Source organism: Cohnella phaseoli (genome assembly GCF_003386235.1).
Lineage (GTDB): Bacteria > Bacillota > Bacilli > Paenibacillales > Paenibacillaceae > Cohnella > Cohnella phaseoli.
This window is the reverse complement of the sequence record NZ_QRDZ01000011.1, coordinates 1-115,343: the sequence shown is the minus strand read 5'-3', so window position 1 is coordinate 115,343 and position 115,343 is coordinate 1. Positions and strand designations below refer to the sequence as shown.

At 57.1% G+C, this 115,343-nt stretch carries 86 protein-coding genes (1 of these 86 running past the window's edge); 71 read left to right on the top strand and 15 right to left on the bottom strand.

Annotation, left to right across the window (positions count from 1 at the left end):
- The 18 genes from DFP98_RS15420 to DFP98_RS15340 all read left to right on the top strand — a co-directional run.
- Nucleotides 1-249 carry the 3' end of a sugar ABC transporter substrate-binding protein gene (locus tag DFP98_RS15420; protein ID WP_116061501.1) on the top strand. It extends 1,101 nt beyond the left edge of the window, so only the last 249 of its 1,350 coding nucleotides appear in the window; its start codon lies beyond the left edge, outside the window; the stop codon is at nt 247-249.
- A gap of 537 nt (nt 250-786) precedes the next feature.
- Nucleotides 787-1,803 carry a Gfo/Idh/MocA family protein gene (locus DFP98_RS15415; protein WP_181917714.1) on the top strand — a complete coding sequence of 339 codons (1,017 nt, stop codon included), beginning with the start codon at nt 787-789 and terminating at the stop codon, nt 1,801-1,803.
- A 23-nt stretch (nt 1,804-1,826) separates the two neighbouring features.
- Nucleotides 1,827-2,840 carry a zinc-dependent alcohol dehydrogenase gene (locus DFP98_RS15410; RefSeq protein WP_116061499.1) on the top strand — a complete coding sequence of 338 codons (1,014 nt, stop codon included), beginning with the start codon at nt 1,827-1,829 and terminating at the stop codon, nt 2,838-2,840.
- Between the two features lie 83 nt (nt 2,841-2,923).
- Nucleotides 2,924-5,326: a GxGYxYP domain-containing protein gene (locus DFP98_RS15405; protein WP_116061498.1), complete on the top strand. Its 2,403-nt coding sequence runs from the start codon at nt 2,924-2,926 to the stop codon at nt 5,324-5,326.
- Between the two features lie 58 nt (nt 5,327-5,384).
- Nucleotides 5,385-6,299 (top strand): carbohydrate ABC transporter permease, encoded by a 915-nt coding sequence (locus DFP98_RS15400; RefSeq protein ID WP_116061497.1) that lies wholly within the window; start codon nt 5,385-5,387, stop codon nt 6,297-6,299.
- 21 nt (nt 6,300-6,320) lie between these two features.
- The gene (locus DFP98_RS15395) at nt 6,321-7,217 is read left to right on the top strand and encodes a carbohydrate ABC transporter permease (RefSeq protein WP_116061496.1); all 897 of its coding nucleotides are present in this window, start codon (nt 6,321-6,323) and stop codon (nt 7,215-7,217) included.
- Between the two features lie 21 nt (nt 7,218-7,238).
- A complete protein-coding gene (locus DFP98_RS15390) occupies nt 7,239-10,097 on the top strand; it encodes an alpha-mannosidase (protein WP_246016553.1) in 2,859 nt (952 codons plus the stop codon).
- Nucleotides 10,098-10,440: 343 nt separating this feature from the next.
- Nucleotides 10,441-11,328 (top strand): hypothetical protein, encoded by an 888-nt coding sequence (locus DFP98_RS38655; RefSeq protein ID WP_147310200.1) that lies wholly within the window; start codon nt 10,441-10,443, stop codon nt 11,326-11,328.
- 5 nt (nt 11,329-11,333) lie between these two features.
- Nucleotides 11,334-12,797, top strand: coding sequence for an extracellular solute-binding protein (locus tag DFP98_RS15385; protein ID WP_181917713.1), 1,464 nt, complete (start codon nt 11,334-11,336; stop codon nt 12,795-12,797).
- Nucleotides 12,787-13,524, top strand: coding sequence for an ABC transporter ATP-binding protein (locus tag DFP98_RS15380; RefSeq protein WP_116061494.1), 738 nt, complete (start codon nt 12,787-12,789; stop codon nt 13,522-13,524). Before DFP98_RS15385 ends, DFP98_RS15380 begins: the two co-directional genes overlap by 11 nt.
- Complete coding sequence (locus tag DFP98_RS15375; protein ID WP_246016552.1) at nt 13,481-14,551, top strand: efflux RND transporter periplasmic adaptor subunit; 1,071 nt, start codon at nt 13,481-13,483, stop codon at nt 14,549-14,551. The genes DFP98_RS15380 and DFP98_RS15375 overlap by 44 nt, the downstream gene beginning before the upstream one ends.
- Nucleotides 14,551-17,340 (top strand): ABC transporter permease, encoded by a 2,790-nt coding sequence (locus tag DFP98_RS15370; RefSeq protein WP_116061493.1) that lies wholly within the window; start codon nt 14,551-14,553, stop codon nt 17,338-17,340. The genes DFP98_RS15375 and DFP98_RS15370 overlap by 1 nt, the downstream gene beginning before the upstream one ends.
- Before the next feature lie 27 nt (nt 17,341-17,367).
- The gene (locus DFP98_RS15365) at nt 17,368-18,294 is read left to right on the top strand and encodes an ABC transporter ATP-binding protein (protein WP_116061492.1); all 927 of its coding nucleotides are present in this window, start codon (nt 17,368-17,370) and stop codon (nt 18,292-18,294) included.
- Nucleotides 18,275-18,886 (top strand): RNA polymerase sigma factor, encoded by a 612-nt coding sequence (locus tag DFP98_RS15360; protein WP_116061491.1) that lies wholly within the window; start codon nt 18,275-18,277, stop codon nt 18,884-18,886. Before DFP98_RS15365 ends, DFP98_RS15360 begins: the two co-directional genes overlap by 20 nt.
- A complete protein-coding gene (locus DFP98_RS15355) occupies nt 18,867-19,532 on the top strand; it encodes a pentapeptide repeat-containing protein (RefSeq protein ID WP_116061490.1) in 666 nt (221 codons plus the stop codon). Before DFP98_RS15360 ends, DFP98_RS15355 begins: the two co-directional genes overlap by 20 nt.
- An 81-nt stretch (nt 19,533-19,613) precedes the next feature.
- Nucleotides 19,614-20,627, top strand: a complete 1,014-nt coding sequence (locus DFP98_RS15350; RefSeq protein ID WP_246016551.1) for an ABC transporter substrate-binding protein — start codon at nt 19,614-19,616, stop codon at nt 20,625-20,627.
- A gap of 7 nt (nt 20,628-20,634) precedes the next feature.
- On the top strand, nt 20,635-21,414 hold the full coding sequence (locus DFP98_RS15345; RefSeq protein ID WP_116061488.1) for an ABC transporter ATP-binding protein: 780 nt from the start codon (nt 20,635-20,637) through the stop codon (nt 21,412-21,414).
- On the top strand, nt 21,395-22,195 hold the full coding sequence (locus DFP98_RS15340; protein ID WP_246016550.1) for an ABC transporter permease: 801 nt from the start codon (nt 21,395-21,397) through the stop codon (nt 22,193-22,195). Before DFP98_RS15345 ends, DFP98_RS15340 begins: the two co-directional genes overlap by 20 nt.
- 31 nt (nt 22,196-22,226) lie before the next feature.
- Here DFP98_RS15340 and DFP98_RS15335 read toward each other — a convergent pair whose 3' ends face one another.
- A complete protein-coding gene (locus tag DFP98_RS15335; protein ID WP_116061486.1) occupies nt 22,227-22,445 on the bottom strand; it encodes a hypothetical protein in 219 nt (72 codons plus the stop codon).
- Between the two features lie 276 nt (nt 22,446-22,721).
- On the opposite strand from DFP98_RS15335, the gene DFP98_RS15330 reads away from it, so the two are divergent.
- The 7 genes from DFP98_RS15330 (at nt 22,722) to DFP98_RS15300 (ending at nt 30,875) form a co-directional block, all read left to right on the top strand.
- A complete protein-coding gene (locus tag DFP98_RS15330) occupies nt 22,722-24,098 on the top strand; it encodes an aldehyde dehydrogenase (protein WP_116061582.1) in 1,377 nt (458 codons plus the stop codon).
- Nucleotides 24,099-24,167: 69 nt separating this feature from the next.
- Nucleotides 24,168-25,316, top strand: coding sequence for an amino acid deaminase/aldolase (locus DFP98_RS15325; RefSeq protein WP_116061485.1), 1,149 nt, complete (start codon nt 24,168-24,170; stop codon nt 25,314-25,316).
- Nucleotides 25,313-26,617 (top strand): D-arabinono-1,4-lactone oxidase, encoded by a 1,305-nt coding sequence (locus DFP98_RS15320; RefSeq protein WP_425455536.1) that lies wholly within the window; start codon nt 25,313-25,315, stop codon nt 26,615-26,617. Before DFP98_RS15325 ends, DFP98_RS15320 begins: the two co-directional genes overlap by 4 nt.
- Nucleotides 26,618-26,700: 83 nt before the next feature.
- The gene (locus tag DFP98_RS15315) at nt 26,701-27,210 is read left to right on the top strand and encodes a DUF1904 family protein (protein WP_116061484.1); all 510 of its coding nucleotides are present in this window, start codon (nt 26,701-26,703) and stop codon (nt 27,208-27,210) included.
- Nucleotides 27,211-27,241: 31 nt separating this feature from the next.
- Complete coding sequence (locus DFP98_RS15310; protein WP_116061483.1) at nt 27,242-28,183, top strand: metallophosphoesterase family protein; 942 nt, start codon at nt 27,242-27,244, stop codon at nt 28,181-28,183.
- A gap of 207 nt (nt 28,184-28,390) precedes the next feature.
- On the top strand, nt 28,391-30,475 hold the full coding sequence (locus DFP98_RS15305) for an Ig-like domain-containing protein (RefSeq protein ID WP_116061482.1): 2,085 nt from the start codon (nt 28,391-28,393) through the stop codon (nt 30,473-30,475).
- Nucleotides 30,476-30,614: 139 nt separating this feature from the next.
- A complete protein-coding gene (locus tag DFP98_RS15300) occupies nt 30,615-30,875 on the top strand; it encodes a DUF1294 domain-containing protein (protein WP_116061481.1) in 261 nt (86 codons plus the stop codon).
- A gap of 85 nt (nt 30,876-30,960) precedes the next feature.
- On the opposite strand, the gene DFP98_RS15295 is transcribed toward DFP98_RS15300, so the two are convergent.
- From DFP98_RS15295 to DFP98_RS15270, 6 genes are all read right to left on the bottom strand, one after another.
- Nucleotides 30,961-31,812: a hypothetical protein gene (locus tag DFP98_RS15295; RefSeq protein WP_147310199.1), complete on the bottom strand. Its 852-nt coding sequence runs from the start codon at nt 31,810-31,812 to the stop codon at nt 30,961-30,963.
- 77 nt (nt 31,813-31,889) lie between these two features.
- Nucleotides 31,890-32,324, bottom strand: a complete 435-nt coding sequence (locus DFP98_RS15290; protein ID WP_116061479.1) for a bactofilin family protein — start codon at nt 32,322-32,324, stop codon at nt 31,890-31,892.
- A gap of 2 nt (nt 32,325-32,326) precedes the next feature.
- The gene (locus DFP98_RS15285; protein WP_116061478.1) at nt 32,327-33,331 is read right to left on the bottom strand and encodes a peptidoglycan DD-metalloendopeptidase family protein; all 1,005 of its coding nucleotides are present in this window, start codon (nt 33,329-33,331) and stop codon (nt 32,327-32,329) included.
- Between the two features lie 368 nt (nt 33,332-33,699).
- Nucleotides 33,700-34,878, bottom strand: a complete 1,179-nt coding sequence (nagA, locus tag DFP98_RS15280; RefSeq protein ID WP_116061477.1) for an N-acetylglucosamine-6-phosphate deacetylase — start codon at nt 34,876-34,878, stop codon at nt 33,700-33,702.
- Complete coding sequence (gene nagB / locus DFP98_RS15275) at nt 34,875-35,603, bottom strand: glucosamine-6-phosphate deaminase (protein ID WP_116061476.1); 729 nt, start codon at nt 35,601-35,603, stop codon at nt 34,875-34,877. Before nagB ends, nagA begins: the two co-directional genes overlap by 4 nt.
- Nucleotides 35,600-36,469, bottom strand: coding sequence for a MurR/RpiR family transcriptional regulator (locus tag DFP98_RS15270; RefSeq protein ID WP_116061475.1), 870 nt, complete (start codon nt 36,467-36,469; stop codon nt 35,600-35,602). The genes nagB and DFP98_RS15270 overlap by 4 nt, the downstream gene beginning before the upstream one ends.
- Before the next feature lie 303 nt (nt 36,470-36,772).
- Between DFP98_RS15270 and DFP98_RS15265 the strand changes: the two genes are divergently transcribed.
- The 33 genes from DFP98_RS15265 (at nt 36,773) to DFP98_RS15105 (ending at nt 84,707) form a co-directional block, all read left to right on the top strand.
- Nucleotides 36,773-37,474, top strand: coding sequence for an ABC transporter ATP-binding protein (locus DFP98_RS15265; RefSeq protein ID WP_116061474.1), 702 nt, complete (start codon nt 36,773-36,775; stop codon nt 37,472-37,474).
- A complete protein-coding gene (locus DFP98_RS15260; protein WP_116061473.1) occupies nt 37,449-38,480 on the top strand; it encodes an efflux RND transporter periplasmic adaptor subunit in 1,032 nt (343 codons plus the stop codon). The genes DFP98_RS15265 and DFP98_RS15260 overlap by 26 nt, the downstream gene beginning before the upstream one ends.
- A gap of 33 nt (nt 38,481-38,513) precedes the next feature.
- Entirely contained in the window at nt 38,514-41,390 is a 2,877-nt protein-coding gene (locus DFP98_RS15255; RefSeq protein WP_116061472.1) for an ABC transporter permease, read from the top strand.
- Between the two features lie 3 nt (nt 41,391-41,393).
- Nucleotides 41,394-42,290, top strand: coding sequence for an ABC transporter ATP-binding protein (locus tag DFP98_RS15250; RefSeq protein ID WP_116061471.1), 897 nt, complete (start codon nt 41,394-41,396; stop codon nt 42,288-42,290).
- A gap of 7 nt (nt 42,291-42,297) precedes the next feature.
- On the top strand, nt 42,298-43,980 hold the full coding sequence (locus DFP98_RS15245; RefSeq protein WP_116061470.1) for a response regulator: 1,683 nt from the start codon (nt 42,298-42,300) through the stop codon (nt 43,978-43,980).
- Nucleotides 43,977-45,737 (top strand): sensor histidine kinase, encoded by a 1,761-nt coding sequence (locus tag DFP98_RS15240; protein WP_116061469.1) that lies wholly within the window; start codon nt 43,977-43,979, stop codon nt 45,735-45,737. Before DFP98_RS15245 ends, DFP98_RS15240 begins: the two co-directional genes overlap by 4 nt.
- Entirely contained in the window at nt 45,737-46,777 is a 1,041-nt protein-coding gene (locus tag DFP98_RS15235; protein ID WP_116061468.1) for a substrate-binding domain-containing protein, read from the top strand. Before DFP98_RS15240 ends, DFP98_RS15235 begins: the two co-directional genes overlap by 1 nt.
- A gap of 117 nt (nt 46,778-46,894) precedes the next feature.
- Nucleotides 46,895-47,941, top strand: a complete 1,047-nt coding sequence (locus tag DFP98_RS15230; RefSeq protein ID WP_116061467.1) for a galactose ABC transporter substrate-binding protein — start codon at nt 46,895-46,897, stop codon at nt 47,939-47,941.
- Nucleotides 47,942-48,365: 424 nt separating this feature from the next.
- The gene (locus tag DFP98_RS15225; RefSeq protein ID WP_116061580.1) at nt 48,366-49,856 is read left to right on the top strand and encodes a sugar ABC transporter ATP-binding protein; all 1,491 of its coding nucleotides are present in this window, start codon (nt 48,366-48,368) and stop codon (nt 49,854-49,856) included.
- A 14-nt stretch (nt 49,857-49,870) separates the two neighbouring features.
- Nucleotides 49,871-50,884, top strand: a complete 1,014-nt coding sequence (gene mglC, locus DFP98_RS15220; RefSeq protein WP_116061466.1) for a galactose/methyl galactoside ABC transporter permease MglC — start codon at nt 49,871-49,873, stop codon at nt 50,882-50,884.
- A gap of 247 nt (nt 50,885-51,131) precedes the next feature.
- Nucleotides 51,132-53,735 (top strand): ATP-dependent helicase HrpB, encoded by a 2,604-nt coding sequence (hrpB, locus tag DFP98_RS15215; protein ID WP_246016549.1) that lies wholly within the window; start codon nt 51,132-51,134, stop codon nt 53,733-53,735.
- Nucleotides 53,736-54,346: 611 nt separating this feature from the next.
- Nucleotides 54,347-56,014 carry a LamG-like jellyroll fold domain-containing protein gene (locus DFP98_RS15210; RefSeq protein ID WP_116061464.1) on the top strand — a complete coding sequence of 556 codons (1,668 nt, stop codon included), beginning with the start codon at nt 54,347-54,349 and terminating at the stop codon, nt 56,012-56,014.
- 430 nt (nt 56,015-56,444) lie between these two features.
- On the top strand, nt 56,445-56,879 hold the full coding sequence (locus DFP98_RS15205; protein ID WP_116061463.1) for an ATP-binding protein: 435 nt from the start codon (nt 56,445-56,447) through the stop codon (nt 56,877-56,879).
- A gap of 37 nt (nt 56,880-56,916) precedes the next feature.
- Nucleotides 56,917-57,255 carry an STAS domain-containing protein gene (locus DFP98_RS15200; protein WP_116061462.1) on the top strand — a complete coding sequence of 113 codons (339 nt, stop codon included), beginning with the start codon at nt 56,917-56,919 and terminating at the stop codon, nt 57,253-57,255.
- A 30-nt stretch (nt 57,256-57,285) separates the two neighbouring features.
- Nucleotides 57,286-58,647 carry a PP2C family protein-serine/threonine phosphatase gene (locus DFP98_RS15195; RefSeq protein WP_116061461.1) on the top strand — a complete coding sequence of 454 codons (1,362 nt, stop codon included), beginning with the start codon at nt 57,286-57,288 and terminating at the stop codon, nt 58,645-58,647.
- A 187-nt stretch (nt 58,648-58,834) separates the two neighbouring features.
- The gene (locus DFP98_RS15190; RefSeq protein WP_116061460.1) at nt 58,835-61,054 is read left to right on the top strand and encodes an ATP-binding protein; all 2,220 of its coding nucleotides are present in this window, start codon (nt 58,835-58,837) and stop codon (nt 61,052-61,054) included.
- 87 nt (nt 61,055-61,141) lie between these two features.
- Complete coding sequence (locus DFP98_RS15185; RefSeq protein WP_116061459.1) at nt 61,142-61,717, top strand: Pvc16 family protein; 576 nt, start codon at nt 61,142-61,144, stop codon at nt 61,715-61,717.
- A gap of 5 nt (nt 61,718-61,722) precedes the next feature.
- The gene (locus DFP98_RS15180) at nt 61,723-62,529 is read left to right on the top strand and encodes a hypothetical protein (protein ID WP_116061458.1); all 807 of its coding nucleotides are present in this window, start codon (nt 61,723-61,725) and stop codon (nt 62,527-62,529) included.
- A 154-nt stretch (nt 62,530-62,683) separates the two neighbouring features.
- The gene (locus DFP98_RS15175) at nt 62,684-64,396 is read left to right on the top strand and encodes a phage tail sheath family protein (protein ID WP_116061457.1); all 1,713 of its coding nucleotides are present in this window, start codon (nt 62,684-62,686) and stop codon (nt 64,394-64,396) included.
- Between the two features lie 129 nt (nt 64,397-64,525).
- Nucleotides 64,526-64,960, top strand: a complete 435-nt coding sequence (locus tag DFP98_RS15170; RefSeq protein ID WP_116061456.1) for a phage tail protein — start codon at nt 64,526-64,528, stop codon at nt 64,958-64,960.
- A gap of 673 nt (nt 64,961-65,633) precedes the next feature.
- The gene (locus DFP98_RS15165) at nt 65,634-66,014 is read left to right on the top strand and encodes a phage tail assembly protein (protein WP_116061455.1); all 381 of its coding nucleotides are present in this window, start codon (nt 65,634-65,636) and stop codon (nt 66,012-66,014) included.
- Nucleotides 65,945-66,205, top strand: a complete 261-nt coding sequence (locus tag DFP98_RS40135; protein WP_342772493.1) for a DUF6760 family protein — start codon at nt 65,945-65,947, stop codon at nt 66,203-66,205. The genes DFP98_RS15165 and DFP98_RS40135 overlap by 70 nt, the downstream gene beginning before the upstream one ends.
- Before the next feature lie 9 nt (nt 66,206-66,214).
- Nucleotides 66,215-66,661: a phage tail protein gene (locus DFP98_RS15155; protein WP_116061454.1), complete on the top strand. Its 447-nt coding sequence runs from the start codon at nt 66,215-66,217 to the stop codon at nt 66,659-66,661.
- Nucleotides 66,662-66,696: 35 nt separating this feature from the next.
- The gene (locus tag DFP98_RS15150; RefSeq protein WP_116061453.1) at nt 66,697-70,920 is read left to right on the top strand and encodes a hypothetical protein; all 4,224 of its coding nucleotides are present in this window, start codon (nt 66,697-66,699) and stop codon (nt 70,918-70,920) included.
- A 558-nt stretch (nt 70,921-71,478) separates the two neighbouring features.
- Nucleotides 71,479-72,105 (top strand): CIS tube protein, encoded by a 627-nt coding sequence (locus tag DFP98_RS15145; protein WP_116061452.1) that lies wholly within the window; start codon nt 71,479-71,481, stop codon nt 72,103-72,105.
- Between the two features lie 7 nt (nt 72,106-72,112).
- Nucleotides 72,113-73,213 carry a phage late control D family protein gene (locus DFP98_RS15140; protein WP_116061451.1) on the top strand — a complete coding sequence of 367 codons (1,101 nt, stop codon included), beginning with the start codon at nt 72,113-72,115 and terminating at the stop codon, nt 73,211-73,213.
- Nucleotides 73,213-73,947 (top strand): phage baseplate assembly protein V, encoded by a 735-nt coding sequence (locus DFP98_RS15135; RefSeq protein WP_246016547.1) that lies wholly within the window; start codon nt 73,213-73,215, stop codon nt 73,945-73,947. Before DFP98_RS15140 ends, DFP98_RS15135 begins: the two co-directional genes overlap by 1 nt.
- Before the next feature lie 29 nt (nt 73,948-73,976).
- A complete protein-coding gene (locus DFP98_RS15130; protein WP_116061450.1) occupies nt 73,977-74,378 on the top strand; it encodes a GPW/gp25 family protein in 402 nt (133 codons plus the stop codon).
- A gap of 18 nt (nt 74,379-74,396) precedes the next feature.
- Nucleotides 74,397-77,495 carry a baseplate J/gp47 family protein gene (locus DFP98_RS15125; protein ID WP_116061449.1) on the top strand — a complete coding sequence of 1,033 codons (3,099 nt, stop codon included), beginning with the start codon at nt 74,397-74,399 and terminating at the stop codon, nt 77,493-77,495.
- A 280-nt stretch (nt 77,496-77,775) separates the two neighbouring features.
- Nucleotides 77,776-79,992 (top strand): putative baseplate assembly protein, encoded by a 2,217-nt coding sequence (locus DFP98_RS15120; protein ID WP_116061448.1) that lies wholly within the window; start codon nt 77,776-77,778, stop codon nt 79,990-79,992.
- A 28-nt stretch (nt 79,993-80,020) separates the two neighbouring features.
- Nucleotides 80,021-82,135 (top strand): phage tail protein, encoded by a 2,115-nt coding sequence (locus tag DFP98_RS15115; protein WP_116061447.1) that lies wholly within the window; start codon nt 80,021-80,023, stop codon nt 82,133-82,135.
- A 174-nt stretch (nt 82,136-82,309) separates the two neighbouring features.
- Nucleotides 82,310-83,968, top strand: coding sequence for a hypothetical protein (locus DFP98_RS15110; RefSeq protein WP_116061446.1), 1,659 nt, complete (start codon nt 82,310-82,312; stop codon nt 83,966-83,968).
- Nucleotides 83,969-84,035: 67 nt separating this feature from the next.
- Nucleotides 84,036-84,707 (top strand): tetratricopeptide repeat protein, encoded by a 672-nt coding sequence (locus DFP98_RS15105; protein WP_116061445.1) that lies wholly within the window; start codon nt 84,036-84,038, stop codon nt 84,705-84,707.
- Between the two features lie 94 nt (nt 84,708-84,801).
- On the opposite strand, the gene DFP98_RS15100 is transcribed toward DFP98_RS15105, so the two are convergent.
- The 3 genes from DFP98_RS15100 to DFP98_RS15090 form a co-directional block, all read right to left on the bottom strand.
- A complete protein-coding gene (locus DFP98_RS15100; RefSeq protein ID WP_116061444.1) occupies nt 84,802-85,170 on the bottom strand; it encodes a hypothetical protein in 369 nt (122 codons plus the stop codon).
- Nucleotides 85,171-85,425: 255 nt separating this feature from the next.
- Nucleotides 85,426-87,054: a response regulator gene (locus DFP98_RS15095; RefSeq protein WP_116061443.1), complete on the bottom strand. Its 1,629-nt coding sequence runs from the start codon at nt 87,052-87,054 to the stop codon at nt 85,426-85,428.
- Between the two features lie 5 nt (nt 87,055-87,059).
- On the bottom strand, nt 87,060-88,799 hold the full coding sequence (locus DFP98_RS15090; RefSeq protein ID WP_116061442.1) for a sensor histidine kinase: 1,740 nt from the start codon (nt 88,797-88,799) through the stop codon (nt 87,060-87,062).
- A 208-nt stretch (nt 88,800-89,007) separates the two neighbouring features.
- Here DFP98_RS15090 and DFP98_RS15085 point away from each other — a divergent pair, with 208 nt between their 5' ends.
- From DFP98_RS15085 to DFP98_RS15065, 5 genes are all read left to right on the top strand, one after another.
- Nucleotides 89,008-90,750: an extracellular solute-binding protein gene (locus DFP98_RS15085; protein WP_116061441.1), complete on the top strand. Its 1,743-nt coding sequence runs from the start codon at nt 89,008-89,010 to the stop codon at nt 90,748-90,750.
- A 72-nt stretch (nt 90,751-90,822) separates the two neighbouring features.
- Complete coding sequence (locus tag DFP98_RS15080) at nt 90,823-91,722, top strand: ABC transporter permease (protein WP_116061440.1); 900 nt, start codon at nt 90,823-90,825, stop codon at nt 91,720-91,722.
- A gap of 16 nt (nt 91,723-91,738) precedes the next feature.
- A complete protein-coding gene (locus DFP98_RS15075) occupies nt 91,739-92,632 on the top strand; it encodes a carbohydrate ABC transporter permease (RefSeq protein WP_116061439.1) in 894 nt (297 codons plus the stop codon).
- A gap of 32 nt (nt 92,633-92,664) precedes the next feature.
- Nucleotides 92,665-96,048 (top strand): alpha-amylase family protein, encoded by a 3,384-nt coding sequence (locus DFP98_RS15070; protein ID WP_147310198.1) that lies wholly within the window; start codon nt 92,665-92,667, stop codon nt 96,046-96,048.
- Between the two features lie 43 nt (nt 96,049-96,091).
- Nucleotides 96,092-97,537, top strand: a complete 1,446-nt coding sequence (locus tag DFP98_RS15065) for a sialate O-acetylesterase (RefSeq protein WP_116061437.1) — start codon at nt 96,092-96,094, stop codon at nt 97,535-97,537.
- A gap of 122 nt (nt 97,538-97,659) precedes the next feature.
- Here the strand turns inward: DFP98_RS15065 and DFP98_RS15060 are convergent, their stop codons facing one another.
- Nucleotides 97,660-98,436, bottom strand: a complete 777-nt coding sequence (locus DFP98_RS15060; protein WP_181917710.1) for a helix-turn-helix transcriptional regulator — start codon at nt 98,434-98,436, stop codon at nt 97,660-97,662.
- 367 nt (nt 98,437-98,803) lie between these two features.
- Here DFP98_RS15060 and DFP98_RS15055 point away from each other — a divergent pair, with 367 nt between their 5' ends.
- Nucleotides 98,804-101,044: an FAD-dependent oxidoreductase gene (locus tag DFP98_RS15055; RefSeq protein WP_116061435.1), complete on the top strand. Its 2,241-nt coding sequence runs from the start codon at nt 98,804-98,806 to the stop codon at nt 101,042-101,044.
- Between the two features lie 446 nt (nt 101,045-101,490).
- Here DFP98_RS15055 and DFP98_RS15050 read toward each other — a convergent pair whose 3' ends face one another.
- Together DFP98_RS15050 and DFP98_RS15045 are read right to left on the bottom strand one after the other, a co-directional pair.
- Nucleotides 101,491-103,575 carry an MORN repeat-containing protein gene (locus DFP98_RS15050; RefSeq protein ID WP_116061434.1) on the bottom strand — a complete coding sequence of 695 codons (2,085 nt, stop codon included), beginning with the start codon at nt 103,573-103,575 and terminating at the stop codon, nt 101,491-101,493.
- Nucleotides 103,575-103,961, bottom strand: coding sequence for a DUF4280 domain-containing protein (locus DFP98_RS15045; protein WP_116061433.1), 387 nt, complete (start codon nt 103,959-103,961; stop codon nt 103,575-103,577). Before DFP98_RS15045 ends, DFP98_RS15050 begins: the two co-directional genes overlap by 1 nt.
- Before the next feature lie 197 nt (nt 103,962-104,158).
- Between DFP98_RS15045 and DFP98_RS15040 the strand changes: the two genes are divergently transcribed.
- The 7 genes from DFP98_RS15040 to DFP98_RS15005 all read left to right on the top strand — a co-directional run bounded on the left by DFP98_RS15040 (nt 104,159) and on the right by DFP98_RS15005 (nt 113,549).
- Nucleotides 104,159-106,906 carry an adenylate/guanylate cyclase domain-containing protein gene (locus DFP98_RS15040; protein WP_116061432.1) on the top strand — a complete coding sequence of 916 codons (2,748 nt, stop codon included), beginning with the start codon at nt 104,159-104,161 and terminating at the stop codon, nt 106,904-106,906.
- Nucleotides 106,907-106,927: 21 nt separating this feature from the next.
- Entirely contained in the window at nt 106,928-107,431 is a 504-nt protein-coding gene (locus DFP98_RS15035) for a GNAT family N-acetyltransferase (RefSeq protein WP_116061431.1), read from the top strand.
- A 17-nt stretch (nt 107,432-107,448) separates the two neighbouring features.
- The gene (locus tag DFP98_RS15030) at nt 107,449-110,613 is read left to right on the top strand and encodes a cyclic nucleotide-binding domain-containing protein (RefSeq protein ID WP_116061430.1); all 3,165 of its coding nucleotides are present in this window, start codon (nt 107,449-107,451) and stop codon (nt 110,611-110,613) included.
- 590 nt (nt 110,614-111,203) lie between these two features.
- Nucleotides 111,204-111,503: a hypothetical protein gene (locus tag DFP98_RS15025; protein ID WP_220377114.1), complete on the top strand. Its 300-nt coding sequence runs from the start codon at nt 111,204-111,206 to the stop codon at nt 111,501-111,503.
- A gap of 77 nt (nt 111,504-111,580) precedes the next feature.
- Nucleotides 111,581-112,486, top strand: coding sequence for an RluA family pseudouridine synthase (locus DFP98_RS15020; protein WP_246016546.1), 906 nt, complete (start codon nt 111,581-111,583; stop codon nt 112,484-112,486).
- Between the two features lie 322 nt (nt 112,487-112,808).
- Nucleotides 112,809-113,120 (top strand): hypothetical protein, encoded by a 312-nt coding sequence (locus DFP98_RS15010; protein WP_116061427.1) that lies wholly within the window; start codon nt 112,809-112,811, stop codon nt 113,118-113,120.
- Between the two features lie 180 nt (nt 113,121-113,300).
- Nucleotides 113,301-113,549, top strand: coding sequence for a CPCC family cysteine-rich protein (locus DFP98_RS15005; protein WP_116061426.1), 249 nt, complete (start codon nt 113,301-113,303; stop codon nt 113,547-113,549).
- Between the two features lie 211 nt (nt 113,550-113,760).
- Here the strand turns inward: DFP98_RS15005 and DFP98_RS15000 are convergent, their stop codons facing one another.
- Nucleotides 113,761-114,795: an IS4 family transposase gene (locus tag DFP98_RS15000; protein WP_281275136.1), complete on the bottom strand. Its 1,035-nt coding sequence runs from the start codon at nt 114,793-114,795 to the stop codon at nt 113,761-113,763.
- Nucleotides 114,795-115,031, bottom strand: coding sequence for a hypothetical protein (locus DFP98_RS14995; protein ID WP_220377113.1), 237 nt, complete (start codon nt 115,029-115,031; stop codon nt 114,795-114,797). The genes DFP98_RS15000 and DFP98_RS14995 overlap by 1 nt, the downstream gene beginning before the upstream one ends.
- Nucleotides 115,032-115,343: the final 312 nt, after the last annotated feature.

Here is a 115,343-nt window from a genome sequence, read left to right as displayed (position 1 = left end):
TCCGGCAGAATGCCGTCGAATAAATTGGCGGGCTCCAACGCCGAGTTGATCAAAGCCATTCCGCAGTTGGCCGTCTACGCCGAGATCGTGGAGAACGAGGAGGCCGGTCCGCTTCCCGTCTATGCCAAGAACGGTCCGAAGGTGTGGGAGGCTTGGCATAAAGCGCAAGAATCGGTGCTCGTTGGCGACAAGCCGATCGAAGCGTCGTTGGCCGAAGCGCAGAAGACGGCCGAGGATCTGTTGAAATAACGACGGAAAAGGGGCTGTCTCCTAAGTAAAGTCACAAAAGATTAACGATAAAAAAAGTGCATATACCTCCTGGAGACATAGTCACGGACCCACAACGTTTCTAATTTATTGCAAATTGAACTTTTACGGCGGATCAATTTGCACACAAGAGTTTACGCAGGGAAGTTAGTCGGAAAACCGTACAAAGCTGCTCGGATCAGGCTTAAACGGCGGACGTTTGTTCGAAAAATCGTACAAAGCTGCTCTGCTCAGGCTCAAACGACGAACGTTTGTAGGAAAAACCGTATAAATCAACCAAGATCATGGATTGTATGCCACTAAAGCGTCTTCAACGATTATACGGTTAACTTCTAAGAATTATCTGGAAGTGTTGTAGGTCCATCCTGGCCTGGAGACTGCCTCATACGCTCCTGAAATCCCATTATAACGAGTTTACCCATTTAATTTCAGGAGCGTATAGTCTATCGATCATCTTTTCGTGTAGCTCTTATCACATATGAGACAGCCCTTACTAAAACTATCGGGAGGAGCATGATCATGAAAGTAAATCTCATCGGCGCCGGGAACATCGCCGACTATCACGCCCGGTCTATCAAATCTTTGGGCTACGAGCTGGGCGTCGTTGCGGACGGCAACGAGCAAGCGGCCAGACGCTTCGCTGAAAAGTACGATTGCCGCTGGACGGCGGATACGACCCTGTTGCTGTCGGAGCAAGCCGATCTGGTGACCGTGGCCGTTCCGAACGCCTATCACTTCGAAGTAGCCAAGGCGGCCGTTAACGCAGGCCACGCCGTGCTTTGCGAAAAGCCGATGACCCGTTCGGCGGAAAACTCTCGGGAATTGGCGGAACTGGTTCGGAAGTCCGGGAACCCGTTCTTCGTCGGCTACATGAAGCGGGTACATCCGACGGCGCGCAAGTTCAAGGAGTATGCCCGGCGGATCGGGACGATGCGAAGCGGGTTGGTGCGCGTTTTCCATCCGATGCCCGAAGCCAGTTGGACGATCATCGCCGACCAGCTTGCGAAATCGCCGAAATCGACGATGGACGGCGTATTCGTCAATTCCGGCAGTCATATGCTGGATCTGCTGCTTCATTTCGCGGGACCGGTCAGGAGGGTGCTGGCGGCGCGGATGCAATACCGGGACGGCTGTTATCCGAACGTGGACGCCATGACCCACGCGTTGATCGAGATGGAGAACGGCGCTACCGTGACTGTAGAATGCGGGTGGCTACCGCTGTCCGGAGTCGGTCGAAGAGAGAACGGCTGGGACGAACTTCTCGAGCTTCGCGGCGACGCCGGGTTGGCTACACTGCATACGACCTGGTGGGAGCGCCCGCAATTCGAATCGCCGGTTGCCGAAATCTGGGACGAAGCGCTTCGGACGAGAGAGAGCTTCAACGCGGGAATGATCGATAACTTCGAAGAGGAATACCGCTTGATCCGCGCGGCGCTGTCCGGAGAGGACGTCCCGCTCGCCACGGCGGAAGAAGCTTGCGCCGTGGATACGCTTATAGACGACATTTTCGCGGCCGCGCGTCGAAGCGAGATCTGACGGGAAGGAAGGGGAAACGAACCATGAAGACGAGAAGCGCCTATCTGAGATCGCCTTGGCAATGCGAGCTGCGGGAGGTCGACTTGCCCGACGACGTTCCGGACGGTTATGCGCTGATCCGGGTCGAGGCTTGCGGGATCTGCGGTACGGATCTGAGCAACGCGGAAAGTCAGCTGGAGGATTGGCAACCGTTCGGGCACGAGATCGCCGGCGTAATCGAAAAGCTGGGCACGCATGCGGGCGGCTTGAAGATCGGGGACAAGGTCGTGCTGGAATCGGCGAGCTATTGCGGGAAATGCGAGCTGTGTCGCAGCGGCAGAGTGGACTTGTGCAACAAAGCGCCGCATTTCTGGAATGCCGGTCCCTCCTTGGGCTTCAGCGATTATTTGCTCGCTCCGGTTTGCGGAATCGTCCCCTACGAGGGGATGACGCCCGAGACGGCATGTCTGGCCGAGCCGGCCGGAGTCGCGTACGACATGGTCAAAACGGCGGAGATCGAACACGGCAACCGGGTGTGCGTCATCGGTCCGGGACCGATCGGCCTGATGGCGATCCCGATCGCGCTGCGAAGCGGCGCGGACCAAGTCGTCTGCATCGGGCGCCCGGGCAACCGGGCGAGATTGGAGGCGGCCGCGAAGCTAGGCGCGGAGACGCTGGCCGCCGACCGTCCGTGGACGGAGTACGAGGAACTGCGAGGACGCTTCGACCGCGTGCTTCTGACGGCGCCGGTACAGACGATTCCGGAAGCGATCCCGCTGCTAGCTTACGGAGGCATTCTCTCTTATATCGGAATCGGGACGGGATCGGGCATGATCCGGTTCGACGCCAACGATTTTCATTACCGCAAGCTGCAGCTGCGGGCGAGCTTCGCCAGCCCGGCGCTTTATTATCCGATTGTGCTCAAGATGCTCAAGAGCGGCGCGATTCCCGCGGATACGATCATCTCCCATCGTCTGCCGCTGAACGAGATCGGCAGGGCGATGAAGCTTTGCCAGGAAGACAAGGGAGAGACGGTCAAAGTCGTCGTTACGCCTTAACGATTCGATTACAAGGGCGTGTATGCATACTCCGAGGACAGTAGATTTGCATACACGCCCTAGGACGAGAGGGGAAATCCAAGTTGATCACGGGAAAAGTAAAAGCTTTCTTGTACTTGGCATTGGCCGGCATCCTGACGGTTTTGTCGGCAGTATTGCCCGCACCGACCGCGAGCGCGGCCGGAGGCGCGTTTCCAAAAATGGCTTCGGCCGGCTCCGTGTACGTGTACGACCTGCGCAACGATTCGGCGGAGGCGAAGCTTGCGGCCATCGCGCTTCAGGGGCTGGTCAATCAGACCTCCGCGCAAGTCTATGTATTAATAAGAGATACGGATCTCGATCAAAAATGGCTGGACGAAAGCGGCAAGAGCTATTCCGCGGTCACTCTCTTATCGGGCGCTAATCCCGGCTTGCGAACGATGTACAGGGATTATTGGCATACGTTAAGCAAGCTGATCGTCTGGGACGGCGATAAGGATTGGACGTTTAATCTGGCTCTGATGAAGGGGGCCCTGGAGAACGGGCTGTCGGTGACGGACGGATTGAAAACGGCTCTGCTGTCGGAATTCGGAAGCCTGACGGTCGAAGATATCCGCTTGAACTGGACCGACAAGCTCGACGCTTACGACTGGGCGCTTCTGCATCTTATGCCTTCCTTGAACAAGCAGATCGTGTTTTCGGCGGGTCTTCGGACAACGGCCGGCCCACTGGACAATTGGACCGGGCGTCCTTGGACGATTTTCGATTATGCGGTGGCAAGCAAGTCGTTCGTCTTCTATCTGGACCCCCGCGTTCCCGGAGAGAAAGCGAAGATCGTCGAGATCATCCAAGCGGGCGGATACGCGGCGGGAACGTCGGTGCTGGGCTATTCCCCGGACGCGGACGACCTGAACGCGACGACCAATCCTCATGGGGTCGGGTACGTCGTATCCGATTATTTTTCCAACGGCAGCTTCTGGTCCAGCTTCCCCAACCAAACGTACGAACAGCCGGAAGGCGAGGCCGTAGAAGCTCAACCCGGCAAAGTGTACGTCTCGATCACGGCGAGCGACGGAGATAACTGGCAGTACACCCAACAGTTAATCAACCACTTCAATAATTCGTCGGTCGGGCAGGTGCCTGTCGGCATTACGATCGCTCCGACCTTGCAGGAAGCCGGATCGCCGCTATTGGACTATCTCTATTCCCAGGCGGGCGACAATATCGAATTGGTGGCAGGTCCGTCCGGTTACCAGTTTATTTATACGGAAGACTACTCCGCGACGGGTTACGGAACTTGGCTGTCCAAAAACAAGCAATGGTTATCCGACGCGGGCATCCGCACGGTCAACCTGTGGCGCAGCCCCGAGAACAGCCCAAGCCATAAGCAGATGGCGGACAGCTTCGTCGGCTCCGGCATCGCCGGCATCCTGAGGGGTGACGACGCCTCGCGCGTTCACGCCTATCATGGCATCTATACGGTCCCCCAGGGAGATATGATTTTTAATTACGGAGAGATCTACAACGTGCTCAGCAACGTTTCGATCGACGCCAACCAGCCCGTGTTCCGCAATATTTATCCGATTCTCGCCTATTACGGCGTAGATGCGAACGGAGATCCGGCGTTCTTCGACAACGTGAAGGCGGAAGTGGACCGGCTGAACGCGGAATTTCCCGGCAAGTTCGTATTTCTCAAGCCGCAGGACCAAATCGCGACCCTTCGCCAATTGAATACCGACATCCGGGGGATCAGCTTCGACGCGGACGACTCCAACAAGGAACGGACCTACTTTTACGAGGATAACTTCTCTTCGATGGACAACGGTCACCGATTCGCGGACGGTACCGCCAATTGGATTTATAAGTTCGACTTGGCCGACGACGTGAACCATGCCTCGCTTACGATGGACATCGGCGGCGATTACGTCGTGGAAATTTCCAAGGACGGAACGAATTGGGGCAGCGCAGCGCACGCGAACGGCGGGCTCGGCCGAACGATCGATTCGAGCCTTCTGGACGGCTGGCTGTTTAACAATCCGACGAAGACGGTGTACGTCAAGTTCTCGGACGGCAGCCCGCAGGACGGCAATGGACCGAGTCTGTACCGGCTGACGCTATCGACGGAAATCTCCCAGGCGGATCTGCTGACGCCGAGCTTCGAGGATAACCAGTTTCTCGTTCAAAACACGGGCTCGATCGACGGGAATCACCGTTACGCGGACGGAAATCGGACGTTCGTCTACAAATTCGATCTGGCCGATTCTATCGCCAGCGCGACGTTGACGATGGACATCGCGGGGGATTACGTCGTGGAAATCTCCAAGGACGGAACGAACTGGGGCAGCGCGGCGCACGCGAACGGCGGGCTCGGCCGAACGATCGATTCGAGTCTTCTGGACGGCTGGCTGGTTAACAATCCGACGAAGACGGTGTACGTCAAGTTCTCGGACGGCAGCCCGCAGAACGGCAATGGACCGAGTCTCTACCATCTTATTCTGTCTTCGTAACTTAGAGCGACAGAACCCGTGAGGGACATTTTTTGAAAGCCATCGGAGGGCAAGCACAATGAATCAGCCCCGCTTAGGGTCAACCTCTCGGTTTCGCTTGTCGTTGCGGCGCAACCGGGACGGCGTTATCGGCTATTCGATCCTGTTTCCGGTCCTTCTCGGCTTCGCGATCTTTTCCGTCTTTCCGGCCCTGTTCGTCGTTTATTTGTCTTTCGCGGAATGGAACGGGCTGGAAGGTGGGCCGATCTGGGTAGGACTCAAAAACTACGTTACTTTTTTTAACCAGGGGGATTACTTGGCCTCGCTGGCCAGGGCGGGAGTTTACGGCCTCATCTGCCTGTTTTTTACGACTGTGCTCGGCTTTCTGATCGCGGTCCTTCTCAACCAGAAGGTGGTCGGAAGCTCGGCGATCCGTACAATCTGGTATTTGCCGGCGCTCGTTCCGTTCGCCGTCATCTCGCAGATGGCGGTCGCAGTGCTGAATCCCGTTGACGGTCTGCTGAAACAGATGATGGTAAGGTTCGGCATGGAGCCGATCGTCTTCCAGACGAGCGCGCTCTGGATGAGCTTCTGGATCATTCTTCTGACCGTCTGGAAGGGTGTTGGGGGAACGGTCGTCATCTATTTGGCGGGACTTCAAGGAATCGATACGACTTTGTACGAAGCCGCTCGCGTAGACGGGGCAAGTAAAGCGAAAACGCTGTGGCACGTCACGATCCCTTCCTTGCGCCCGATCACGATGTTCGTGCTCGTGACGGGCATCATCGGCAGCTTTCAGATTTTCGAGCCGGTGCAGCTCATCTCGCGCGGCGGGCCGAACGGCGAGACGAACATTATTTTATACCGCATCTATCAGGACGCGTTCCAAGGGTTCAGCTTCGGCATGGCCAGCGCGTCTTCGGTGATGGTGCTGCTTGCGACCTTGGTTTTCACGATCATGCAATATCGGAATTCCAAGCGCGGCATCGTTTAAGTGGGAAAGGAGGCGGTATCCATGGCGCGACAACGGTCGTGGCCGGAAAGACTCGCGATCTATGGAGTGCTCGTCGCGGGAAGTTTGATCATGTTTTATCCGTTTTTGTTTCAACTGCTTGCTTCCGTCGGGACGCAGCAGGACTATTATGCGACGCTGGTCGTCCCGCTTCCGACGGAATGGCATTTTGAACGGTATGCCCAAGCGTTGGGAGATCCGCAGATTTTCAGGATGTTCTTCAACACGTTGCTGCGCGGCGTCTGGTTCGTGACGATGACCGCCTTGATTGCGCTGGTCGTCGGATACGTCTTTTCCAAGCTCCGGTTTAAGGGGAGAAACGCCGTATTCCTCCTGCTGCTGACGTTGATGATGATTCCATCGACGGTGACGTTGATCCCGACATATCTGCTGTTCGCACGATGGCCGCTCGCGGGAGGCAACGGGTGGAACGGACTGGGCGGGCACGGCATGATCGACAGCTGGGGAGCGCTTCTGGTGGGCGGACTGTTCGGCTACATTACGCTATATTGTCTTTTCTTGATGAAACAGATGCTGGACTCGCTCCCATACGAATACGAAGAAGCGGCAAGAGTAGACGGAGCGGGTACATTCCGAAGAATTTTCCTGATCTACCTGCCGATGGTGGTCCCGATTCTGGTCGCGGGCACGATCATTGCCTTCGTCGCGATCTGGAGCGATTACCTGTGGCCGCTCGTGGCCATTCACAGCTTGGACAAACAAACGATCGCCACGGGCGTCGCCTTGCTGCTGTCCCGGCAATTCGCCACCGGCCAGGCTCCGGATTATCCGGCGATCTTCGCGCTTTCGACCGTGGCGATGATTCCGCCCGTTCTGGTGTATCTGTGGCTGCAAAAATACTTCGTGCAAGGCTTCGCCATGGTAGGCGTAAAAGGGTAAACAGCGATTGGAGGATTATGCGTGAAATCGATCGATTCAAGACTCAGGAAACTTCTCGGACATGCGCCAAAGCATTATTTTGACGACAAAATCGCTTCCCATCGCGGGTACTGGGGAGAACGGCTAATCTCCCAACTGGTATTCGCCCACGAGCTTTCGAAAGTGCAAGGAGGCCGACACGCCGCCTTGATCGAACGGGCGCTGACCTTTGCGGAGGAAAGGATCGAGGACGAAGGCTTCATTGCCCGGCAAGCGGCCTTGCAGGCTGAGGGATTGCTCGGCGCGCTGGCTCATGAAGCGAAAAGCTACGAGATTCTGTGCGTGGCGCATGCCCATATCGATATGAACTGGATGTGGTCCTGGGACGAGACGGTGTCGATCGTGATCGATACGTTCAGAACGATGCTGAACTTGATGAACGAGTACCCCGACTTTACTTTTTCGCAATCGCAGGCGTCCATCTACCGGATCGTCGAGAAGCATGCTCCCGATATGCTCGCGGAAATTAAAGAAAGGGTTCGGGAAGGGCGATGGGAGGTGACGGCTTCCCATTGGGTGGAAGCGGACAAAAACATGCCCAGCGGCGAGAGCTTGTCCCGCCATCTGCTATATACAAAACGTTATCTGGCCCGGCTGTTCGATCTAGACCCTGACGGCTTAAATCTCGATTTCGAGCCGGACACCTTCGGCCACAGCGTTCACGTACCGGAAATTCTGGCGAACGGAGGCGTCGGCTATTACTATCATTGCCGCGGCAACGACGAGCAAGTGTTATACCGCTGGGTGGCGCCGTCGGGCAAGTCGGTCATCGCCTACCGCGAGCCGACCTGGTACAACGATTACGCGCAGGCGGCGCTTGGTTCGTACGTCCCGGAAATAAGCCGGCGCACCGGCCTGAAAACGTATTTGAACGTGTACGGGGTCGGTGATCACGGAGGCGGTCCGACCCGGCGGGATTTGGAACGCTTGAAGGACATGAACGACTGGCCGATCTATCCGCGCATCCGCTTTGGCACCTATGCCGAGTATTTTAAGCAGGTCGAATCGATTGCCGACAAGCTGCCGGTCGTCACCGGGGAGCAAAACTTCGTCTTCACCGGCTGCTACACGTCCCAGAGCCGAATCAAGACGGCCAACCGCGCCGGGGAAGCCGCGCTCAACGAAGCGGAGACGTTCGCCTCCGCTGCGTCGGTTGCGACCGGAATCGATTACCCGTCAGCCTCGTTTGAGGAGGCGTGGAGAGACGTGCTGTTCAACCAGTTTCACGACATCCTCCCGGGCTCCGGCGTTCTGGAAACCCGCGAGCATGCGCTCGGGCTGTTCCAGAACGCGATGGCGATCGCGGGCACGAACCGCAAGCTGGCGCTTGAAGCGATCGCCGCCTCGATCGATACGTCGGGATTAGGGGTAGAAGACGATAAGCGGACGATATCGGAAGGAGCCGGAGTCGGCTTCGGAGCCTCCGAATTCATGCCGACGCAAGTCGAGCGCGGCCGCGGCAGCACGCGGATCGTCCATTTCTTCAACTCTTCCGCGCACGATCGCGAAGAGACGGCGGAGATTGTGCTATGGGACTGGAACGAGCCGGGTCGTTCGCCGGTCGTCAGGGACAGCGGAGGGAACGAAACGCCGCATCAAGTCGTCGATCAAGGCTTCAACAAATATTGGGGACATCGCTATATGCGGCTGCTCGTCCAAGCCAAAGCGCCTGCTTGCGGCTATAGCACCTATACCGTAAGCGAAGGAGACGAGGCCTGGACCCCGTTTCTGCCGACGGATCCGCGGGTCGACCGCGTTGAGGCGTTCGAGCTGGAGAACGAGCGGCTCCGGGTAACTTTCCACCCCGTGAACGCGACGATCGTCTCGATGATCGACAAAACGACGGGAGAGCAGCTGGTTGACCCGTCCCGCCCCGCGGGCCTGTTCCGACTGATTCAGGAAGATCCCGGCAAAGGGATGAGCTCCTGGTGGGTCGGCCGTTATATGAATGTCTCAAGTGTGCACGAGAACGTCAAATTGAAATGGGGCGGGAAAGGGCCGGTACGGCAGACATTGCAATACGAGCTCGAATTCGGCCGCTCCAAGCTGAAGGTCGCCGTTTCGCTTGACCGAGGCAGCTCTCGCCTCGATTTCCGGGCGGAGTGCGATTGGCACGAGATCGGCACGGCGGACAGCAGCATCCCCCAGCTCAATTTCCATTGGCCGCTGGGCTACGAATGCGATTCCTACCAGTACGATGTGCCGTTCGGAACGACGGAGCGCAAGCCGCTCGACATGGACGTTCCGGCTAACAGCTGGGCGATCGGCTTGCGCCGGGATTCGGGCAAACCAGGCAAGCCGGGCAAGCCGTCCCTGATGCTCGTCACGAACAACAAATACGGCTTTCGCGGGACCGATCGGTCGTTGTCGCTTTCGTTGATTCGCAGCTCGTACGACCCGGACCCGTATCCGGAGCTCGGCAACCATCATCGGATGAGCTTCGCGATCGACCTCGTCGATCCGACTTCCTCAGTTCGCGAACGAATCGAGAAGGCATACCGGTTTAATCATCCGTTTAGCGCGTTTTCGGGAACGCCGCACCCGGGGGCCTTGGCGCTCGACTCCGGCTTCCTCAAGCTGACGGAAGGCACGGTAGCCGTGTCCGCGGTGAAAATGCCGGAGGACCGCGAAGGGAAGCGCTGGATCGTGCGCGCGTACGAAACGGACGGACGGCGGACGACCGCTTCGTTGCTCTTGTTCGCTAAGCCTATCGCCGCGTATTTCGTGGATACGAACGAGCGCCGAATCTCGCCCGCGGAGTCCGTATGCTTAGACGACCGTTCCGTGTCGTTCGACGTGGAGGCTTATTCGGCCGCGACGATCTGCGTTGAATTTCAGTAATAAATAGAGAACAGCGACGTCTTCCTATTTGAAGGGGCTGTCTCATAAGCAGAGTTGCTTGAGAAGATCGATTACAAAGAAAGGGTTATCTATCTCCTAGAGACCCGATCATGGCCGTCCTGACTCCCCCACCACCCGAGTGCCGATGTTTTTCTCCATCGACTCGGGTGGATCATTAAGACCGTTACGTATCTGCCTGGCATCGGCTCGAGCAGATCGAATAAGACCCTCCCAGATACCAATTACCCCGGCATCGGCTCAGACGGATCGAATAAGACCCTCCCGGATACCTATCACCTCGGCTTCGGCTCAAGCAGATCGAATAAGTCCCTCCCGGATACCTATGACCCCGGCATCGGCTCAAGCAGATCGAATTAAGTCCCACCCAGATACCTATTACCCCGGCATCGGCTCAAGCAGATCGAATAAGTCCCTCCCGGATACCTATGACCCCGGCATCGGCTCAGATGGATCGAATAAGTCCCTCCCAGATACCTATGACCCCGGCATCGGCTCGAGCAGATCGAATAAGACCCTCCCAGATACCTATGACCCCGGCATCGGCTCAAGCAGATCGAATAAGTCCCTCCCAGATACCTATTACCCCGACATCGGCTCAGACGGATCGAATAAGTCCCTTCCAGATACCTATTACCCCGACATCGGCTCGAGCAGATCGAATAAGACCCTCCCAGATACCTATCACCTCGGCATCGGCTCAGATGGATCGAATAAGACCCTCCCAGATACCTATTACCCCGGCATCGGCTCGAGCAGATCGAATAAGTCCCTCCCAGATACCTATCACCTCGGCATCGGCTCAAGCAGATCGAATAAGACCCTCCCAGATACCTATGACCCCGGCATCGGCTCGAGCAGATCGAAAAAGTCCCTCCCAGATACCTATGACCTCGGCATCGGCTCAAGCAGATCGAATAAGACCCTCCCAGATACCTATGACCCCGACATCGGCTCAGATGGATCGAATAAGTCCTTCCCAGATACCTATTCGTCCAACATTAGCTCGGGTGGGTCGTTTAAAACTGTCTCGATCCCCATCCCGGCCATATTGAAACTTCCATCCAGCGGCTCTAACCGATTTTTAAGAAAACGAAAGCATACTGGCTTAGGGCGTGTATGCAAACCCGCTCAGAGGTATCTTTCAACAAAGTCTACTATCCTCGGAGTATGCATACACGCCCTAGGAAGCAGATCAATCGACGAAGGGTGAGAGAAATGAAGAGACGTTGGAACGGAAGGACCGGAATTGCAATCGGGGCGCTAACGCTGATGGTGACATTATCGGCGTGTACGTCGTCGGGCGGCAAAGGATCGGTCGGCAAGCTGGGCAGGGAGGATAAAGGTACGCTGAAGGTGGCGTATTTCAACGAAGAGGCGTTTTTCATGCAATACGGCAACGCTTTTCAGGCGATGTTCCCGAATATCGAGCTCGAGGTCGTCTCGACGGAGTCCGTATTTGACGCGGAAGATCCGGTTGCGGAGATGGAGAAGATTCTTGCGGAGCAGCAACCCGATGCGATGTATTTGACGGAGGAGCAGTACGCGTCGCTGGCGGGAAAAGGGGCGCTATACGATCTCGACGCCGTCGTGAAGCAGGACGAATTCGATTTGGACGGCTTTCTTCCCTCCGTCGTCGAACTGCTGAAAGCGCGCGGAGGCGGCAAGCTGTACGGGTTGAGCCCGAGCTTCGCCAGCCAGGCGCTCTACTACAACAAAACGCTGTTCGATCAGAACGGAATCCCGTATCCGACGGATGGAATGAGCTGGGATGAAGTAATACAGTTGGCCGCGCGTTTCCCCGCCAAGAAGGAAGGAGACGACGCGTTGGCGGGCTTGGCGCCTTCGATGTCGGTCGCGGACTCGTTCGGCTTGATCCGCTCGATCGGCGAGGCCAAAGGTCTCCTCTATGCGGATTCCGAAACCGGGACGGTATCGATCGCTTCTCCGGAGTGGAAGGAGATTTTCCAATCGGTGATAGACGGGTATAAATCCGGGAGCATTGTTATGCCTTCCGACGGCCCCGGCAAGGGCGGGATGGTCGCGATGAGAAGCACCGGCGGCAGCAAGACGACGGTCAGCTTCGGCGGAGATTCGGTCAGCTTTATGTCCGGAAAAGCGGCGATGACGATCGACGGACCGATGATGATGAGCATGTTGGACGCGGTGTCTTCAGGGGCTATTCGAATGGGACAGTCGGCGACGAGCAAGGATTCCGGCGGTATGAAGCCTTTAAATATGCCGCAGGAGATCGACTGGGACGTTGTAACGATTCCGGTTGATCCTTCCCAGCCGGATATCGCCGGGGGCATGGGGCTGGACAGCGTATTCTCCATAAACGCGTCTTCGGAGAACACTGCCGCGGCGTGGGAGTTCCTGAAATACGTAAACGGAGAGCAGCTAGCTAAAACAGGGTCGAAATCGTCTCCCGCGCTCTCGGCCAGAACGGCGTACAAGAAAGAAGGAAACGGGAAAAACGTGGATGCCTTCTATGCGCTGAAAGCCGACACCCGTTCTATGCTTCAAACGCTGCCGAACGGTTTCGCGGAGTCGTTCTCGAAGCTTGCGACGGAGCAAATCAAGAAGGTCGTCGACGGAACCGCTTCGCTTGACGACGCGCTGCAGACGCTGCAGACCCAAGGCCAGGATCAACTGACGAAAGCGAAAGCCGATGCGGAGTGAGGAGAACGGAGTCGCGTGCGCGGCGGAAATCTCGAAGCCGGAGCCGATCGCGGCACCTTGCCTTGAAGCGCGGGATGTTCGCAAATCATTCCTTGCCGGCGGTCGGCAAGTAGAGGTGCTGAGAGGCATCGAGATGTCGGTAGGGTCCGGACGGTTAACGATGCTGCGGGGCCGATCCGGCTCAGGAAAAACGACCTTGTTGAACCTGCTCGGCGGTCTCGACCGGCCGACCGAAGGCGAAGTCGTATTCCGGGATCGCTCCTTGTCCCGCTGGAGCGATAAGCAGCTGACCGTCGTCCGCCGTAAGGAGATCGGTTTTATTTTTCAATCGTTCGCGCTATTGCCGTTATTGACGGTAAAGGAGAACGTGGAGCTGAGCATGCGAATGGCGAAGCTTCCGCGATTGGAATGGCGAGGAAGGGCGGAGGAATGCCTGGAGCTTGTCGGGCTCGCGAAGCGGTCGAGCCATCGTCCGTCCGAGCTGTCCGGAGGCGAGCAGCAGCGGGCGGCGATCGCCAAGGCGATCGCGCATAAGCCGCGCGTCTTGCTGGCGGACGAGCCGACCGCGGAGCTCGATTCGGTGATGGCCGCTCGCATCATTGCCTTGTTTCGAGACATCGCGGATCGGGAAGGCATGGCGATCTGCATGACGACGCATGATTCTACACTATGGGGGGCGGCGGATGTTGTCTATCAAATGGTCGACGGCCGGATCGTTCCGGACTAAAGCCGGGCGTAAGGCTGGGCGTACGGCCGTCAAAGCGCTTGCCTGGACGGCAATGATCGCGATGTTGGCCGGTTGTTCCTTGCTGCCCCAGGAGGAGGAGCCGGAGAAGCTGCCCGAGATCCGCACGCCGAAAATCTCGCAAAAGCCGGAATATCCCGTCAAGCGGGGGGCACTGGAGCAGACCGCAAGCGGAAGCGGCAAGCTGATGTCCGACCGGGAAGAGAATCTGGTATTCACGGTCGACAACCGCCGGATCATTGACGTTCGGGTAAAAGCGGGAGATCGGGTAAAGAAAGGCCAGGTGTTGGCCGAGCTGGACTCGGGAGATCTGGAGAGCCAGATCGTTCGCAAAGAGATCGACATCGAGAAGGCGGAGCTGGACATGAAAGCCGCGCTTCGGGAATCGACGACCGATCAGGATATCTCTCTGCGCAAGAGGCAGCTCGAGTACGAGTTGATGAAGCACGAGTTGGCCAAGTTGAGGGAGCAAAAGGCCGAATCGCGGCTGCTCGCCCCTTACGACGGCACGATCGTCAGCTTCACGGCGGAGAAAGGGGACTTCGCCAAAGCGTACGAGAAAATCGGGCGAATCGCCGACTTAAGCTCTCTCGTCGTAGCCGTGCGATTTAATAGCGGCGATCTTAAAAATATCGCTCCGGGCATGAAGGCAAAGGTGTCGCTGAACGCAGCCGGAGATTTGCAGGGAACGGTGAGAAGGTTGCCGGTAAGCACGGATCCCAAGGACGAAGATACGTTGGATGCGTACGCGTTGATCGATGTCGGCAAGCTCCCGGCGACAGCGCTGCACGGCAATCCGCTGACCGCCGCCGTGACCGTCGAGAGAAGGGAGAATGCGTTGTATATTCCCCCGGCGGCGCTGCGAAAACAGAATAGTCGCAATTACGTGCTCGTAACTAATCCTGACGGGAGCAAAGGCGAGGTGGACGTGGAGATCGGCATGCAGACCTCGACGGCCGTCGAAATCATTAAAGGGCTGGAGGAAGGCCAGAAGGTCGTGGGAAAATAATGCGGATTCTCGTCTACCTGTTTCTGAAAATGTGGCAGAACCGCTGGTTTACGATCAGCACTCTGCTTGGGCTCACTGTAGCTGCGGCGTTCGCGATGAGCATTCCGATGTACGCCGACGGCACATTGAAGCGGGTGGTCGCCAATTCGCTCGCGGAGAAGACGAAAGGCTTGCCGGCCGGCTCTCTGTATATGAAGTTTCAATCCGGCGCCGCCAAGGAGACCGATCTGGAAGGTCTCGCCGAAGCGGATCGTTGGATTCGGGAGGAGCTGCCCGGGCGCATCGGATTTCCGACGGAGGCGTTCTCGAGCCGAACCGCCCTGCCTCCTTCCACCGTGCGGAAGGTTCAGACGGCCTCGGGCGAAGGCTCCGCGCAGCTTGCCCGAATGGAGCTGGCGGAGCAGAGCGGAGTCGAGGAGAAGATCGAGCTTAAGGAAGGTCGCATGCCGCGGGACGGCATGAAGGACGGAGTCGTTGAAGCGCTCGTCCTTCACGAGACGTTAAGCCGCTACGGCTGGAAGGTCGGCGATACGCTGGCCTACGATGCCAAAGACGCCGACGGGAAGACGAGACGGCTTAGCGTCCGGCTTGTCGGGGCGTATCAATTGAAGGACGAGACGGACCTGAGCTGGGCCATCGACGGCAAAGAAAAGCTGGCCGATACGCTGCTCGTAACCCGAGGGACGATGAAGGGAGCGCTGCTTGAAGACCAGCGGCTCGCCCTCGATTCGGCCGGCTGGTTCTACGCCTTCGATCTCAGCGAGATTCGCATCGGCGATCTGTCCTCGTTAATCGGGCAATTAAGCCGATTGGAGATCGAGCTGCATCGGATGCTGGAGAATACGAAAGTGAATCTGTCTTTTCTCGACATGCTTCATGAGTTCAACCGCCAGAGCGTCTTGCTGCAGGCGATGCTGTTCGCGCTGGCCGCTCCGGTGCTGGCGATGGTGCTCTATTACGTCACGCTGAACGCGAAGCAGGCGTTGGACAGGCAGAAGGGAGACATTTCGGTGCTCCAAAGCCGGGGAGCCAGTCCGCGTCAGATCGTCGCGCTCTATGCGATCGAAGCGGCGATTCTCGGTTGTGTCGCGCTCCTTGCCGGTCTCGCCCTCGCCTGGTTCATGGCCAAGACGATCGGTTCCTCCAGCGGATTTCTCTCGTTCGTGGGCCGCAAGTCGATTCCGGTCGGCTGGAACGACGCCGCATGGTTGTTCGGCGGCACGGCGAATTTGCTCGCGGTCGTCGCCACGGCGATGCCGATTCGCGCGCACGCCGGCACTTCCGTCGTCGAGCACGCTCGAAGCCGGGCGAACTCTAACCGACCGCCTCTCTGGCAGCGATGGTATGCGGACCTTGCGCTTCTGGCGGCGTGCGCGGCCGGGTGGTACTTGCTGAACGCCGGCCGTGTCCCTCTTGCCGGCGGCGCGGACAACGAAGCGGGCATTCAGCCGATTCTGTTCGTTCTGCCGGCGTTGTTCCTGTTTGCGGCGGGGCTGCTGTGCCTCAGGCTGTTCCCGCTAATGCTGCGCGCGTGGAGCGCCGTGATGAACAATCGCGTGCCGGTTACGATGTACCTGACGCTAACGCAGCTGTCGCGATCTGCTGCGACCTTTTACCCGTTGATGATTCTGATGATCTTGACGATCGGTCTCGGCGTATATAACGCTTCGGCGGCACGGACGATGGACGTTAATGCGAACGATCGGGCGTTATACCAATACGGAAGCGATGTCGTGTTGAAGACGGCGTGGGAAGGCGTTCAAGACGAGAACGACGCGAACAAACTCTATTACAACGAGCCCTCGTTTCAGGCTTATCGAGATCTGCAGGGCGTGGAGGCGGCCGCTCGGGTTCTGTCGGCGACCGGCAAAGCCTCTGTCGGCGGCAAAGCGGCCGGCAACGTTCGGCTCTTCGGCATCGACAACACGGATTTTGCCGGCGCGGCTTGGTTCCGGGAGGATCTGTTTCCGCTTCATCCTTACCTCTATCTCGATGCGCTTGGTCAGACGGAGCAAGCGGCGCTCGTCTCGGCGGCTTTTGCCGAGCGATACGGTTTGCAGCCTGGCGATCCGATTCGCGTCGGCATCGGTTACGGCAACGAACCGCTAGACCTGGTCGTTGTCGCGATCGTCCCGTTTTGGCCGAGTCTGTATCCCGACGAATCCCCCTTCCTGGTGGCCAATCTCGATTATATTTATCAGCAGACCGAGAAAATGCCTTACGACGTCTGGTTGAACATGGAGGACGGGGCGAAGCTTGCTCCTGCGCTCGAGATGCTGGCCGAGCGGGGAATCTCGGTCGTGCAAGCCGACGACGTGCGCGGGGAACTGATCGATCGGCGCAACCATCCCGCGCAGGGCGGCGTATTCGGCATTCTGAGCCTTGGTTTTCTCATCTCGTTGTTGATCTCGCTGCTAGGCTATCTGATCTTTTGGTTTTTCGCTTTGTCCCGCCGAGCGGTACAGCTTGGCATTTTGCGGGCGATGGGACTGTCGCGCGTGCAGGTGACCGGCATGCTGCTGCTCGAGCAGCTGTTCACGACCGGCTTGTCCGTTGCCGCCGGGCTTGGGCTAGGCACGCTCGCGAGCCGGCTGTTTCTGCCCTTCCTCCAAAGCGGAGACCAGGCAGCCCGGCAGGTGCCGCCGTTTCGGATCGTTTTCGATTCGGACGATACGATGAAGCTGTACGCGGCGACCGGAATCATGCTTGCCGCAGGCGCCTGCTTGCTCGTCCTGCAGCTGCGGAGATTGCGAATTACGCAAGCCGTCAAGCTGGGCGAGGAGAGATAATGACGGCGCGAACAAGGAGGCGAAGCGATGATTCATTGCGAAGGGTTGGTCAAAATCTACAAAACCGACGACGTCGAAGTCGTGGCGCTGCAAGGACTGAATCTGACCGTCGAAGACGGAGAGATGATGGCGATTATCGGCAATAGCGGGAGCGGCAAGTCCACCTTGCTGAATATATTGGGAGGCTTGGACCGTCCTTCGGCCGGACAGGCGATCGTAGGGCAGTGGAATCTGCTGAAAATGACGCCAGAGCAGTTGATTGAATATAAGCGCGGGACCGTCGGATTTATTTGGCAAAATAACGGAAGAAACCTGGTTCCCTATCTATCCGCTTTACGCAACGTCGAATTGCCGATGCTGATTCGGGGTAAGGCCGATCGCGCCTATGCCAAGCAATTGCTGGCTGCAGTCGGGCTTGAGCATCGGATGGGCAGCCGTCTTGCGCAGCTGAGCGGAGGGGAACAGCAGCGGGTCGCGATCGCGATTGCGTTGGCCAACCGGCCGTCGCTCGTGCTGGCCGACGAGCCGACGGGCTCGGTAGACAGCGCCACCGGCGAAAGGGTGCTCGATATTTTCTGCAGCCTTAATCGGGAATTCGGAGTCACAATCGTGATCGTCACCCACGATCTGTCCGTCGCGGATAAGGTCGATCGCGTCGTCGCCATTCGGGACGGCATGACGAGCACGGAGTGGGTGAAGCGGGATGGGGAGACCGGAGAGAACGAGGTCCCGGGAGCGCCCCACGCGTTCGGGGATCGTCACGAGGAATTCGTCGTGCTCGATCGGGCCGGACGGCTGCAGATTCCGAAGAGCTATCTAGACGCAATGGGCGTTGAAGAGAAAGCGGTGCTGGAATTCGACGGAAGGAGGGTGATCCTCGGTCCGCCGGGTTCGGCAGCCGGTGTCGACGGGCAGATCGCAGGAGGACGAAAGGATGGAACGGAAACAAGCTGAAGTAGCCGAATTGTATGTGCAGCACGCTCAGTATTTGAACAAATTCATGCTTCGACTGACCCGCAATCGGGAGGAAGCCGCCGATCTGGTGCAGGAGGTGTTCGTGCGGCTGTGTCTGCAGGATCGGCTGCCTGAGCACGCGAAGGAATGGATGGCCTTAACGGGTTACCGGCTGTTCGTGGACCAGTGGCGACGCCGCAAGCGCACCGCTGGACTGCGATTTGAGCCTATTCCGTTCGCGCAGTTCGTCGCCCCCGAGCAAGCGGCGCTCGACCGGGAATTCGAGAGCGCAATACAGGGATTGCTTCTGAGGTTCAAGCTCCGAAAACGAACGGCCTTGTACATGAGATTGTACAAACAGGCCGGAAGCGGAGAAATCTCCAGGCTGCTTGATTATCCGGAAAATACCGTCAAGTCGGATATCCATCGAGGCAAAAGGCAATTGTCCGAATGGCTGCTCGAAGATAACGACGTATGGCGAACGAATGTTCGAAAAAAGTGCTTCTCAACCGATCGGATTTCGTCCATAATAGGACGAGAGTGTTCTACTATTCGATCGGAGGCTGGAAGGAATGGCAACGAAAAAAGATAAAAACGCGCCGGAGGCGCCGCGGCTGCTCGAACCGTTCGCATTGGCGGACTTGACGGTGAGCGACTATGAGATGGAGGACAAAATGCCGTTCGAGACGTGTCGGTTCGTTCCCGGTACGGTTTCGAATCAGTCGGCGGACAAGGTGCTGTTCGACTGCGTCGTATTCGATCGGGTGACGTTCGACAACGTGACTCTGGAGCGCGCCGAGTTCGTCGACGTCGTGTTCGATCATTGCGATCTGTCCAACGTTGTTTTCCGCGATGCGGTGCTGCACCGGGTGGAGTTTAATCATTGCAAAATGCTCGGCCTGGACCTGTCGACGGCGACGCTGCGCAACGTCAAATTTGAGGAATGCTTCGGCCAATATGCGATGTTCCGTTTTGCGGATATGAAATATGTCGCCTTTCGCGACGGCAATTTCGACAAGTCCGATTTCTACGAGGCGCAGTTGAATCAGACGGAATTTTCGCGATGCGAGCTTGATCAGGCTCAGCTCGTCGGCGCGAAGCTGAAGGGGATCGACTTGAGCAGCTGCGAGTTTCGGACGCTCAGTTCGACGTTGGAGGATTTGCAGGGCTGCATCATGAGAACGGACCAGCTATCCGGCGTGGCCCATCTGCTCGGCATTGTGTTGAAGGACGACTGACTCGGCGGATGAACGCCTGCCCTCGGCTTTGAATAGGATAATACCTATTCAAAGCTTTTTTTCATGAGGGAGAGAATAAGGATGAGGAACAAGGGCAGATGGGCAATGCTGCTGGCGGCTGCGCTTGTCGCGCTGGCCGTCTCGGCCTGCGGAAAGGACGGAGGCAAGTCGGGAGAGCTGAAGACGGTCAAATTTTCCGAGGTCATCCGTTCGATCTTTTATGCGCCGCACTATGTGGCTATGTCTCAGGGCTTTTTCAAGGATGAAGGGCTTAACGTCGATATGAATACGGCGCAGGGCTCGGACAAGGGCGCGGCCGCCTTGCTTGCGGGAACGGCGGACATTTCGCTGGTCGGACCGGAGACAACGATCTACATTTTCAACCAGAAGGGGGAGAAGACGCTTAAAGTTTTCCATCAGCTGACGGCCAAGGACGGCTCGTTCCTGCTGTCGCGCGAGAAGCTGGACGACTTCAAGTGGGGCGACCTGAGCGGCAAAACGGTCATCGGCTGGCGGCCCGGAAGCGCGCCGCAGATGGTGCTGAATTCTACGCTGCTTCAAGAGGGAGTGTCCGGAGTTAACGTGATCACCAACATCGCTTCCCCGGCAATGGCGGGCGCATTCACGAGCGGACAGGGCGATTTCATTCAGTTGTTCGAGCCGGTGGCTTCCATGCTCGTTCAGGAAGGGAAAGCTCATTACGTAGGTTCGCTCGGCGAAGCGTTCGGAGCGTTCCCGGAGACATCGTACGTCGCCACGTCGGATTACATCAAGAGCAATCCGGAAGTCATTCAAAGTTTTGTTCGCGCAGTCGCCAAGGGCGCAGAGTGGCTGAATACCGCTTCGGACGACGAGATTGCGGAGGCGCTGGCTCCGTTCTTCGAAGGAACCTCGAAGGAGCTTATTTTGCAATCGGTGCATCGCTATAAAAATCAGGGAACCTGGCCGACGAACCCGGAGCTGTCGCAGGATCAATTCGATACGCTGCAAAACGTGCTGGTCGCTAACGGCGTGCTGAAGGACGCGGAGCGGATCGCGAACATGGGCGATGTCGTCGACATGAGCTTCGTGTACAAACTCGGGAAAACGGAATGATGAGGCCATGGCGCACATCGAGCTGAACGAAGTTGGACTAAGCTATTTTACGCCGAAGCAGGAAACCGAGGCGCTGCGCGACGTGAATCTGTCGATCGGCCGGGGGGAGTTTATCAGCATTGTCGGGCCGAGCGGCTGCGGCAAGAGCACGCTGCTCTCCCTTGTCTCCGGCATGCTTGCGCCGACCAAGGGGAGAGTCCGCATCGACGGAGAGGACGTGTCCGGCCCTTCGCGCAAAGTCGGCTACATGCTGCAGCACGACCATCTGTTCGAATGGCGGAACGTGCTGAACAATTTGCTTGTCGGCGCGGAGATCCGGCGGATGGATCGCGGGCGAGCGAGGCGCAAGGCGCTGGAGCTGCTGGAGCGATACGGGCTTGGGGGATTTGCTTCGCATGGACCGGGCCAGCTGTCCGGGGGAATGCGTCAGCGGGTCGCGCTGATCCGTACGCTTGTGGCGGAACCGGACATTTTACTGCTTGACGAGCCGTTCTCCGCTTTGGATTATCAGACTCGGCTCAAGCTGTCCGACGAGGTGCATCGCATCATCAAGGAGCAGGGGAAAACGGCCGTGCTCGTTACGCACGATCTGTCCGAGGCGATCAGCATGGCCGACCGGATAATGGTCATGTCGCAGCGGCCAAGCACGATTTCGGCGGTTCACGAGATTCGCTTCGAGGAGGGCGAGGGACTGTCGCCGTGGCAGAAAAGGCAAGCGAGCGGCTACAACGACATGTTCAATGCGATCTGGAAGGAGCTGGATGGCCATGTCGTCTCCGCTTTATGAACGTTACCTGCGCCTTCAGAAGCGTCGGCAGCGAATGGTGCTGTTGTCGCGTCTGGCCGTGCTCGCCGCTTTCCTGGGCTTATGGGAGTTTGCCGCCCGTTCGGGCTGGATCGATCCGATGCTGACGAGCCGCCCTTCGCAGCTAGCGTCCGCGTTCCGGGAGCTGGCCTTCGAGGGCAGCCTGCTAAAGCACACTTGGATTACCGGCTGGGAAACGCTAGTCGGCATCGTCGTGTCGATGCTGCTCGGTACGGGCATCGCCGTCGGGTTCTGGTGGTCGACCTTTGCCTCCAAGGTGCTGGAGCCGTACGTCGTCGTGCTTAACGCGCTGCCCAAGGTGGCGCTCGGTCCGATTTTCTACATTTGGCTTGGCGATCGCTACTCGATCTATGGCATGGCGGTGGCGATCTCGATCATCGTGACGATCATAATGGTGGAGAGCGGCTTTCGCGAGATTAGCAAAACGAAGCTGAAGCTGATGGAATCGTTCGGGGCGACGCGCGGCCAGATGCTGCGAATGGTGCTGCTTCCGGCCAGCATTCCTTATTTTATCGCCACGCTGAAGGTCAATGTCGGGCTTACTTTGGTCGGCGTCGTGATGGGCGAGTTTCTCTCCTCGAAGGCGGGGCTGGGCTACCTGATCATCTATGGCGGACAGGTGTTCCAAATGACGCTCGTCATGGTCAGTATCGCCATGTTGGCGCTGCTCTCCGCTCTATTGTACGGCGTGGTGAATTTGCTGGAGCTGCTGGCCCGTCGTCGCTATCATCATGAGGGGTAATCTTTCTTTTCCGCAGAACGATGAACGAAATTCATGAGGCTACCTCCCGGAGCAACGATATCGCGACAAAAAAATCAGCGCCCTCGCGGCTGCCCTTACGGCGGCATTGCGTGCGGCGCTGTTCTGCTTTTTTGTTCATGACAACTTGCGTTTGCGGCTTTCTGTGCCAGTGCAGGCGATTCAGCTCGGGATCGATGAGTCCGGCTTGCATGGCCTCTTTTTTACGCTTTTTTGTGTGGGATTTGCTCATAGGTTTATTCCTCCGTTTCATAATATGATCATAACTTATCTAAAACGCGTATGGCAACAGGGGAGATGCTGTCGGGCGAGGCGAATAAGCACGCAACACGATACTATTGATAGGAAGCGGCAGCGCCAAGAGGGAATAAGGCGCGCCATGCAGCTGGAGTTGTCAGAAAACTCTTTACAGCAGGGTCCTTTTACCTAGATAATCAGATTGAAACCGGAGCGGCCAAGAGTCGACGAAGGAGAGAATGCGTTGAATGCTCAAAATACGATTCAAGCCATCGAACCTAGTGAAATAGACGCCGTCGTAGAGCGGCAAAAGCAATATTTCCTGACGGGAGAGACGAGGTCGATCCCGTTCCGCCGGGAGCAGCTGATCAAGCTGCGGGAAGCGGTGCTGCGCTTCGAGCCGAAGCTGCTTGACGCGCTGAAGCGGGACTTGAACAAATCGGAAGCGGAAGCATATACAACGGAGATCGGCATCGTACTTTCGGAAATCAGAATCGCGCTGCGGCATGTTCGCCGCTGGTCGAAGCCGGACAGGGTCCGTACGCCGATGACTCACTTCGGAGCAAGCAGCCGAATTGTTCCGGAGCCTTACGGAACGACGCTTATTATAGGTCCTTGGAATTATCCGGTGAACCTGATGCTCGTTCCGGTCGTCTCGGCGATCGCCGCCGGCAATACGATCGTCATGAAGCCGTCGGAGATGGCGCCGGCCACCTCACGTACGCTGGCGGCGCTTGTGCGCGAAACGTTCCGTCCCGAATACGTGGCGTTACTTGAAGGAGAAGCGTCCGTCAGCACGGAGCTGTTGAAGCGCCCTTTCGATCATATCTTTTTTACCGGCAGCCCGCAGGTCGGACGCATCGTGATGGAAGCGGCCGCTAAGCAGCTTGTCCCGGTCACGCTGGAGCTCGGCGGCAAAAGCCCGTGCATCGTCCACAAGGATGCTCGTCTCGCCCTTGCCGCAAAGCGGGTCGTCTACGGCAAGCTGACGAATGCCGGACAGACATGCGTCGCGCCCGACTATTTGCTCGTGCACAAAGAGGCGAAGGCAGAGCTGCTTAAGGAAATCGCCAACGCTGTCGAAGCCTTTTACGGGCAGGAACCGCTTCGCGATCCTGATTACGGACGGATCGTCAACGAACGGCACTATCGCAGATTGCTAGGGTACTTGGAGGAAGGCCGCATCGCTTACGGAGGTCAGACCGACGACGAAGCGCTGCAAATCGCTCCGACGCTGCTAGAGGGCGTATCCACGAACTCGCGCGTCATGCGAGAGGAGATTTTCGGCCCGATTTTGCCCGTGCTCGAATACGAGACGACCGAGGAGCTGCTGGCGATCGTAAGGGCAAATCCCAAGCCGCTTGCGCTGTATGTTTTTTCGGAAAACGCCCGATTCCAGCAGGACATCATCCGCGAGGTACCGTTCGGAGGGGGCTGCATTAACGATACGCTTATGCATCTGGGCACGCCGTATTTGCCGTTCGGCGGCGTAGGGACGAGCGGACTCGGCAGCTATCACGGAGAGCACGGCTTCCGGACGTTCTCTCATTACAAAAGCGTGTTGAAGCAGACAAGCCGCTTCGATTTTCCGTTTCGGTATCCGAAAGCCAAAAACGGCTTAAACATCATACGCAAGCTGCTTCGATAATACGACGAGAGGAAGATCCTTCTGACGCCCGATTATGCCGTATATAAGCAAGCGTTTGCGAATATCCCGATGCCGTTCGCTTATTTGGACCGGGATTTGCTGGATCTGAATATCCGTCGGATCGCAGCCGCGGCCGGAAGCAAAACCATCCGCATCGCCAGCAAGTCGATTCGTTCCGTGGAGACGCTTCGCTACATTCTCAATGCGGACGACCGGTTCGAGGGCGTGATGTGCTACTCTGCGGAGGAGGCTTGTTTTCTGGCGGAAAAAGGGTTCGATAATCTGCTGCTCGGCTATCCGACATGGCAGGCATCGGGCATTGAGAGGCTGGTCGAGTGGATTGGAGAAGGGCGCCGCATCGTTTTCATGACGGATTGTCTCGAGCATGTCGAACGAATCGAAGGAATTGCCCGGGCGACAGGAGTGCGCGTTCCGCTATGCCTCGATATCGACATGTCGTCCGACTATCCGGGTCTGCGCTTTGGCGTGTGGCGTTCTCCCCTGAGCGGATGGGATAGCGTGCGTCCGGTTGCGGAGCGGATTGTCCGATCCGAATCGGTATGGCTCGAAGGCGTGATGGGATACGAAGCGCAGATCGCCGGAGTCGGCGATAACGTTCCGGGAGCCGCGTTAAAGAACGGCTTGATTCGATTGCTGAAAAAACGCTCGATCCGCGAGGTGGCAGCGCGCAGGAAAGCCGTCGTGGAAAACCTTCGTTCGATGGGCGCGGCCCCCGGTCTCGTGAACGCGGGAGGCACAGGCAGCCTAGCCAGCTCCAGGGAGGAAGAGGTCGTCACGGAGCTGACAGCCGGCTCGGGATTTTATTCTCCGGGACTGTTCGACGATTACCGCGGATTCCGTTACGCTCCGGCCGCCGGGTTTGCGGTTGAGGTCGTCAGAAGGCCGCGAGCGGACATCGTTACCTGCATGGGGGGAGGATATGTCGCTTCCGGCGCGGCGGAGAGATCGAAGCTGCCGCGGCCCTTTTTGCCGGAAGGCCTTGAACTGATGCCGCTTGAAGGCGCGGGGGAGGTGCAGACGCCGCTCCGCCGCAAGGGGGATTCGGAATTGGCGCTTGCGCTGGGCGATCCCGTGTTTTTCCGTCATGCTAAGGCAGGCGAGCTGTGCGAACGATTCGACTCCTTGTATGTCATCTCGAACGGCGCTGTCGTCGATCGTTACGCGACCTATAGGGGGATGGGGGAAAACTTCTTATGATGAAGAGCGGTCGCAAGTGGCGAAATTGGTCGGGGCTCGTGAGCGCGACTCCGCGCACGGTTCTGTATCCCTTGCACATCGAAGAGGTTGCGGAAGCGGTCGGACTATGCCGTAGAGAAGGGAGAACGCTGCGCGTCGTCGGCTCCGGGCATTCGTTTACGGCAGTCGCCGCGTCGGACGACGTCTTCGTCTCCCTGGATCGAATGCAGGGCATTCTGCAAGTGGATAAGGAAGCCTGTACGGCGACGGTATGGGCCGGAACGAAGCTGAGGATGCTCGGAGAGCTGCTTTATTCGGAGGGCATGGCACAGGAGAACCTTGGCGATATCGACGTGCAATCGATCGCCGGGGCGATCAGCACCGGCACGCACGGAACCGGACTGACGTTCGGGAACATTTCGACGCAGGTGATCGGCTTAACCGTTGTGACCGGAACCGGCGAAGTGCTGGACGTAACCGAAACCTCTCATCCCGAGCTGTTTAGAGCTTTACAGATTTCACTGGGCGCATTGGGGATAATCGTTCAAGTAACGCTGAGGCTGCGGCCTTCTTATAAGTTAAAATACGAGAGCGCTCGCGTCCCGCTGTCCGACTGTCTTCAGCGTTTGGACGAATTGGCGCGCAATCATCGCAACTTCGAATTTTACTGGTTTCCGTACGCGGAGCCATGCCAGTTGAAAATGATGAACGAGACGGAGGAACCCGTCGTTCCGGATAAGCTAGCGGGCTATTTGAGCGATCTTGTGTTGGAGAACGGGGTGTTCGGCGCTTTGTCCGGACTATGCCGCTGGGTTCCTCCGCTGAGCGCCCCGGTGAGCCGACTGTGCGCCGCAGTCGTTCCGACGGCCAGCAAGGTGGGGCTAAGCCACCGGGTATACGCGACGAAGCGGCTTGTCCGTTTTAACGAAATGGAGTACAATTTGCCGGCCGAGGCGATGGAATCGGTCATTCGAGAGATGCGCGAGCAGATGGAGCGAGGCAATTATCGCGTTCATTTTCCGATAGAATGCCGCTTTGCCAAGGGCGATCCAATCTGGCTGAGTCCCGCCTACGACAGGGATTCCGCCTATATTGCCATTCATATGTACCGAGGTATGCCTCATGAGCGTTATTTTGCGGATATGGAGCGGATTTTTCTACGGCACGGAGGGCGTCCGCATTGGGGCAAGCTGCATTCCTTGAAAGCGGCGGAGCTGCGCAAGGCCTACCCGATGTGGGATAAGTTTCAGGAATGCCGCAGACAATTAGATCCCGACGGGATATTCCTGACACCTTATTTGCGAGACTTGTTCGAGGTTTAAGCTAGGGTTTAGGCTATAATAGGAACTAAAGACCCGTCGAAGAGCGGGACCGATGAATTGGAAAAAAAGGAGTGTACGTATAGATGCCTCATCTATTGTTCAGGGGCGTAAATCCGGAGCAGGTTCGCGCGATCAGCGAAACTCTTGTCGCGGAGCTGGCAGCCGTGTGCCGGTGCCCGGAGGATTATATTTTGTTGGAGTGTGTGCATACGACCGCTCTATTCGAAGGGAAAGTTGTTCCCTCTTACCCCTTCGTCGAGGTAGCCTGGTTCGACCGGGGCACAGCCGTAAGGGATCTCGCCGCGGCCTGCATCGATCGCCATATCCGTTCGCTGGGCGTGCCGGAGCTGGAAATTGCCTTCCGCAATTATGAGAAGGAAAGCTATTACGCCAACGGAAAGTCGCTAAGGGAACCGGCTGCGGAATCGGTAGAACGGCAAACGGAATCGGCAGAACGGGAAACGGAATCGCTGCTGGAGGAAAATAAGCGGCTCAAGGACGAGCTGCACAAGGCGCGAAAAGCGCTCGCTTCGAAGTCGGCCGGCATGGGATCAAGTATGTCTAGCAAGCTTTACGATGCGCTAAGAGAGTAGACGGCCATAGAGAGAGGATTGGGTTGGAAGCATGGGAAGCAGCTTGGAATTTCGTTCCGACGGCACGTTCACGATTGTGCAGTTCACCGATCTGCACTGGACGAACGGCGGCAGGAAGGATGCGCTTACCCGCGCTTTGATGGAGCGCGTACTGGAGGAGGAACGTCCCGATTTGATCGTGCTGACCGGCGACATTATCGACAGCTTGCGCTGCGCCGACCCGGTTAGCTCTTTCCGCGATGCGCTGTCCGTCTCCGCCGGCAGCGGAATTCCGTGGGCGACAGTCTTCGGCAATCACGATAGCGAAGGGGCCGTCTCGCGGCAGAAACTGATGAGTGTGCAGTTGGAGCTAAGCGGCGCGATTGCCGAACCGGGACCGGACAATGTCTCCGGGGTCGGCAACTTTGTCGCGCGGATCGGCAATGCTGCGGGACAAACGGGTGCTGCGCTCTATTTTCTCGACAGCGGCGCTTACTCGGAGCTTCCGTCCGTGGGCGGCTACGATTGGATTCGCGCGGATCAGATCGCTTGGTATCGCGAGCAGGCGAGCGCGCTGCGGCGGGCCAACGGCGGGACTCCGGTTCCGGCGCTGCTGTTCCAGCATATTCCGCTCCCGGAGTATCGCGAAGTATGGAATACCAGCGTCTGCAACGGTCATCGTCACGAGAAGGTGCACGCTCCTCGGGTCAACTCGGGGCTGTTCTCCGCGCTGGTGGAGACCGGAGGCGTGACGGGCGTATTTTGCGGGCACGATCATACTAACGATTATTTCGGCGAACTGAGAGGCATCAAGCTGGTTTACGGCAGAGCGACCGGCTACAACACCTATGGCCGTTGGTTCCACCGGAGGGGGGCGCGGGTGATCCGGCTCCGCGACGGAGAGGCGGGCTTCTCGACATGGCTTCGGCTGGCGAACGGCCACAGGGTCGATCACCCTCATCGCCACTGGCCGAGCTGGTTTTCGCGGGCATAGGCTGAAAGGCTCCACAGTTTTTTATCTCCGCATCAACTCCTCCGCGACTTAAAAATTCGTAGACAAGCCTGTTACCAATTGTATCCTTTATCCTAAGAATTTTCTCATAAAAGAAACAAAACGTATCTTTCCTGCGTCAAACCCTATACCGCAATATCCCGTTCAGTCTAATAAGGCGATCGGGCAGCGAATAGGAGGAGTAGCGGGATGAGAAAAATCGTAGCGGGAATGCTCGCGTTGCTGCTGATGTTAAGCGTTCCTTGGACCGCATGGGGAGCCTCGGGCTTAACGACGGATCAGAAGTTCGAGGAGCTTAGGCAGAAAGGCATATTTACAGGATTCTCCGACGGTAGCTCGCGTCTGTACGATCCGATGTCTCGGGAGCAGCTTGCCGCAGTGCTGTATCGACTGTTAAAGCTGCCGTCCGGAAGCTCGACGCCGAGCTATGACGATGTGCGGACAACTCGCTGGTCATTCCATGAGATCGAGGCGGTCGCCAGAGCGGGGCTAATGAACGGCACGAAGACAAGAACGTTCTCGCCGGCGAGCAACGTGACGGTGGAGCAGCTTGCCGCTATTCTGACAAGAAGCTACGGCTTGAGCGGCTCCGGTTCTACTCCGGTAGCTGGAAGAGTATCCCCGTGGGCAAGGGGGGCGGTCAGCATGGCGCTTGACCGCAAGCTTATTCCGCAGCTGAGCGACTATACGTTGGAGGCGACGCGAGGTTTGTTGGTGGAGGCGGCCTACGCGATTTACGAGCAGTCGAACGTCAAGCCGCTGTATGTACGTTCCGTTGAGCAATTGACGAACCAATCCATCGGCATTCAACTGTTCCAGAGAGCGGATCCGAACGACAAATCGATCGACAAAAGCCGTTTTCTCGTCAAGGACGTATACGGGAACACGCGCAACGTGCTGCAGGCGACGGTCTCCCAGGACGGGATGTCGATCGTGCTGTGGACGGATCGGCAGCTTGGAGGCGTGGTGCACACAGTTACGATCGACGGCGCGACATGGAGCTATACGTCCGCGCTGGAAGACACGACGAAGCCGCAGCTTGTGTCGCAGCCGGTCAAAGTGGCCCACCGGACATACGAGTTGACGTTCTCCGAGCCGGTAGAGACCAGTTCGGCGACGAACTCCGCCAATTATCGGTTGAACGGCGGTCTGCGGATTACGGGCGTTAAGCTGTCCGACGACAAACGCAAAGTTACGTTCACAACCTCGGAGCAGACGGACGGACGCAACTATCAGTTGACGGTGCAGAATGTTAAGGACCCGGCCGGCAATGTCATGGATACGCGCAGCGATCTGTATTTGACAGGCAGCAACGACAATGTGAAGCCGAAAGTGACCGAGGTGAAGGTCGATGTGACGACGGCGCTGATCACGGTAAAGTTCAGCGAGAAGATCGACCCTCAGCACGCAGTGCTGACAAATCACTATTCGATCGACAAAGGGCTGGCCGTGCTCCAAGCGACGCTTGAGAGCGACGGCAAAACCGTCACGCTGAGAACCGGACCGCAGCGCGACGCCACCTACTATACGCTGACGGTTGGCGGCATTCCCGACCTGGCCGGAAACGTGATGGATACGTCGACGAACTGGCGCTTCGGAGCCGTAGCCAATCCGGTCGAGCAGGCCGCCTTGCAGAGCGCGGTCGCCATCGACAAAAATACGGTGGAGCTGACGTTTACGCGGGCGCTGTCCGATGCGGATGTCGGCGGCGTTAAGCTTGTCGCCATGACGGACAACGGGAACGAGGTGTCCATGGCGGATTGGAGCGCATTCGTTCAGCGCAAGCCGGGAAGCGACAGAGCGGTGACGATTCAGTATCGCACGAAATCTTCGACCAATCCCGACCTGTTCCGCTCCGGGCATGTCTACACGGTCCGCGCTGCCGGCATAGCCGCGCTGAATACGACGGGCGGGGCCGACACGGCGGTATTTGCCGGCACGGTCGTCGACAATGCGGTTCCGTTTGTTACTCATGCGATTGTGCTTGATCGCTCCACGGTTAAGGTATTGTTCAGCGAGCCGGTTCGCAATGTGAAGACGTCCGCGTTCCAGCTTCGCGAGAAGGATGGACGCGGAAAAGATATCGACTATATCGAGCAGGGCGATCCGGGCAAGATCGTGACGGAAGCGGTGCTGAAGCTGGACGACGAGCTGAAGTCTAACCGCCAGTACGAATTGACGTTCCGTTCGAATACGATTACGGACGCGGCGGGCTGGAACGGGTGGAAGACCAAAGACGGAGACAATGCCTACGTTGTGCGATTTAACACGTAAATCAGAACCGCGTAGCCCATGATCGTATATCCAAATCCGAGCCGTCGCGTTACAATGGTCGAGAGGCTGTCCACGGCGCCGCGCTTGAGCGCGGCGCCGGACGGATCGGCAGGAAGAATCGGCATGGGAGGATTCGGGGATGTACGCGGTTGTCGGATATTTGATCGTCGTTAATCTGATTGCCTTTTATTTGATGGGCAGCGACAAGCAGAAGGCGAGAAGGCGCGAGCGGAGAATACCGGAGAGAACGCTGTTTCTCTCGGCGGTTATAGGAGGCTCGGCAGGTGCGATCGTTGGCATGAGCTTCTGGAGGCATAAGACGAAGCATGCTTCGTTCAGGTTCGGCATGCCGGCGATTTTGGTCGTCCAGCTTGCGCTCGCTTATTGGTATTGGAAGTAACGATTGTCTGACACAATGAAAAAAGGCTGATCTCCCGACCGTCGTCAAATGCGATCGAGAGATTAGCCTTTTCTTTTGTCGCTTCTTATGGCATCGACGCGAGCAGCTTCTCAAGCAGCTTGCGGGTGTCGTCCCATTTGTCTTCGGTTGCTCTTATACCGATAATCTGGCGCTCTCCGGCCATTTCGATGCCGTTAAACACGGAGCTGCCGGTAAGGTCGATGCCGTAAGCGGCTTCGGCCGTATCTTCTTCGGTTTTCGATTTTCGGAGCAGCTGCTCCGGAATTTTCAGACCGGTCTTCGCGACGAAATCGTCCAGCTTAACGAATAGTCCTTGTACGGCCAGACTCTGGAAGCTTAGCTCGTCGGTGACGTACAAATCGTCTTTTTCCGTAATCAGCATAAGCACGCTTTTTTGCTGCAGCGCCATGTCCTGCTGGCTCTGGATCTCACGCGGATTATAGACAAGAGTTGTCTTGATGCGCTGCCACTCGGGCACGAGCTTGAGCATATTTTGCTCCAGCAGCTCCATATCCGCGAAGTAGAAGTTGCCGAATACGCTTACCGCGAGGTTGGCGGGAGGCGTGTTGGCGGCTTCCCGTCTCTTGTCGACGCCTTCTTTGATCATATAGCCTCCAATGAGCACGATGAGGAGGCCGATGATGACATGAGTCTTGTAGTAGTAGAAAAAATGGCCGACTTTCGACTGCTTCTCCATTGTGCCGGATTTCTCCGATTCGATGCCGATGATGCGGTTGTAGGCTTGGTTGATTTCGCTCAGGTCGAGGGACTCTTCGTTCTCTTCGCCCGATTCGGAACGGGTTTTGCCCGACCGAGCCCGTTTCAGCAAAATAAAATACCGATTCTCTACCTGTTCGCGCGTTGCGTCCTCAGGCAGTCCCAACAATTCGTAAGCTTTTTTTAATTGCTCGTCCAATTCGGTCACTCCCGTCCGCCTTCCGTTCTGTCTGTCTATCTATGAATGATACACGAAGTGCGGAAGCTAGCGCAAACTTATCCGATTTTTTGGGCGGTCTTCGCCTCTCCGTCCGGTTTGCGCCCCGCCGCAGCGTTTCCTTCCGCCGCTTCGGCTTTCGTGCCGGCGTTCATCTCGCTTGTGCCGTGGAAAATACCGCCGGACTCGACGGACAGCTCCGGCGTCGACAAATTGCCGTGCAGCTTGCCGGTGGATTTGATCGTCAGCTTGCCCGTCGCCGCGACATTGCCGTCGACTTGTCCGGAAATAATAATGTTGCGCGCCTGAATGCGAGAGCGGGCGACTCCGCTTTCGCCGATCGTCACATCGCCCGCGCATTCGATGTCGCCGACGATCTGGCCCTCCACGCGCAGTCCGCCCTCCGATCGAATGCTGCCTTCGAATGATGTGCCTTCTCCGATCAGCGTATCGGTCGTATTCGGGTCGATTTTGCTTTTTTTCGCTTTGAACATCGTTACGGGCTCCTCCTTGACGCTTTCAGATAAGGCTCGGGATCGACGTGCTCTCCGTTTACGATCACCTCGTAATGAAGATGGGGACCGGTGCTGCGCCCTGTGGAGCCGAGCTCTCCGATAATATCGCCTTTGCGAACCTTATCGCCGACGGCGGCGATAATTTTGCTCATATGGGAGTAATGCGTCTGCAAGCCGTTCGAATGCTGAACCAGCACGTGGTTGCCGTGCGAGCTACTGCGATTCGCTTCGACGACGGTACCGTCCGCTGCCGCATAGATCGGATCTCCCGTTGTGCCGCCGATGTCGAGGCCGGCATGATAGGTCGCTCTGCGCGTAAACGGGTCCTTGCGGATGCCGAACGTCGACGTAACGCGGCGGGAGTCGGTCGGCCATATTGTCGGAGTGACGGCCAGCGCTTGAAGCTGTTTCGCTACCGATTCCTTGGTTAGCTCCAGCTTCGGCTTCATCGCCTCCAACTGGTCGTCTAACGACTGAAGATTGTCGCGCGTCCGGTCGACAAGCCTGTCCATCTCCGCTTTGTTGATCGGCAGCTCCTCTCCTCCCGTTCCGCCGTCCATAGCGATTTGTTCGCTTCCGTCGTCCGCTGCGTATGCCTGCGGAGATTTGGAGGAGGCGGAGGGATCGAGACCGACCATTTCCTTCAACTCGGATTCCAGCTCGTTGATATCCTGCAGCCGCGTAGCCATCGACTTCGTCTGCTCGGCCAGATCGGTCAGATCGGTTTGAAGCTCGTTGATATGCAAGTTTTTGTTTTCTAATATTTTCTCGTAGTCTCCGGTCGCCGCCGCCAGCTCCTGTTGGAGCTGTCCGACTCGCTCAATATTGTCCCGGTAGAGCAGGAACGCGGCAATGCAGCAGACGATCAGAACCCCGATCAACGCGCCCGCCCCCGCAATCGCCAGCGCCGATAGCTGAAATCGTTTTACCGAGCCGTTCGCATCCGGAATCACCATGAAGGTAAATTTCTTATTCCGCCAATTCATGACTTTCCTCCTGCATTTGTTCAAAATCGGTTTTCCCGATAGTCATCATGAGGAAGGTAATTCGACCTATTTGTCGGATAATCCTTTTTTTCTTGTAAAATTAGGATGAATTGTGACGACTCATGGCGAGAGCGGCCAACCGACGAATCCGCTCGCGTACGAACTTGTACGATTTATCCTATAAATCCACCAGCCCGGCCCCTCCAACGTCGTATTTTGTACGATTAATCGCATAAAATGGACGCATCGCCCAACAAAACAGCGCTATCTGTACGGTTTATCGTACAAATGCGCTCAAGTTCAAACCTATCAAAAAAAAGCGGCTCCCCGCCCGCCTCCAGGAGGCAAGGGAGAGCCGCTGCGCAATACTAAGCAAACAGCTTGCGGCCGTCGACCCATGTCGACTGCAAATTCAGCTCGTCGTCAAGCAGCAGGAAGTCCGCCTGCTTACCGACTTCAAGCGTGCCGATCGAGTCGTCCAGGCCAAGCTGACGCGCCGGATTGGCGCTGGCCATGCGGCTGGCGTCCGCCAGCTCAACGCCGACCTCCTTGACGAGGTAGCGCACGGCGCTGATCATCGTCAGCGTGCTGCCGGCGAGGCTGTCGTTCTCCTTCAGCCGGGCGACGCCGCATTTCATATGAACGGGCAGTCCGCCGAGATCGTAATCTCCGTCGGGCATGCCGGCGGCGGCCATCGCGTCGGTGACGAGAATGACGTTATGCACGCCCTTGGCGCGAGTTACGATTTTGATTCCCGCCGGGTGAACGTGGTGGCCGTCGGCGATGACTTCGGCGACGATGCGGTCGTCCGACAGCACCGCGCCGACGGTGCCCGGATTGCGGTGATGCAGCGGCGTCATTGCGTTAAACGTATGAGTAGCGTGGCGCAAGCCGTGGTCGGCCGCAGCGATAATCTGATCGTAGGTCGCGTCGGTATGACCGCAGCTCGGAACGATGTTGTTGGCCGCCAGCTTTTCGATGTATTCGAGCGAGCCTTCGAGCTCCGGCGCAAGCGTCTGCAGCTTGATGACGCCGGGGAAGCGGCTGACCCACTCCTCCAGCCATTCGGTCTGCGGAGGAAGAATGTAGGCGGGGTTCTGGGCGCCCTTCCATTTGACGCTGACGAACGGACCTTCCAGGTGCACGCCGACCAGCTTGGCGTAAGGCATCGGCTTGGACATGAAATCGGCGGCCACCTCGACCACCGCCGTCAATTCCTCCCGGGGAGCCGTCAGCGTCGTAGCGAGCATGCTCGTCGTTCCGTTCGAAGCATGAAATTTCGTAATTTCCCGAATACCGTCGGCATCGGCATCCATAAAATCGTGATTCGCGCCGCCGTGGACGTGAACGTCGACGAAGCCGGGAATCAGCCATGCGCCTTGAGCGTCAATCCGCTCAAGATCGGCGGACCCGCCGTCCAGTTCCGCAACGGCTCCGATTGCGGTAATTTTGCCGTCCTGGATCCGGACGTAGCCCTGCTCAATCGTACCGGCAGGGGCAAGCACTCGGGCGTTGACGACGAGCAGCTCCTTCAGCGCCCCGCTCATGCCAGTTTACCTGCTGCAGCGGAGTCGAGCAGCACGATCAGATTCGGATGCGTCTGCAGCAGCGAAGCCGGCACGTCGGTCGTGATCGGATCTTGCAGCGCCTTCTGGATAATGTCGGCTTTGTCCGCGCCCTTGACGACGAGCAAAATTTTCTTCGCCTTGAGGATCGTGCCTACGCCCATCGTTAGCGCCTGCTTCGGCACATCGTCGATCGAGTCGAAGAAGCGGGCGTTCGCTTCGCGCGTCTTCTCGGCCAGCTCGACGATATGCGTGCCTTTGATCAAAGCGTGCGCAGGCTCGTTGAAGCCGATGTGGCCGTTATGGCCAAGGCCGAGCAGCTGCAGGTCGATCTGTCCCGCCAGCTCGATCGCTTCGTCGTAGCGCGCGCATTCGGCTTCCAGATCGGACGCGTTGCCGTTCGGAATGTGGCGCTGCGCTTCAGGCAGGTCGATGTGCGCGAACAAATGGGTGTTCATATAGGTATAGTAGCTTTCAGGGTGATCGCTCTTCAGATTGACGTATTCGTCGAGGTTAAACGAAGTCGCATTGCGGAAGCTGACCATGCCTTTTTGAAAGTCGCTTACGATTTCCTTATAGATGCCGACCGGAGTTCCTCCGGTAGCCAGACCGAGCACCGCCCGCGGAACGGTTTGCACCTGGCTGACGATAATGTTGGCTCCCGCCAGGTTGAGCTTTTCTTCGCTGTCGAAAATCAGGATATTCATTTCGATTTTCTCTCCTCTTTGCCCATAGTGTAATGGTCAACCGTTAAATAAGATTGCTTCAGCCGGGGGACGTACACCTCGAAGTGCTCGCTGACCAGGCCGGTAAACAAGACGTCGATGACATGCAGCGTCGCCATTCGCGAAGCCATGTCGCCGCGGCGCATGCCCACCTCCGCGGAGGAGGTGAACAGCTTGATGCTTGCTTGCTCCGACAGCGAGTTCGCGCCGAAGCGGGTAATGGACAGCGTCGTCGCTCCGTTAGCGGCGGCGCAGCGCAGCGAGTGGATCGTCTCGGGCGTCTCTCCCGAATACGAAATGCCGATCGCAACGTCGTGCGACGTCAGCGAAGAGGCAGACGTCAATTGCAGATGCGGATCGGAGAATGCGGCCGCCGCTTTGCCGATCTGGATCAGCTTATGGAAGAAATCCTGCGCAACGATGCCCGAAGTCGCCGAGCCGTACAGGTCGACGCGCGACGCGCGGTGCAGCGCGTCGATCGCCAGCCGCAGCTGCGTCAGATCGAGCACTTGCGTCGTATCCGTAATCGAGCGCAGATGGTTAGCCGTAATCGCGGATACGACCTCATGCAGAGGATTGCCGGCTACGATGTCCTGATAGCGGTTTGTCGCCGCCGTCTGCTGGACGAGCTCGGTAGCCAGCCGCTGCTTGAAGTCGGGAAAGCTGTGGGAATGGAACGTTTTGCAAAAGCGCGAGATCGTCGACGGACTGCTTCCCGACTGCGCGGCCAGCTCCGTTATCGTCATCTGCACCGCTTCCTTCGGATGGCGGAGCAAATATTCGGCGAGCGCGCGTTCTTTCTGATGCAGACTGTCCAATCTCTCCCCAATGGCATTCAGTATGCTCATGGCGGACAACTCCGATTAGAAAATTAGTTTCTTCAAAACGTAATAATTCAAGAAAATCATTTTCATAAACATTCTACTGTAAATAACGGTTTCCTGCAATTGCGAAATCGGCGGCGGACTTGTGTGCAATCTACTCTAAATCGTGGCTTATCTTATTGAATTTGATACTTCCGCACTTTTATTGATTATTTCAAACTATACTTGTAAGAGTAGATTGACGCGCGTACATTCTCTTATTTATAGTAAAATCAGTATTGAAAATAATGGAAAAGCAGCGGCGTTCCGCCGAGGGGGAGAGCAGCGATGGCGAGCGGTGAGGCGGCCGGCAAGGAAATCATTCGCGCCGAAGGGATCAAGCGCGTATTCGGCAGAGGTTCCGGAGCGGTCACTGTGCTGAAGGACGTGGATATTCAATTGTTCCAAGGAAAGCTGGTTGCCTTGAAAGGGAGATCGGGTTCCGGCAAAACGACGCTGATCAATCTGTTAAGCGCGCTTGACCAACCCACCGAAGGGAAAATTACGTTTAACGGACGCGAGTTGACTTCGATGACCGGCAAGCAGAGGGACGAGGTCAGGCGCAAGGAGATGGGGCTCATCTTTCAATCGTTCGCTCTAATCCCTCTCATGTCGGCATATGAGAACGTCGAATTCGTGCTAAGGGTGTCCGGCTATCCGGCACAGGAGCGAAAACAAGCCGCGGTCGAGGCTCTGGAAAGAGTCGGATTAAAGCCGCGCATGCACCATCGTCCTTTCGAGCTGTCCGGGGGCGAGCAGCAGAGAACGGCCATTGCCCGCGCCATTGCGCACAAGCCGAAGCTGATTTTGGCGGATGAGCCTACGGCCGAGCTCGACAGTCGAACGGGGCTGCATATTATCAAAGTGTTCAGAGATCTTGTGGAGCGCAGCGGAATGACGATCGCGCTAACGACGCACGACCCGGCGATCATGGAAATCGTAGACCAAGTATACGAACTGGAGGATGGGCAAATTGTCTCGCATTCTTAGAAAAGTTGTTACTCTTGGAATCGCTTTCTCCATCGGCGGCGCGCTGGCCGGCTGTTCGCTGCTGCCTAAGGAAGAAGAAGCGCTTAAGCCGCCTCTCGTCAAGCCGAAGCAGGAAAACTATAAGACGGTCGCCGCGGACAAAGGATCGATCATCAAGTCGATCAACGGCAGCGGAGTGTTCGAATCGGAGGAGACAAGCTCCGCGCAATTTTCGGGGCAAGGGGGGCGAATCGACAAGATTCTCGTCAAATCCGGCGACAAGGTCAAGAAAGGGGATCTGCTCGCACAGCTGATCGTGGACGGCTTGGACATCCAGCTAAAGGAGCAGCAGCTTGCGTTGGAGAAGGCGAAATACGCCTTCCGGAATGCGCGCGATTCCGACGAGCAGGCATTCAAGATTGCCGGACTTCAGGTTGAGGTCGAACAATTGAAATACGACAGGCTCGATAAGCAGTTTAACTCCAAACAGCTGATCTCCGAAATCGACGGTCAGGTCGTGTTCGCCGAAACCCTTGTAGAAGGCGATTTCGTCGAGCCTTACCAGACGCTGGTTACGATTGCCGACCCTAGCAACATGCGCTTGGCCTTGCGAGCGGACAGCGGCGATTCCATCAAAGACGTACAGGTCGGATTGCCGGTGGAAGTCACCTACAAAGGTGAGAAGATAACCGGTACGGTTACGCAGACGCCTTCCTCCGCGCCGGAGACGACCAATCAGCGGCTGACCGAGAAATACGCGCGAACGCTGTACATTGATTTGCCGAGCATTCCGAAGGAGGCCAAAATCGGCTCGATCGCGGATGTGAAGATCGTTACGGAACAAAGGGACGATGTCGTGAAAATACCTCGCAGCGGCTTGCGCTCCTATCTTGGCCGCAATTTCGTGCGGGTGCTGGAGGACGATCAAAAGCTTCGCGAGGTCGACGTGGAGCCCGGCCTGGTCGGCTCGACGGAGGTCGAGATTGTTCAAGGGCTCAAGGAAGGCCAGCTCGTCGTGCTGCAATAAACGGGTTGCAAACGGTTGCAAGGAGGTAACGATTTGGCGCTCTTCATCATGATCATCCGTAAAATGATCAACAATAAATGGCTCGTCTTAAGCTTGTTTTTCGGCATCCTTATGACCGTAGCGCTCGTCGGCACGATGCCGATCTATTCGGAAGCGATATTGAGCCGCATGCTGGTCAAAGATTTGGAGACGTTCCAGAAAGAAAGAAATCTGTATCCGGGACAGCACTGGTCGCTGATCAGCTTTGGCAACGAAGACGCGGGGAAACGGACGTCGACGATCGATGCGATGGATCGGTACATCAAGCAGGAAGCCGGCCCGAGCTTCGGCGTTCCGGTCAAGGAGATCGTGCAGGAACTGCGTACCAAGTCGTTTCGAGTCTACACGGAGTACGATCCCGACAAGAAAAATGCGCCTACGGCCGCGATTCGCGCATACAGCGATCTCGACGCGCATATTAAGCTGCTGGACGGCCGGCTTCCCGCCGATAAGCCCGTGAACGGCGTCTACGAAGTGATGCTGACGGAGCAGGCGCTGATCCGGTTCGGGATCGTGCTGGATCAGGTATTGACGCTCAAGGACAACAGCATCCAGGGAACGGTCAAAATCAAACCGGTCGGCATGTTAACGAAAAAGGAGGACGACGATCCGTATTTTCGCAATGCGAGCCTGAGCGATCTGGGCGCCTCGTTCGTCGTCGACGACGGGCTGTTCGAGAACGAGTTCATTCGGGGCGGGACGATTCCGGTCGCTGCGTCGGGATGGTACGTTCTGTTGGATTACACGAAGATGGGATTGCGCAACGTCAACGATTTTCTGGCTACCGACAAGGCGATCCGGGACGAGGCGAAGAAGAAGGTTCCCGTTTTTCAGGCCGAATTTACCGCTCCGAGCATCCCCGTCATCGAGAAATATTTCGAGCGGTCCAAGCAGCTCGGCAAGCTGATGTGGTCCTTGAACGTTCCCGTGTTGATTATGCTCGGGTTCTATATGTTCATGGTGTCCAATCTCATCATCGACCGCCAGAAGAACGAGATCGCCGTTCTGCGCAGCCGCGGCGCGGCAAGATGGCAGGTCGTCGCTTCGTTCGCGATCGAGGTTCTGCTGCTCTGCGCGGCGGCATGGCTGATCGGCCCGTTCCTCGGCATGTGGCTGACGAAGGTGCTGGGCGCGTCCAACGGTTTTCTGGAGTTCGTGCAGCGCAGCAGCATGACGGTTCGCATCAACGAGCAGGCCTATCTGTACGGAGGAATAGCGGCCGGCGCTTCGTTCCTGATGATGCTCGTGCCGGTGCTGCTTGCGACCCGGGTGTCGATCGTCGGCCATAAGCAGCAGCTGGCGAGAATGCAGAAGACGCCGTTCTGGCACAAGACGTTTCTGGACGTGCTGGCGCTTGCGACCGCGTTTTACGGACTGTATTCTTTTCGCAACAGACTTAAAGCTCTGCAAAGCCTCGGACTAGGCGAGGACGATCTGAGACTCGATCCGCTGCAATTCGTCATGCCCGCCCTGTTCGTCGTCGGCGCGGGGCTGCTTATTCTAAGATTGTATCCGCTCATGCTGAAACTGATCTACTGGGCCGGACGCAAATGGTGGTCGCCGTCCCTGTACGCTTCGTTGATTCAAGTCGGTCGGTCGAGCGGACAATATCAGTTTTTGATGATTTTCCTGATCATGACGATCGCGATCGGGGTGTTCAGCGCGGGAGCCGCGCGAACGATCAACATCAATATGGAGGAGCGCACCCGCTACGCGATCGGCGCGGACGTCGTCCTGCAGTCCCAATGGCCGAACGACAAGCCGCCGCCGGCTCCGCCGGGGTTCGGGCCGCCGGATCCGGCAGAGGCCGCGAAGGCGAGTGCGCCCGTTCATTATCTGGAGCCGAGCTTCGAGCCGTTTCGGAATTTGACCGGCGTAGAGGATGCGGCCAAAGTGTTTGTAAAGAAGGACGCCTCCTTCTCGGCGGACAGCAAGCTGGGAACGATAACGCTGCTCGGCATCGACACGGACGATTTCGGACGAACGGCTTGGTTTCCCGACCACTTGCTGAATTACCCGCTTTACGACTATTTAAATTTGATCGCGGCAGACCCGCGGGGCGTGCTGATCTCCAAGACGCTGGCCGAACAGCGGTCGGTCAAGGTAGGCGACACAATCAGCATCGGCTGGGAGAATGTCGATTATCAGCCGTTTGTCGTGTTCGCCATTATCGATTATTTTCCGACCTTTAACCCCAACCCGCCGCTGGGCACCGCGACCTCCGCGGGCGGGAAGCTGAACGCGCCTCCGATGCTCGTCGTCGGCAATTTGAACCGGATTCAGTTCCAGCTTGCGCTCGAGCCCTACCAGGTCTGGCTGAAGCTGAAGCCGGGAGCGGGGTCGCAGGAGCTGTATGAAAGCTTTCAGGAACAGAAGATTCCGCTTACGTCGATCGTGAATGCGAGAGAAGAATTGGCGAAGGTGAAGAGCGATCCGTTCCTGCTGGCGCTGAACGGAATATTGACGCTCGGCTTTATGATTTCGATCGCCGTCAGCTTCGTCGGATTTTTGCTGTATTGGATTTTGTCGTTAAAAGGGCGAACGCTGCAAAACGGTATCATGCGCGCGATCGGGGTGTCGCTGCGGAAGCTGATCGGCATGCTGGCGATGGAGCAGCTGCTTACGTCCGGCGCGGCCGTGCTTATAGGCGTTCTGATCGGCAACTTGGCCAGTCGGCTGTTCGTGCCGAACTTCCAGATCGCGTTTAATCCGGGCAGCCTCGTTCCTCCGTTTAAGGTTATTTTCGAAGCGATCGATTTCGTGCGCTTGTATTCCGTCGTAGCCTTTATGCTGGCTCTGGGACTCGGCATTTTGTCTTATATGCTCTCCCGCATTCGTGTTCATCAAGCGCTGAAGCTGGGGGAGGATTAGGCGATGATTACTTGCGAGGGCTTGGTCAAAATTTACAAGGCGGCCGATCTCGAGGTATTCGCTTTGCAGGGATTGGACCTGCAGATCGAAGCCGGCGAGCTGATGGCGATTATCGGCAACAGCGGCAGCGGCAAATCGACGCTGATGAATATGCTCGGCGGATTGGATCGGCCGACGGCCGGCAAGCTGGAGATCGACGGCAAAAACATGCTGAAGATGGGCGAGCGGGATCTGGTCCGCTACAAGCGGGAGAGCGTCGGCTTCGTCTGGCAGAATAACGCGCGTAATTTGATTCCTTATTTGACGGCGCTTGAGAACGTGGAGCTGCCGATTTTGCTCAGAGGCAGGCGCAAGCGGCTTCGCGCGCTGGAGCTGCTCGAAGCGGTCGGTCTGACCCATCGCAAAAACAACAAGCTGCATCAGCTGTCCGGAGGAGAACAGCAGCGCGTGGCGATCGCCATCGCGCTGGCCAATCACCCGAAGCTGCTGCTGGCCGACGAGCCGACCGGTTCGGTCGATTCGAAGATGGCCGACCAGATTCTCGATCTGTTCCGGGAGCTGAACAGAACGATCGGCATTACCGTCGTCATCGTCACGCACGACCCGCTGCTGGCGAAGAAGGTCGACCGCGTCGTCGCGATTCGCGACGGCAAAATTTCCTCGGAAATGCTGCGACGCAAATCCTACGCCGAAGAGCTGGCCGAGCTGGAGCTGGGCATCGCCCAATCGGAGGAGGATTCGCACGTCGAATTCGCGATCCTCGACAAAGCGGGCCGCTTGCAGGTTCCGGCCGCTTATCTGGAGTCGATCGGGGTTAAGGATTCGAATAAAGTCAAACTTGAGCTGGCCGACGGAAAAATCGTGCTGACCTCTCCGGAGGCGTCTGGCGGAGAGGAATAACGGAACGATGTATAAATTGATATTGGTAGACGACGAGGCGGATGTGCGGGAGGGCGTGCTCGGCGAAATCGACTGGGAGACGAACGGCTACGCGGTGATCGGCGTGGCCGAAAACGGGCGCGAAGCGCTGGAACTGGTCGAGAAGTCGGCGCCCGATGTCGTCGTGACCGACATTCGGATGCCGTTTATGGACGGTCTTCAGCTTGCCGAACGTATCCGCTCCGCATACCCGTCGACGAAGATCATTATTCTGACCGGATACGACGAGTTCGAATATGCACGCAAAGCGATCCACCTGAATATCGAGGAATTCGTGCTAAAGCCTTTTTCCGCGGGGGATTTATTGCAGGCACTGCGCAAAGTAAAGGGAAATCTCGATGCGGAGCTGGCGGAGAAAGCCAATCTCGATTCTTTGCAGGAGCATTACCGTCGCAGCATTCCCGTTCTGACGGAACTGTTCCTCGTATCGCTCATTACCCGTCAGCTTGCTCCGCACGATATTCGCGAGAAAACGGAGCATTACGGAATGTCGCTGGAAGGCCGTCACTACGCAGTCTCCGTCATACAGCTCGACGGTCCGACTCCGGAGGGCGAATCCGGCGGCGCCGAACGCAGCCCGAGTCGGCTTCGGTTCGACTTCGAGCTTCAGAGCTTTGCCGTACGCAATATTGCCGAGGAGATCGTCTCCGCCCACGGCGGGAGAGGCTACGTGTTCCAGCACAGCAACGGCGTCGTGCTGATCGAGATCAGCCAGCAGTCCGATCCCGAAGCCGTACGCGTCGGCACAGCCGCCTTGCTCGAAGAAATTCGCCACAATGTAGAAAAGTATATTAGAAGAACGGTCACGATCGGAACCGGTGCAGTGACGTCCAGTCTGACCGATGTCAAATACGCCTATGCGGACGCTCAGGCCGCGCTGGATTATCGCATTTTGCTGGGCAACAACCGCATTATCGCCATCGAGGACGTCGAGGGCCGCACCGTCGCTCCCATTCGCTTCGACGAGCTGCAGGAGCAGGCCTTCCTGCGCTGCTTAAAGGTCGGTACCGCGGAGGAGATGGAAGCGATCGTCGACGGTCTGTTCGCGCCGCTGATCGCGGCCGAATCGTCCTGCTCCTTCCGCGACGCGCAAATTTTTCTGCTGCAGATCGTCACGGCGATGCTGAAGGTGTCGCAGGAGCCGATGCGGCGGACGTTCCAGGAATCTGCGCTCGGACCGGCCGGCGAACGCGCCGCGTCCGGCGATTGGGTGAAGGAGATTACCCAATTTGCCGGCCTGGGGGAAGCGAAAGCGTGGGTCATCGCCACTTGCGCCGCCATGATGAGCCGCATTGCCAGCGAGCGCCAAAGCACCTATCACTCGCTCGTCGAGCAGGCGATCCAATACACGAAAGCCCATTACGCGGACGACGATCTGTCCATTGCCAAAGTGTGCGCCCAGCTTCACATTAGCCCAGGCTATTTCAGCAGCGTCTTCAAACGGGAGACCAAATCGACCTATGTTAACTATCTGCTGCATTTGCGCATGGAGACGGCCAAGGAAATGCTGCTGACGAGTGAGCTCAAGACGTTCGAAATTGCCGAAGCGGTCGGCTACGCGGACCCGAATTATTTTAGCTTCAGCTTTAAGAAATACGTCGGTTTGTCCCCCAAGGACTACCGAAGCCGCGGAAGGGGGGAGCCGTTATGAGGCCCTTCCCGCCGCGGCTTTTCCGCTTCAAGAGCATCCAATTTCTGATCATGGCTTCATTCACGGCGATGACCGTGCTCGTCGTTGTGCTTGTCAGCATCGTTCTCTACAACAAATTCAATCGCACCGCAGAGAACAACGCCTTCCTGAGCAACCAGCAGGTCATCTATCAGGTAGCGTCCAACCTGGAATATTACATTCGCAGCATGACGGTCGTATTCTCCTCCGTCGAGTACGAGATCAAGGCGGCCGGCGAATTGCCGGACAAGGCGCTGACCGAGCGCATGAACACGATTTTCCGGACGCGGGAAGACCTGGTGACGATCGGTTTGTTCACGGAATCGGGCCAACGGATCACGTCTCTCCCCGCGGCGGACATGCGCGGGAATACGCATCTGACTTCCCAGAGCTGGTTTCGTTCCGCCGTCGAGAATCCGAATCATCTCAGCTTTTCCATCCCGCATGTCCAGAATCTTTTTAAGAGCAGTTATAAATGGGTCGTGTCGATGAGCAAAGGAATCAAGCTGCCTCTAGCCAATGGGGAAGAGATGAACGCAGTGCTGCTCGTCGACGTGAACTTCAAGATGATCGACGATCTGTCCCGCAGCGTGAAGCTCGGGCAGAAAGGATACGCCTACATCATTGACGATTCGGCCGGCAACATCATCTACCACCCGCAGCAGCAGCTCATTTATGCGGGGCTGAAGTACGAGAACGTGGAGCAGGCGCTCAAATATACGTACGGAAGCTATTTCGACGACTCTACCGGAGTGGACAGGCTTATCACGATTCAGACGGTCAGCAACGTCGGTTGGAAAATCGTCGGCGTGTCCTACATGGACGAGATCGTGACTACGCAGAAGGAGATCAATACGTTCCTCTTCTGGCTGCTGCTTGCCGTTCTTGCTTTCGTGCTGTTGATTACTCTCTATATGTCGGCCAAAATCTCCCAGCCGATCAAGCGCCTGGAGAAATCGATGCAACTGGTGGAGCGGGGAAACTTCGACATCCATATTCCGATTCGCCGCGACGACGAGGTCGGACGGCTGTCCCGACGCTTCAATCTGATGGTGAACCGCATTCGCGAGCTGATGAACCAAAATATTTACGAGCAGGAGGCGAAGCGCAAAAGCGAGCTTGAAGTGCTGCAATCGCAAATTCATCCGCACTTTCTGTACAACACGCTGAATTCGGTCGTTCGGATGGCCGGCACGGGCAAAAACGAGGACGTCATCACGATGATCACCTCGTTGTCGAGGTTTTTCCGGATCAGCCTGTCCAGGGGGGAGCGTTTTATCCCGGTTGCCGACGAGCTTGAGCATATTCGCCATTATTTGATTATCCAGAAAATGCGCTACAAAAATAAATTCGAGTTCGAGATCGACGCGGAGGAGGCGGCGTTGCAGTGCAGGACGCTTAAGCTTGTTTTGCAGCCGCTCGTCGAAAACGCGATTTACCACGGCATAGAACCGAGCGTGGACCAAGGCTTGATCCGTATCCGCGCAGGCATCGAGGAAGGAAAGCTGATGCTGCGGGTCGAGGACAACGGAATCGGCATTCCTCCCGCTAAGCTGAAAACGTTGCTGACCGAAACAAGCCTTGGCAACGACGAGGGCACGGGCATCGGATTGAGGAACGTACACGAACGAATACGGCTGAATTACGGCGAAGAGTACGGTTTGCATATAGAGAGCGAGCGCGAGGAGGGCACGACCGTTACCGTCAGGCTGCCGTGCCGGCAGGAGGGACCGAAATAATGAGGGGAAAAGCGGCTGCTGCCGTTGTCGTTACCGCCAAGCAGGATCGGGGAAGGGGAGGAATAATGAGGAGAATAGCGGTTGCGGTCGCGACCGCGAGCATCTTTGCGCTGCTGCTCTCCGCATGCGGCTGGGGCGAGGATATTCGCACCGTTCCGAGGGAGCAGCGGAACATCGCGCTGATCGTCAAAAACAAAGACGGAGAGTTTTGGAATACGGTGAAAATGGGCGCGGAAGCGGCGGCGAAGGAATTTAACGTCAAGCTTGTTTTCGACGGTCCGACGAATGAGATCGATACGGAGACGCAAGTCGAGCTGGTGAACAAATATTTGGTGTACGGGACGGAAGGGCTTGTCCTTGCCGCCAACGATTTCGTTCAATTGGCGGACTCGGTCGCCAAGGCGGATAAGCTGGGCGTCCCCGTCGTCACGATCGAATCCGAGGTGGATTCGCCCAAGGTGACCAGCTTCATCGGCATCGACAACTACGAAGCGGGTCGCAAGGCGGCGCAGAAGATGCAGGAGCTGACCAAGGACAAAGGCCGGTTCGTTATTTTGAACTTCTTGAAGGGCTCGCGCAATGCCGAGAGGCGGGAGCGGGGCATCCGGGACGAATGGGCGGATTCGCCGGACATGCAGGTGCTGGAGACGGTCTATTGCGATTCGTCGGCTGCAAGCTGCGGCCAAGCCACCATCGACATTCTGCGCAAGTACGGGCATATCGACGGAATTCTCGCGCTCAATTCGGCGGCTTCCATCGGAGCGGCGGAGCAGCTGCAGAAATTGGGCAAGGACGGCCTGGTCAGGCTCGTCGCCTTCGATAATACGCCCGAGGAGCTGGAATGGCTGCAGGAGGGGGTCATTCAGGCGACCGTCATTCAAAACCCGTTCAGCATGGGCTACTTGGGCGTCAAAACCGTCGTCGAGGCGATCGATCGGCAGAAGGTTGCCGCTAGAATCGACACCGGAACGAAAGTGATCGACGCAGAAAATATGTTTTGGTCGGACAATCAGAAGATGCTGTTTCCGTTCGTGCAATAGCGAAGAGACATGAGGATTTCGATAGAAATGAGGAGGATTTTGAATTCGAATTTCCGTTGGGATCGGACATAATCGAGCTGTAAGCAAACAAACAGATTCGAGGAGGTCAATAGCAGGATGAAGAAAAAAGCACTTACTGTTCTCGTTGCGGGAGCGATGCTGACGGCGGTGACCGCAGGCTGCAGCTCGAACAACGGCGACGGCTCGTCTTCGGGAGGCAAGAGCAGCGGCGGTGAAAGCACGATCGGGGTCGCCATCTACAAATTCGACGATACGTTCATGACCGGCGTTCGCAACGCGATCGAGAGCGCCGCTTCCGGCAAAGCCAAGGTTGACATCGTTGACAGCCAGAACTCCCAGCCTACTCAGAACGATAAAGTGGATCTGTTTGTTTCCAAGAAGTACAACGCGATGGCGATCAACCCCGTAGACCGTACGGCGGCGGGAGTCATTATCGAGAAGGCGCAGAAAGCGAACATCCCGGTCGTCTTCTTCAACCGCGAGCCGCTGGCGGACGACATGAAGAAATGGGATAAAGTATACTACGTCGGCGCGAAGGCCGAGCAGTCCGGTACGATGGAAGGCGAGCTGCTCGTCGACTATTGGAAGGCGCATCCGGAAATGGACAAAAACAAGGACGGCGTACTGCAATACATTATGCTGAAGGGCGAGCCGGGACATCAGGACGCGGAGCTGCGGACGAAGTTCTCGATCCAGGCGATCGAAGACGCCGGCATCAAGGTCGAGAAGCTGGCCGAGGATACGGCGATGTGGGACCGCGTCAAGGCGCAGGACAAAATGGCGACGTTCCTGTCCGCGCACGGAGACAAGATCGAGGCCGTGCTTGCGAACAACGACGATATGGCGCTGGGCGCGATCGAAGCGTTGAAGGCGGCCGGCTATTTCAAGGACGACAAATTCCTTCCGGTCGTCGGCGTAGACGCCACGGCTCCGGCGCTGCAGGCGCTGTCCGACGGAACGCTGCTCGGCACCGTGCTTAACGACGCGAAGAACCAGGGAGCCGCGACGCTTAATCTGGCCGTCGCGCTCGCCAAAGGCGAGACCCCTTCCAAGGATAATTCCGGCTACGACATTACGGACGGCAAGTACGTATGGGTGCCTTACAAGAAAATCACGAAGGACAATATGGACGACGCCAAGTAAGGGGAATAGGGCGGGGAGCGGGCAAGCCTTGCGCCGCATCCCCGCCCTTGTTCGCATAAGAGATAAATCGTGCAGACACCGATCGTGCAGACACTGATCGTGCAAACACCGCGATTCTGTCAGTTGATGCGTTCAACTTTATGCGGTTTATCGTACAAAAACGGCGCTAGAAAGGTCGAGTTAATAGATTTGTACGATGAATCGTACAAAGTGAGCTCAATTTAACAAAGCGGGATGAGTTTTGAACGAAATTCCAGCTAAAAGCTGGCGAGTGGCGAACGGCCTAATCGCAGGAACGATCAGATCCTCTTTCGAACGCGATACTGCGTCTAGAGGACGCCAAGGTGTTTTGGCTTGGTCCGGCGGCAATCAGGAGGTGCGTGCTTTGATAGCGACTGTGGCAGAGAAGATTAATTTGTTGGAGATGAACGGAATTTCGAAGGCTTTTCCGGGCGTTCAGGCGCTCGACGACGTGACGCTGCATATCCGCGCAGGCACCGTGCACGCGCTGATGGGCGAGAATGGAGCCGGTAAATCGACGCTGATGAAATGCCTGTTCGGCATATACGCGCCGGATGCCGGGGAGATTCGGATGAACGGGGAGAAGCTGCATCTGCCGGACTCGAAGGCGGCGCTGCAAAGCGGAATCTCGATGATTCATCAGGAGCTTCACCCGGTTCCGTATCGGAGCGTGATGGAAAATATTTGGCTGGGCCGCTTTCCTTTGCGAGGGTTCTGGCCGTTTTATTTCGTGGACGGCAAGCGGATGCGCCGCGATACCGAGAAGCTGTTCAAGGAGCTGGATATGGATATCGACCCCGAGACGATTACGGGCAAGCTGTCGGTGTCGAAGATTCAATCGCTCGAAATCGCCAAAGCGGTGTCCCACAACGCCAAGATCATCGTCATGGACGAACCGACGTCCTCCTTGACGGGGAACGAGGTCGAGCATCTGTTCCGCATTATCGCGGAGCTGAAGCAGCGCGGCGTCGCCATTATTTATATTTCGCACAAAATGGAAGAGATTTTGCGCATTTCCGACGAAGTGACGATTATGCGCGACGGCAAAAAAATCGGCACCTGGGACGCGAATGAGCTGACGACCGATCTGATTATTTCCCGTATGGTCGGCCGGGATTTAACCCAGCGCTATCCGGAGCGCAGCAACGTTCCGGGGGAAGTGGTACTGCAGGTCGACGGCTTTACTTCCTCGTTCCCTAAGTCGTTCCGCGACGTCAGCTTCGAGCTTCGCCGGGGCGAGATTCTGGGCGTCGGCGGGCTGGTCGGCGCGCAGCGAACGGAGCTGATCGAGGCGCTGTACGGCATTCGCTCGCTGGCGTCCGGCACGATGAAGCTGCACGGCAAGCCGATTCGCATCCGCAGGCCCGTCGATGCGATCCGTCACAAGATGGCTTTGCTGACCGAGGAACGCCGGGTAACCGGAATTTTCCCCGTATTATCCGTGCTGGAGAATACGGTAATCGCCAATCAAAAACGATATCAGACGTCTTATCTGCTGCTCGAGGAGAGCAGGAGGCGCAAGGATACGGACGACAGCATCGAGCGGCTGCGTGTGAAAACGCCTTCGGCAAAAACGCAAATCCGCTATCTATCCGGAGGCAATCAACAGAAGGTGCTGCTCGCCAGATGGCTGCTGACCGAGCCGGACATTCTTCTGCTGGACGAACCGACGCGCGGCATAGACGTCGGCGCGAAGTTCGAAATTTACACCATCATCGCGGAGCTGGCCGCCCAAGGCAAAAGCATCGTGATGATCTCTTCCGAAATGCCCGAGCTGCTCGGCATGTCCGATCGCATTATGGTGATGAGCGAGGGCCGACTGACCGGAATTCTGGACGGCAACACCGCCACGGAAGAAGAAATCATGAAGCTTGCCGCCCAACATACGGCTTGATCGGAGGATACCTCATGAACATTTCCATTCAACGGACGAAAGCATTTGTGACGGATTACGCGATTTACATCGTGCTGGCCGTGCTCATTATCGGCATTACGCTGTCCGATCCGTCCTTTTTATCGTTAAGCACGCTGACCAATATTTTGCATCAAAACTCGACTAAAGCGATTATCGCGCTCGGCGCCGCTTTCGTGCTGATCACGGGCGGGGTGGACTTGTCCGCGGGTCGCGTCGTCGGCTTGTCCGCCGTCGTCTCGGCTTCGATGGTGCAGCTGGCGGATTATCCGCGCAAATTTTTCCCGGAGCTCGACACGCTTCCTGTAATCATCCCCGTTCTGCTCGCCATTGCCGCCGGTCTTCTCGTCGGGTTGATCAACGGACTGATTGTCTCCAAGCTGCACGTTCCCCCGTTTATTACGACGTTGGGCACGATGGTCGCCGTACTCGGGATCAATTCGCTCTATTTCGATATGCCTCCGAACAGCTCGCAGCCGATCGGCGGCTTGCGGCCGGAATTTACGAAGTGGGGCTCGGGCACGATCGAGATCGGCTCGTTTAATTTGCCGTACCTCGTCATTATCGCCATTGTCGTCGCCATCGTCTGTTGGGTGATCTTCAACAAAACGCGGCTTGGCAAAAATATGTACGCCATCGGAGGCAACGTGCAAGCGGCGCACGTGTCGGGCATTAATGTCAGCCGCAACTTGCTGTGGATCTATAGCATCGCCGGGGCGCTGTACGGATTGGCCGGCGTGCTGGAAGCGGCCAAGTCGGGCGGAGCCTCGAACAACTACGGCAATATGTACGAACTGGATGCGATCGCGGCGTGCGTTGTCGGCGGGGTATCGACGACAGGCGGCGTCGGGACGGTGCCCGGTGTGATGGTCGGCGTGATGATTTTCGGCGTCATCAATTACGGACTGACCTTTATCGGCGTGAATCCGTACTGGCAGCTCATCATTAAAGGGCTGATTATCGTCGCTGCGGTCGCTTTCGATATCCGCAAATATTTGGCGAAGAAATAGGAGCTTGAAGCGAGGCGGCCGAGAGTAAAAGTTTGAAGCAAGCGAGGAGGCTGAGAGCAAGAGTTTGAAGCAATCGAGAAGCTGAGGGTAAGAGTTTGAAGCAATCGAGGAGGGAGAGGGTAAAAGTTCGAAAGCAAGTTTCCTAGCGCCGGGGAAAATGGTAAGCTGTTCGCAGGAGGGGCGGAACGTTAGCGCTATCCCCCAAATGAAATTCAGCCTCGCGATTGAGCGGAAGGGAATTACCGGCGTGATATTCAATTCGCCTTTACCTATAGACTCGGTTCTGCCGGATGTGAAACAGGCGCTGTCCATCGGCGGCAGCGCGGTTCTGATCGCCGCTCCCGGGGCGGGCAAGACAACCCGCGTGCCGCTTGCCCTGCTGGAGGATGGCTGGCTGGAAGGCCGCAAAATCGTCATGCTCGAGCCGCGCAGACTGGCTGCGCGCAGCTCGGCGGCGTTCATGGCCCGCGAGCTGGGAGAGCAGGTGGGAGAGACGGTCGGCTACCGCGTGAAGATGGATACGAAAGTCGGCGTCCGCACTCGCATCGAGGTTGTGACGGAAGGCGTGTTAACTCGTATGCTGCAGGCCGATCCCGCTCTGGAAGGGGTCGGCCTTGTTATCTTTGACGAGTTCCATGAACGGAGCCTGCAGGCGGATTTGGGGCTTGCGCTTACTTTGGAGGCTCAGGCGCTGCTGCGGGACGATCTCAAGCTGCTCGTCATGAGCGCGACGCTGGAAGCGGAGCCGGTGGCCGGTCTGCTCGGAGGAGCCTCGGTCGTGCGCAGCGAGGGACGGAGCTTCCCGGTGGAGACGGTATATCGGCCGCGGCTTGCAGGAAGCGAACTGGAGGAAGCGGTAGCCGGGCTCGCGCTGGAGGCGCTGAGGGCTCATGAGGGAGACGTGCTTGTGTTTTTGCCGGGAATCGGCGAAATTCGGGCGGCGGAAGCGAAGCTGAGAGAGAAGTTGCGAGGGTATGCCTACGATGTACGCGTCTTCGCGCTGCACGGAGGCTTATCTGCGGAGGAGCAGGACAAGGCGCTGGCTCCGCTTCCGGCAGCGGAGCGGAAAATCGTACTGGCGACATCGGTAGCGGAAACTAGCTTGACAGTGGAAGGCGTTACGGTTGTCATCGACAGCGGCCTGATGCGCGTTTCCCGGTTTTCGCCGCGAACGGGCATGGCGAGGCTTGAAACCGTTACAGTGTCTGCCGCTTCGGCGGATCAGCGCCGCGGGCGCGCGGGTCGGCTGCGGCCGGGCGTATGCTATCGGCTGTGGAGCGCGGAGCAGCATTCGGCGCTGTCTCCGCGCAGTGCGCCGGAAATTATGGAGGCCGATCTGGCTTCGCTGCTGCTGGAGCTGGCCGTATGGGGCGTCGGCGAGCCGAACGAGCTCGCCTGGCTTGATGCGCCGCCTGCGCCCGCCGTGCAGCAGGCGCGCGAGCTGCTTGTGCAGCTTGGCGCATTGGATAAGGGCGGCCGCCAACCGACAGGGCACGGTCGCCGGATGGCCGAGCTGGGCAAGCATCCCCGTGTCGCCCATATGCTGCTGCGCGCGAAGCAGCTTGGCCTTGGCGGCTTGGCTTGCGATATTGCGGTTGTGCTCGGGGAGCGGGACATTTTGCGGTATTCCGGCGGGCAGGCGCCGACTGCGGATTTGACGGCGCGAATCGACGCGCTGCGCGGCCGCGGCCCTTATGCGGCAGACGACGGCGCTCGCAGAAGGCTCAGCGAGGAAGCGCGGCGGCTGCGGCGCGAATTGGGCGTCGACGCTTCGGAGGGAACGCGGGCTGAGCGTGGCGATGAGCGGTCGGAGCAGGTTAATGTGCGGACAGAGCGTGGCGATGCGCTTGGTCGTCGTTATCCCTATGTGTCAGACGACGGCGTTCGGAGCGACGATTGCGGCCTGCTGCTGGCGTTCGCTTATCCGGACCGGATCGGACGGCAGCGGGACAGCGGCAAATATTTGCTCAGTGGCGGCCGGGGCGCGGCGTTTGGGCCGGGTCAGGCGCTGGCCCGCGAGCCGTGGATCGTTGTCGCCGACGTCGACGACGCCGGCGCGGACAGCCGGATTCGTCTGGCCGCATCCGTGTCGTTGGAGCGGCTGGCTCAGCATGCGCCAGAGATGATTGACGTGGAGGCGGAGGTGTACTGGGACGGCGAAGCCAAGTCGGTGCGCGGCCGCGAGCGCAGGAAGCTGGGCGCGATCGTGCTGGAGGAGAAGCCGCTCGGCAAGCTGCCGGAGGAGCTCCGGCTGCAAGCGCTGCTGGCGGGCGTGCGCGCGGAAGGGCTGGAGCTGCTGCCGTGGACGAAGATGGCTCGCCAATTCCAGCAGCGGGCGGAGTTCGCTCGCCGCCACGACGGGACATGGCCGGATTTGTCCGACGAAGCGCTGCTGGCGACGCTGGACGACTGGCTCCCGGATTATGCCGAAGGGATGAAGAGCCGCTCCGACCTGCAGAAGCTGAACATGAAGGAGCTGCTGGAGTCGCTGCTGCCGTGGGATCGGCGTAGGAGGCTGGATGAAGACGCGCCTACCCATTGGACCGTGCCGAGCGGCTCGCGCATCCCGATCGACTATGGCGACCCGGACGCACCTTTCGTCGCGGTGCGACTGCAGGAGCTGTTCGGCCTGCCGGAGACGCCCCGCATCGCGGGCGGCCGTGTGCCGCTGACGCTCCATCTGCTCTCGCCAGCACAGCGTCCGGTTCAGGTGACGCGCGATCTGGCCAGCTTCTGGCGCGACGGCTATTTCGAGGTGCGCAAGGACTTGAGAGGCCGTTACCCGAAGCACTATTGGCCGGACAACCCCCTTGAAGCGGAGGCGACCCGGCGCGTTCGGCCGTCTCGGTAACTTAACCTGTCTTGAGTAACTTATCGTTTCGGTAATTTGTCAGGAAAAGCGCGGTGTGATGCACGATTGTGGAAATGAAGGCGGATTTTCCGCTATAAACAACAGGTGTCTAAATGCCGGAAATCTGCAAGCGTGCTGAGTCGGGTTAGAACAGGAAACAGCGATCAAACGAGGCCGCAAGCGTGCTGAGTGAGGTTAGAAGAGGAAACGGCGATCAAAAGAGGCTGCAAGCTTGCTGGGTGAGGTTAGAAGAGGAAACGGCGATTAAAAGAGGCTGCAAGCGTGCTGAGTGAGGTTAGAAGAGGAAACGGCGATTAAAAGAGGCTGCAAGCGTGCTGAGTGGGGTTAGAAGAGGAAACGGCGATCAAAAGAGGCTGCAAGCTTGCTGAGTGAGGTTAGAAGAGGAACCGGCGATCAAAAGAGGCTGCAAGCTTGCTGAGTCGGGTTAGAACAGGAAACGGTGATCAAAAGAGGCTGCAAGCTTGCTGGGTGAGGTTAAAATAGAAAGAGAGCCTATTCTGGAAACGATACCAGAGAATTGAGAGGAAGCAGGCGAACAGTCGTATCAATCGTACTATTGAATCTGAAAAATTGGGGGAGGAACGGAAAATATGCGGATAAATGAAACGGTTGCGGATTGGATATTTTCAGAACGGTATGTTTCTCAGGGAACTTCGATCGAATTCGGCAATATGGTCATCCAAGACGCAAGCGGCAACGGGAACGATCTGATGATGGCTGTCGCCGGTTCGCCCATTACAGAATCGTTGTCGTTTATAGAGAACGGCGGATTGGCTTTTGTCAATGCGAGAAAGACGGGGTACTATCTGACAACCGTTGCCGACGCTCCGATCAACTTGGAGGAGTTTGCGGCCGGTTTTACAATTGAAGCGGAGTTTAAACTAGGTCCCGACATCAACGATTGGATGGGGATTTTGACTCGTCTTGGGAATAACTCGGTGGAGCAAGAACCGCTTTCGCTGTTAGCCATCTCCAACGTTGGGGAAATTCAATGGGCAAGCACGCCATCGAATCGTCCGGAATTGTGGACCAATTGGTCTAATGCCTTGGGCGCGATTCGAGCGTGGGCTATATCGGAAGATTACACGCACGTAGCCGTTGTAAACGATGGCCGCCAAACCCGAATGTTCGTCAATGGTGTGGAATCGATTCGTAATTCGCTTGCAGATTCCATCTGCGGAATCGCAGGTGAGGCGAATAGGGGATGGAATGTTGGCGCTAATGAGTGGGATTTTGAGCCTATCAGCTTATTTCTCGGGGAAATAAAACGAATCCGCGTGATGAATCGGGCACTCGCTCCGAGCGAGTTTTTCAAGACTGAATTTGCTTATAGGGTCGACTACGGAACCAACGACGATTTGGAGCTGTTTGCGCCGGGAACCTATACATTCGCAATAATCCCCGATCCCCAGTATGTCGTCCAATCCAAACCGGAAATTTTAGAGAAGCAATTAGAGTTTATCGCCAATCATTACGAGCCGTACAACATTGCTATATCGGTGAATGTGGGCGATTCCACACAATCCAGCGCTCCGGAAGAATGGGAGTCCGCCAATCGAGCGTTTCAAATTTTGGATAGGGCAAATGCGCCATACGTTGTAACTCGGGGGAACCACGATCTAAACGGGACAGGATATCTCGACACTTTCGGGGTACCCAGGTTTGCCGGGAAGTCTTACTTTAAGGGGGCGTCCCCTTCAGGATTAAGCTCGTATTCAATCATCCGTGCGGGCAGTTACCAGTACATGTTCCTCGCGGTGGATTCGGTTGGAGACAAGACGAGCAACGCCAACGAGCGGTACTGGGCGCAAACGGTTCTGGATACGAATCAACAGATTCCCACGGTTATCGTTTCCCACGATATTTTGACGATTAGCGACGACTGCGTAATCTCGGAAGGCGGGCAGGGCGCAAAGGTCTGGAACGAGCTAGTGAAAGATTACAGCCAAGTGTTCATGATGATAGGAGGTCATATTAGCGGCGCCGGCCTGAACGTCAAGCGGAATACGGCTGGCAAAGACGTATTGCAGGTGCTGTCAAACTACCAATCGGATATTGCCGGCGGGAACGGCTGGACTTCTTTCTTCGAGTTCGACGAGCGCAACAACGAAATTCGACTGAAAACTTTTTCTCCCTATGTAGCCAGTCTGGCGGATGAGCAGCGCTCCTACCTGGATGTGAAATTTTTGACGGGTCCGGGGGATCAGTACGAGATTGCGTTTCATTTTGCGGAGAGATTTGATTTTACGGCATCCTGAGCCGTAACCCGCAACCACGTCGCACCGTCGTTTGCTGCTCTAGCCCGAATCTAAGCAGGGTGGTGTGCTTTTCCAACAACTGGGATAGCTGTGGATCAAGCATTGGATTCAGTCGGGGTGCAAAGCTCCAATAGCTTCGTTATGTTATTTCGGGAGTCTCTTGGAAGGGGCTGTCCCTTAAGCAGAGTTGTTTGAAATAATTGATAGACAAAGAAGGACAATCCCCTTCATCTTGTTCATCGATTCCCAGCAACTTGGTTGGCTTAGGGGACAGCCCCTCATTTTAAAAAAGTGATTACAGGCTTAGAGGACAATCTTCATATCATTCCGAATTTCGTCAAAAATTGCATTAGAATGGCAGATCAATATGTTATGATAAATAAAGCGGAAACTACGATAGGTGTCGACGAATGGGAGCGGAGGTGGCGCGATGACGGACAAGGATGAGAACGGCTGCGGAGAGGCGGTCATACGGCTGGACAATCGGCTGGATGAACTGGGGCGGCTGCACGCATTTTTCGAGGAGATCGGCGAGCGCGCCAATTGGCCCGACCGTTTGAAATTCGACATGACGCTGAGCTGCGAGGAATTGCTGACGAATACGATTAATTACGGCTTCCCGCAGGGGGGACGGCATGTCATTACGCTATCTGTGCAGTCGTTCCCGGCCGAGGTTGAAGTCAGGCTGGAGGACGGGGGCGTCCCGTTTAACCCGCTGGAGTTTGGCGAGCCGGACGTTTCGCTGGATCTGGAGCAGAGGTCGGTCGGCGGACTCGGCATTTTTTTCGTGAGAAGGCTGATGAATGAAATGATCTACGAGCGCACGGAGACGGGCAACCGGATCATTCTTCGCAAGCTTCTATAGAAAGAGGAAGTTCAAAGCATTCGGGAGGAGATTATCGATGATTATCGTAACGACGCAGCGCGAAGGCGCGGCCATTATGAGCATAGAGGGGCGGCTGGACGGGCAGCACGCGCAGACGGCGGAGTCTTCGTTTCTGGCTCTGGCCGGGGAGGGCAATACGCGGTTCATTTTCGATTTCTCGGCGATGCAGTACATAAGCAGCGCAGGACTGCGCGTCGTACTGGTAGCGGCGAAAAAAGTCAGAAGCCTGCAGGGAAGGCTAATCTGCGCGAGCATGAACGACCAAGTCCGCGACGTGTTCGAAATGTCAGGCTTTCTGAGCATTCTGGAAACGGCGGATTCGACGGAAGAGGCGCTTGAACGTTTAAAAGCTTAAGCCGCGCGTCGGCGAAAAATAGGTGATCGCATGGATGGACAATGGGTGGCCGCGGGCATCGGCGCGCTTGCCGGAGCGGCGGTCGGAGCGGGAGCGGTGTACGCGCTGGTGCGAATGAGGCTGCGCCGGATGAAAGCGCTGCTGGAGATCAGCATGCAGTTGAACTCGACGCTGAAACGCGGCGAGCAGATGGAACTGATCATGAATACGGCCAAGCGGGTGCTGCCGGTCGAAGCGGCTTCCGTGCTGCTGCTCGATCCCGAGACGGACGAGCTGTTTTTTGAGCTTGCCCAAGGGGAGAAGGGGGCGCAGGTTCGGGAAATCCGACTGAAGCCCGGCGAAGGGATCGCCGGACATGTGGCGCAAAGCGGCCACAGTCTGATCGTCAACGATACGGGGAACGATCCGAGATGGTCCAATCGGGTCGCGGAGAAAACCGGTTTCGAAACTCGCAATCTGCTGACGGTGCCGATCGTTAACCGCAATAAAGTCGAGGGCGTGCTGCAGGTCATCAACAAAAAGGGCGGCAAGTTCACGGTCCGCGACCGGATGCTGCTCGAACAGGTATCCCGACCGATGGCGGTCGCGCTGGAAAATGCGCGGCTGTACGCACAGGTCGAAGAGTCGCTTGCGGAGCTGCGTTCGACGACGGCGATCAAGGAGCGTCTTGAGAGCGAGCTGCAGGTGGCGGGCACGATTCAGATGAGCTTCCTTCCGCGCACGATGCCTTCGGCCTACGAGCCGTATGACGTCTGCGCGCTGCTTAAGTCGGCGAAGGAAGTCGGAGGAGATTTCTATAACTTCTTCAAGATCGACGACGACCATCTGTTTTTCGCGCTCGGAGACGTGTCGGACAAGGGCATCCCGGCTGCGCTGTTCATGGCGGTCACGCTAACGCTGCTCAAGGGGAAAATGGGCCCGGGCCAGTCGCCCGGCGAGCTGCTGACGGCGGTTAACGACGAACTGGCGCGGGACAACCCGCTTGTGTTCGCGACCATCGTCTGCGGCGTGTACACCTGCTCCACGGGCGAGTTAGTTATGAGCGAAGGCGGGCACTGTACGCCGTATGTCGTGCGCGCCAATGGCAGCATCGAGCCGGTGAAGCTGAAAAAAAGCTTGCCGCTCGCGGCGATGGAGGATGCCGTCTATCACGACGCGAAGCTGTCGCTGGAGCCCGGCGACCGGCTGCTGCTCTATACGGACGGAATTACGGAGGCGGAGAATGCGGCGCAGGAGCAATATTCGTCCGATCGTCTGCGGGAATTTCTCGGCATGACGTCGGGTATGTCCAGCGCCGAGACGATCGATGCGCTGCTTATGCACGTCTTCATGTTTGCGGACGGGGCGCCGCAGTCCGACGACATTGCGGTGCTGACGCTGATGAGGCGCTAGGGAGTGTATGCAACCCGCTCAGGGGCATCTTTCACCGCCTTTTCGCCCCCTGCTTCGTCACTTTTGCTTGACGTACCCCGGTACGCCTTCACAAAAGTTCCTTGCATGGAACGAAAATTCGGCAAAATCTGCTATCCTCGGAGTATGCATACACGCCCTAAGCGGTTGAAGGGGGAGCAATAAGGAAGTGGCAAATGTTGAACCGTTTCTGAACGCGCAAGAGCATCTGCGCGCCGAGCTGGCTTGGCTGGACGCAGGGCTTCTGCTGCTGCTCGAGCTGGGCGGCGGCAATCCGTTCGCGCAGCCGTCGATCGGTCCGAGAGGGCTTGTCGTGACGGCGGAGGAGTTGATGGAATCGGAGCGGGACGACGAGGACGCTCCGCCGGAGGAATGGCGGCTGTATGTCCTCGAGCGCCGAATCCGCGAGCGGGAAATCGCTCGATCCGCCGAAGCTTCCGGAAAGGCCGGCGTCGAGCTGCCTTTGGCGCTGCTGTGCGCAAGGCTTCGCCTGACCGTCTGGGAGCGCCGTCTGATCATACTGTGCCTTGCTGCGGAGATGAGCCGGAAATACGAGAAGTGGTACGCCTATTTTAACGACGACATTACGTGCAAAGCGCCGACGCCGGATTTGGCTTATCGGCTTCTTTGCGATTCGCAAGAAGAGGCGGCCAATGCCGGCAGATGGCTCAGCGGGGCAGGAGCGCTGCGGAGTCTGCTGCTGGAACCGGACGAGTCGGGCGGGGGAGCGGCCGGAATGTCCCGGCCGAAGCTGAAGACGACGCTGCGGCTGGACGAGCGGACGATCAGCTATTTGCTGCGTACGGAGACGCTGGACGCTCGTCTCGAAGGCATCGCAGAGGCGCATGAGCCGCAGCCACCCGAGGCTCTGCCGCTGCTTGTGCCGGACGATCCGGCCATGCAGTCGCTGCGGGGCTTGGCGGACGGCGGGGATGCGGCGCAAGGATCTGTGCCGTTCATTCATCTGTCCGGTGCGCCGGGAGGGGGCAAGCGGCTGCGTTTCGTTCATTTGGCCGGGGCGAGAGGGCAGAGGCTGCTTGTCGTGCGCGTTCGCAATCTTCCCGCAGACGCGGATCGGGCGGAGGCGACGCTGGGGCGGATCGTCCGCGAAGCGGTGTTGACCGGAGCCGCCATCGTGTTCAGGGAGGAGCACGCGGCCCCAGGCTCGGAAATTCCGCATCTTGAAGCGATGGAAGCGGCGCTGAATCGCTATCTCCGCTTTGCGGACAAGCCTCTAATCGGCTGGACGTCGCATATTCGGCGTCAGCCCTCGGAGCTGCCGGTTCCGGACGGGGCGGGCTGGATTTACGGCGAAGTCGGCGTTCCGACGGCTTTCGTCCGCGAGGCGTTCTGGCGGGCGGAGGCGATGGACGTCGAAGGCAGCTATGCGCCGACGATATGGCGGGAGCTAGCGGACAAGTATCGGTTTACCCCCGGCCAGATCGGCGGGGCTTGGAGGCAGTCGTTGGCGCTGGCGTCGGGCCGGGGTGGCGGGCTGCCGGAGCGAAGCGAGATTGAGGCGGCATGCCGCGGCCAATTCCGACATCGGCTGGCACAGCTGGCCGACCGGATTATGCCGGCGAGAACGTGGGACGATCTCATTCTCGCCGACGAGCCGTATTCGCTTATCCGCGAAGCGTGCGATCGTTATTTGCACCGCGAGACGGTGTACGAGCGGTGGGGCTTCGGCCGCAAGCTGCCGTACGGCAAAGGGCTCAGTCTGCTGTTCGCCGGCCCTCCCGGCACAGGCAAAACGATGGCCGCCGAGATTATCGCCGGAGAGTTGGGGCTGGAGCTGTATCGGATCGATCTGTCGAGAATCGTCAGCAAATATATCGGCGAGACGGAGCAGCGACTTAGCGAGCTGTTCGCGGAGGCGGAAAACAGCGGCGCGATTTTGTTTTTCGACGAGGGCGACGCGTTGTTCGGCAAGCGGACGGAAGTGAAGGACGCGCACGACAAATACGCCAACCTGGAGGCTGCCTACTTGCTGCAGCGAATCGAGGCGTACGACGGCGTATCGATTCTGGCGACCAACCTGCTTCAGAACATGGACGAGGCGCTGATCCGCAGGATGAGCTTTGTCGTGAAGTTTCCTTTTCCCGACGCAGAGGAGCGGGAGCGAATATTCCGCGTGCACATTCCCCCGCAGGCCCCGGTGTCGGAAGAGGTCGATTTGGCGTTTCTGGCCGCGCGGTTGGAGGTGTCCGGGGGCTACATTAAGAATATTGCGCTGGCGGCTGCGTTCCTGGCCGCAGGCTCCGGAAAGCCGATTGCGATGGAGCATTTCGTTCGCGCGGCCAGGCAGGAACTGAGAAAAATGGGGAAAATCCTTGTGAAAGAAAGTTTTTCCCCGTATTTAGACGAAGAAAACACAATATATGGATAGTCACCCTGACATTTTATCGCTATAATAAAGTCGAAAAGTAGGATTTTTTAGAAATTTTTCAGATTTTGACGGGGAGGAGGAGCCAGTATCGGAGGGTACACCGTTGTCGCCGACGTCGGCTTAAGCCTGCTCAAGCTGCTGCGCGAACATCTGTCTCCGGACCCAGTTCCCCGGCCCGATCTGATCGGCATGGCTTCGCCCGTCGATAAGGGGGATTTGGCGCTGACGCTCTACCTGTGCAGTATACGGGAGAACGGAGAGGCCAGACGCAACGAGATGCTGCCGCAAGGAGGCGTGCTTCGTTATCCGCCGCTTGCCGTCGACCTGCAGTATATGTTGACAGCGCATTCCGCCGCCGATCTGCATACGCGGATTTTGGACGAGCACCGGATACTGGGCAAAGCGATGCAAGCGCTGTACGACAATTCGGTGCTGCGCAGCCCTTATCTGGAAGGGACGCTGCTGGAAAACGGGGAAGAGCTGCGGATCACGCACGAAAATTTGAATACGGATCAACTGACGCAGCTGTGGCAGTTCGGAGACAATCCGTACAAGCTTTCGCTCCTCTACCGCGTCGGCCCCGTACTGCTCGAATCGAACCGCGTCAAGCCGGGCTCCCGCGTTCTCGAGCGGCACATTACGCTGCGCGACAAGGGAGGCTGACGGGGGTGGACAGAGCCGAGAGAACGTTCGTCACCCGCTGCTCGCTGGCGGTAAGGCCGTTCGATATTTGGACCGGGAAGGCTCCGCTTCCTTCCTCGCTGAGCGTATCGCTGGAAGGAATCGACCGCAAGCCGCTGCGAAGCTCGGACGGCAGCTATGTTTTTCTCGATGTGCCGGGCGAGCGCTGCACGCTTGCGATCGCATCGCCCGTGTATCGGGAAGTGCGCGAGGAGATCGTGTTGCCCGCGAACGGCGCTTCTCCGCCAGTGATAACGGTAAGCTTGCAGCCCGACCGGGCCTATGTGCCTCCGGCTGCCGGCACCGGGGCGATCGTCGAGCTTCGCGATGCGGACGGTCTGCCGCTTCAAGGCGCGGAGATAACGGCCTATCTGGATGACGAAATGGCGGTCAGGGGCCGCTTGGCGGAAGAGCGGAGCGGAGGCGACGGGCAACGGTTGAAAATTGCGCCGGGGCACGGGAGGCTGGCTCCCGGAGACGCGTTCGTGCTGAAGGATCGGGACGGATCGGAGTTGGAGTGGAATCGCGTGACGGATTGGACGGAGCAGCCGACCGTTATGGCGCTGGACCGGCCGATAATGGGGACGTGGAGCCGCGGGACCCGGCTGTTGCCGGCGGTTCGCGCGACGAGCGATGCCGCAGGCTTGGCGATTTTACCGTTTCGGGGACTGCTACCGGCAGTTTGCCGCATTCATGCGGAGATCGCGATGAAGGATCAGAGGTGGCGCGCCGTCTGGCAAGCGGAAGGCGGCAAAGTCACGCGTTTGCCGGCGTTTACCGTCGGCGTTGAATGAAGGGCATGGCGTTGATTGGACGAAGTGCCGCCAGGCAGGGCGTTTCCGGTTGACGATAAGATAAACCCATATTGAGAGGAGGAACTGGTTTTCCCCTTACGCGCAGCTAGATACAGTAATTACATACATACGTAGCGGGGAGAAACCGGGGATCATGGCAGAGTATTTGTCGCCTGGGGTATACGTGGAGGAATTCGAGAGCGGCTCCAAGCCGCTCGAAGGCGTAAGCACAAGCACGGCCGGTTTCATTGGGCTCGCTCAGCGAGGAGCCGTAGAAGGGTTGCCGCTGCTCATAACGAGCCCGGCCGATTTCCAGCGCAATTTCGGTTCCTATTTGTCCGAGAGCGTATTTGGCAGCTACCGTTATTTGGCTTATGCGGTAGATCAGTTTTTCACGAACGGCGGTTCTCGCTGTTACGTCATGCGCGTCGCTCCTTCGGACGCGAAGCCTGCCCAGAACACGGGCTCCGTCTCGGAGAAGCTCGGCATCACGGCGAAAAATCCGGGAGCCTGGGGCAACCTGGTGAAAGTCGTCATTACCGACGCCAGCAAAGCGAAAACGCAAATCTACGAAGTGACGGAACGGCGCTATCGCGTCAAGAACGCCGGCGGATTTTACGCAGGCGATGTCGTTGCCTTTAATGCCGGAGGAGAGACGCAGTACAATCGCGTCGTCAGCGTGCAGGGCAATGTGATCGAGCTGGCCGAAGAGCTGTCGGGCGACGTCGTGGATGCGGCGCTGCTGCCTACGAAAGTGTTGTCGACGTGCGAATTTACGCTGCATGTCGTTTATAACGACGAAGTGGATAGCTTCGAGAAAGTCAGCTTGAATCCGGAAGCTCCGACGTTCGTCGAGAAGGTTGCGGGACGCTCCAATCTCGTGAACGTGCAGGCATTGGTCTTGTCGACGGACGCTACGCATCCGTTCGAGACGGTATCCGGCGCAGGCGCTTCGGGCAAGGTTGAGTTCGTGTTGTCCGGGGGCAGCGACGGCTCGGTCGACGGCATCTCCGCCGGCGATTTTATCGGCGAAGACCGCGGACCTGGACGCCGCACGGGCATTCAGGCGTTTATCGACAACGATGTCGTCAGCATTATGGCGATTCCGGGCGTAACCGACGCTAACGTGCAGTTGTCCCTTGTCGCGCACTGCGAGAACCTGGGCAGCCGCTTCGCCATTCTCGACATTCCGCGCGAGAAAACGAAGGTAGCGGACGTCATGACGCACCGTAACTTGTTCGATTCCAGCTATTGCGCGCTGTACAATCCGTGGCTGTCGGTATTCGATCCGCTGGACAAACGGAACATTTTCGTTCCTCCGTCCGGTACGATCGCCGGCATCTACTCCCGTTCCGATACGACTCGCGGCGTGCAGAAAGCTCCAGCGAACGAAGTGCTGCGCGGCGTAGTCGGCCTGGACGTACAGTACAACAAGGGCGAGCAGGACATCCTTAACCCGGCTGGCGTCAACCTGATCCGTTCCTTCACGGGTCAAGGCATCCGCGTATGGGGCGCTCGCACGGCTTCCTCCAATACGCTTTGGAAATACGTCAACGTTCGCCGTCTGTTCATTTTCCTCGAAGAGTCGATCAAGGGCGGCACCAACTGGGTCGTGTTCGAGCCGAACAACGAACAGCTGTGGGCCCGCGTTCAGCGTACGATCGACGCGTTCTTGACGCGGATCTGGCGCGACGGCGCATTGATGGGCAGCAGCGCCTCCGAGGCGTTCTACATCGATATCGGCCGCAGCACGATGACGCAGGACGACATCGACAATGGACGCTTGATCTGCGTCATCGGCGTCGCTCCGGTGAAACCGGCCGAATTCGTCGTCTTCCGCATCACGCAGAAAACCGGCTCCGAGTAATCGGACGGCATAGGCTCGAGCGGACTGTTTTCAGGTGTGGACGATATAGGCCTGAAAAGTCCGTTTGAGACGCGAGAACGAGAATTTGAGGAAGTTTCCAAAATGAACGGAAGGGGATAAAGGATATCCATGCCAGGAGAACGCAATGATCCATACCGCAATTTTAGGTTCCGTGTGGAGGTTGAAGGATTGGAGCAGGCCGGCTTCAGCGAAGTCGCAGGGTTCGACGCCTCCTTCGACGTCGTGCAATATCGCGAGGGAAATGAGGTCATTACGCCTCGCAAGCTCCCGGGTCTTGCCCGGTACGGCAATATTACGCTGCGTTGGGGCGCTACCGAATCGATGGAGCTGTACGAGTGGGTTCAAGAGTGCATCAACGGCACGGTAGAGCGCAAGACCGTCACGATTATCGCCATCGACGAGGAAGGCGGCGACGTGGCGACATGGCAAGTCATCGAGGCTTGGCCGGTTCGCTACACGGCTCCTTCCTTTAACGGATCGGGCGCGGAAGTGGCGATCGAGCTGCTCGAGCTTGCTCATGAGGGCATGACTCGCACCGCTTAATAGAGCGAGCTCAACAACCTCGAATAGATTTGAATGATGCGTTCGGTTTTCTACTCTATTAGGGCGGGCAACCGGAAGCGGAGCATTACGGAATAAGAGAGTCCGGCAGCGCGCGGCATCCCCCGCACCGGGGTGCTGCGCAGACGGGCAGTCCGGTCGGGAACCCCGTTGCGGCAATAACGAACGGAATAGCGTTTACCGACAAGGGAGGCCCTCTCTCTTGTTTTGCTTTTTTTTAATAGATAAGAAAGTATGAATCACCGGCAGTTGAAGGGGCGTTGAGGGGGAGCAGGTTGTGAATTAGCGCGGAAAACCCGGCTTAATTTTCGCTCAGGGGGCGAAAGCGGCGATTAAAGCGGAAAGTCCACCTTAATTTTTCCAAAAGGTGAAAATCGCAGAATTAGAGCGGATTTTCCGTTTTAAATCGCTTGAAAAGGGCGCGGCGGCGGATATAGAGCGGATTTTCCGCTTTAACAATGCATGCTACCAAGAGCGCGTTGCGGTTTTCGTAGAATAGACACGCCTCCCCCGAATCGTGTTGCGTTTTTTACAGAATAGGTAGGATACTTACCCTTACCCGAATCCCCTCCGCTATAAACGATACTGCACCGATTCTAAGAATGGCGGAAGCTGTTTGTGCTTGGCGACGATTGAAGCAAGGAGTGAGTTAACGATGGCTTTTCAGACGGAATACGAATTCGAGCTGCCGCGCGGCTATGTGGACGACAGCGGCAACTTGCACAAGCGCGGCGTCATGCGGCTTGCGACCGCTGCGGACGAAATTTTGCCGATGAAGGACCCTCGCGTACAGCAGAACCAGAGCTACCTGACGATTATTTTGCTGGCTCGCGTCATAACCCGGCTTGGGGAAGTCAAACACGTCGATACGAAAACGGTAGAGAAGCTGTTTACCGCCGATCTGGCGTATTTGCAAAATCTGTACAGACAGATCAACGATTTGGAATCGCCGAAGCTGCACACGACATGTCCGAAATGCGATCACGAGTACGAGGTGGAAGTCGATTTTTTATCCGTAACGGAGGGCCTCTCGTAGCTTATTCTCCCGAGAGAATCTACGAGGAAGTCGGCTTCATCGCCTATTATTTTCACTGGCCCCACGATGAGATCATGAATATGGAGCATCGAGAGCGGCGCAGATGGTGCGACGAAATCTCGAAAATCAACCGCAAGCTTAACGACGAGCCGGATAAACAAAACGTGTTCGACGTATTCGGAAAGAGGTGACGACGGAACGTGGCCGCAGCTGCAGCGCAACATAGGGTGAACGGGGCGTTTCGCTTCGCCGTCGAGCTTGACGGCATGCTTGTCGCCGGCTTTTCCGAGGCGCATGGCCTGGAATCGCAAATTGAATATGAGGAAATCCGAGAGGGCGGCGTTAACGGGTACGTTCATCGGCTGCCCAAAGGCGTCAGAAATTCGACGATTACGCTCAAGCGGGGACTGAGCTCCTCGCAGGAGCTGTGGAATTGGTACGCGCAGGCGTCGCAAGGAACGGTGACCCGCAAAAGCGGCTCGATCATTCTATATAAGCAGGACGGGGCGGAGCTGTGCCGTTGGAATTTTTTCGACGCGTATCCGGTCAAATGGAGCGGCCCCAGCCTGATCGCCTCCTCCAGCGAGGTGGCGATCGAGACGATCGAATTAGTACATAACGGAGTAAAAGCGATATTTAGAGCATAGAAGCTACGGGAGATGCGCAGAGAGGAGGGGCCAGGATGAGAATCGGCGCAAGTCGGCGTGCGGGAGCGACGCCTGTAGGAGCGGGCCGGCATGCGGGAGCGGAATCTGCAGGTGCAGGTCGGCGTGCGGGGGCGATGCCTGCAGGAGCTGCGATTGCAGGAGCGGGGCGGCGAAATGCGGGGAAAGCATCCGCAGGAGCGGTACCCGCCTACGCGCGGTTTGCCGGCGAGATCGCCGGCAAGTACGGTCCGATTCGCCCTGGCGTCCGAAGTGGGCAATCTCTCGTTTTTCGGGTCTCTTCGCAGGAGAAGAAGGGGACGGGGAAGGGGCGCGAGCGGGCGCCTTTTCGTCCCCCTGAACGTTCTAGCGCAGCCGGTCCGGTCACTCCTGCGCGGGAGAAGCCGGAGATTCGCTATCGCGACATCGTTCGGGATCGACCGGGCCCCGCGGGAAAAGATCGTGTAATCGAACGCGAGAAAGTGATCGAGCGCGAGCGGCTTGTCGAGCGGGAAAAGATCGTAGAGCGCGTCGTAGAGCGCAATACGGTGGTCGTTCGCGAAGCGGAGCGGGTCGTTGTGGAGCAACGGCGAATTCGCGAGGCTGCGTTGACGGCGGATGCGCAGGGGCGTTTAGATGAGCCCTCCGACTCGGCGGGGGCTGGTTCGACGGTGAGCGGCGTGCCCAAGGCGAAGACGAGCGGGAGCTCGGACACCGCGAAGGCGCGTACCGGCGAGAAACGTCAGGCAGAAGGCAAAGGGAACAAGCAGTACTCGGCTGAAGGCGGAGGGAACAAGCAGCATTCGACTGAAGGCAAAGGGAACAAGAGGAATCTGGTAGAAGGCAAAGAGAACAAGAAGCATCCGGCAGAAGCAGAAGCGAACAAGAAGCATCTGGCCGAAGCCGAAGGCAACGCCAATTCGAAGGTAGAAGATCTGGCTCGTGCGGGGGAGCTTGACATAGAAGATGAGGAAGCTAAGCGGGACGAAGGAGCGAGCCCTGAAGCCTCGCAAGCTGCAGCTCCTAAGTCGGAAGCTTCAAGAGCGGACAAATCCTCTCTCTTCAAAGGGACTACCTTTGCCGAAACGCTAACAAGGCGAACGTCATGGCCCTTGAGCGCGAAGGCCAATGCGGTTTTCCGAAGGAAGCCGGACGGAACCTCGACGGGGGCTAAAATCCCGCTTAGCGTCAAACCCCCGAAAGTCAGGAGCAGTCGCAAGAAGGTTGTCGATCAAGCGCCGGGGGAGAACGGGGCTATGCGGGCGAAGCGAAGTCAGGCCGTGTACGCACAATTGCTGTTTGTGAACCCCAAGCTGCGCGTTGACGGCAGCCGATCGGCTCCCGACGGGACTCGGCAGAGCGCGCATGCTCAGACGAACGGGGAGCAAGCAAACAGGGCTGCTCGCTTGGACGGGAATATGAGCCGCACAAGCGAGGTGAACGGTCCTGCGCCTGAGCAGCCGCATAGCGGTGCGGGAGCGCTTAGGAATGCGGAGGAGCTTCGTTCTCGCGGCACGCCTTCTGCAAATGCAAGAGGCAGCGCGGAAGCTCATGATAACGTACAGTCGGAATCGTCAGCCTCGCTTGATATGGAGCGAAAGAAAGATCGTTCCGACAACCCGGTTTTGCACCGGGAAAGCTTGTCGGATACGCCGAGTTCGATGAAGGTCGAGAAGCGCGGCGACGATTCCGGCGATATCGATCGAAGAGACGGAGCTACGGCCGAAGCTTCCCGCGATTCGGGAGGAAAACGACGCCGCTCGGACAAAGATGACCGGGAGCTTTCTCGGCGCGGGCAAGCTTCGCATACCGACGATTTTTCTCCCGGATTCGGACTGACGGTCAGAGGGAAGCCATTAAGCGTTGACGACAGTGCATCCGCGGAAGGGACGCGCGGAGACGCGAGTTTCCACAATCGCCCGGTGTATCGGCTGTCTTACGCGCTTAAGCCAGGGGTATCCAGGGCAGAGGGCGTTTCAGGCGCTTCCGGGGAGAAAACCGAGGCGTCGGAAAGTCGGCGAGAACAAGCAAACGGGCTTCCATCAGCGCAGAGTGCCGGGCCTGTCGCCCCGCAAGCAGCAACCGGCGGACGCTGGTCGCTTCGTAGACCGGACGACGCTTCTTCTATGCACCTTGTCTATCGTAACTTGATAGAGCGGGGACGGCAGATTTCGGTGAAGAGAAGCATCGGTCTTGGGACGAAAACGGCAGAGGGACAGGCCAACACTCCGGGAACGGCGGCGGCTCTCGGCTTGACCAACGAACGAATGCAGCCAACGGAGACAAGACTGGGGTTAACGGCGGGCTCGCTGAAGCTGTCGCATCGGCTGATCGGCCGATCTATTAGTTTTAATGAGACCGTCGCGACATCAAGGGAAACGAACGGTTCAACGGCCGATAGGAAGGCTTCTGGTGCCGATCGCCAAGAGCCAATCGCAAGTCGCCTTGGCACATCCGAGCGAAACTCTGGCGATAGCGGCCAAGCGTCGACAACTCATAGGAACTCGCAAAGTACGAGGGAAACGGGCCAAAGTGGCGTAACAGACCGCGAACCCGAGGGTGTCTCACAATCGTCGACTGTTCATGCAAAAGCTCGGGAACCGGAGGCTGTAAGCCGATCCGGCCTGAAGGGAGCGGCGGACGGCGAGCCAACGTCAACGATCCATGCGAAGGTGCGAGAAAAAGGCAATGCGAGTCGGACCGATTCGAGCGGGAGAGAAGGCGTCGAGTTAGCGCCAACTGTTCAAGCGAACGTCCAGGAGCCCGGCGATGTGAGTCCAACCGTTGCTAAAACTTCGGTAGAGTCGGGAGAAACGCAGATCGTTCGTGCAAAGTTGCGGGCAACGGGAAATACGAGTCCTATCGGTACGAGAAGTGCGAGAGAGACTGGGCAAAAGCGAATCATTCACGCGAAGTTACGTGCAACAGGAAATGTGAGTCAAACCGGTGCGAGGAGTGCGGGAGAATCGGGACAAACACAGACCGTTCGTGCGAAGTTACGTGCAACCGGAAATGTGAGTCCAACCAGTGCGAGGAGTGCGGGCGAGACTGGGCAAAAGCGAACCATTCATGCGAAGTTACGTGCAACGGGGAATGTGAGTCCAACTGATGCGAGGAATGCGGGAGAGTCGGGGCAAACGCAGACCGTTCGTGCGAAGTTACGTGCAACGGGGAATGTGAGTCCAACTGGTGCGAGGAGTGCGAGAGAGTCAGGGCAAACACAGACCGTTCGTGCGAAGTTGCGGGCATCGGGAGCTGTGAGTCCAACCGGTGCAAAAGGCGTGGGAGGCGGGGAACAAGGTCCGACCGTGGAGGCGAGCAAGCGGGAAGCGGGAGCATCAATTCGTTCCCGAGTCTTAAGCGACGTGCCTTCGGCTGAGGCTGGGCGAACGAGAATGGGCGCACAAGGACGATTAGTCTGGCTGGCTCGCCGGGCGCGTTTGCAGGATGGTGGGGGGCTACAACGCTTTGGCCCAATCGGATCTGCGGGAGCGATTATAAGCCGAAACCGGTTGGATTCCCCTGAAAACCGCGGCAATCACGCAGTTCCACGATCTCAAGCACAGTTAACCAACGAAGAAAATACGCCAATGTTGATAAAGCGAACGCATTCCTCGGAGTCGAGTTCTGATGAATATGCGAGCTCGGGCGAGTCTGCAGTTCGGAGGGAAGGAATCTCGGCAGTCGTTGCTCATTCTTTTTCTGGGGACGCTTCGTCACAGGAAAAGGGTGGTTTAACTGGTGGCGATCAACGCAGTCGGAGGCCCTTGACTCAGGCCATTGGTCGGCGTTCTCTGGTCAGGGTTACGCCTGTTGCCGGACGGACGGCACGACCGATATTGCCGGGAGCGACGGCAGCGCTTTCCATGCGGCAATCGCTTCGAGATACTCAGTTGCCGCCGCAAGCTTCGTCTGACCAATCCGAACGAGTGGATACTCCTCGTTTGTCGCTGGCGCATGCTTCGCTTTCGGTGAACAGGGCAGGACGCGATACGGCGGTCCCGGGCAACGCTGCAGAAGCCCCTGCTCATACGCACGAATCAAACACACCTTTGGAACTTCGTCGCAACGCGCTGGCAGCGGCAGAGGGGGCGAAACCTACCGCGAACGCTGCTTCTGAAGCGCCGGCGGTGATTAGCGAAGAGGCGCTGCAGAAGGCGATCAGCGGGCTGCCGCAGTTTCATCCGGACGAGCTTGCCGACCAGGTGTACAAATCGCTTGTTAGGAGAATGAAGCTGGAGCAGCGGCTTCACGGATTTTAGCGGGGCGAATAAGACCGCGACGCGGGCTTAAGTGCCGCCCCTGAGTCGGGTAGGCGCGAATAAGGCCGCGAGACGGACTTAAATGCCGTCCCAGTGTCGGGTAAGTGCGAATAAGACCGCGACGCGGACTTAAATGCCGTCGCCGAGTCGGGTAGGCGCGAATAAGACCGCGACGCGGACTTAAATGCCGCCGCCAAGTCGGGTAGGCACGAATAAGACCGCGACGCGGACTTAAATGCCGCCGCCGAGTCGGGTTGGCACGAATAAGACCGCGAGGCGGACTTAAATGCCGCCGCCGAGTCGGGTAGGCGCGAATAAGGCCGCGACGCGGACTTAAATGCCGCCGCCAAGTCGGGTAGGCGCGAATAAGGCCGCGACGCGGACTTAAATGCCGTCCCAGTGTCGGGTAAGTGCGAATAAGACCGCGACGCGGACTTAAATGCCGCCGCCGAGTCGGGTAGGCACGAATAAGACCGCGAGACGGACTTAAATGCCGCCCCAGGGCCTGCCCCGCCGCCCGGTCAGGCGACGAAGACGATAGATAGGAGGGCGATCAAGTTGGCGCTCAGTAAAGCGAAGATCATTATTATTAAGAGCAACGGCCAGGAGTCGGTGGACGTGCTGTTTAATCCGAACGAGTATGTGCTGCAGTCGGGCAACCAGTTCGCGTGGCAGACGATACCGGGGCTGCAGTCACCGATCGCCCAGTTCGTGAGCGGGGAGGCGACGACGCTGACGATGGATTTGTTCTTCGATACGTACGAGAAGGGCGTCGACGTCCGCACGCACACGGCCCAAATATCCGGCCTCCTGAATGTTGATCGCGACCTGCACGCGCCGCCGCACTGCCGATTTGTGTGGGGTTCGCTCGATTTTAAGGGCGTGGCGGAGAAGGTACAGCAGCGGTTTACGATGTTTCTCGACTCGGGAGTCCCGGTGCGGGCGACGCTGAACGTGACGTTCCGCGCCGTGCAATCGATGACCGAGCAATATCAGAACGTTCCCCGGCAGAGCGCCGACCGCACGAAGCAGAAAATGCTAAAGCAGGACGAGCAGCTCTGGATGCTGGCGGCCGAGGAGTACGAGGACCCGAGCCATTGGCGAGCGATCGCGGAGGCGAACGGCATCGACAATCCGCGCAAGCTGCCGTACGGACGGAAGCTGATCATACCTAGGCTGGAGTGAAAGCGCCGTGGCAAAAATCAAATTCGACACTAACACCTACGAGTTGGCCGATCTGGAACGGAAATATCGTAATTTTTTCGCTCCGGCGTTCGATATTCAGGTGGATGGGCAGAGCTTTACGCTAAAACAAATCGCCGTATCCATGTTGAAGGTGGAGACGTCGATCGCGGCCAAGTCCGACAACTTTCAGTTTCGCATCGAGAACGCCTATGATGCCGTGGCACGCCAGTTCAAGTGGGTCGGTTCGCTGATCGACGTCGGCAAGACGATTACGATCGAGATGGGCTACACCGATAAGCTGGAGACGGTGTTCGACGGCATCATTACGGGGATATCGGTAGATTATCCCGCGGAGGGACAGCCCTCCATCGTCGTACAAGGAATGGACCGCTCCTTTTTCATGATGCACAGCGCCCAGTCCAATCTGTGGCTGAACAAAAAAATCAGCGACGTCGTCAAGGAGATCGGGGGCAAGTACAGCCTGCAGCTCCAGGTGGACGATACCATGACTCCGAAGCCGACGATCGAGCAGTTTAAGACGAGCGATTTTCATTTTCTGAAAAAGCTGGCCTCCGAGATCAACTATTACTTCTTCGTCATCGAGCAGAAGCTTTACTTCAAGAAGCCGACGCCTTCCGCCAGCCCCATCGTCACGCTCATGTACGGCAAAAATCTGAGAAGCTACTCCACCTCCGTGGATATTTCCAATCAGGTTGGACAGTTCATCGTGCGGGGCTCCGATCCGAAGACGCGCGAGCCGTTCCAGGCCACCTCCCAATCGGTGAACAAATACGGAACCAACGGGAGAACGGGCAAGGACATCATGTCCGCCCTGACGCGTCAGTCCGTTGAGACTGTATACAGCGATGCGACTTCCCAGGCGGAGGCGCAGACGATGGCGAACGCGCTGGCAAATGAGAGGGCGATGAATCTCATCAGCGGCGAGGGTGAAAGTATCGGCATTCCGGAGCTGCGCGCGGGACGAAACATCAAGCTGGAAGGGCTGGGACCGAAATTTAACCAGACGCTGCTGCTTGTATCCGTGACTCACCAGATCAGCAACCGGGGCTACGTGACCCAATTCAGAACGGAAGGGAATGCATTCTGATGTCTTCCATGAACGATTTTTTTCCCGGACGGTCCGATTCGGAAGGCGGAGGAAGCGCCAACTTCGTTCACGGAGTGATGGTCGCAACAGTGACGAACAACAAGGACCCGGACGGCTTGAACCGCGTGAAGCTGAAATTCCCGCTGCGGGAAAATTCGCACGAGACCGACTGGGCCCCGCTTGCTTCGTTGATGTCGGGAAGCGGCAAAGGAACGATGTTCGTTCCGGAGGTCGGAGACGAGGTGCTGGTCGCCTTCCATCTCGGCAACTTGAATCAGCCTTTTGTCATCGGCTCGTTGTGGAACACGTCGAACAAGCCGCCCGCCAAAGACGAGAAGAACAACCTGCGGAAAATCCATTCGCGAGACGGACACGAGCTGATTTTTGACGATACGGAATCCAAAGGGAAGGTTACGCTCAAGACGAAGCAGGGGCTGAATTTGGAAATCGACGAGGGCGCGGATAAAGTGACGCTGGCGACGAAGAACGCGGCCCAGACGATCGTTCTGGAAGGCAGCTCCGCAGGGACGATTACGGTCAAAAGCGGTGCGAACAAAATCACCATCGACAACAAGGGAGACATCAAAGTCGAGTCCAACAAGGAGATCACGCTCAAGAGCACGCAGATCAACCTGGAGGCGACCGCATCGATGAAGGTGAAGGCCGGGGGCAAGCTGGACTTGCTCTCGGACGGGATTGTTACGATTAAAGGCGCGATGGTGAAAATCAACTGATTCGGAGCCATGGCGAAGGGGGACAAGCGATGAGCGCATCTTTTCTCGGGAGAGGCTGGAAGTTTCCGATCGCGGTGGACGCGACGACGGGCCGGTTTCTGCTGTCGGAAGGGGAGGACGATATCGCGGAGGCGATCCGCATCATCTTGATGACCTCCAGGGGAGAGCGCGTCATGCGCCCCGACTTCGGCTGCGGACTGCGCGATTTTGTGTTCGGCACGACCGACGAGACGACGCTGCGGCTGCTGGAAACCGACATTACGCAGGCGATTACGGTATGGGAGCCGCGCGTGAGGGACGTCGAAGTGACGGCCAAGCTTGATCCGTCCCAGCCCGGCAAGCTGTCGATCGGCATCGCATATGTTGTGCGTTCCACGAACAATCTTTTTAACCAGGTATATCCCTTCTATCTTGAAGAAGGCACGAAATAGACGGGAGCGACGAATCGGATGAAATCAGAGCTGTGGCAAAACGGGCAGGCCCGCGCTCCTGTAATCGACGGAAGGGATTTGGACGCTCTCGTCGAGCGGATGAAGGCGATGGCTCCGCATTATACGCCGGAATGGCGCTTCTCGCCGGAGGATCCCGACGCGGGTACGGCGCTGTTCTATCTGGCTGCGGAAATGCTCGGGGAGAACATCAAACGGCTGAACCGCGTTCCGCTGAATAACTTCATCGCTTTTCTGGATCTGCTGCAGGTGCAGCTTCAGCCGGCTCGGCCCGCGCGAGCGAACGTCGTGTTTACGCTGAACGAAGGGGTTCGGGAAGCGGTATACGTGCCCGGCGGGACGCTGCTGACAGCGCCAACGGAAGACGGCGGCGAGGAGCTTCCGTTCGAGACGGAAGGCGCGCTGTTGGTCAGTCCAGCCAAGCTGATGGAGCTGTATAACGTTCATCCGGGGCTGGATCGCATCGTGATGGCCGGCGACGAATACAGCGATCGGCTGGACGCGGGAGTCGCCGCCGAATTTTCTCTGTTTTCGACCTTGGGCGACAACCTTCAGGATCATGTCTTCTACGTGCGCCACGACGAGCTGCTGCGGCTCGATCATCCCGCCATGCTGACGCTCAAGTGGCACAATGCCGAGCGGAGGTATGCGGAGTCGGAGCTGGCTTCCTTGTTTGCCAGAACGGATTGGCTGGAATGGAGCTACTCGAGCGGCGAGGAGTGGATTCCGTTCGAAGCGGCTTCGGCCGTGGGCGGAGAAGTGACGCTGCGCAAAAAAACGAGAGGACCGGTCGGCGAGACCGAGATTGGAGGCGTGGCGGGACGCTGGATTCGCTGTCGCGTCAAGCCGCTTGCGGAAGGCGGCGAAGGGCCGCCGATTTTGCGCATGCTGCCGGAGATGGATAGGCTGACGCTGAGAGCGTCGCACGATCGGACGATCGATCCGGACGCAATTCCGGCCGGAGAACTGTATTTTAACGATATGGAGCTGGATAAGGCCGAATTTTATCCGTTTGGGGAGCATTCGATTCCTTATTCGGTGTTTTACGTTTCCTGCGGAGAGGCGTTCAGCAAGAGGGGGAGCAAGCTGCAGATGACGTTCGGCGGCCGGCTCGTGCCGAATGAGCTGCGCGTCGGGCCGGACCCGGAAATTCGCTGGAAGATGATCATGCGAACGGCGGATTTCGAGACGAAGCCGCCGCCGCGTCTCTATATTCGCAAAGTGCTATGGGAGTATTGGAACGGCGACAACTGGATGAGGCTGCCGGGAAGCGGCCCGTTCGAGGAGCTGTTTGCGAGCCTGCCGGAGGAGGCGTCCCGCGATTATGAGCTGGAGTTTACATGTCCGGAGGATATGGCCGCCACTCTTGTCAACGGCCGCGAGGATCTGTGGCTTCGCGCGAGGGTGGCGGCGACGGATACGCCGACCGCTCCGGTCGTCGAGTATATGAGTCCGAAACTGGAAAATGTAGCTTTCTCTTATACATACCCGTCTACGGCAGAGCTGCGTCCGGAATGGGCTTACACGCTTAACAACGCCGTGCTGACGGACGTGACGGCAACCGTTCGTCAGGGCGGCGACACGTTTAAGGCGTTCTTGCCGGTTCCTTGTCCGGCGCCCGCCGTTTATTTCGGCTTTGACGTTCCGCCCGTGAAAGGCCCGATTCGTATGCAGTTTGCGCTTGGCAGCAAGCCGGAGGCGAGCGAGACGATCCCGTGGATCGAATGGGAGGCGTACGTTCGTAAAGGCGTCGAATGGAAGTGGGAGGCGCTAAAGACGGTTGACGATACGCAGGGCTTTACGCAATCCGGCCTGCTGCAGTTCGTCGGGCCCTCGGAGATCGCCGTGGCTTCTCTGTTCGGCAAGACGAGGGCGTGGCTGAGGGCGGTTAACCGCGACGGCAAATACGGCGGAGATCGGGCCGATCTGCCAGGCGTTAAGGCGATTTACCGGAACTCCGCACGTGCGGTGCAATTGCGCACGATTGCGGGGGAATATCCCGAGCCGGGCAAGGGAGGCTATGTGCTGTCGCAAACTCCGATCGTCGATCAGGAGGTATGGGTCGACGAGACCGGGACGATCAACGAGCACGAGCTGGCGCGACTGATGGAAGCCGAGCCGGACCAATACGAGGTGTTTCGCGACAGCGAGGGCGGCATCCAGAAGCTATGGGTGCGCTGGGATGAGGTGCGATCGCTTAACGCCTCCTCTGCGGACGCCCGCCATTATACGCTGCAGCCGGCCACCGGCGAGCTGCGTTTTGGAGATGGGACTCGCGGCATGGAGCCGCCGCTGAGGGGCGGGGATAAGATTCGCGTCACCTATCGAGTAACGCAAGGCGACCGAGGCAATGTCGCGCCAGGACAAGTGTCGGGACTGATGCAGTCGATCGCATTTGTGCAAGGCGTATCCAACCCGCAGCCGGCCACCGGCGGCGGAGACGCGGAGCCGCTCGAAGGCGCGCTGCGCAGAGGCCCGCAGCAGCTCAAGCATCGCGGACGGGCCATTTCGCCCTCCGATGCCGAGTGGCTGGTCAGGGAGATCGAGCCGGGCATTTCCAAGGTGAAATGCTTGCCGAACCGCAATGTGCGGCTGGAGAGCAGCCCGGGCTCGTTTGTCGTCGTTGCGCTGCCTTCCGGCGGAGCGGCGGGCAGAGAGCATTTCGCCGAGACGCAGCGCAAGCTGGAGACGGAGCTGCGCCGACGGGCGCCGAGCCTTGTTGCGCATAGCGGCAGGCTGAACGTCATTGCTCCGGCGTTTATCGAAATTTCGGTGTTTGCCACGATCGTCGCCGATTCGCCGGACATTCTTCATCCGGTAGAGACCGCCTGCCTGGAGGCGCTGAACCGCTTCCTCGATCCGCTCTCCGGACAGTTGGACGGCAAGGGCTGGGAGATCGGCGAGCCGATTCACGCTTCGGTGTTTTACGGCTTGCTGCAAGCGGTCCAAGGCGTACAGCGCGTGGAGCAGCTTTATCTCGGCGTTGTGCGCACGGAGAACGGCAAGTCGGTGGAGATGCTGCCGGACGATATCCGTCGCGTGCCGCACGGCATCATTAGCTGCGGCAGCGGGCATCGGCTTATTATGACTGTGAAATAGAAGTCTGATCATCGAAGACGCTTTAGTGACATATAACCCTTGATTGTAGTCGCTTTGTACGATTTTTCGAATAAACGTCCGTCGTTTAGGCCTGATCCGGGTTACTTTGTATGATTTTTCGAACAAACGCCTGCCGTTTAGGTCTGATCTGAAATGCTTTGTACGATTTTCCGACTAACTTCCCTCGCGGAAGTCTCTTCATAGGGCGTAAACTCATGTGTGCAAATGGGGGCGCCGTAAAAAGTTCAATCCCCAATATTAGCCGAAAGGAGGGAATCCGATGCTACCCAGAATTCCGCTCGACGATCGCACGTTCGACAACATCGTTCAGGACGCCCGCCGCGGTATTCCGCGGCGATTGCCGGAATGGACGGACGAGAACGCGCACGATCCCGGCGTCACGTTTCTGGAGCTGTTCGCTTGGCTGAGCGAAATGCAGCAGTATTATTTGAGCCGCGTGCCGGAACGCAACGTGCGCAAATTTCTGGATCTGCTCGGCGTCGTTCCGTACGAGGCTTCGCAGGCCGAAGCGGATGTGACGTTCGGCAATGTGCGCGTGCCGGTACAGCTTCCTGCCGGAACGAAGCTTCAGGCCGAGGACCAGGTGTTCGAGACGGTCGAACCCGTCAAGCTGCTGCCGCTGGAGATTGAGCGGATCGTTACGCGTACAGAGAAGGAGACAAGCGACAGATCGGCGTCCAACGAGCGAGGCAATGTCGCCTTCTATGCGTTCGGTCGCGAAGCCGAAGCGGGCAGTCGGCTGTATATCGCGTTCGACTCCGAGCTTGAAGCGGGAGAGACGCTGTCCATTTACGTCAAGCTGGCGGACGGAGAGGAGTCGAGAGCGGAAGGCGTCGTTCCGTCCGCCCGCGTCTCCTGGAAGTCATACGGCAAAGACGAGGACAACGGCAACTCCTGGCAGCCGTTGGAGCTGATCGAGGACGGCACGTTTCACTTGATGAGCAGCGGACGAATTACTTTCAGGGTCTTATCGCCGATGCGGCCGGTGATCGTCCATCCGGCGGCGGATCGTCCGCGCTACTGGATTTGCTGCGTGCTGGAGGAAGCCGGCTACGAGCTTCCGCCGCGAATCGACCAGGTGCTGCTGAATACGGCCAGACTGCGCCAGCGCGATACGAGGAGCGAGCAGGTCGTATTCGATGGCAGCGGAGAACCGAATCAGACGATCGAAGCGGACAGCTTGCTGGCGCGCTACGGGCAGTTGCGCGTACAGGTGCGGGATGCCGACGGCTGCTGGCGGGAATGGCGCGAAGTCGCGGATTTCGATTCGGACGACGCAGACGGCGAGGTGTATGTCGTCGAACGGGCTGCCAGACGCAGAGGCGGAACGACGGTGCGGTTCGGAAACGGGGTAAGAGGGGCCGTTCCGGGCCAAGGCGTCGGCAACATCCGGCGCATTCACTCTGCGGAGGATTTTGCAGAACTTCGCTGGATCGGGAGAAGCAACGGGCTTCCGCATCAGAAGCTGCGACTGTACGATCTGCCCGTGAAGCGTCAGGACGGGCTGCGCATCCAGGTGGGCGTGCCTTGCGGCAAAGACGGACGGCTTGTATGGGAGGACTGGGAGCCGGTAGATCATTTCGACCGCTCCGGCCCGCTTGATCGACACTATACGTTCGATCCGGAGACGGGGGAGTTGGCGTTCGGCAATGACGAGCGCGGCGCGATCCCGTCGTTTGCCGAGGAACCGAACCTATGCGTAATGGTGTGCGAATTCGGCGGCGGCGAACGCGGCAACATCAAGCCGGGACTGCTGAACCGTTGGGTGCTGGAGGAGCAGGACGAGCTGCTGCTGACCGCGGACAATTTGGACTACGGCTTCGGCGGGGCGGAGGCCGAGACGCTGGAAGAATGCGTGGAGCGCGCCCGGGCGCAGTGGCAGGTTCCTTATTGCGCCGTTACCAGCGAAGATTATGCGCGGATCGTGATGGACACGCCGGGCCTGAAAGTGTCGCGAGTGCATGTCATCCCGAACTATGCGCCGGGCAGAGGTCAGGCAGCGGAAGGCGCGGTGACCGTCGTCGTCGTGCCGCAAGGTTTGGGTGATACGCCGGTGCCAAGCACGGGTTTCCTGGAGACGGTGGCAAAGCATCTGGACGACAGAAGGCTAATCACGACGGAGGTTCACGTTGTGGCGCCGGATTATGTGAAAGTGACGGTGCATGCGGTTGTCGTGGTAGAGCCGCATTTTATGGAAGAGGGACATCGGATCGTAGCCGCGCTCAATCGGTTGCTGGCGCCGCATGACAAGCCTGGCGGCGTTCAGGGCTGGCCGTTCGGCAGGACGGTTCACAAGGGCGATATTTACGGAGCGATCAGCCGGGTCAAAGGCGTGGCCTACGTTCAGGATTTGTGGCTGGACGCGGCGGGCAAAGCCGTTCGGAAAAGCGCGGGCGGCGATCTGGAGCTGCCGGAGACGGGAATCGTGTTCTCGGGAGCGCACCGGATCGAGCTGATCAGCAGCTCGCAGCTATGACAATCGCGAAGACGAAGGAGGGGAGATCATGCAGGGCGCAGCGACGTACTTCTCGCTGAATCGGCCGGAGCATTGGGCTCGCCGCGGGGTCGAACGCAATCTGGATCTGGGAGAAGAAATTGCCATCAAGCGGGGGGAGAAATACGGAGTTCTCGAGACGCTTCATCTCTCTCAGCTTGAAGGCGTCGGCGATGTGACCGCCTTCGCCGTTCATTCTCAAGGACGGCTCGTATTTCTCAACGCGGAAGGGGATCTATGGACGTACGACCGAGGCAGCCGGCATCACGAGCGACTGTTTGTGCCGGGGCACCATCTGTTTACGGCGTCTGCCAATCTGGCGATTACGGGGGATACGCTGTTTGTCGCCGATGCCGCTGGAGAACCGTCGATTTCCGCCTTCGACATGGCTAACGGGCAGCTGCGTTTTCGCAGGGCCGGACACGAGCTGGACGGCATTCCGTTCCATCCGTTGGCGCTGGCCTCGGACGAATGGGGGCTGCATGTCCTGACGACGCGTCAACCCGTGGATGACCCGAATGCGGTCGACTCCCTCGGTTTCAGGCAGCTTGCGCTGATCAGGCTGACGATGTCGGGCGTGATCGCCGACGTCTACACCAACGACAAGTTCACGGCGAAGCTGCCTGCAGAGACGGATCAGTGGCGAGGGACCCAGTTTCTCTCCGTTACGCCGCAAGGGGATGCCTTCGTGCTGGAGACGTTGACCTGCGCGCTGTATATTCTCGCCAGAACCGATGGGGAACGCCGCTTGGAACGCTTTTTAATGCCTCCGCAATATTTTGCCGGTCTCGGCGTCGATTCCCGCAATATGATCTACATCGGAGACTCCCGGGAGATTGGTGAGGACGGGGAGGACGACCGCTTTATCGTGCGCTTCAGCGGCAACGGGGAGCATCAGGATAGAATTTCCGGATTTCGGGGCAAAGCGGGAGCCATCATCGTTGACGCGCGCGACCGAATGTACGTCTGGAACGGAGAGGAAAGCACGGTAACGGTGCTTGAGCTGCAGCCGCAGACGATGGGGTGGGAAGGAAGCGCGCTTCCGGAAGGCATATGGCTGTCCAAGGCGTTCGACAGCTCGGAAGCGGAGACCGTGTGGCACAAATTCGCGCTGGACGCGGACATTCCCGACGGGACGCAAATACGAGTGTCGTATTACAGCTCCGACTCCGAGTTTCTGCTAATTCAAGGGACCGTGTGGAAGGTAGACGATTGGATCGCCGATGAGCAGCATTCATTCCGCGACAAACTTGCGGGGATGGCGCCCTATTGGTCCGCTCCGATCGTTAACCCGACGGACGCTTTGTTTTTCGGGGCGCAGGGCAGGTATCTGTGGCTGAAAATCGATTGGATCGGAAGCGACAGACAGACGCCGCAGCTGCGCCGTCTTCGCGTCTATTTTCCTCGAGAGACGCTTTTGTCGTATTTGCCCGCAGTCTACCAGGAGGAAGAGAGCAGTCGCGATTTTCTGGAAAGGTACTTGTCGCTGTTCGGTACTCTCTACGACAGCGTAGAGGAGCAGATTGACGGCATGGCCGCCTGGTTTGACAGCGAGCGGGCCCAGGGCGGGCAACTGCGCTGGCTTGCGTCCTGGCTTGGGCTGGACAGCGATGTACACTGGCGCGACGACAAGATGAGAGCGCTCATTCGCGCCGCTCCGGAGCTTTATCGCTACAGAGGGACAAGGCGAGGCATCTCCAAGCTCGTCGAGACGTTTACCGGCCGGCCGCCGATTATCGTCGAGGCGTTCCAGTACAAGGCGATGAGGGACAACGCCGAGCTGAGACGCTTGATGGACAGGCTCTACGGAGGAGACAATCCGTATACGTTTACGGTGCTGCTCGATCAGAGCCAGGCTCCTTCGGAGAAGGAGCGCGTACTGCTTCGCAGCCTTATCGAGGAGCACAAGCCGGCGTATACGGAAGTGCGGCTGGTCTGGCTGGAGCCTTGGATGTATCTCGATCTGCAGACGTATTTGGGCGTCAACACGGTACTGGCCGAGCCGTCGCTGTTCACGCTAAGACCGGAGAGAAGCATGCCGAACGATACGTTGATTGTAGATCAGGATATGGACGGCAGGATGGACGCTCATACGAGGCTCGGAATGGATTCGGAGTTGGAATGAGGCTGCACCGATGTGGCGACAAACCGCGAACGCGGAGCGTCGCTCGAATGATCGCACCGATGTGGCGACAAACCGCGGACGCGGAGCGCCACCCGAATGATCGCACCGTTTTGGCGACAAACCGTGGACGCGGGACGCCACATGTTTGATCGCATCATTTAAGGAGGGGTTCCGGTGAAAAAGGCGAGAATGTTTCCATTTGAGAGGAACAGATATTTTTACGGAAAGCTGTTGACCGTACGGGATTTCGAATCGGAGCAGATTTACTTTAACGACAAGAGGAGATTGCTCAATCGGCTGCTGTTCGGAAGCGGCGTCGTGGCCGGAATGCAAGTCGTGGCGGTGGACGACAAGACGATTACCGTGGAGATGGGCGTAGCGCTCGACTACCTCGGCCGCGAGATCGTGATCTCGGCTCCCGTAACGCTGAAGCTGTCGATGATCGACGGATTCACGAACAACGAATACAAGAAAAACGTCTATCTGTACGTCGCCTACGACGAAAAAGGCCGCGAGCCCGTTCACTCGGTCGGCAACTCTTCCGTGCGCGGCGAGGAGATGAGCGAGTATAACCGTTTTCTGGAAAGCTATCGGCTGTATGTGAAGGAAGAAGCGCCCGCGCCTCATTCGTTCGAGCATAACAGCCTGCTTGAAGATATTGTGACGATCTATCAGGACAAAGACGTTCGCGTCACTCAGAGAATGCCCAAGTTCGCCAATCCGGGCGAAGTCGTCGATGTGACCCTTGTCGTGGAAAAAACGCTGCAAGCTCCCCGCGTCTCCCTCTCCTTGGCGTACGAAGCGGACGGCTTCGACTCTCTCGGCAAGGACGGCAATATCGTCAAGTTTCTCGAACCCGGCGACAAGCAGGATACGGAATACCGTTTAAGCTATAGCGTCAAGGTGCAGGATCGTCCGGGAACGACCGGCAGACTGACGCTAAACGCCGGCTCCGTCGAGCTGCTGCTTGGAGACAATCGCGTACCGATCGACCACACGGTTCGGCACTCGGTCGACATCATCTCCCAGCCGGTAGAAGAGCGCATTATGAAAGTATGGTACGAGCGCTCTCTGGACCAAGCGGTAGAGGGCTATGCCGATCAGGATGTCTGCTTGGCGAAAATCGGACTGCTGCAGCTTGGGCCGACCTATATGATCGAGCAGGTGGAGCGGGTTCCGTTCGGCGAATATATTCCGAACGCCTCTCTGGCTAACAGGATGTCCCGCAGCGGAAAGGCTTCTTCTCTTCACCGTTTCTATGCAGAGGCGAGAGCGTACGATCTCGAATACGGCAGCAAGCCGGAGCTGGATGTTGTGTATCATCCGGAACAGAACGCCTTCGACTTTAAGCTGGGCATCCCCAAGCCTCAGACGATCCAGGACGAGATGGCTACGGGCGTCGTGGAAGTGCCGCTTGACGCGCAAGCCAAGCAGGGCATGCGTTTCTTCTTGCGCGGCAAGCGCAACTATGTGACTGAAGAAATTCGTCACGGGTTGGGCGAAGGGGACGTAACGGTCGTCGTCGGGCTGGAGGAGATTCCGGATTCGCAAGCTCCGCTCGGTTCGGGCGGTTCGAAGGTCTATTTCGGCGCGACCGACGTATTTAAAGATACGGAGTATGAAGCGGAGCTGCCGAACATCAGCTTCGGAACGCTCATCTATCCGGACAAGGGCAGTTTCCGAATCGGCATGAAGCTGGCCGGCGCCGCTTCGGGCGCATCGCTGCGCATTCGCTGGTGGGCATTCAAGAAGCTGCCGACAGGCTCGGGATATCCGGCCGCCGATCTGCACAAAGCCGCCGACGAAGCGGCTGCGGGAATCGATAATGCCTAGTCGTTCGCATCAAGTCAGCCACCATCGCGATTGAACCCGTCGGGTGAGAGGGAGATGAGGCTTGATTATGAGCAAAATTTTGCTATTCTTCGGTTTGACCTGGCTGTTCGGCAATCCGTTTATCGCGATTATCGTGCTGCTCCTCGTGATTTATGCGCTGGAGAGACGGTTTGTCGGCTTATCCCCCAGCTTGGTCAAGCCGCTGCGCAGGCGCAGCTCGATCGGCAAACTGAGAAAGCAGCAGGAAATGAGTCCTCATGATCTATCGGTTAAATCCGAGCTCGCCAGACTGCTGATCGAGAGCGGAAAACACGTCCGGGCTCGGGATATTTTACAGGGTATTGAACAGCGGATGGAGCATTCGGCGGAGTATTGGAGCGATCTGGGAACATGCGAGCTGGCGCTCGGACGGCTGGAGGAAGGCGAACGGGCGATGAAGCGGGCGCTGTCCATCAGTCCAAAGGTCAAATACGGCCAGCCTTACTTGAAGCTTGCCGAGGCGCTGGCCAAGACGGACCCGGGTCGTGCGATTCAATACTTGCAGCAGTTCAAAGAAGTGAATTCGTCCTCTTGCGAAGCCTATTACCGATTGGGGACGATCTATGCCGATCTTGGCAAATCGGCGGAAGCCGCAGAAGCGTTCGGGGAGTGTCGCCAACTGTACCGCGCCTTGCCCAAGTACATGAAACGGCACGAGCGCAAATGGGCGCTTCGCGCTTTCATGCGCAACCGCGCTTGAACCTTTACGCGTGAACAAGGGGCTTGCCAGCGCAAGCGGTGCGATACTCGCGCAGATAAGCCCCTAGATCGTTGTAGCGATCAGATATGGATAATTACTGTTCTTCCGAATCGGAAGCTTCGCTTTCGTGCGCGGCGACTTCGGCCAGCGCAGGCTCGTCCGCCTCGGCTTCCGCAACGGCTTGCTCCTCGGAAGCCTCTTCGGCAACGGCTTCTTCGGCGTCCGCCTCAGCAACGGCCTCTTCCTCCGCTACAGCGGAAATCACGGCAACGGCTTCCTCTTCGGACTCCTCAGACGCTTCCGCAACCGCTTCGTCCTGCTCCGCGCTTGCTTCCTCTTCTTGAGCCGCCTCGGCTACGGCTTCTTCGACAGCTGCCTCTTGAGCCGCTTCCTCTGCAGCCTCGGCAACCGCTTCAACTTCCGCATTCGCTTCCAGTCCTTCTACTACTTCTTCTGCATCCATCGATACTACCTCCCGTACTCCGTAATATAGGGGACAACCCCTATATCCAAAGGTATCTCTTAAGTAAAAATGTGGCAACGGTGTTATTTTGTTGGTTAATGACCGGATTGCTCGAAAGCGGGAGCAATCGAGCCGATCCGCCGAATAACGTCAGAGGTTCCTATGGAAGTCGAATGGGAAATGTGGCGGATAAGTGCGTGCCAATTGCCGTCGATAAGAGAAACATTCGGCCGATATAACGAGTTGTTACGATGTTTAATCCGAAAAAGACCTCTGATGCTTCTCACGGAATTCCTGAGGGGTCATTTTTGACGTGCGCTTGAACAGCTTGATGAAATAGCCGGACTCCAAGCCGACGCGGACCGCGATCTCATGGATTTTCAAGGGCGTTCGCGCGAGAAGCTCCATGGCCCGTTCTATTCTGCGGTTCGCGATGTATTCCGTCAGCCCCCGTCCTTCGATCTGTTTGTACAGCCGCGAGAGATAGGAGGGATTCAAATGGACGACCTCCGACAACCGGTTCAAGGACAGATCTTGATCCAATGATTCCCGGATATGCTGGTGCAGGCGTTCGATGAGAAAATGCGTGTTTTCGTCTTGCTCCGTCCTCCGTTCCATCGCCAGCCGGCTCGCAGCGGTCTCGAACCGCACTGCGGCAGCTTCCCAAGTCGGTTGAAGATCAATGCGCATCAACTCTTCCAAATCAAGCCGATTGACCGACTCCTTGTCCGGATTCAACCTCTTGGCGAAGCCCAGAACGACCGACAAGACGCCGTAATAGGCTTCTGCGTAAGACAAATAGTCGGGAGTCGCCCCTTGCAGCACCGCGCGGCACAGGTCCGCGAACCGTTCTCCGTCCCCGCTCTCCAAATATTGCTCCAGGAGGTTTAAATGCCCGCGTTGAAGCCGGAAAGCGTCCGAAGTTTTCGAACGAGGAAGAAGGGAAGCGGAGTCGTCGGTCAACAGCGCTTCCTTACCGAGCCCTAGCCCGCCCCGAAGTAGATCGGTCAAACGGGAGAAAACAACGGGGACTTCGTTCCAAGGGCAAGGAGCCGAAGCCGCGGCGAACGAAAGCGACAGCTTCAACAGACCCCTGCAGGTCGTCTGGATCGAGTCCAGCTTTTCGTGTAAAGGGTTAAGCACCCCGCTCCAAGCTTCTTCTTGTGCTTTATCGTTCTTCGGCTGCGACATCCAGACGAATTTCGTGTGATCGTAGAGGATGTGGAATATCACACTATCAGAGCAGTACTCCTGGGCAATATTGTGGGCCGCGTACATCAGAAGCATTCGGTCGGAGGCGGAGAAGGACGTCCAGCCTTCGTCGATTCTTCCGACGATCAGCAGCACGGCGGAGTCCGCTCTGAGCGTGGTTCCCAGCTCGTCCAATCCGGATTGCTCCGCCGCGATTTCTCCGTCCAACAAGCTAACAATCCGCTCTCTTTGCAGTAACGGAAGAGCCATCTCCATGCTGCGCTTGGCGTCCGACAAGTAGCGATGCTGTTCGTCGAACGACCGCAAGCCGTCGAGAGCGGACCTTAACGCTTCCAAGATCCGATCGTCGCTTTCGGTCTTCAGAATATAGTCGGCGCCGCCGTTGCGCAATGCGGTCTGGACGTATTCGAAATCGTTAAAGCCCGTCAGAAAAATGACCCTGCAGCGCGGCCAACGTTCGGCGATTCGCCTCTGCAGTTCAAGACCGTCCATGCCGGGCATATGGATATCGGCGAAGACGACGTCCATTGCGTTTTCTTGAAGCAAGACCAGCGCCTCCTGTGCCGATTCGGCTTTGAAGATTTCCAAGTCGAGATCTTCGGCTTCGGCGAACAGGTCAACCAGACCGTCCACAATGATCGGTTCGTTATCGACTACCAGTACGCGATACATAGACGTTACCCCTCCGTTTTCTCGATCGTTTCGTTGTTCATCGGCAAGCGCACGGAAACCGATAGTCCGGCTTCCGTGCCTCCGGATAATGCGATTCCGTAGTGGGGTCCAAAGCGGTAGACCAGCCGGCGATGCAGATTCACTAGCCCTGTCGTCTCTTGCGAAATGTTGAAATCGTTCAGCCTTTGTCGCAATCGATGGATGTCTTGCGGACCGATCCGCTCGCCGTTATCCTCGACGCGGATGACCGCGTCCCCGTCGATATGTTCGAATGCCACCCGCAGTTTCCCTCCGCGTTCGTGCTGCTCTAGAGCGTATTTATAAGCATTTTCGACGATCGGCTGGAGAATGAGGCGGGGCACCCGGATCGAGACCCATTCGTCCGGGAGCGGATCGAACCGGGTTTCGATATGGCCGGCGAACCGGATTGTTTGGATTTCGACGTAATTCCTCGCATGGCGAACCTCCTCCGCCAAGGTCACTTCGTTGCTCGAATTGCGCGTCATGAAATGGAAATAGTCCGATAAATACTTCGTAAAATCGATCTGCGTCTGGTCGCGGCTTTTTTTGGCCAACCGATTGAGAATAAACAGGCTGTTGTATAGGAAGTGCGGATTGATCTGCGATTGAAGCTGGCGCAATTCGGCGTTCTGGGCCCGGTACTTCTGGGCGAATGCTTCGTCGATCAACTGCTGGAGATTGCGGGTCATCGCGTTGAATTGCCCGTACAAATACTTGAATTCGTCGTGCCCCCGATATTCAAAAGACACGTTCAAATCTCCCTGTTCGATTTTGCGGAAACCCCGAATCAGCGTTTTCAGAGGTTGGCGAATGAGTCGATAGACCGTGAAGGAAACGCCAACGATCAAGAGAAGCGATAGGCCGGATAGTAGCCAGAACCCGATACGATGAAGCCTTAGGGGCCCGAGAAGGGTTTTCTCGTCTTCGTACATCATCAAGGTCGTGCCGAGAACGCCGGATTTTTCGTACGCGACGAGGTAATTCCTTCCTTGCCCTACGATAGACCGCACGCCGGCTTCGTCGCTTAGTTGCGCGGCCATGCCGAGGGAGCCGCTCTCTTGGGCGGAAATTTCCCAATCTCTCTCCTGATCCGTCCAGACGACGTTGCCGCTCGCCGAATCGGTAAACTCGAGAAAATCCTGCCTAAGCTTTTCCTTGTCGATTTCCACGTCCACGACGAAATCCGGCTGTAGATTGTTCGGCGTGATGGGGAAAGGGAGGCTGATAAAGAGCCGGTCTTCCCAATGAATGAACGGGGATTCGTAAATATTGGTTACGATGTTCAGCGCGTCGAACCGGTCCCGCGGAATCGAATCGTATCCACCGTCGGAGATCGTTCGGTCGATGGAGGTGACATGAACTTCCGCGGACAAGATGAGGTGGCTGGAGCTTTTGATAAAGATCAGCTCTTTCTGGATGTCCTGGATCCGAGTCCGCTTCTCGAAGACGCCCATGATTTCGCTGCGGTGGCTCAAATAATCCAGGTCCTCGTAGCTGGTAAACTCTTTTATTATGCGGATGATTCTCGAAAACTCGTTTTCGAGGGATTTATTGTAGAAATGTACTTTGGATTGCATCGATCTCGTGATTTCGGTTCGCACGCTCGAAGAGCCGTATTCGTTCATGGCCAGGCTTAAGCCGAATAGCGGCGTAAGAATGGTAAGGAACGTCAGAATGAGCTTCATATAGATTGGAATCGCCCATTGTTTAGTGATATTTCCCATATATTATTCACCCTGTTTGTCGTGATGGCTGTTTGCTTTTTACTCTTCGGTGCCCGGGAGGCCTTTCCCTTCAAGGGATTGCCGATAAGTAAAGATAAAACCGTAAATGTAAAAAGAGTTGTGTATCTAGCAGGAAATTTGTTTTCTATAATGAGACTTGTAAGTCGGCTAGCCGCCATACTCATCATGGAAAAGGGGAGTTCGAACCATGAAAGGCAGCATGAAAAACAAAGCGACCGCCATCGCGCTTGCCGCGTTGCTCGCGACGGTCACGGCTTGCTCTAACTCGAATCCGGAGAAAGTCTCGCAGTCCGAAGGACAAGCCGCAGAAACGGCGCAACCGTCTTCCGCAGCGTCCGAGGAGAACGTCGATCCGTTCGGCAAATACGATCCTCCGATCAAGCTATCCACGGTTAAAATCTTCAATGCTTCGGACAAGTTCGTACCTGGAGAAACGGCGGATAAGAACGTTTGGTTGGATGGATATCTTAAAGATCTGGGCATTGAGATGAAGGTCAATTGGTCGGTCGTCGGGGACGAACCCGGAGGTCCGGGGGAACAGAAACTGAACGTCAGCATCGCGTCCAATGATCTGCCGGATATTATCCCGGTCAACTCCAAGCAATTAAAGCAGCTCGTAGACAACGACATGGCGGAAGATTTAACCGAAGTGATCGAGAAATACGCTTCGCCGCAGCTCAAGAAGTTTTTGGCCGTGAACGACGGTCTGGCTTTAAAGACAAGCACGTTCGACGGCAAAGTGCTCGCTCTCCCATACGTGGCGTCCAGCTTGGATGCAGCCTCCATGATCTGGCTCCGCAAGGACTGGCTGGACAAGCTGCAATTGCCCGAGCCGAAGACGATGGAGGACATCCTGAACATCAGCGATGCGTTCGCAAATCGGGATCCGGACGGAAACGGCAAGAAGGATACGTTCGGAATCGGGCTGGCCAAAGACGTCTACGGCGGAGGCCTGTACGACCTGAACGGGTTTTTCGAAGGGTATCATGCTTACCGCAATCTCTGGCTGGAAGACGAGGAAGGCAAGCTGGTCTACGGTGGCGTTCAACCGGAGATGAAACAGGCGCTCGGCAAGCTCCAGGAAATGTTCCTGGCCGGCCAGATCGACGCGGAATTCGGCGTGAAGGACGCCACGAAGGTCAACGAATCCGTCGTCTCCGGCAAGATCGGCCTATTTTATGGTCAGCATTGGAATGCCTTCTATCCGTTGCCGGATTCTTTCAAGCAGGATCCGAGCGCCGAATGGAAGCCTTACCCAATCGTCTCCGCCGACGATAAGCCGGCGATCCCGTCCATCGGAACGGGCGTGAATCCGGAGTCCGTCAACGGCTACACGGCGTTCAAGAAGGGCTCCAAGCATCCCGAAGCGCTCATCAAGCTGGCGAACTACTACGTCGACAAAGAGTACGGATGGGATACGGGAGGCTACGACGACGATTTCCATCAGCCCGATCCGAATCCGGAAGGCTACATCCGCTGGAGGCTGGCCGCCGTGTACATGTCCGATCCCGGCCAGAATATCGGAATCTATCGCGGAGTCAAAGCCGCGCTGGAAAACAACGATCAAGACGCATTGAAAAACCTGCAGGTGAAAAGCAACTACGACATCTATAACCGGTTCATGGAAAACAAAGATCCGGCTTCCTACGGCAACGCGAAGTGGGCAGGACCGAAGGACACGGCTCTGAGCATCTTGGATTATTACGATTCCCAGAGGCTAGGTATCTCCGACCAATTCTTCGGTTCCAAGACGGATACGATGGTCCAGAAGCAATCGACGCTCGATAAATTGCAGCTGGAAATGTATTCGAAAATCATCATGGGCGCCGTTCCGGTAGACGCATTCGACCAATTCGTCGCGGATTGGAAGAAACTCGGCGGCGATACGATTACGCAGGAAGTCAACGCCTGGTACGAATCGACGAAGTAACGATATCCGGGTGGGGAGAGGGGCGTGGCCTCTTTCCTCCTAACCGGACAGGCAAGCTTGGAGGAGAAAGGAATGCTATCGCCAAAAGCCATGCGGCTTCTGCCGCTTCACGTCATGCTGATTCCGCCATTGGTCCTGCTCTTGATCTACAGCTACGGTCCGATCGCCGGGATTTACTTGGCTTTCGAGAAGTTTATGCCTTCCAAGGGGATCTTCCATTCCCCCTTCGTCGGACTGGACAATTTCAAGTATGTCTGGGAGCTGCCGGACACGAAGCAAGTGTTGCTGAATACGGTCGTCATCGCGGCTATGAAAATCGTTCTGAACCTCTCGGCTCCTATCGTTTTGGCGCTTCTGCTGAACGAGATTCGGATAAGGGCGTTCAAGAGGGCTGTTCAGACGATCGTCTATTTACCTTATTTTCTATCTTGGGTGCTGCTCGGCGGCATTCTGATTGACATTCTCTCGCCTTCCGAAGGAATCGTGAACGGATTTTTGCAAGCGCTCGGATTAAAACCGATCTTTTTCCTAGGGGACCCGGGATGGTTTCGGTTCACGGCCGTCGTCTCCGATCTGTGGAAGGAAATCGGATTCAACACGATCGTGTTTCTGGCGGCGATCACGAACGCGAATCCATCGCTCTACGAAGCCGCGGTCATCGACGGAGCGAACCGGTGGAAACAAACGATTAACGTTACGCTGCCGTCCATGCTGCCAATTATCGTGCTGGTCGCGACCTTAAGCTTGGGGAACGTCTTGAACGCGGGATTCGACCAGATTTTTAATTTATACAGTCCGCAAGTTTACTCCACGGCCGACATTCTGGATACGTTCTTGTACCGGATCGGCATCGTGGATACGCAGTACGGGGTCGCGACGGCGGTCGGCTTGTTTAAATCCGTCATTTCCTTCCTCTTTATTTCGGTTTCTTACTTTTTGGCCTACCGAATAGCCAACTATCGAATTTTCTAGAGAGCGGTGCAGAAACATGGTTGGTAGATTATCTTTTTCTAGAAAAGCGTTTAACGCGTTCAATTACGGCGTATTGGGTTTGTTTTCGATCCTATCGCTGCTTCCTTTCGTCAATATGCTTTCCTTATCGTTAAGCAACAAATCGGCGGCAGCGGCCGGGCTAGTCAAGCTGTGGCCGGTCGGATTGAACCTCGATTCGTACCGTTTCGTGTTTTTGCGCCACGAATTTTTTACGGCGTTCGGCATCTCGATCGGACGAGTCGTTCTAGGGACGGCCATTAGCTTACTGATGACGTTACTGGTCGCCTACCCGCTGTCGAAGGAGTCTAGAGCTTTTCCCGGAAGAACTCTGTATGCTTGGGCGTTTGTGTTCACGATTCTCTTTAACGGAGGGTTGATTCCGTGGTACATGACGATCAAGGCGACCGGAATACTGGATACGATCTGGGCATTGATACTGCCTGGGGCCGTGCAGGTGTTCAATTGCATCTTGCTGTTGAACTTCTTCCGGGGATTGCCGAAGGGGCTGGAGGAGGCGGCTTTCGTAGACGGTGCGAACCACGTCAAAATCCTGTTCCGGATTTTCGTCCCGTTGTCGACTCCGGCGCTTGCGACGGTAGCTCTGTTTACGATCGTCATGCATTGGAACTCCTGGTTCGACGGGATGATCCTGATGAACTCTCCAGATAAGTATCCCTTACAAAGCTATCTACAGACCGTCGTCGTCAAGCTGAATACGTCCTCATTCGCTTCCATCGATCCGGTGCAGGCGAAGCTGTTGAACCAGATTTCCGACCGCACGGTAAAAGCGGCGCAAATCTTCATGGCCACGCTTCCGATTCTTCTCGTGTATCCGTTCTTGCAGAAATATTTCATGTCCGGCATCGTGCTAGGGAGCGTGAAGGAGTAGCTTCAACATCCTATGAATGTGGGGGAATGAACTTGCGAACGAAAAGTCCGATTTACCGACTCGGGATCAAAGCGGCGGGAATCGCCGTCGCCTTGCTTCTTCTGATGCAGTGGAATGCGGATCGGCGGGTATTTGCGAATACTTCCGGAGACGCCTACGTGCAATTCGACGCGGCTAACCGGATCTGGACGCTCGGAACGGACTCGGTCGAGAAGAAGCTGCAGCTCGACGGCAGCGGCCGATTCCTGCTCGTCAGCTTTCAAAACAAGCTCACCGGCAAAGAGTACGTCCAAGGCGCGCAAAATTCGGACGAATTTCAGATCGAAGCGGGAGGCGCGACGTATAACGGATCTGCGGGAGGGTGGACGTACGATTCCCATTCGACCGAAGTGCTGTCCCAAGGCGAGCTGGAGCTGCGGATCGTCTTCCATAATTCGGTTTTGCAAATCATTCGCCATTACGTCGTTTTCCCCTCTACGGGAACGATCAAGGAGTGGTCGGAGTTCAAGAACGTATCCGGCGGAGCCCTTAACGTCTCTTCGCCTTTTATGTTTAAGCAACGCGTCATGCAGAACGATCTCATCGATGTCGACCTGCAATACTTGACGGGGGGCGGCAACTTTACCGGTTCAGGAATGTTGAAAACGGTCCCGATGACGTCGGCCTATGCGCGCACGTTCGATTCGTACGATTATCCGGAAGTGACGATGGTGGACGGGCATTACGAGTTCGGATTGGGAAGCTACGAGCAGGGAACAGCCGTCTACGACACCTTGTTCGTGCTCCGAAACCGGGCTTCTTCCGAGGGGATCTGGCTTTCCTTCGATTATAACGGCCACTGGGTGGCACAGGTCGGGAACTTCGGCACGAGGATCAACCTGAGCGGGTACGCCAGCGTAACGAACTATGAGGTCGCGAACGGCCAATCGATTGCATCCCCGAAGACGACGATGGGCGTGTTCCAAGGCGATCTGGACGATATGGGCAATACGATCGGGGATTACACGTATCGCTATCTGTGGGATTACACGCGCAACGATTTCCGGCAAGGCGGGGGAACCTGGCAATGGCGCATCAGCCCGCAGATGCCGAGCGCCTTCGAATCGATCAACTACAATCGGTACATCGGAGGGCATACCGTTCATATCGATGCCGATTGGTACAGCAACAAAGGCGATTGGGACGAGGCGATCGAGAGCGACGATTTGAAGAAAACGAGCGATTTTTTGAAAAAAAGCGGCATGCTCTTGAAGCTGTGGTCCCCGCTCTGGCAAGCGGATTACGGATCGCGGGTCGTGAACGAGCATCCGGATTGGGTTGCTGCCGGGGACGGGGTCGGATTCTACGGTCTGCATCTGAACTTGGCTAATCCCGACGTTTTTTCCTGGATCCTGAACAAAGCCAACGAGATGCAGGCTGACTTGGGGCCTTTCCAGTGGCGTTACGACGGCATGCCGTCTTGGAAGGTCGCAGGAAGCGACAACGATATGTTGAAGCAATCGGAAAACTTTTTTTACCTGTTGAAGGCGTTCAAAGACGCGAATCCGCTAGCTTGGATCAACGGTTGCTCTTCCGGAGGCGAGACGTTGCTGATGGAGGCGGTGCGCTTCTCCGATACCCAGCAGGTGACGGACGGGAACGCCCGCCATTACGCGAGTTACTATCAGTCCTTAAAGCTGCCCATCGACAAGCTCAGTTGGCCAGGATCGATGCCGGACATCGCCACCGACTTCAACACGTACGATCCGAAAGACCCGGAGATTCGGGAAAATACGCGGCGGCATTACGAATTCGGCCGGTATTTGGACGCTCAAGGCTTAAGCGGGCGCTGGGTCAAAGTGTTCCGGCCTACGGCGTCGGATGGGAAGGATTCGACTCACCTGCTGCAAAAGACGAACGGTAACCAATCGAAGGCAATGATCCAGTTCAGCTCCTATACGCCTTACTTCGGAGAGAACGTCACCATTTATCCTAAAGGGCTGATCGATACGGAAAGCTATTCGCTGGGTTGTTATCTGGGAGGCTGCGTGCCGCAGACCGCGACCGGCGATTACTGGAAAACGAACGGCGTGACGATCGCGAATCTTCAGCCGGGCGAGACGATCCTGTTCAATGTGACGGATTATCCGGGATCGGGAACGGACAATACGGCGCCGTCCGCGCCAAGCGGCGCGGTCAAGAAAACCGCCTACAATATGGATCGCTTCGGCGTGGAGCTTAGTTGGACGGCCGGAGCGGACGACCGTTGGATCTCCTACTACGAGATCGAAAGAAACGGAGTCGTTATCGACAAAGTGTCGAAGGGCACTTACGATTTCATTGTCGACGGCGACATCGGCGACACGTACCGCATCCGCACCGTAGACGGCGACGGCAATGCGTCGGGGTACGCGACCGCGGCTCTGCAGCCGGGCGGACCGTCCGCTCCCGCGCCGACGACGATTCCGCATCGCTTTCGGGCGTCGACGGATTTATCTTCGTCGCAAGGCCAGGCCAACTGGGCCTATCTGCAGCAATATGCATCGTACGGCGGCGACTACATGTATTTGACGAATATGAATTGGGATTCTTCGAACCTCAGATGGAAGGGCAACGAGGATTACGCGCTGATCGCGGGGAACTGGATGTCCCCTGGAGAGACGTATAACGCGGTGCGCAAATGGATCGCTCCTAGGGACGGCACGGTCGTCGTCTCCGGCAAAGTCGCGCTTGGACAGTCCGGTCAAGGAGGCGACGGAGTCGTCGTCCGCATCAAACGGAGCGGCGCGTATCCTTTCCTGGAAAGCGAGGTATGGGGGCCCTATACGCTCGACGGCAACGATAACGTCGGTCTGTCCCACGATATCGTGCTCAACGTCAAGAAGGGAGAGGCTCTCTATTTTAACGTGAACAAGCGGGGTAACTCCTACTACGATGTGACGAATTGGGATCCTTCCATCGTCTATGGTACGCCTTACGTCGCTTCCGCCGGTTTTTCGGATTCGCAGGGAACGAATCAATGGCGTTATCAGGAATGGAACGGAAGCTCGTATACGGATATGACCGACTATCAAGCCAATGGCGGCGTCTGGAAAGGCAGTCAGCCTTACGTGCTGATCGGAGCCGGGACGCAGCATCCCGACGCTTACGATTCCGTCCGGACATGGGTCGCTCCTACGTCGGGCACGATCGTCGTGACCGGAACCGCGAGGATGGGCGGATCCGGAGGAGACGGCGTGAACGTAACCGTGAAAAAAGGGAACGACGTCTTATGGGGCCCCAACGCGATCGACGGATCGGATACCGACTCCGGGGTGAGCCATGACTTTCAAGTTTCCGTAAACGCGGGGGATCGGCTTTATTTTATCGTTAATCGAAACGGCAACAACTATTATGACGCTACATTGTGGAACCCGGTCGTTACAATGTTGGACTAGGGGACCTTCCGGTTTCCGGTAGAGGAGAAAGGAGGGGATCCGAATGATTACGGTGCTGGAGCCTTCCGCTCATTGCGTTTATCAGCGCGATTGCGAAGGGGCAGCGGATATTCCTTTCGCGGTGAGAATCTCATCCGAATTCGGAGGAACGATCGAGGCGAGGTTGCTTGCCGAGGATGGCGAAGCGATCGGTCGAGCTATCGTAAATCGGGAAGGAACGTTGTCGACGGGGATTCGAGAAGAAACGTTGGTCACTGCGCGGTTAGAGCGGGTGTCAGTGGGGACCCGAGAAGGAATATGGATTGCAGGAGGGTTCGAGCGAGTACCGACGGGTTCCTACCGGATGGAGTTGTTTGTCCGGGACGGGGAGGTGGAGCGGGAGAGCCTATGCGTCGAGGCCGTCCACGTCGGAGATTTATGGGTTCTCGCCGGACAATCGAACATGGAAGGCTGCGGCAAGCTGGTCGGCGTTGAACAACCGGAAGACGGTATCTGCTGCTATTACATGGGCGACCGGTGGGGGATCGCCGAGGAGCCTTTGCATTGGTTTAACGAATCTCTCGATCCCGTCCACTGGAGAGTGCCGGAGGAAGAACTCGGAACGACAGTCGTCTGTGAGAGACGGAACAGGAGCATCGGCGCCGGGTTGGGGCTGGCCTTCGCGAAGGAAGTCCGCCGCCATGAAGGAGTCCCGGTCGGGCTGATCGTGTGCGCCTATGGGGGATCCTCGATGGCCGATTGGGGGCCGGTTCGGATGGATGAATCGGGATCGACCTTATACGGGGCACTGCTGAGAAGAGTGCGCAAGCTCGGCGGCCGCGTGAAAGGCTGTCTCTGGTATCAAGGAGAAGCGGAAGCCAACGAACGAGATGCGCCGCTATACGCGGAACGCCTTCGAACCTGGGTCGCTTCTTTAAGAGAAGATCTCAGAGATTCCGCTCTTCCTTTCGTTTACGCGCAGCTGTCGACCGTTCATTTTATGGATGCGAATTCCTCGTGGTGGAACGCCGTCCAGGAGGAGCAACGGCTGGCGGAAGAAGCGCTCGCTCCGGCCGCGATGGTGCCGACAGTCGACGCGACGTTGTCGGATATCATTCATGTCGGTACGGAATCGATGAAGGAGATCGGTCGCCGAATGGCTTGGCAAGCGCTTAGGATCGCTTACGGCCGGCAGGCATATGAGACGGGGCCGAGGCCGGGCGTTATGCGCTGGAACGAGGAACGTACCCTATTAAGGCTGGAGATCGAAGGGGCGCATGGGAAATTGCACGATTCGGACAGGGTGTACGGGTTCTCGGTCGAGGCGGATGACGTTCCAGTGCCGGTCAAGGCCGCCGTCTCACAGGATGGTAGGAGCATAGAGCTTCGTTTCGAGGAACCGGTTTCTGCGGTCGGGCTATTGCGGCATGGAGCCGGCTTTAATCCGACGGTTAACGTTGCAGATAGCAAAGGGATCCCATTGCCCGTTTTTGGGCCGTTGGAGATTTGAAGAATATGTCATAGCAAAAAGCAAGCCTTCCTGTTTCGAGGAAGGCTTGTTCTTTCTTGATTTACTTGGAAATGTGGCGGATAAGTGCGTTTTGACACAGGATTAAATGCCTGTCCGAAGCATCACACACGATTTTCTTTGCGAAATGCCGACGGGCTCATGTTCATATGTTTGCTAAAAACCCGGCTTAAATAGAAACCGTTCTCATAGCCGCAAGCCTGGGCGATCGCGTCGACAGTCCAATTGCGGGTCATTAACAGCTTGACGGCCTGCTGCATCCGCAGCTCGGTTATAAAAGCGATCGGCTTCTGGCCGTAACAAGCTTGGAAGCTTCGGCTTAGCTGGACAGGCGTTAACTGGTAGGCGGCTGCAACATTTTTTAGCTGGAGCGGTTCGAAGGCGTGCTTCTCGAGATGGTCTTTAATTTGCTGCATGGCCGGGTCCATTTTGGCGGATTTGCTACCGAATTCGAAGTTCTCATGCGCTTCTTTCCAAAGCATCATCCATAGATCCCGCAAAAGATGCTCGCGGTACTGCACGGCAAAAGAGGAACGGTCGAGCGCATAAGTGCGAAGGTCGGCGCTGTTATGGGCAACGCGAATTTGATTGGACAGGCGAATCCTCCCGCAAGGATGATCATGATCGGAAGCCGCTTCATAAACAAACCGCAAAAAATGAAACGTAACTGCGCTAATAGCCTCCCGTTCAAACCTATGGTTCGGTGGACAAAGAACGAGATCGCCGGCTCCGGCAATTCCTTCATATTCACCGATGCGATAACGAAAGCTGCCCGTCTCGACCAAGAACAGAACCCACTCCCCATATTCATCGTAGCGCAGCTCGAATTGCTCTTTTTCCAACCAGTAGACGTGCAGAAGAAGCTGGGGCAGATTGGGCAACAACATTCCCTCCTTAAATTTTGAGTTTAGCCGATTCTAGCGGTCTGGGGGACCGTTACGCGAGCGAATTCGAGGGATTGATCGCCTCTAGCGGTCTGGGGACCGTTAAGAGGGGACCTTGGGTTGTGATGTTGGTAGCCTGAACGAAGGGGATAGCGAGAAAATGCCGCACATCGGCGCTTGGACGAAGCTCCGGCGAACGCCTGGGGAATGCCCTGCCAGGCGATGTAAGTTAACTGGTCATTCGTGATCGTAAGTGAAATTTTAGATATAACAAATGAAATAAGGTGCATTTTATAAAGCTTATAACCATTATATCATGAAAAATAAGATACATTTAAAATCTCAAACTTGGAGGTTTAGAACGATGAGACAGGAGATCGTAAAAGTCGATATCACGGTTATTGGCGGAGGCTTGGCCGGCGTATGCGCTGCGGTAGCGGCGGCACGACTCGGCAGCAAGGTAGCGCTCGTGCATAATCGCCCCGTTCTGGGCGGCAACTCCAGCAGCGAAGTGCGGGTATGGGTGTGCGGGGCAACAGGACACGGTATTCATCGGTATGCGAGGGAAACGGGCATTATGGGCGAGATGTTCGTCGAGAACCAGTATCGCAATAAGGAAGGCAATCCGTATTATTGGGATCTGGTCGTTCTGGAGACGGTGAGGAACGAGCCGAATATTTCCTTGTATCTGAACACGGACGTGCATGAGGTTGAGGCTGAAGGGCCTGAGGCTGATCGCCGCATTAAGTCTGTGACGGGGTGGATGATGGCTTCGGAACGGCGCATTCGCTTTGAGAGCGAGCAGTATATCGATTGCACCGGCGATGGACTGGTCGGTTTCCTGGCAGGCGCGAAGTATCGTCTCGGACGGGAATCGAAGGATGAATACCAAGAAGCGTGGGCGCCGGACGTTGCGGACGAGATTACGCTCGGCAGTACGATTTTGTTTTATACGCGGGACGAAGGCAGGCCGGTGAAGTATGTGCCGCCAAGCTTTGCCCGCGATATTACACAAACGACGATTCCGTTAAAACGGGTCATCCGCAGCGGCGACTCGGGTTGCCATTACTGGTGGATCGAATGGGGCGGCGAGCACGATACGGTGCATGACAATGAGAAAATCCGCGATGAGTTGTGGGCGGCGATTTACGGCATATGGGACTATATTAAAAATTCGGGCCAATTCGATGCGGACAATATGACGTTGGAATGGGTCGGCGCCGTTCCGGGGAAACGGGAGTACCGACGGTTCGTCGGCGATTACGTGCTGAATCAAAACGATATTTTGGCGCAGAGAGAATTCGAGGATCGCATCGGCTTTGGCGGCTGGTCGATCGATTTGCATCCGCCTCAAGGAATGTATGCAGAAGAGAGCGGCTCGAAGCATCTGTATATGGACGGCGTCTATCCGATTCCGTTTCGCAGCTTGTATTCGGTGAATGTGTCCAATATGCTGATGGCCGGGCGCAATATTAGCGCGACGCATGTCGCTTTCGGCACGACACGCGTGATGGCCACCTGCGCAGTGCTGGGAGAAGCGGCGGGAACGGGAGCGGCCCTGTGCGTCAAGCACGGGGTAACGCCGCGAACTGTCGCCCAGGAATACCGGCACGAGCTCCAGCAGACGCTGCTGAAGCAGGATGCCTCGGTCATAGGCGTCGCTTATGCCGACCCGCACGATTTGGCCCGTACGGCGAAGGTCGAGGCTTCAAATTATATGCGCAGCATTCGGATTGAACGATCCGACGAAACCGCGATGCTGGCTGAGGATGTCGGCATTTTGCTGCCTGTCGATCAATTGTCCAGATTGGAGCTTCTGTTGGACGCGAACGAGGCGACGCAACTGGAGATTGAACTGTGGTCTACCGGTCGCCCGGAAAATTACGTTCCGTACACGAAAGAAGCTTCCGTGCTGCTGGACTTGCCTGCCGGAGAACGGCAGTGGGCCTTGTGCGATCTCGCTTGGAAACCGTCTCAGCCGCAGAATGCGTTTATCATTGTAAAAGCCAATGCAGCGGTAGAGCTGCATCTATCGCACGAGCCGATGACCGGCGTGATCGGCTTCGTCGGCACAAATACTACTCGGGCTGCGGCGACGACGGAAAATCGCGAAGCCAGTCAGCCGGTGCTGACATGGTCGATGAAAAAATACGCGCGCAAGCCTTTCTGCCTACGCACAGTCGGAACAACGGAGGTCTACTGTCCGTCACAGGTGCAAAATGGCTTCATCCGGCCTTACGGGGGACCGAATATGTGGGTGTCCGAACCGTCGAACGAGCCGCAATGGCTTGAATTTTCATGGGATGAGACGGTGGTGGTGAAGGAAGTGCAGCTCGTTTTCAACGACGATGTGAACGAGGATCTGATTAATTTGCATCATCATCGCACAGACTTTGAGGTCATACCCGAGTTGGTGAAAGATTATTCGCTGCAAGCCCTGATCGATGGGGAATGGCGCACGATTCATCGCGAAACGGACAACCGCAAGCGGAAAAGGACTCATCCATTGTCGCAGCCTGTAGCGACTTCGGCGTTAAGGCTTGTACTGGAGGCGACTAACGGTTGTTCGCGGTTTGAGGTAATTAGGGTTAGCATTTATTCATAGCGCGCGCCGAGCCTGCATGTTACAGCCGAAAATTTCTTTATAAGGCTGGCACTTCAGCAGATGGCGAACCCTGTTATCCTTGTTACGGTACTGAGCGAGCTCTACTAAATTATAAGAAACTGCCCTGATCTCAAAGGACTCTCCTTCGAATGGGGCAGTTTCTTATTTAAGGTCTCTATGACGGACGTTATCTGGAAGTGTTGAACACTTGGAATAAAGCGGATTTTCCGCTTTATTTTCGCTTGCTGGGCTGAATCGGTGAGAGTAGGGCGGACTTTCCGCTTTATTTTTCGGATAATCCGCTTTTTCCGAATTTAAAGCGGATAAGTCGCTCTATTTTCTTCAAAATGTCCGATCCCCCATAATTAAGGCGGCTTCTCCGCTCTAGCGCAGTACCTTCCAACTGGCGTTCCTCGACGAACAAACATCAACCCGCGCTTTTCAAACTATCGAACCAACTGATGAACGCTAAGCCGAACCGGAACGTCTTTGTTGTAGGTGAAAATATAGAGAGCGTCGTTCCAGACGTAAGTCATCTCGTACTTGCTGCCGCCGAGCGTTTGCTTAAGACCTTTCTGCTTCTCGTCTTGGAGCGTTCTCGCAAGCTGCTCCAGCACCGCTTTGTTCCAGGTGTTGATTTCGGTGACCGCATAAGCTTCCGGATTGTCCTCGTCGGCGATCAGCTTAAACGAGAACTGATGGGCCGCGTAAGTGAAATCGAGCGGCTCCGGCGGTAGATCCGGTAAAATTTCCACTTCGTCCGGATTTGGCGACGGTGGAAGCACTTTGACGATTCTAGTCTTCGTCGCGAACGAAGCGGTGGAGGCTGCCGTGCGGATACCGGTGCTGACTGAGCTCGACCCGCCAGAACCCGAACCACCTGAATTAGAAACGCCAGTACTCGACCCGTCAGAACCCGAACCGCCGGAACCCGACCCGCCAGAACCCGAACCGCCGGAATTAGAGCTGCCGGAGTTCGACCCGGCCGCATCGGCACTGTCTCCGCTTGGGCTAGTTGGGTTCGAAGTCTCTCCGTCGTTTGAGTTATTTCCGGAGGCGGCGCCGTCGTTGGCCGCCGATTCGCCGCCATTGCTGCTGGGCGCCGATCCTTCCGAACCGCTCGAACCGGAGCTGCCCGAACCCGAGCTTGACTTATCCGAGCTTGGCGAAGCTGCGGCAGGGTCGCTATTCGGATTGTTCGCTCCCGATTCGGAGTCTGCGGGAGCGGAGGCTTCCGGATTTGAACCGCTGCCGTTGCCGCTCTCCCCTGCGGAGCCGTCGGCCGGAGACTCCCCTTCCCCGATCGGCTCAAGCTCTTCGGGCAAAGGCTCGGCTTCGCTCGCCGGAGGAACGTCCGGCGCTCCCAACAGCTCTTGAAGCTTCGGCTGAGAGAGGCCGAGGAAGCCTTGGACGTCAATTTTACCGCCCTTGAAGTAGCCGGTATAGACAGCTGCGCCGTCCGCGTCGAGCAAGCTGCCGACGCCTTCGTACTTGTCGGATTTGAACTTGCCGGCGTACTGGGCGATGCCGTCGGAGCCAAAAGCTTTGCCGTCGCCGTCGCGCAAGCCGCCGACGAAGCCGCCCTCGTACAAGACGATGCCTTGCTCGTTCAGCAGCTTGCCGACGCCGTGATAATTGCCGAGCAGAAAGGCGCCCTCATACTTGGCGACGCCGGAAGGGAAATATTCCTTACCCGCGCCCGACAGAACGCCAGCGAGAAATAATCCCTCGTATTGCAAAGAGCCGTCCGCGCGATACAGCTTGCCTGCGCCCTCGTACTTGCCGCCGTTAAACGCGCCCTCATAAACGAGCTTTCCGCTCTCGTCGTAGAGCTTACCCGCGCCCTGATACTCGCCGCCCGCAAAAGCGCCCGCATACAGCGGTTGGTCCGGCGCAGAGAACAGCGTCCCCTTGCCTTCGTATTTGCCTGCGGCGAAGCCGCCGTCATACAGGACCGAACCGTCCGGCTTGAACAGCGTGCCTTTGCCTTCGTACAGATCGGAGGCAAATTGGCCGCGGTAGAGGAGAGAGCCATTCGAGTCGTACAGCTCGCCCTTGCCCGACTTCAGCCCTTGCCCGAAGTCGCCAATGTACAGCAGCGTTCCGTCCGGGGCGAACAGCTTGCCCGAACCGGAGAATTGGCCGTTCTCCAGAGGGCCCTGATAGACCAGGTTGCCGTTCGCGTCGACGATTTTGGCCAAGCCGTTAAAGCCCTGCGCCATCGCGGCCGACGCTTCGATCTTGGGCGTTCTGGAGAACCACTTGTCCACGAACTTCGGAGGCTTGATGAAGCCGAAGTATACGATTACAAGAGTGAGCAGAACGAGGATGACGAACAGCTTCTTGGCGATATAGAACGTTCCGATCTTCCAATAATTCTCCCGCGAACGCAGCTTGCCGCCCATAATGCTGCGCATCCACTTGACCAGACGGCGAATGATCAGCTTGGGAAGGTTTTTGGCGCGCTTGAGCGGCATAATGACCAAGCGCTTGACCGGCTGGATGAACGGCTTCAATATCATCTCTATCATTAGGGCACCTGTATCGTCATTTGACCTGGATTTACGATCTGAATAACCCCGCCGAAGTTGCACATGCACTTGGAAGAATTGTTCAAGGCGGGCATGTTGGCGACGAGCACTGTAGGGGAGCCCGGCACCCAAGGAGCGGCGATGGCGGGCGTGCAGGGCATCGGAGTCAAAACGCCGAGAGCCGCGGCTGTAGCGGAAGCGACGGCGGGATTGGCCATCGAATTGCACATGCCGAATGGGGCGATATTGACGAAAGGTTTATTGTCCATGATGTTGGCGATCGGCATTGCCGTCGTCGTACGGTTAACCGGAAGTACGTTCAGCATGCCCGGCGCCATGCCGAACGAGCATTGCAGAGAGGCGCCTCCGCATACAAGCTGACCCATTGACCCATCCTCCATCGGCGCGATTGCGCCAATCTTTTCTATCAATTTCCATACTACAATATTACTTGAAAATTGTCATTTTACATAGGAAAAAGGGTGTAAAATGTCGGCGTTTATAGTACGATGGAAATAATAGGCTAAGTAGCGGATATAGGTACTGAGGGGATGTCAATAGTGGAAAGAGACGGTAGAACGAAATGAGAAAACTGGCGTTGTTGGCGCTTGTCGTCGCATTGACGTTGACGGGGCTATCGGTTTACCGGATTATGCAGGAGGGCGGATGGCAGAAGGGACCTTGGTCCCGCCAAATTGCGCTCGAGAATTTATCGAGGGCCGCGGAGGCGACGGGAGATTCTCTTGTCGTCATTGGGCAATCGAAGCAGGACATTTGGCGTCTGTCCCGCGAGGGCAAGCTGGAGGCTAGCGCGCGGCATGCAGGCGTCCGCAGCGATTCCCGTCAGGACTTTACGGAGGTGGCCATAGACGGCGAAGGGCGACTGATCGTGCTCGATACGGTGCTCGATTCCTACGGGCTGATCGTTCAGAGCGAGCGAATCGTCCGTTACGATGCGAAGGGCGGCTCTCCGGAGACATTGTATGAATGGAAAGGCAACGGCACAAGCAAGCGAGTCGGGCAAATTCAGGGCTTGCGGGTGATGGGCGACAATCTGTATTTCTTTCTGGCCGCATCGGAGAAGATCTTCTTGATGCAGCTTCCCCTCCAAGGGGGCCAGCCGCAAGCGAAGTTTTCCTTCACTTTGCCGAAGGATCGTTTCTTGTCGGAGATTGAGGGCACGGAGCCCGGACAGATCTACTATACGACGAAGCGCGGCAGCATTTTCCGGGTTGCGGAGGATGGGACGAGCCAGAACCTATATCCGCTTGCGAATATGGATCGCACGCGCAAAAACTTCCCCGAAAGGCTGTCGATCGCGCCGGACGGCAGTCTTATGTTCGTCGACCGCCTACTAAATGCCGTGACGATCATGCCTACGGGAGGAACGGGACTGAAGGTGCTGCTCGACGGATCGGCGATCGTGCAGTCGGTTCCGGACGCGGAGAGCCACGAGATTATGGATGTCATTCCGATGATCGGCGGCGGATATGCAGTCGTGCTGAACGATCGCATCCTGCTCTACGACGGAATGAACCGGCTGGTCAAAGCGCTGACGAATGCCGGCTATTCCGGTGGAGCGCTCGCTTCGGGCTGGATTAGCTGGGGAGCTGGCGCGCTGGGTATCGCGCTGCTGATCTACTCGCTGTGGCTCGTATACGTCCATCTGATGAATCGTCGCGTGTCTCTTTTTCTCAAGCAGGGGGTTGTTATCGTTCCGATTATCGTCGTCGGCATGGTCCTGCTGTCGAATTCGATCTACAACGGATTTTCCTCCCGAATGGAAGAGGAGATGCAGCGAGAGCTGGCGCTCCTGGCCCGCAACGGGCAGCAGCTGATCGACGGAGACCGTCTGGAGAAGCTGAGCTCTCCCGCCGATTATCGCAACGAAGATTACGAGCTGATTCGGGATAAAATGAACTTTATTTTCGCGGACGAGCAAGACGTGGAGCGTCAAGGTTTGTACAGTACGCTGTATAAATACGACGACGGCCAACTGTACATCATCATGGACGACGACGACGGCGTAAACATGTTCAAGCCGTTCGAGATGAACGAGGCCAACCAACTGGTTCTGCGCGAGGGCAGCATCCAGACGGGCCAATGGGAGGACGCTAACGGCAAATGGCTGTTCGCGATCGGTCCGGTCTATAACAGCAAGCAGCAGGTCGTGGGCATCTATGAGACGGGACGAGATTTAAGCGTTCTCTATCAAGCCAACCGTACAATCTATCAAAATATTTTGCAAAATATCGCCATTATCACCGTCGTGCTGCTGGTCGTCATCCTCTCCGGAACGTTCTTTATGCTGTCGACGGTACGCAAGCTGCGCAAGAGCGTTATGGCGATGGCCGACGGCAATTGGGACGTCGAGGTGAGCGTCAAGAGCCGCGACGAGGTAGGCGATCTCGGGGAGCAGTTCAATCGGATGGCCCGGTATATCCGGCAGTATGTATCCGACATTACGAGCTTCTCGGAGGTGTCGTATCGATTCGTTCCGCAGCAGATTTTCAAGTCGCTGGGCAAAAAGGGCATTCTCGATATTCGTCTCGGCGATCAGGTTCAGCAGGATATGTCCGTGATGGTCGTTAATCTGCGCGATTTCCGCAAGCTGTCGCAGACGCTGACGCCGAAGGAAAACTTCAACTTCATGAATTCGTTCCTGCGCCGATTCGGTCCGCTTGTGCGTCGAGAGGACGGCTTGATCAGCAAATATCTCGGTGCGGGCTTCATGGCGCTGTTCCCCGGCTATGCCGAGGAGGCGCTCAGGGCGGCCATCGCGATTCGCGAAGAGCTGGATCAATACAACGCCAATCGAAGATTATCCGGCTACGCCCCGGTCGATATCGGCATCGCCATCCACCGCGGTCCGTTAATGATGGGCATTATCGGCGAGGAGAGACGCTGGGAAGGCAACGTTATCTCGGATGATGTGCACTTGACGTCAACGATGGAGAAAATGTCCGAGGAGCTGGGCGCATCGGTGCTCGTGACGCGGGATTTGTTCGAGCAGCTGCGTGAGCCGGAGCGCTTCCGCCATCGCTCGCTCGGACGGATTACGCCGGAGGGGCAAGATCAGGCGATCGAGCTGATTGATGTGTACGACGGTGATCCGGAGCCGATTCGCCAGGCTAAGGAACGCACGAAGGAGCTGTTCGAGCGCGGGCTGATGCTGTGCCAGGAGGGCCGATTCTACGACGCGCGCGAGACGTTCGTCGAGGTGATCAAGCATAATCGGATGGATAAAGCGGCCAAGCTGTATTTCTATCTCTGCGACGAGTACTTCCAGAAGGGCACGTCTTCCGGCTGGAACGGCACTCTGGCGGTTTAAAGCGGAGAGGGGGAGAATGGCATGGGCATGATTACCCGAACATACGAAATTCGGCTGCTGGATTCGGAAGAGCGGGCTCGCGGCATTGTGGAGTTTCTGTTCTCGGCTTTTTCGTTCGACGATACGAGGTATACGCCCGGCGAGGAGGAGCAGCTTCGGACTTTGCCGTATCGCGCGCTCGCCGGACAGGCAGTCGTCTGGTACGCGGTCAACGAGCTTGATGAGATTATCGCGGTTAGCTGCGTGGCCGAGAACGATCAGAAAACCGGAGGCTACAGCTGGGATTACGTGGTCGTGCATCGGGAATATCGGGGCTGGGGAATCGCGGGAGCGCTGCTGGAGCGAATGCTGGATTATTTGCGACAGGCGTTCGCCCGGTATTTGATCACGTATACGTGCAGTCTCCCGGAATACCAGACGATCCGCAGACTGTTCGAGAGAAACGGGTTTACTTTGATCGGCCAGTGTCCGGACTATTATTTTGACGGGGAAGATCGGTTGATCTACTGGCTGCGGATTTCATAAGAAAGTTGAGTAAGGCTATGATGGTACAACAATGGATTCGCCGATTGGGGATTATGACGGAGGACCGGCACAAGCTCGCGCTGATGGTGCCGGTCTTCCTGCTGTGCGGCATTGCCGAGATGCTGAATTACAACGGCTTTATGACGTTGTTTAATCAGCGCTTCGGCAGTGTTTATTTGCCTTATATCTATGTCGCCGAGGCGGTTATCCTGCCGCTGGAAGCGTGGTTTATGACCTGGTTGGCCGGCAGGATGACGAAGCCGGGATTGATGCGGACGATGTATTCCCTGATGATCGGAATCGTCGCCGTGAATGCGGTTGTTCTGTTAGGGCTGAGAGCGGCCGGGATCGATTTTCGTTTCTATTATCCGTTTTTGTTTTTGACTTCGAATTTTGTCGTGCGTCAGCAGACGATTTTGCTGTGGAGTCTGGCCGTCGATCTGTGCCCGACGCAGCAGGCAAAGCGGCTAATGCCGTTCTTCGTGGCTGCGGCGACGCTGGGCGGCGTGGCTGCGGGGCTAATTACTCAGGCGGTGAGTCCTTGGGTTGGACCGGACATCGTCTATGTGCTGGGACCGCTGTTCCTGCTGGCCGCTCTGTATAACTACCGCAAAGCGATCGCGGATTATCTGGTGCCGTTGGCGCTTAGATCGGCGGGGAGCAGCGAGGGGGAACAGGAGACGCTGTCGTCGATGGATTATTTCAAGCGGACGCTGAAGTCTCCGTTCCTTCTTGGCGTTCTTGGAATGATGACGGTGATGCCGGCGCTTTATTTTCTGATGGAGTTCGTGTTTCTGAATACGGCGCATACCGCTTACCCGAACGAGGCCGACTTCGGCAAAATGTTCGGCGTCGTTACGACCGTTCTATTCGCGCTGGCGTTCCTGCTGCAGCTCGTCTCGGGGCGCCTGATGGCGTGGCTCGGCGCGAGCGGCATGCTAGCGGGCATCTCGGCCGTCTATGTGCTGGCGTTTGCCGCCGCATGGGGATTGATCGGTTCCCCTATTGCGATGTTCGCGGTTTCCGGGAGCTACATGCTGACGTACTTGCTCATTTACTATTCGGCTGAGCCTTCCTATCAATTATTCTATAAAATGCTGCCGCTTCAGCAGCGGGACGGCTTCCGCTACGTGGCGCAAGGTATTGCGACTTTCGCGGGCATTTTGCTTGGCGCGGGACTTCAGTTTCTGCATACCGGCTTTGGCTGGGGGTTCGCGGAGCTGGCTGCGCTTGGCTTGGCCGGAGCCGTGGTCATGTTCGTGCTGGCATGGGTCGTTCGTCAGCTCTATATGAAGGAACTCGTTCGCAGCTTGCAATCGGCCGGTCTTTCGGAGGATAAGGAACTGGCGGAGAGCTACAAGGAGTTTTTCCGCAATCCGCGTACGATGGGCGTTGTGCAGACCATGCTTGACAGCGGAAGCGAGGAGGCGCGCGAAATAGCGCTTAATCTGCTCGGACGCAGTCGGGATGTCCGCCACATGTCGCAAATTCTCGCGCGGATCGACGATGAAAGCCCGCGGGTAAAGATCGCCGCGCTGAAGGCGCTCGACCTGTCTGGCTCGGGACTTCCGGAGATGGTCAAAGTGGCCTCGCTGCTGGAGGACCCGGAACCGGATGTCCGCCAGGAAGTCGTGCGCCAGCTGGCTCGGATGAAGCATATGCCTTCTCAGGCTTTTTTCTTCCTGCGGATGAAGCTGCTTGATCCGTCGCCGATGGTGGTCGCGGAAGCGGTCAAGGCGATGTATATGCTGGAGAGCGCGCAAAGCTACGAGGCCTGCTACGAGGTGATCGAGCGGATTTTGCAGGAGGGCGGCGAGGAGTCGATCCACGTCTGCCGCGTTGTGGGCGAGCTGGGGCTGGATCGTTTCGCACCCGAGGTGAAGGCGTTGCTGGAGGACCCTCATCCTGCGGCCAGAGTGGCGGCAACGGCTTGTCTCGGCGTGTTGAAGCGAACGGAGGTCGCACCCGGTTTGCTGGCGAAGCTGCCGGCGGCGGATCAGGAGCTGTACCGGGTGACGGTGCAGGCGCTGATCGATATGGGCGACGGCATCGTTGCCGCGCTGAAGGAGGCGCTGCCGGACGCTTCGCCGAAGAGCTGGAGCGCAGGTACTACGGCGCTGGCGCGGCTGTTGCCGGATGAGCAGGTTCGCGGCTGGCTGGCAGAACAGGCGGCGGACAAGCTGGCCGAGCATGCACAGTCGTCGCTGCTGCCCGAGGCCTATGGCGAGCTGGGGCGCACGGATTTGGCGGAGCTGGCCGCGCTTAGGCAGCGGGATCTGGAGCAGACGATTCACGAAGGCGTCTGGGCGATTCTGGTGCGGTTGACGGATGAGCAGGTCGTCGCTGCCGTTAGGAAGGCGCTGGCGGACGAGGATGAGGAAGTCCGCAGCGGCGGGCTTGAGGTGCTTGCGGAAGGCATCGGCGGCGTGCGCAAGCTATCGCAAAGATTGGCGGCCGGATGGGAAGCCAATGCGGAACGCATGGAGAAGCTGACCTTGGAGGAGGCCGCCGCGGCGGTCGCTCGGTCGGCGGAATCGGCCGACGATTGGTGGCGGGAGATGGCTGGAGAATGGCGGCGAGGGGAGGAGGCGACGACGATGAAGGAAGAGCGGGGCGCTAGTGCTGGTTCGGGTGCGAGTGTAGGCGTAGGTTCAGGTGGCGGGGCAGGAGCGGGTGCTGGCGCTGGGACTGGTTCTGGCGCGGGGGCTGGTTCGAGTGCTGGGACAAGTGCGCTTGGGCGGTTAAACAAAGTTGTATTTTTGAAGAAAGTTCCGTTTTTCGCCGACCTGTCGCTTGAAGAGCTCGGCTTGATCGCAGGCGCTGCGACTGAGATGACGTTCGAGGACGGCAGCTATTTGCTGCAGCGCGGGGATAAAAACGGTGCGATGTACGTCGTGATCGACGGCAACGTAGAGCTTAAGAGCGTCTCTGCCGCCGGCTGGGAGGGCACGCTGGGCGTTCTCGGAGCCGGCGAAGTATGCGGCGCGACTTCGGCGCTGGACGAGTCGGCCTCCACAGTGAGCGCGCAGGCGTTTTTCGGCGACGTCCGAGTTCTAGCGCTGCAACGTGAGGATGTCACGCGGCTTGTCCGTCTGTATCCCGAGATCGGCATCGGCCTTTTGCGAGCTTCTCTTGCCCGGATTCGGCTTTTGGAAGAGATGCTAATGAAGATTGATTCGTAGAATCACACCAAGTCAAACGTTCAGGGGCGCTCGTATAATGGTCTGCCAGACCGTAAGAAGTGTCTAGATGCTCGGATTTGCTCGCGTAGCGGTCTGCCAGACCGTAAGAAGCGTCTAAATGGTCGGATTTGCTCGCGTAGCGGTCTCCCAGACCGTAAGAGGCGCCTAAATGGTGGGATCTGCTCGCGTAACGGTCTCCCAGACCGTAAGAGGCGCCTAAATGGTCGGAACTGCTCGCATAACGGTCTCCCAGACCGTAAGAAGCGCCTAAATGGTCGGATCTGCTCGCATAACGGTCTGCCAGACCGTAAGAAGCGTCTAAATGGTCGGATTTGCTCGCGTAGCGGTCTCTGAGACCGATACGCAAGCAGTTTTGGTATGCGATTGGCACTGTATCCTCAAGTGTGTTTGTTCAGAAGATATGTAAGTGATTGGCCTGTAGGGAAAGTATGACCGAGTTGACATTGCTCGGACGTTCCCGTATATTGATCGGCAAAGCCCGCCAGAGGTTAGCGGGCGCGTATTAGAATCGGAGGAAGACACAATGAGCGGAGCAGGACGAAATCGGACGCGCGGCGGACAGAAATCCGGTGGTCATGAGAATAATGGACGGCGGGATCGCGGCGCTTCGGGAGCTGGACGGAATGGCGGAGCAGCGAAACGGACTGGAGGAGCTGTACGCAGCAACGGCGGATCGTCGAGTTGGTCGGATGAAGGCAGTCGGAGTGGCGTGGTGTCTAAACGATCTGGGGGAGAAGTGCGCGGTGGTGGGGCGAAACGTCCAGGAGGAGGCGCGAGAAGCGGAGAGAATGCTGCGAGGGCCGGGGGCTACGGGCGCAGCGAGCTTCGTGAGCATGGCGGCAGAAGTCAACGGGCGGAACCGCCAGTAAGAGGAGAAGTAGGGGCGGATCGTCCGGCTGAGCGAAATTCCGGCGCCAGACGCGGGGGCGCGGGCGGACCGGGAACTGTGGCGCGAAGCGGCGGACAACCGCAGCAACTGCTCGGCATGGGACGCATCAAAGGCGAGTGGATGGACATTCGGCTGCCCGACGGCTTAGTCGGTGCTCCACTGTCGGTAGTTGCCAAGTATTTGCCGCTTCCACCGAAGCATCTCTCCAAGTTGCTGCAAAATCGTGGATGCCTACTGCAGGGGGCCAACCTACGCCTGCATCTGTTTCCGCGAGAACAGCGGGACTATCCGTCCGATTGGATGGAACTCAACATTCTATATGAAGACGAGTTCACGCTCGTTGTGAACAAGCCGGCAGGCATCGAGGTACACCCGAGCGAGAAGGGGCAGCGCAAGACGCTCGCTCATGCGGTTGCTGCTTACTACGAAATGACGGGCCAGGACTTGCGCGTACGTCACGTGCATCGCATCGACAAAGATACGACCGGACCGGTACTATATGCGAAAAACGAATTTGCCCAGTACCAGTACGATAAAGGAATGCGCGAGAAAACGATCGGACGCGTCTACCTGGCGTTAGCCGAAGGCGGCATAGAGGGGAACAAGGGCAGGATCGACAAACCTATCGGTCAGGACCGTCACCATTCCACGCGCCGTCGTGTCAGCGAGACTGGCGATCCTGCCGTGACTCATTACGAGGTCGTTGAGCGCTTTGCAGATCACACCCTCGTTCGGCTGCATCTGGAGACGGGACGCACGCATCAGATTCGCGTCCATCTGTCTTCGATCAACCATCCGTTGGCAGGCGACGGACTGTATGGCGGCAAGAGAACGGTCATTTCCCGGCAAGCTCTGCATGGCGAACGGTTGATCTGGCACCATCCGTGGACGGGGGACAAGCAGCAGGTTACGGCCTCGCTTCCGGATGATATTAGAGAAGCGCTAGATAAGCTTCGACGCTAACAGAATTTACAACATAAGAGAACAAACAAACGCCTTCAAGAGAAATACCTTCATGTCGTGGGATGTGGGGGATGATCTTGGGGGTGTTTTTCGTTGTAGTAAGTGATTTAGATAAGAGGTTTATTAATGAGGATAGCTACCAGGGTCAGATTAATAATCCTCTTACGTTGAATCTGTATACGTATGTTGGGAACAATCCGTTGACCAGATGGGACCGAGTGGGTATAACTGGGTTGAAGACCAGTGGAACGGATTTGCATCTGGGATGAAGGAAGTTCATTCTTCGTGGTATTCAGCGGCGGATTACTGGAGTTTAGGACTAGTGTCCCAAGTTAACGATTATATTCAAGTAAGTAAAGAAAAGCCGATGTCTTTGGAGCAATGGGGTAAAGCAGCAAATATATTTATACAGGTTACACCAATGAAAGCAGGAACAGTGGTTACTAAGACAGCAACCGGAATTACTTCGACAGTAAAAGCAGCAAACAAGGTGAAATGGACAGCAGGTAAATTTGCTGAAGGAAAACTGGATAGCCACTTCCAAAAGCATGTTATTAACAGACAAGAATGGTCGGATCTGGGGTACTCTCTAACAAAAGCAGGGCTTAGAGAGGGCAATAAGTTTGTTGAATAGTGAAATTGGTGGGGGTATTCGTGGCTTCACATCTAAAAGTGGCTATGTTTTTCGGTACAACACTAAAACTAATGAATTTGCAACAGGTAAACCTGATGGTACTATTGAAACACTATTTCGACCCAAAGAGGGCCTAAAATACTGGTATGATCAAGTGAAAGCATTTGGGGGAGATTTGGATTGAGTACAAGAAAGTACAATTGTCCTTGTTGCGGGTATGCCACATTACCTTCCGAACCACCTGGTACTTTTGATATCTGTCCCGTATGTTACTGGGAAGATGACAATTTACAGTATGCTCAACCAGAAAGGGAAGGAGGGGCAAACGACATCAGCTTATTAGAGGCTAGGCAAAACTTCAAAAAATTTGGAGCTATGTCACTAGAATTCACGGATAAAGTGCGTTTACCGTTTGAAGACGAACGATGACTGTTCAATAATTTCTAACTGTTTTAACAAGCTTAGAGTGCCTATGTCTAGAGAAACTGGGTTTGAATATGGCGCGGCTGTCGCCGGGCCAACAAAACCTAACCCCCGCCTTGCGGCAGCATAAAGAACCACACCCTAACCTGATGACCAGAGCAAACGGCTTGCCCACTTGTTGATTCCCCCCCCCCCCAATGTTGTCAGGTTAAGGGCCCTATAGCCCCCGCCGCTTGGTCTTTGTGAATTTATTGGCTTTAGTCTGCTTGTCACGCTTGAAAGTACGATCCTTGACGACGGGGACGATGTTGCGCTGCAGTTCTTCCAAAAATCGTTCGTGCATCTCGTCCCTTTTCCCATCGTCGTCTTCGAGTACCATTGCGATGAGCCGGTTGCGTAATTTACCAACCAGAATGTTTTTGTTGATTCGGTACTCGGTATATTTCAAGTGATCGGTTCGTTTGGTTTCTTGCAATTGTTCCTCGGCTTCTTGTTCCATGACCGAAGCCATATTGCTGAGCAGTACGGTGGCGTAAAAGTCTTGTTCGATCAACTGGGGTTTCTGACCCGAAAAATTCTCAATCTCAAACTTATGCTTCAAATCGTCGAACCGGGTTTCCACGCCCCATCTCTTGAAATACAAGGGCTTACTCGCTTCATAGCTCAGTTCGTCGGCACTGACGTTGGTCAGCAGGATTTCCGTTTCGCCGGTGGACAACTCCACTTTGATGACACGAACTTGCAGGACGGTTCCCGGTGCAAGGCTCTTCCCTTGCTTCTTCAGCTCTTTCGCTCTGGCCTTCGTGATTTCGATCGTAACGACCTCATCCGGTCGTGTCGTGTTCACGATTTCTTTGTAAAATGATCCCTGGGCCCGCATCAGGTAAGAGATGCCCTTTTCTTGTAAATACAGCATAAAGTCAGCGGACGGATAGCCGCGATCGAACAGGATCAAATCACGCACCGGTGCGCTCCTCAATTGGAGCATGTGCTCGATATTCCGTTTAGCCAGATCGCGTTCATTGTCATCGTAGCGGCTCAGGCAGGTGCTGATCGCCAGTTTGTTTTCCACGTCGTACAGATGGGAGGAAAGCGCCCTTGCAATCCGAAACCCGACTTTATAGGTCGTCGTGTACCCGTATTCCTTCTGTGTTTCTTTGGTGTTTGGCAGCTCCATGACGCTTCCGTCCATCGCCAGCAGCCGAAATCCGAGGTAGGTTTTGAAATCGCCATCCTCGTAATACGCCCGGATCAGTCATTTAGCAACGTGAACGCATCCGGCAGCAGCTTCTGACGGGCTTCGGAAAAAGATTGTTTCGTGTAGGTCGTCTTCACCGCTTCTTCTGGCATGAACATCTCCCGAAACTCATCCAGTTCCAGTTGCGTCGATTTTCGAACCATTCGTAGAATGAGTGCCACGAGCGGAAAGAATCCGATTTTGCGATTCCGTTTAAAATCTTTTTCGTTCTTCTTCGCTTTTTCTTTCAACTCGTCGCTTCTCATTTGGCCAAACACGCGACGTAAGATCGCTTTTCCGTTTTTTTCACAACTCTATCGTCCGTTTCTATCGTTTACCTCTACTATACCAATTTCTACTAACCTGACAACATTGCCCCCCCCCCCCCCCCCCCCCCCCCCCCCCCCCCCCCCCCCTCCCCCCCCCCCCCCCCCCCCCCCCCCCCCCCCCCCCCCCCCCCCCCCCCCACCCCCCCCCCCCCCCCCCCCCCCCCCCCCCCCCCCCCCCCCCCCCCCCCCCCCCCCCCCCCCCCCCCCCCCCCCCCCCCCCCCCCCCCCCCCCCC

What these genes read in the sequence shown, in the direction of transcription:
- DFP98_RS15300 (WP_116061481.1), top strand. Translation starts at nt 30,615, where the DNA reads ATGTACGCGGTTGTCGGATATTTGATCGTCGTTAATCTGATTGCCTTT.
- DFP98_RS15080 (WP_116061440.1), top strand. Translation starts at nt 90,823, where the DNA reads ATGCTATCGCCAAAAGCCATGCGGCTTCTGCCGCTTCACGTCATGCTG.
- DFP98_RS15210 (WP_116061464.1), top strand. Translation starts at nt 54,347, where the DNA reads ATGCGGATAAATGAAACGGTTGCGGATTGGATATTTTCAGAACGGTAT.
- DFP98_RS15350 (WP_246016551.1), top strand. Translation starts at nt 19,614, where the DNA reads ATGAGGAACAAGGGCAGATGGGCAATGCTGCTGGCGGCTGCGCTTGTC.
- DFP98_RS15085 (WP_116061441.1), top strand. Translation starts at nt 89,008, where the DNA reads ATGAAAGGCAGCATGAAAAACAAAGCGACCGCCATCGCGCTTGCCGCG.
- DFP98_RS15375 (WP_246016552.1), top strand. Translation starts at nt 13,481, where the DNA reads ATGTTGTCTATCAAATGGTCGACGGCCGGATCGTTCCGGACTAAAGCC.
- DFP98_RS15195 (WP_116061461.1), top strand. Translation starts at nt 57,286, where the DNA reads ATGGATGGACAATGGGTGGCCGCGGGCATCGGCGCGCTTGCCGGAGCG.
- DFP98_RS15305 (WP_116061482.1), top strand. Translation starts at nt 28,391, where the DNA reads ATGAGAAAAATCGTAGCGGGAATGCTCGCGTTGCTGCTGATGTTAAGC.
- DFP98_RS15360 (WP_116061491.1), top strand. Translation starts at nt 18,275, where the DNA reads ATGGAACGGAAACAAGCTGAAGTAGCCGAATTGTATGTGCAGCACGCT.
- DFP98_RS15410 (WP_116061499.1), top strand. Translation starts at nt 1,827, where the DNA reads ATGAAGACGAGAAGCGCCTATCTGAGATCGCCTTGGCAATGCGAGCTG.
- DFP98_RS15320 (WP_425455536.1), top strand. Translation starts at nt 25,313, where the DNA reads ATGATGAAGAGCGGTCGCAAGTGGCGAAATTGGTCGGGGCTCGTGAGC.
- DFP98_RS15065 (WP_116061437.1), top strand. Translation starts at nt 96,092, where the DNA reads ATGATTACGGTGCTGGAGCCTTCCGCTCATTGCGTTTATCAGCGCGAT.
- DFP98_RS15355 (WP_116061490.1), top strand. Translation starts at nt 18,867, where the DNA reads ATGGCAACGAAAAAAGATAAAAACGCGCCGGAGGCGCCGCGGCTGCTC.
- DFP98_RS15265 (WP_116061474.1), top strand. Translation starts at nt 36,773, where the DNA reads ATGGCGAGCGGTGAGGCGGCCGGCAAGGAAATCATTCGCGCCGAAGGG.
- DFP98_RS15125 (WP_116061449.1), top strand. Translation starts at nt 74,397, where the DNA reads ATGAAATCAGAGCTGTGGCAAAACGGGCAGGCCCGCGCTCCTGTAATC.
- DFP98_RS15040 (WP_116061432.1), top strand. Translation starts at nt 104,159, where the DNA reads ATGAGAAAACTGGCGTTGTTGGCGCTTGTCGTCGCATTGACGTTGACG.
- DFP98_RS15240 (WP_116061469.1), top strand. Translation starts at nt 43,977, where the DNA reads ATGAGGCCCTTCCCGCCGCGGCTTTTCCGCTTCAAGAGCATCCAATTT.
- DFP98_RS15090 (WP_116061442.1), bottom strand. Translation starts at nt 88,799, where the DNA reads ATGGGAAATATCACTAAACAATGGGCGATTCCAATCTATATGAAGCTC.
- DFP98_RS15115 (WP_116061447.1), top strand. Translation starts at nt 80,021, where the DNA reads ATGCAGGGCGCAGCGACGTACTTCTCGCTGAATCGGCCGGAGCATTGG.
- DFP98_RS15170 (WP_116061456.1), top strand. Translation starts at nt 64,526, where the DNA reads ATGCCAGGAGAACGCAATGATCCATACCGCAATTTTAGGTTCCGTGTG.
- DFP98_RS15245 (WP_116061470.1), top strand. Translation starts at nt 42,298, where the DNA reads ATGTATAAATTGATATTGGTAGACGACGAGGCGGATGTGCGGGAGGGC.
- DFP98_RS15285 (WP_116061478.1), bottom strand. Translation starts at nt 33,331, where the DNA reads ATGAATTGGCGGAATAAGAAATTTACCTTCATGGTGATTCCGGATGCG.
- DFP98_RS15310 (WP_116061483.1), top strand. Translation starts at nt 27,242, where the DNA reads ATGGGAAGCAGCTTGGAATTTCGTTCCGACGGCACGTTCACGATTGTG.
- DFP98_RS15335 (WP_116061486.1), bottom strand. Translation starts at nt 22,445, where the DNA reads ATGAGCAAATCCCACACAAAAAAGCGTAAAAAAGAGGCCATGCAAGCC.
- DFP98_RS15100 (WP_116061444.1), bottom strand. Translation starts at nt 85,170, where the DNA reads ATGGATGCAGAAGAAGTAGTAGAAGGACTGGAAGCGAATGCGGAAGTT.
- DFP98_RS15165 (WP_116061455.1), top strand. Translation starts at nt 65,634, where the DNA reads ATGGCTTTTCAGACGGAATACGAATTCGAGCTGCCGCGCGGCTATGTG.
- DFP98_RS15340 (WP_246016550.1), top strand. Translation starts at nt 21,395, where the DNA reads ATGTCGTCTCCGCTTTATGAACGTTACCTGCGCCTTCAGAAGCGTCGG.
- DFP98_RS15150 (WP_116061453.1), top strand. Translation starts at nt 66,697, where the DNA reads ATGAGAATCGGCGCAAGTCGGCGTGCGGGAGCGACGCCTGTAGGAGCG.
- DFP98_RS15385 (WP_181917713.1), top strand. Translation starts at nt 11,334, where the DNA reads ATGAAGAGACGTTGGAACGGAAGGACCGGAATTGCAATCGGGGCGCTA.
- DFP98_RS15250 (WP_116061471.1), top strand. Translation starts at nt 41,394, where the DNA reads ATGATTACTTGCGAGGGCTTGGTCAAAATTTACAAGGCGGCCGATCTC.
- DFP98_RS15395 (WP_116061496.1), top strand. Translation starts at nt 6,321, where the DNA reads ATGGCGCGACAACGGTCGTGGCCGGAAAGACTCGCGATCTATGGAGTG.
- DFP98_RS15400 (WP_116061497.1), top strand. Translation starts at nt 5,385, where the DNA reads ATGAATCAGCCCCGCTTAGGGTCAACCTCTCGGTTTCGCTTGTCGTTG.
- DFP98_RS15105 (WP_116061445.1), top strand. Translation starts at nt 84,036, where the DNA reads ATGAGCAAAATTTTGCTATTCTTCGGTTTGACCTGGCTGTTCGGCAAT.
- DFP98_RS15035 (WP_116061431.1), top strand. Translation starts at nt 106,928, where the DNA reads ATGGGCATGATTACCCGAACATACGAAATTCGGCTGCTGGATTCGGAA.
- DFP98_RS15120 (WP_116061448.1), top strand. Translation starts at nt 77,776, where the DNA reads ATGCTACCCAGAATTCCGCTCGACGATCGCACGTTCGACAACATCGTT.
- DFP98_RS15050 (WP_116061434.1), bottom strand. Translation starts at nt 103,575, where the DNA reads ATGATAGAGATGATATTGAAGCCGTTCATCCAGCCGGTCAAGCGCTTG.
- mglC (WP_116061466.1), top strand. Translation starts at nt 49,871, where the DNA reads ATGAACATTTCCATTCAACGGACGAAAGCATTTGTGACGGATTACGCG.
- DFP98_RS15290 (WP_116061479.1), bottom strand. Translation starts at nt 32,324, where the DNA reads ATGTTCAAAGCGAAAAAAAGCAAAATCGACCCGAATACGACCGATACG.
- DFP98_RS15415 (WP_181917714.1), top strand. Translation starts at nt 787, where the DNA reads ATGAAAGTAAATCTCATCGGCGCCGGGAACATCGCCGACTATCACGCC.
- DFP98_RS15370 (WP_116061493.1), top strand. Translation starts at nt 14,551, where the DNA reads ATGCGGATTCTCGTCTACCTGTTTCTGAAAATGTGGCAGAACCGCTGG.
- DFP98_RS38655 (WP_147310200.1), top strand. Translation starts at nt 10,441, where the DNA reads ATGACCCCGGCATCGGCTCAAGCAGATCGAATTAAGTCCCACCCAGAT.
- DFP98_RS15045 (WP_116061433.1), bottom strand. Translation starts at nt 103,961, where the DNA reads ATGGGTCAGCTTGTATGCGGAGGCGCCTCTCTGCAATGCTCGTTCGGC.
- DFP98_RS15260 (WP_116061473.1), top strand. Translation starts at nt 37,449, where the DNA reads ATGGGCAAATTGTCTCGCATTCTTAGAAAAGTTGTTACTCTTGGAATC.
- DFP98_RS15135 (WP_246016547.1), top strand. Translation starts at nt 73,213, where the DNA reads ATGTCTTCCATGAACGATTTTTTTCCCGGACGGTCCGATTCGGAAGGC.
- DFP98_RS15200 (WP_116061462.1), top strand. Translation starts at nt 56,917, where the DNA reads ATGATTATCGTAACGACGCAGCGCGAAGGCGCGGCCATTATGAGCATA.
- nagB (WP_116061476.1), bottom strand. Translation starts at nt 35,603, where the DNA reads ATGAATATCCTGATTTTCGACAGCGAAGAAAAGCTCAACCTGGCGGGA.
- nagA (WP_116061477.1), bottom strand. Translation starts at nt 34,878, where the DNA reads ATGAGCGGGGCGCTGAAGGAGCTGCTCGTCGTCAACGCCCGAGTGCTT.
- DFP98_RS15270 (WP_116061475.1), bottom strand. Translation starts at nt 36,469, where the DNA reads ATGAGCATACTGAATGCCATTGGGGAGAGATTGGACAGTCTGCATCAG.
- DFP98_RS15175 (WP_116061457.1), top strand. Translation starts at nt 62,684, where the DNA reads ATGGCAGAGTATTTGTCGCCTGGGGTATACGTGGAGGAATTCGAGAGC.
- DFP98_RS15225 (WP_116061580.1), top strand. Translation starts at nt 48,366, where the DNA reads ATGAACGGAATTTCGAAGGCTTTTCCGGGCGTTCAGGCGCTCGACGAC.
- DFP98_RS15075 (WP_116061439.1), top strand. Translation starts at nt 91,739, where the DNA reads ATGGTTGGTAGATTATCTTTTTCTAGAAAAGCGTTTAACGCGTTCAAT.
- DFP98_RS15315 (WP_116061484.1), top strand. Translation starts at nt 26,701, where the DNA reads ATGCCTCATCTATTGTTCAGGGGCGTAAATCCGGAGCAGGTTCGCGCG.
- DFP98_RS15205 (WP_116061463.1), top strand. Translation starts at nt 56,445, where the DNA reads ATGACGGACAAGGATGAGAACGGCTGCGGAGAGGCGGTCATACGGCTG.
- DFP98_RS15055 (WP_116061435.1), top strand. Translation starts at nt 98,804, where the DNA reads ATGAGACAGGAGATCGTAAAAGTCGATATCACGGTTATTGGCGGAGGC.
- DFP98_RS40135 (WP_342772493.1), top strand. Translation starts at nt 65,945, where the DNA reads ATGTCCGAAATGCGATCACGAGTACGAGGTGGAAGTCGATTTTTTATC.
- DFP98_RS15325 (WP_116061485.1), top strand. Translation starts at nt 24,168, where the DNA reads ATGCCGTTCGCTTATTTGGACCGGGATTTGCTGGATCTGAATATCCGT.
- DFP98_RS15380 (WP_116061494.1), top strand. Translation starts at nt 12,787, where the DNA reads ATGCGGAGTGAGGAGAACGGAGTCGCGTGCGCGGCGGAAATCTCGAAG.
- DFP98_RS15130 (WP_116061450.1), top strand. Translation starts at nt 73,977, where the DNA reads ATGAGCGCATCTTTTCTCGGGAGAGGCTGGAAGTTTCCGATCGCGGTG.
- DFP98_RS15365 (WP_116061492.1), top strand. Translation starts at nt 17,368, where the DNA reads ATGATTCATTGCGAAGGGTTGGTCAAAATCTACAAAACCGACGACGTC.
- DFP98_RS15095 (WP_116061443.1), bottom strand. Translation starts at nt 87,054, where the DNA reads ATGTATCGCGTACTGGTAGTCGATAACGAACCGATCATTGTGGACGGT.
- DFP98_RS15030 (WP_116061430.1), top strand. Translation starts at nt 107,449, where the DNA reads ATGATGGTACAACAATGGATTCGCCGATTGGGGATTATGACGGAGGAC.
- DFP98_RS15230 (WP_116061467.1), top strand. Translation starts at nt 46,895, where the DNA reads ATGAAGAAAAAAGCACTTACTGTTCTCGTTGCGGGAGCGATGCTGACG.
- DFP98_RS15235 (WP_116061468.1), top strand. Translation starts at nt 45,737, where the DNA reads ATGAGGGGAAAAGCGGCTGCTGCCGTTGTCGTTACCGCCAAGCAGGAT.
- DFP98_RS15345 (WP_116061488.1), top strand. Translation starts at nt 20,635, where the DNA reads ATGGCGCACATCGAGCTGAACGAAGTTGGACTAAGCTATTTTACGCCG.